Source organism: Bradyrhizobium sp. USDA 4451 (genome assembly GCF_054822585.1).
The window spans coordinates 5389105-5504447 of sequence record NZ_JBTRCH010000001.1; the positions used below are offsets into that span (position 1 = coordinate 5389105).

A 115343-nucleotide genomic window follows, 5' to 3' on the forward strand; every position below is an offset into this window, starting at 1 on the left:
GGCCGGCGTGGCGGCGGTGGATTTCTCGTCGGCTTTCTGCCGCTCGGCACTCTTTGCCAGCGCTGGCGTGGCCATGGCAGCGATGGCTGCGAGCGAGCTTGCGAAAACCAGGTTTGCGATCCGCATGTCGGGTTCTCCTTCTCGAAGCGAGATCATATCCAGAAAAGGAATCTGGCGATTTTGGGCCGTGGCGCGGCGCCTGCGACCAATTGCTTAATGGCAGGAGAACGAGCCGGAGCGGCGGTTAACGTTTGCGCGGCACGCCGCGGGACGGCTGTCGCAGTGCCGTGCTAGGATCGGCGCGTCATGACGCACCGCATTCTCGTTCTCTACGGCTCCTACCGCTCGGATCGCATGGGCATCCGGCTCGCGCATTTCGTCATCGACGGCCTGCGTGCCCGCGGCGACGATGTCGAGTTGATCGACGCCAGGGAGGTCGGCCTGCCGATGCTCGACCGTATGTACAAGGAGCATCCCAAGGGGCAGGCGCCGGCCGCGCTCGAAACGCTCGCCGGCAAGATCCGCGACGCCGACGGCTTCCTGTTCGTCACCGGCGAGTACAATTGGGGCATCCAGCCCGGGCTGAAGAACCTGACCGATCATTTCCTCGAGGAATGGTTCTGGCGTCCGGCGGCGATCGCAAGCTACTCGGCCGGGCGGTTCGCCGGTGCGCGCGCCGCGACCGCCTGGCACGGCACGCTGTCGGAGATGGGCATGGTGGTGGTGTCGAGCACGATCAGCGCGGGGCCGATCGCGCAGACCCTGTCGGCCGAAGGCAAGCCGATCGGCGAGGGCGGCAAGTCGCTCGAACGCGCCTTCCCACGCTTTGCCGACGATTTTTCCTGGTGGATCGAAGCTGCCAAGGCGCAGCGGGCGCGCAAGGCGCCGCCGTACTGAAGCAAGTCCTCGGAGGGGATCATGAGCCTGTTCACATCGCCCTTCGATCCCGCGCGCGAAACGGCCCTGGTGACCGGCGCAGGCAACGGCATCGGTCGCGCCATCGCGCAGGCGCTGGTCGGCGAGGGCGTGCGCACGGTGTTCGCCGATCTGCATGAGGACAGGGTGTCGGCCGCGATCAAGGCGGCGCCGCGTCCGGACCTCGCAGTGCCCTGGGCCGGCGATCTCGCGCAGCGCACGGCGTGCGATGCTGTGCTGAAACATGCGCAAGCTGCACTCGGGCAGGTGACGCATTTCGTTCACAGCGCCTCGCCGCCGCGCCGCGAAGCCGATCATGCGATGGCGGTCGATGACGAGACCTGGCGACAGATGCACGCGGTCAACCTCGATGCCGGCTTTCACCTGTCGCGCGAGCTCGCGCGCAATCTGATCGCGGCCAAGACGCCGGGCTCGTTCCTGCTGCTCACCTCGCTGCATGCGGGCACGCCGCGCAACCTGCCGCATTACTCGACGGCGAAGGCCGGCATGGCGATGCTGGTGAAGGAGCTTGCCAAGAGCTGGGGCCGCTATGGCATCCGCGTCAATGCGCTGGTGCCCGGCGCGATTGCGGCCGGCGGCTTCGTCGCCGATCCCGCGCTGGCAAAGCACATTCCGCTCGGCCGGCTCGGCCAGGCGGACGATCTCGCGCCGATGGCGCTCGCCGTGCTCTCGCACAAGCTCTCCGGCTACGTCACCGGCGCATCGATCGTGGTCGACGGCGGCTTGGCGCTGACCAACTGGTTCGCGCCGCCGGAGCTCGATTGAGAATTGAAGTCTGCTACTTCGTCCTGATGTAGCCCGCGAGCCGCGACTTCTGGTCCTGGCACCATGTCGTCATGCTGCCGGCGCGGCGTTGGTCGAGGTCGGTGGACTGGGTTGCGATCGCGACTTCGGTCATCAGATCGTCGGCTTGCTTCTCGCCCATCTTGCCGCCGGTGTGCATGAAGGCGATCGCCTTGCGCACCTGCTCGGTGGTGCCGTCGGGCAGGTGCATGTCCTGCGCGCGCTGCACGAGATCCTGATAGACCAGGTCGGTGCCGGGGCATTCGACCTTGGCGGCAAAAGCCTGCAGCACCATCGTGACATAGGCTGCGCGCGGATCGGCGTGGGCCGGTGTCGCCGCGACAATCAGGCCGCCGATCAGCAAAGCGTAACGCATCGAATTCCTCCCGATGTTTTAGACATTTTGTCGCAAGGCTAGCGTCGGCGGGAACCAACTGCAACCGTCAGGACACACCTGCCGAAGGAACCGATCAAACAGCCGTGTTCCAACTGGAGCTGCCACGATTTCAGCACGATTTCGGCAGCAAGTGCCACAAGTTGACGCAGGGGAGAATGATCGTGTCGAAGTTGGGGCTTGCTGCGGTGTTGGTGGGGTCACTTGCGCTTGGCGGCTGCATGCAGGCGACGCTGTCGCCGGTGACGGATGCCGCGATGACGCCGCGCGATCGGCAATTGCTGGCGCATCCGCCCTATGCGGAGGCCAAGATTCCGGATCAGTTCCAGCGCCACATTGTCGATTACACGCGGAAGGAGCAGCCAGGTTCAATCCTGGTCGATACCGACGCGCGCTACCTCTATTACGTGCTGCCGGGCGGCAAGGCGATCCGCTATGGCGTCGCCGTCGGCGAGGAGGCGATGGCCTTCTCCGGCGTCGCTACGGTCGGCCGCATGGCGGAGTGGCCCGATTGGGTTCCGACCCAGGACATCCAGGAGCGGCTCGGACCGTATCCGAAGCGGGTCGCCGGGGGACCGGCCAATCCGCTCGGAGCCCGGGGCATCTATCTCTACCAGGGCAACAAGGACACGCTGTACCGCATCCACGGCACCAACCAGCCCGAATATATCGGGCAGGCGATCTCGTCGGGCTGCATCCGCATGAACAACGCCGACGTGATCGACCTCTACCAGCACGTCAAGCCGGGCGCGACCGTGGTCGTGCTGCCGCCGGGACAGAGCGCGTAAGCCCGCCAGAACGTAGGGCGGATTAGCCGACTGCGTCCGCCGTCGCTCAACGAGCGAAGGCGGGAGGCGTACTCCGCCATCATCGCAGGCAGGGGGCGGATTACGCTTGCGCTAATCCACCCGATTTTTGTGAGTCCGTCAGCGCAGCGGCATCGGCGGGCGAACCACCGGGCCGCCGTCATCCGCGTCAACAACACTGGACTGCTGCTGCGACTGCACGGGCCGCGGTGTGACGGCCGATTGCGGGGCGACTGGAGCCGGCGCCGGCAGCGGCGCGGCTGAGGCCGGCGGTGGCGGCGGGATGTAGGCCTGGGTGGGCCGACGCACCGGCGGCGGAGCAACCGCGGTGTGGGGGACCGCCGGCGTGATCGCCGCGCGTGGGCGCGGCGGGACCGGCCGCGGTTCGACGGCCCTGGTCTCAGTGGTCCGAGCGACACGCTGGGTCAGCTGATCCTGGCCGGCCTTGAGCTGGTCGATGCTGGCCTTGAGCTGCTCGATCTGCTGCCCCATCGACGCGAGATCGTGGGCCATCGACTGCAACAATTGCGTTTGGTCAGGTGCACCTGCGGCTGGCGCCGCCGGGGTGGCGGGCGCGACCGGAGCCGCTGCGGCAGCAGGGGCTGCGGCAGGAGCGGGCGCGGCCGTCGCGACGTCCTGCGGCGCAGCGGCCGGAGCGGCTTCCGCCGGCTGATCGGCGGCGGCTTGCGCTGCGGGCGGGGTCGCCTGGTCGGAAGCAGCGGCCGTCTTGCCGGGCAGCAGCGACGTCAGGGCCTCGATCTGAGGCACGTACTCCGCCACCACCTGCTTGACGCGATGTCCGTAGTGCTGCCACGCCGCGGTGCCCATGGCGCCGGCGATCGCGAACACGAACCAGAACGCGCGGATCGCCCATTTGTTGGTGGGACGCGGCGCGCGCTCGAGCCTGATGTCGTCCAGCCTGCCATCGTGGCTGGCGCTGTATTCCGGCATCGCCGGGGGCACCGGTGCCGCTGATATCGGCGTGACCGGCGGCACCGAGGCGACCGCAGCGGCGGATGCGATCGGCGGTGCGGACGAGGGCGCAAGGCTCGACGGTGCGAGACTCGACGGTGCAAGGCTCGACGGCGCAAGGCTCGGGCCGAACCACGGTTCGCGCTGCCCGGCTACCTTGCCGGCCTGCTGTGCGGGCGCTGCGGCATTGTCCGGGCGGGTTGCGGCGAAGCTCGGTTCGATCGCGAAAATATCGTGCGGATCAGCGTCTTTAAGTGTCGATTGCATTGGCGGTCCCCGTTTCAGTCCAAGGTCAACCGCAAATGGCGGCCGGCGAATCCTCGCTCTGTTTCGACCCCTGGCCCGGGCCCCACGACTCCAGTCCGGTTTGACCAAAGCAAGGCGAGAGGGTGGAGAGGTTGGGGAGTTTCGGGAACCGAAACCGGAGGCCGACGGCGCGCGCGTCCATCTGCATGTGCGCGCGGCACCGGACCGCATTCCCAGCGCAAGCGCCTGGGTTGTGTGGCGTATCCACCACACCTGGCCGGAAATCGCGTGGCGTGCGGCACGTCCGACCGCGCTCCGCCACCGTTCCGCCCGGATTGGATTCGGCTCATTGGAGGTTGGATTTTCGGCTTGGGCTGGGGCGCGAGTTGGGGATGCAACATGGTACGCGACGATGCAGTCATGTCGTACGTCGAGGTCAAGCGCGGTGCGCATGGTGCTGCGCCCGTCATCCTGTTTGCTCAAGCGCGAAAGCCGCTCCGGCTGTTCGCCGTCGTGATCGGCGCAGCGTCGCTCGCGGCCTGCGCGCAGTCCTCAGTTGTCAGCCAGCGCTCGCAAGCGCTGGCGAGCCGGCCGCCATCGACCGAGCCGGTGCGGGCGGCGTCATCGGCCTCGCGCACCCATGTGGCAGCCGCGCGCAAGCACGCGCCCTATGCCTCGCGCAAGGGCGGCGACAGCAGGACCGCATCGCAGGGCATGGCGAGCTTCTACAGCGACGCGCAGGAGACTGCGAGCGGCGAGAAGTTCGACGGACGCGAACTGACTGCCGCGCATCCGACTTTGCCGTTCGGCACCAAGCTGCGCGTCACCGACGTCAAGACCGGCCGTTCGGTCACCGTGCGCGTCAACGACCGTGGACCATACGTTCCCGGGCGCATCGTCGACGTCTCCTATTCTGCCGCGCAATCGCTCGGCATGATCGGCAAGGGCGTCGCGAATGTCAGGCTCGACGTGGTGCAGTGAACCGGAGCGCGCACGCAAGGTTCGGGATTTTTGCCGGCCGGATCGGGAAAAAGTCCCGGCGCTGAGGACGCTTTAATCCTGTTGCCGGCGCGATGGCGGCCAATAGAATTGGTGCCGCTACTTCCCCGCGCTCGTCATTTTCTAAGGCGCGTGGATTTCTACCCAAACGAACCTTTCCCCGCCTTGGAGTGTCCCGCCAAGGCGGGATTTTTCTTTTGGAAGGCATGCGCGCCGCGTGCGTTGACACGACCGGCTGGAAATCTAACCTCCGTTCTGCTTTCGGAGGATGGCCCATGCCCAACAACAATCAAGAAACTGATGGTTTTGTATCAGGTCGGCCGTCACGGCGCAGGGCGCTGCAGCTGTTCCTGGGCGGCGCCGCCGTCATGCTGGCGCCGGAGGGACGTTTCGGCATGGTGACGACGGCGCAGGCCGAGACCGCCTTTGCCGACGGGCTGTCGCGCGGCCGGCCCGACGAGCAGGGCATCGCGCCAGCCGCGATCCTCGATTTCCTCGATGAGGTCGACCGCCAGGGCTACGAGCTGCACAGCTTCATGCTCTGGTGCAACGGCCGGGTGGTCGCGGAGGGCTGGTGGTCGCCGTATCGCGCCGACCGCAACCACATGATGCATTCGCTGACCAAGAGCGTCACCGTCAGCGCGGTCGGGCTCGCGATGGCCGACAAGCGCTTCGGTTTGCAGGACAAGGCGGTGTCGTTCTTCAAGGACAAGCTGCCGGCTGTGGTCGACGACAAGCTCGCGGCAATGACGGTCGAGGATCTCCTGACCATGCGCACCGGCCATGCCTCGATGACCTCGGGGTCGGCGTGGCGGCCGATCAAGACCAGCTGGGTCGCCGAGTTCTTTAAGATTCCGGTGGTCTACCAGCCCGGCACCAAATGGGTCTACACCTCGGCGGCGACTTATCTGTTGTCCGCGATCGTCACCAGGACGACCGGCGAGACCGTCGCCGATTATCTGAAGCCGCGCTTCTTCGACCCTCTTGGAATCTCGGGCTATGAATGGCCGGTCGGGCCGGAGGGCATTTCGCCCGGCGCCAATGGCTTGAGCTGGAAGACGGTCGATTGCCTCAAGCTCGGCATCCTGTACGCGCAGAACGGCATGTGGAACGGCAAGCAGGTGCTGCCGGCCGATTGGGTGGCGGCGGTGCAGCAGCCGCACGTCAAGGACACCTACGGCTATCAATGGTGGATCGGGCCCGAGACGTTCTACGCCGACGGCCTGTTCGACCAGCTCAGCTTCGTCTTCCCCAAGCACAATGCCGTGCTGGCGATCACGGCCGGCATTCCGCAGCGCAGCGGTTTCAACAGACTGGTGTTCCGACATTTCCCGGCGATGTTCGCAGGCACTGTCGCGAAGAACGATGCCGACGCGGAGAAGCTGAAGGCGCGCACCGCGGGCTTGCAATTGTTGCCGGCGTTGGTGCCGGCCTCGTCGCCGGTCGCCGCGCAGATATCCGGCAAGACCTGGCAGATGCCGGAGAACGCCGACGCGATCAAATCGGTCAATCTCAGCTTCGGCGACAAGACCTGCACTTTCACGCTCGAGGATGGCAGGGGCACCCACACAATCGACGTCGGTCTCGACGCGCCGCGCGAGGGCACCACGACGATGACCGGCAACAAGCTGCATCACGAGTATCAGCCCGATGTGATGCGGGTGGTCGCGAGCGGCAGCTGGCGCGACCTGCGCACCTTCGTGATGACCTGGACGTTCGTCGAGTCAGCGTTTCGCGACACCGTGACCTGCACCTTCGAGGGACCGCAGATGCGGTTCGCGCGCAGCGTCAATGTCAACTCGTCGGCGCTGGATATGCCGACCTTGATGGGCAAGCTGGCGTAGCCGCGACCGTAAATTGCGGCCTGCCGAATCTTGCGGCGGGGCTTCCACCAAATTGTCACACTCCCAGCGAATTGCGGCCCAAAGCCGCTGCCATCACACCGCCGGATGGACGACCTCGGCGAGGGACAAGCGTTGGCCTACAAGATGATCGCAGAACGCGAGAACGAAACGGTCAGGATCGAGCGGGAGAGCACCTTCATCATCATCGCCAAGGCCAGGGTCTGGGCCAGCGAGGGATGGCAGGTGGTGATCACCGACAAGAACGGCAAATCATACCCACCCGAGGAATTCGACAAGCTGCTTGCGGCGTGATCCTCTTGGTTTGCGCATGATCTCTTCGGAAAACCGCTTCGCACTTTTCCGGATCAGGCGCTAGCGCTGCGCTGATACCAGCAGCATCATCGGCCGTTCGAGTTCATCGGCGAGTTCAGGCATCGCCTTGATCTGCTCGCGGGTCGGGGAGAATTCCTCGACATGGCGCAGCGTGAAGCCGGCGCCGATCAGCCCGTTGAGCGTGGTGCCGATGGTGCGGTGATATTTCAGCACGCCCTGCACATACCAATCCGTTCTGCGCTCGCCCTCGCTGAAGTAGCGGTTGACCGGCCAAGTCTTGCGGCCGTCTGCGTCCTGCAGCCAGTCCGGACGGGTGGCCGCCATGTAGATCGGGTGCTCGATGGTGAAGACCAGATGCCCCTCAGGAACGATCGCGCGAACCAGCATGCGCGCCAGCCGGTCGAAATCCCTGATGTAGTGGAAGGTGAGGGCGCTGTAGGCGAGATCGAACGTCGCCTTCGGCAGCTCCAGCGTTTCGAGATCGGCGATCTCATAAGTGATGGCCGGATCCTGCGTCATGGCTTTGGCGTGGGCTATCATGTTCTGCGACAGATCGATGCCGAGCACGCCGGAGGCGCCTTGCTCGCGCATCCAGCGCGACACCCAGCCGAAGCCGCAGCCGAGATCGACCACGTGCTTGCCCGCGACGTCAGGCAGCATGGCGCGGATCGCAGGCCATTCCGGCGCGCCGAGCAGGCCGCGGACCTGCCGCGGCAACTGGCTGTAGCCGGCGAAGAAGCCGGGATCGTCATAGATGTTTTGCGCCATGGCCACTCGGGAAGGGACGTTGGTTGCTTCTCTGTAACCGCCGCGGCGGCGCGTGGGAACCGCTGATTGTATCGCGCGCGGGAACCAGACACGGCATTCGGCGGTTTCTGATGTCAGCGCCGCGGGATGCGCCGAACGCCTGTCCCTGCGGCGTCAGACAGCCGAGGAGAGCGTCATGATAGCCGAGATGCAGATCCACACCATCGCGCGGCAGATGTTGCTGAAGCACGGCCCCGAGGCAATCGCGCAGGCCGCACAGAATGCCGTGGCCTGCGAGCGCAAGGGCGAGACCGAAGACGCCCGCGACTGGCGCCATATCGAGGATGCCCTGAAGATGATGCGCGGACCGCATCAGAGCTGACGCGGACGATGCCTCACCAAATGGTCCGGCGCTGCGCGCCGGACCATTTGGTTTGCGCCCCCCAGTGCAGCTTGCCTTCCCCCGAATTTCCGGGAACTGTGTTCCGGCAAGCAGACAAATTCTATCTGGGGGAATTCGCCATGACCTTTTCACTCTACGACGCGACCGTTGCCAACTATCTGCAGATCCTCGGCGCCACCGCGGGCTTTCTTGAGAAGAGCCTCGCGCATTTCAAGGCGAACGGAGTCGATCCCGCGGAGATCGTCGAGACCCGGCTGTTTCCGGATATGTTGCCGCTCCGCTTCCAGGTGGTCTCGCTCGCGCATCATTCCCGCGGCGCGATGGAGGCGGCGAAGAACGGCGTGTTCGTGCCCCCGTCCGGCAAGCCCGATCTGGATTACGCCGCGCTGCAAGCGCTGGTGAAGGACGCGCAGAGCGAATTGTCGGCCCTGACGCCGGACGCGGTCAATGCGTTGCTCGGGCGCGAGGTGACGTTCAAGGTCGGCGAGCGGTCGATGCCGTTCACCGCCGAGGGCTTCCTGATGTCATTCTCGCTGCCGAACTTCTTCTTCCACGCGACCACCGCCTACGACATCCTGCGTCACAAGGGCGCGCCGCTCGGCAAGCGCGACTTCATCGGCCGGCTGAATCTGAAGAAGTGATCGAACGACGCGTCAACCGATCTTGCAGCGGCGGCAACATCGGCCGCCGTTCGCGACAAGACCTTCCGCGCGCTGACGAGCGCGATCCGCGCATGTTTCGGGCGTGGACGCTAGCCCGTCCTGCGCCAGCGCGGCACCGGATCGAGCGGCGTCCGATACAGCTCGTGCCGGTCAATGTCGGTGACGCGCACGGCGCAACCGCGAGCCTTCAGCTCCGGCTTGACCTGCGACAGCTCGTTGGCGAGCTGATCGGCGCGATCGGAGGCGAGGCTGATGTTTTCGAGGATGATCGTTCCTTGATTGCGGAACTCGTCCCCCACCACAAGATCGAAGGTGTAGTACGGCATCCCGAAGTTCTCCGTTTCGGTCTGCATCACAGGGTAACACTGAGTCGTGCGTTCCCTAAGATGCGTGGCGCACAATCAACGAGCGATTGGCGCAAAAACGATGTGCAGCGCATCGCACGATGAACGTTGGAGCACGCGGTACGCAGCACGGCGAAGGAGTCCTGTGCGGTAGCTCACCGCCATGCCGTTAAGATTTGATTAAAGCTGTCGTCGCAAGCTTAAGCCCAGTTGGAATCGCAGCGGAACCGGACTCCGGGAACCGGCAGCTGCAGGAGAAGGCCGGTGGCGTAACGCCCGCCGGCCTTTTCTCGTCCTGGACGCCGCGACCTAGAGCCCCGTTCCGATAGAATCGGAACGGGGCTCTAGACTCTTGTATTGACGCGCTTTCCTCACGCGAACCGGTATCCACTTCGCTCGAAAACGCTCTAGTCGCGCAATACGGCTTGCTGCCTGGCGCGGCACTTCGGGCCGGGCCCGCGCATGTAATACAGCTCGGGGCGATAAGGGTTGACGACGCCGTCGATCAGAAGGACGCAGCGCGCGATAAAATGGGCGAGGCGGCGGCGAAGCGGGCGCAGAGCAAGTTCCATTGCGTTCATGGTGCGCCCTCAGTGCAGCTCGCCGAGGATGGCGGTGAACGGCAGTTCAAAGATCTCGGTGCCGATGTCGTCGGTGACGTGAACCGCCCAGTTGCGCCAGTCTTCCACGCTCGGTGTCATGACAAAGCTGCGCGCCAGCTGCTCCGCATGCACCCGCGCCTCCGAAAGGTCCATGGCAGCGCCGATGCGATCCAGGATGACGTGCTTGTCGTCGGAGCAGTGAAAGAAAACTGCAGACATCTTCCGATTCCCATGCCGAAGCGATTCTCGCGCGTTGCAATAGCAGTGCGCGAAGCTTCCGAGAATCCGGGTGATCCCCCATCGGTAAACTACGGGGATTCCAGACGATTTGAATCACGCGGCCGTGATCTCTGCGGTGTCAGAAAATCGGTTCCCCGATCGCAACCTGGCTGCGCGGGCCGAGCACGATCACCCGGCCGTCGGCGTCCCTGGCGCCGAGGATCAGGAGTTCCGAGGTGAAACCCGCGATATTCTTCGGCCCGAGATTGCAGATGCACACCACCAGCGAGCCGATCAGCGCCGCCGGCTCGTAGTTCGTGATCTGCGCGCTCGACCACATGATCCGCTCGGCCCCGACATCGACGCCGACCTGGTACGAGGGATTGCGGGCACGGGGGAACGGCTGCACCTCGACGACCTTGCCGATCCGGATGTCGAGGCGGGCGAAATCGTCATAAGTGGCTTGTGGCTTGAGCGGAGACATCAGCGCTCCTGAAACGCGAGGCGGATGCCGAGCGCGATATAGATCGTGCCGACCACGCGGCCCTGCCACTGCCCGATGCGGCGATGCCGCCGGATCCACGGGCTGATCTGCCCGGCGGCCAGCGCGAGCAGCGAGGTGTAGGCCGCGCTCATCACGACGAAGATCAGGCCCAGCGTCGCGAACTGCGCGACGGCCGAGCCGTGGCCGGGATGCACGAACTGCGGCAGGAAGGCGAGGAAGAACAGCGCGGTCTTCGGATTGAGCATTTCGGCCCAGATCGCCTGCCGAAACGCGCGCCTGGGATCGACCGGCTGCGAGGTAGGCAAGTGCAAATCGTCGTTCTTCTCGAACAGCGCGCGGACACCGAGCACGATCAGGTAGATCACGCCGGCATATTTGACCATCGAGAATGCCAGCGCCGAGGTCATCAGCACGGCCGACAGGCCGAACGTCGCCATCGCCGTGTGGACGAGGTCGCCGAGCGCGATGCCGAACCCGGTCGCGATGCCGACGCGCGGCCCGCCGCTGACCGAGCGCGCCAGCACGAGCAGCACGGCCGGACCCGGGATCAGGAACAGGCCGAGCACGACGGCGGCGTAGGTGAGGAGGGTGGTGAGGTCGATCATGGAATGTGTTCCCGGATGTCAGGATGCAGGGATCGCAACGGCCGCGAAGCGCGGCTTCGGATCACGCATCACGTCGGCGCTTTCGACAATCCGCATTTCCTCGGTTCCTCGCTGCGCCGTGCGCTCCAGCACTCCGTGGATGCCTGAGGCGGCATGGCCGAGCGCCTCCGGGGTCGCAAGGCCGCGGAGGCGGGCGGCGACGAACAGCGCGGCGAACAGGTCGCCGGTCCCGGACGGGCTGATCGGCACGCGTGGGGTGCGCACGCGCCAGGCTCCCGTGCGCTCGATTGCCAGCGTCTCGATCTCGCCATGGGGCGTGCCGGCAAGCTCGGCACTGGTGACGACGATGGTCGCCGGCCCCCGCGCCATCAGCGTGCGCGCCTGTGCAACGACGTCATCGGTCGTCGCGACGCGCGCGCCGCACAGAAATTCGAACTCGAAATGATTGGGCGTGATGATGTCGGCCAGCGGACAGAGCTGGTCGCGCACCAGCGGTGGGATGTCCGGTCGCACGAACATGCCGCGGTCGCGATCGCCGAGCACGGGATCGCAGCAATAGAGCAGGGCCGGATTCTGCGCCTTGGCCCGGGCGACGAAATCGGCAACCTCCATGGCGATGTCGGCCGAGCCGAGATAGCCCGAGAGGATCATCCGCGCCGCTTCGATCGCGCCGCGCTCCTCGACGCCGCGCAGGAGGTCGGCGACCAGCTGCACGTCGAGCACCCGGCCGCGGATGGTCGGATAGCCCGGCCGATTGCTGAGCAGCGTGGTCGGCACCGCGATGACATCGATGCCGTGCAACTGGATCGGAAAGCTGGCGGCGCTGTTGCCGACATGGCCCCAGGCGACCTGGGACTGGATCGAGATGACGCTCATGTTGTCCGCATCACCCGAACAGCGCGGCGTAGATGACGTAAAGCCAGCCCAGGATACCGTGGATGATCGCCCACAGGATCGAATGGTTCTTGGTGTAGGAGATCGCAATCGCCAGCGCCGAGCCGAACCCCACACCGTATTTCGCGCCCTCGACGCGGACGCCATAATATCGATTGCCGTTCATGGTGGTCCTTCCAGCGGAGGTGCGTGATCGGCGACAGCGTAACCCGCCGGTTGCGGTCAGTTCAACGGCGGACATGCGCCGTCGTCGCGCAACGGCTGGTATTGGGGGTCATGGCTTTCGCCGGGACGACGGCAGTGGATGGCTCGTGATCCGACTGCCACACCACCGGTGTCATCACCCGCGAAAGCGGGTGATCCAGTATTCCAGAGGCAGCAGTACTTCGGCCGAGAAGCCGCGGCGTACTGGATCGCCCGGTCGAGCCGGGCGATGACAGGTGAGAGTGAGGACGCAGCTTCGAACTCCTCGCGACATGTTTCTCCAGCCGCCGGTCACGTTCCGATCAATCGAATGTGTCGAACCGTGCCGCAGAGTACGCGAATTCGCTGCGTCGAAGCGGAATAATCGGCCGCGCCATCCGTCATGGTAGCAGCGAGAATGCTTCGGCAGGCCGGCGAGATGGTCCCATCCTGTTGAATCCAACCGGAGACGTTCGATGACTGCGATGAGACATATCGCGGCTGGCCTGGTTGCGCTCGCCATGTTGACGACGTCAGCCATGGCGCGGGACATGCCGTTGGCCGGCCGTTATGGGCTCGCAAGGGCCCGCGCCGCCAGCCACTGGAGCGGCGCTCCGCCGCACATGCAGGCGCAGCGTTTCGGCGACACCGAGGCGCTGCCGCGCGACCAGCCGGGCGGCGTCTGCGACCATGGCGACAACGCCATGATCTGCTGAGCCGGACGGTGCATGGCGGTGATCTCCGGCAAAAGTTGCGCTAGCCTCGCTGGGTCGTCTCCCTCCAGCTGCGAGCGCCGCCGTCATGCACATCCTTCGTCCCCAGTTTCGCATCGAGCAAGACCGCGCGCTGGACTTTGCGGCAGCGCGCGGTTTTGGCGCCATCGTCGCCGCCGATGCGCGCGGCCCGCGGGCCTCGCATGTGCCGTTCGTGATCGCGCGGCGTGACGGTCAGGTGGTCGTGCAGGTTCATCTCACCGCGAACAATCCGCTGGTCGAGCTCGCCGACGGCGTCAGGCGCTTCCTGCTCATAGTCTCCGGCGACGACGCCTACATCTCGAATGACTGGTACGTTTCGCGTGACAATGTCTCGACCTGGCTCTACGAGGCGGTGCATCTGTCCGGCGTCGCGCATTTGCGCGATCACGGCGAGAACCGCGGCCATGGCGATGCGCTGCTTGCGGCCGCCGAGGCTCGGTTGCCGAAGCAGCCCTGGGATCTCACGCAGATGGAGCCCGGCAAGCGCGAGCAGATGCTGGCGGGGATTCGGGTGATCGACATCGTCGTCGACGAGATCGAGGGCCAATCGAAGCTCAACCAGCACAAGAGCGACGCGGACTATGTCGCGCTGGTCAACCGCCTGACGCAGGCCGGGGAAACCGCAAGCCGGAGGTTGGCGCAGAAGATGCGGGCGTTAAGACCGGAGCTTGAATATGAGCCGGGTCGCGTAACAGCGTAACCCGCCATCTTTCCTGCTCGGATGGCGGGATTACGCCTTCGACCAACGAACTTGCAAACGTGTTGTTAAGATTCGCTTTGCGCTGGTTTGCTCGACTCCGATTCGTTCTGCGCGAACAAAATGGAGTCGGATCGGGAACATAGTCAGGGGACAACCAGGAAGCTCAGGACCTCGCTGTTGAATCGATCCGCTTGTTCGACGTTGAGGATGTGAACGCCGGGTAGCAGAACGAGTTTGGCATGGGCGATTGCTGCAGCGATCGCCTCGCTGTGACTTGCCCGTGTGACGGTGTCGCTCTCGCCGCCTATGACCAGCGTCGGTGCCGCGATCAGCGGGATCACCCGGCGAAGATCGACATCGCGCAGCGCGGCAAAGCAGCCGGCGAGCCCGCGTGGCGGCGTGGTGAGCACCATGCTGCGGAATTCGTCGACCATCTCATTTGGCGCAGCCAGCATCGTGCACGGGCGCGGGCGACGTTGCGCGAATTCGACCTGCTGAAGGCCTACGCCACCAGCTTGCCTGCGGTGAAGAGGCGGTCCTGCGGGTGGTGATTGGCGATCTCTGGCCGCCATCGCCAGCATGCGCACGGACCCGTCGCGGAGGCGCTTTGGCGTCATCTCGGAGATTGGCGGCTCACTCGACGCGCAGGGCCGGACGGCAAACGGCTCCGTGCCAAGCGTGGGCGGTGAGAGGCGAGGCGGTGTGCTTGTGCCAATCCGCCCTACGAAACGTGCCAGGCGCAAATTGCGCAAACGTGTTGTTAAGAATCGCTTCGTGCCGATTTTTCGATTCCGATTCGTTCTTCGCGAACGAAATGGAGTCGAACGGAGAACGCGTCTGTGAGGGCGGCCGCGCCGTCAGAGAGGCCAGCGCTTGCAACATGTGCGACGGGCTCGATGATGCTCCGCGTCGGGCGCAATAATCCCACGATGGCACAAGATCGATTGCGCGGGCACCGTTTGCGTATGCATGTTGTTAACGCTTGAGCCGCGTCGATTTTCTCGATTCCGATTCGTTCCTCGCGAACAAATTGGAGTCAGATGCAGAACGGCGCTGTGGCGTGCAATGCGTTTCTCTGCTCCACTTGGTACGCAGAAGAAAGAGCGGGTGGATGGTCAAGAAGGCAACCAGGACAAGGAAGAAGCCGGCATCGCGCCGGATCGTGCTGGCGATCGACATCGGCGGCACGCATGTGAAGGTGATGACCGACAAGGTGCGCATCAAGCGCGAATTCGAGTCGGGTCCAACTCTGTCCGCGATCGAAATGGTGCGGCAGGTCAAGGCGCTGACCGGGGACTGGTCCTACGACGTGATCTCGATCGGCTATCCCGGACCGGTCGTTCACAACCGTCCGCTTGCGGAGCCGCACAATCTCGGCCGCGGCTGGGCCGGCTTCGATTTCCACAAGGCGTTCGGCCGGCCGGTCAAAGTCGTCAACGATGCGCTGATGCAGGCGATCGGCAGCTATCAGGGCGGGCGGATGCTGTTTCTCGGCCTCGGCACCGGGCTCGGCTCGGCGATGATCGTGGACGGCGTGTTCGAGCCGATGGAGCTCGGCCATTTGCCGTACCGCAAGGACGCAACGTTCGAGGACTATGTCGGGGCCGCGGGCCTCGAGCGGCGTGGCCGCAAGAAATGGCGCAAGAGCGTCGACGACATCATCGCGCGGCTGTCGGCCGCGCTGGAGCCGGACTACATCGTGCTCGGCGGCGGCAATGCCGACAAGGTCGACAATCCGCCGCCCAAGGTGCGGTTCGGCGACAACGCCAACGCATTCGAGGGCGGCTTCCGGTTGTGGAAGCAGTCAACGCGCAAGCCGCGCGGCGCGCCTTGATGAAACCGGAACTGCCACGAAACTGCCGCGACTGCCGAAGTTTCGTGCTGTTCCGATGTTGCGGTTCCTGGAACTGATCGGGTGCACCGCTCGTTTTATGCGGCATAACATCCCGTTCCATGAGGAGTGAACCATGCGAAGCCTGATTATTCCCGCCATCGCGGCTCTTGCGATGGGCGCTGCGACGCCGGCGATGGCCTATGATTCCGGCAGCCAGATCTCGATGGAGGCGGCACTCGACGTGGCGACCAGCATCGGCGTCGTGACGGTGTCGAACACCCAATTCCTCGGCGATGAGTGGGAGGTCGAGGGCCGCGACCGGCTCGGGCGCTGGATGCAGGTCGATGTCGACGCGCGCACCGGCGAGGTGCGCAACGTGGATCGCGGCTGGTAGCCGCGTCTTCAACCCGGCGTGAGCGATTTGAACGGCCGGCGGCGCGGGGCGCTTCGCCGGCCGTTCGTTATCCAGAACTGTTCGATGCCGCGCTTTGGCCGAACGCCATAAAGGTGCGCTATGCTGGCGGCAGATTCCGGGAATCTGCTGCGAGCCGCGGCGGTCCCGCGACAAGGAGACCGGCCATGACCAAACCGTTTCCATCCAAAACCCACATCGGCAACCACCTGCTGCATCCGGAAACCCAGATGCTCAACTACGGATACGATCCGCAATTATCGGAGGGCGCGGTCAAGCCGCCGGTATTTCTGACCTCGACCTTCGTGTTCCGCACCGCCGAGGACGGCAAGGACTTTTTCGATTTCGTCGCGGGCCGTCGCGAGCCTCCGGAAGGCATGGGCGCGGGGCTGGTCTATTCGCGGTTCAATCATCCGAACAGCGAGATCGTCGAGGATCGGCTCGCGATCTATGAGCGCACCGAGAGCTGCGCGCTGTTCTCCTCCGGCATGTCGGCGATCTCGACCACGGTGTTCGCCTTTGCGCGGCCCGGCGACGTGATCCTGCATTCGCAGCCGCTCTATGGCGGCACCGAGACGCTGTTCACCAGGACGCTGGCGGCGTTCTCGATTCAGGCCGTGGGCTTTGCCGACGGCCTCGACGAAGGCGTGGTCCGCGCCGCAGCCGAGGAGGCGATGAAGAAGGGCCGCGTCGCGATGATCTTCATCGAGACGCCGGCCAATCCGACCAACGGCCTGGTCGACATCGCGCTGACCAGACGCGTCGCCGACATGATCGGCAAGGCGCAGGGCTTGACCCCGATCATCGCCTGCGACAACACGCTGCTCGGGCCGGTGTTTCAGCGGCCGATCGAGCATGGCGCCGATCTGTCGCTGTACTCGCTGACCAAATATGTCGGCGGTCATTCCGATCTGATCGCGGGCGCGGCGCTCGGCTCGAAGAAGCTGATGAAGGACGTCAAGGCGCTGCGCGGCGCGATCGGCACCCAGCTCGATCCCCATTCCTGCTGGATGATCAGCCGTTCGCTGGAAACGCTGAGCCTGCGCATGGAAAAGGCCGACCGCAATGCGCGGATCGTTGCCGACTATCTGCGCGACCATCCCAAGGTGGCGCAGGTGCATTATCTCGGCCATCACGACCCGGCATCGCCTGCGGGGCGCGTGTTCGCGAGCCAAAGTAGCGGCGCCGGCTCGACTTTCTCGTTCGACATCACGGGCGGGCAGCAGGCCGCGGAGACCTTCCTCAACAGCTTGCAGATTTTCAAGCTCGCGGTGAGCCTCGGCGGCACCGAGTCGCTGGCGAGCCTGCCGGCCACCATGACGCATTCCGGCGTGCCGGCCGATATCCGCAAGAAGATCGGCGTGCTCGATACCACGATCCGGCTCTCGATCGGGATCGAGCATCCGTCCGATCTCGTCGCCGACATCGCGCAGGCATTGAGCAGGGTGTGAAAAGGGTCGTAGGCCGGACGGGTTCGCGATGATCTCGGGAATCGGTGGAACGGTCTGCTCCGCGCTCCGTTAGCATCGGTCGCTCGGCAGTGCGGCCCGGCGCGTGCGGGGACGGTCCGCCGACGTCGCGCCTCGCTCAGCAGCTGGCTGATCCAACCACGGATGCGAACGATGATTCACGGAACCTTGGCTTTCGCCGGCCTTCGTACGTCACTGATCGGTGCCGCCGTCTCGTCGGCATTGTTCGTGATCGCAAGTCTCGCCCACGCACAGCCTGCGAATTCGCCTGCGGATCATGGCGCTGATGCCGGTCCCGGCGGCTTCGCCGACCTCGCGGAGAAGGTCGGGCCTGCCGTGATCGGTGTCGCCGCCAAGATGGTGGCGGCAGACGATGACGACTCTGCGGGCCAGTCCGATGCGCCGGACGGATCCGATCAGGACATGCCGGGGAAGATCGTTCCAGGTCCCGGCAAGCGTGGTCCGGGCTCGATGTCGACGCCAACCGAGATGACCTCGATCGGTTCGGGCTTCTTCATTTCCGCGGACGGCTATGCGGTGACCAACAATCACCTGCTGGCGGGCAGCGACACCGCCGATGTCCGCACCAGTGACAACAAGATCTACAAGGCGAGAGTCCTGGCCAAGGATCAGGTCAGCGATCTGGCGCTGCTCAAGGTCGATGGGCGGAGCGACTTCGCCTACGTCAAAATGGCGGATCAAGCGCCGCGCGCCGGCGATTGGATCCTCGCGGTCGGCAATTCATTCGGACTCGGCAATACCGTCAATGCCGGCATCGTCTCGGCGCGTGCGCGCGATCTGGAGACGGGGCCTTCGGAAGATTTCGTGCAGATCGATGCGCGGATCAACCGCGGCGATTCCGGCGGACCGAGCTTCAACGCGCATGGCGAGGTGATCGGCGTCAACAGCATGATCGTCTCGCCCTCCGGCGGCTCGGTCGGTGTCGCCTTCGCGATCCCTGCCGACACCGTGAAGACGGTGATTCCGCAGCTGAAAGAGAAGGGCGCGGTCACGCGCGGCTGGATGGGCGCCCAGGTGCAATCGATCACCCCCGACGTTGCCGAGAGCCTGGGTGCCAACAATCTCCGCGGTGCGGTCGTGGTCGGCGTCCAGAACGGCGGCCCAGCAGCGCAGGCCGGATTGAGGCGCGGCGATGCGATCACCTCGGTCAATGACGAGCCGATCAAGAGCGCGAACGAGCTGACCAAGAAGGTCTATGCGGCGGCGCCGGGCAGTTCGGTCAAGCTGTCGATGGTGCGCGACAACGCGCAGAACTCGCTCAACGTGACCGTGGGCAAGCTCGCGCAGCCGCAGGCGCCCGGCGGCCCGCTCAAGTAATCCCGCCGGCCTTGATCCCGCCAGCCTCGGCGATCAGCTCGAACGAGCGCAGCCGCTTCTGGTGATCATAGACGTCGGAGACGATCATCAGCTCGTCGGCGCCGGTCTCCGCCACCAGCGCATCGATGCCGGCACGCACCGTCTCCACCGAACCGATGATGGAACGCTCGAGCATCCGCATCGCCTGGACCTTCTCCGACGGCGACCAGTAGGTCTCGATGTCGTCGATCGGCGGCTGGCTTAGGCCGCGCGCGCCGCGGAAGATGTTGGTGAACGACATCTGCTGCGTGGTGGCGAGCCGTCGCGCTTCCGCGTCGGTGTCGGCGGCGATGATGTTGACGCCGACCATGGTATAGGGCCGGTCGAGCTGTTCCGAGGGCTTGAAGCGGGCGCGATAGATCTGCAGCGCCTGGTTCAGGAGCTCGGGGGCGAAATGCGAGGCGAAGGCGTAGGGCAGGCCGAGCTCGCCGGCCAGCATCGCGCCGAAATTGCTCGAGCCGAGAATCCACAGCGGCACGTCGGTGCCGGCGGCCGGCACCGCCTGGATGCGCTGGTTCGGACCGGCGGCCGCGAGGAAAGCCTGCACCTCGAGCACGTCCTGCGGAAAATTCTCGGCGGATTCCGGCGTGCGGCGCAGCGCGCGCAGCGTCAGCTGATCGGTGCCCGGCGCGCGGCCGAGGCCGAGATCGATCCGGCCCGGAAACAGCCGCGCCAGCGTGCCGAACTGCTCGGCAATCACGTAAGGCGCGTGGTTCGGCAGCATGATGCCGCCGGCGCCGACCCGGATGGTGTTGGTGCCCGCCGCGATATGCCCGATCACGACCGACGTCGCGGCGCTCGCAATGCCCACCATGTTGTGGTGCTCCGCCACCCAGATCCGGCGATAGCCCAGCGCCTCGGCATGGCGAGCGACATTGCGCGCATTGTACAGCGCGCCGGTCGCGTCGGTTTCCTCGGTGACGCGGACGAGATCGAGAATGGAGAGGGCGGCCACGGGAGCTCCGGAGCGTTTGGGACGGGGAGCCGATGGTAATTGGCTGTGTCCAGGGTGGGTGCGAACCGGCGAGGCGGCCGGTTCATGCAGATGCATATGGATACGGCCGCGGTGTGGGTCAATCCGCCGGCCGCGGGAACGCGCCGAAGAGACGACGCGGGGCTGCGAGTCCAAAACAGCGAGAACAACCCCATGCAAAGGAGCAGGAGGCCGCCGGGACGTTGAAAAGCGACTTGACACGTCGGGCAATTCAGCGGTATTTTTCCATTATTCCGAAATTGTGCAGGCTGCCCGCCCCACGCGACGGTGGGCGATGGCGGTGACGGAGGTGCCTGGCGACATCCCCCGGCTTCCGCACGGCCATTGGCGGCCCGCCCGCGAAGCTGCGGCCGCGTCAGCCTTTCTCCCGGGGCAAAGCTGCGCGCGCAGGGCGTTCCAGCGATGCGCGACTTGCCGAAAATGTGTCCATGATGGCAGCTACCGTCTGCGACCGATCCGCCCTACCTTCGCGGAGCGCCGACCGCGCGGCCAACGATCCGATCCGGAGCGAACCCATTCCCCAACTCATCTTCGGCCTGACCAGTCTGTTGATCCTGGCCCGCTTCATCTGGCCGCTCGACTGGCCGCTCGCGGCCAAGATCGTCGCGGCGGTGCTGGTGCTGGTCGCCCTGCAGTTTCCGCGCTGGAGCAGGCTGTCGTCGGGATCGGTCTTCGCGCCGGAGTTTCCGCGTCCGGTGGTCGCGCTGTTCAACTGGGCGTTCGGTGGGCTCATGCTGCTGGCGCTGCTGCTGCTGGCGCTCGATGCCGGGCTGATCGTCGCTGCGGTGATCCATGGCGGTTTCGTGGGCGTGCCTGACGGCGTCCGCTACGCATTGGCTGCGCTCGTGGCCGCGGCCGCCGCGATCGGCGTCCAGCAGGCGATGCGCATTCCGCCGCTGAACGACGTCGAGGTCGCGATCCCCGGGCTGCCGCGCGAATTCGACGGCTACACCATCCTGCACCTGACCGATCTGCACATCAGCCGGCTGTTTCCTGCGTCATGGGCGCGCGAGGTCGTCGCCCGATCGAACAAGCTTCGCGCCGACCTGATCGCGATCACCGGCGACCTGATCGACGGCAGCATCGCGGCGCGGCGCAGCGACATCGCGCCGCTGGCCGACCTGATCGCCGCCGACGGCGTCTACGTGATCTCGGGCAATCACGAATATATCTTCGGCTATGACGGCTGGATGGCGCACTATGAAGCGCTCGGCCTGCGCTCGCTCGAGAACCGGCACATCGTGCTCGAACGCGGCGGCGGCCAATTGGTGATCGCGGGGATCACCGACCGCGCGTCGCGCCACCGGACGCATCCCGTCCGCGACCTCGCCGCGGTGCTCGACGGCGTCCCCAAGGGCGCGCCGGTCATCCTGCTCGACCACCAGCCGGCCGACGCGCGCAACGCGGCTCGGCTCGGCGTCGCCCTGCAACTCTCCGGACACACCCATGGCGGATTGATCTGGGGCATCGACCGCCTGGCCGCGCGCGCCAATGCCGGCTTCGTCTCGGGCCGCTACGACGTCGACGGCATGACGCTCTACGTCAACAACGGCACCGCGCTGTGGCCGGGTTTTGCCCTGCGGCTCGGGCGGCCGTCCGAATTGACGCGGATCACGTTGCGGATGGCGGATAAAGGGTCGACCTGATTCACGCGTCAAACGGCTAGATCAGTGTCATCACCCGCGAAAGCGGGTGATCCAGTATTCCAGAGACGCCGATGCTTGAATCGAGAAGCCGCGGCGTACTGGATCGCCCGGTCCATGTGCGCAATTGCGCACAGGCCGGGCGATGACGCGGGGTGAGGGCACAGCCTCGCGTTCTCGCGACATGATTTGTCCAAACTGTGCTCGTCGTTTCGTTGCGAGCGAAACGAAGCGATGCACGGTTCAAGCTATGAACACCCCGCGGCAATGCCGCATGCTTAAGACATTGGTCATCTCTTTGCTTGCATTTTCACGACCTCATTCAGCAGGAGGCACCATGTCCGACATCACCATTCCCGGCGGAAAAATCCGTTCCTTCGTCGAGCGGATCGAGAACCTCGACACCGAAATGGCGGAACTCAGCGAGCAGAAGAAAGAAGTCTTCTCGGAAGCAAAGGGCGAGGGTTTCGACGTGAAGATCCTCAAGGAGATCATCAAGCTGCGCAAGCAGGACCAGGACGAGCGCGACGAGCGTGAAAGCCTGCTCGATCTCTACATGCGCGCGATGGAGACGGCGCCGGCGGAAGGCAAGACCGCGAAGGCGGCGTGAGGTTTGCGGAGGCGGGATGCTTCCACAAGCAGACAGCGAAGTAGGGCGGGTTAGCGACTTGTCTGCCGTCGCTCATTGAGCGAAGGCGGAAGCATAACCCGCCGAAGTTCTTGCACTGTTCTCGGGACGGATTCACAAGACCGTCTGTTGGTCAACCCCAACAATGACGAAGAACGTTTTCTTATCTCCTCTCCTGTATGCCAAAGTCTGCTCCGGCCGCACAACGGGACAAGGGGAAATCCGAAAACCATGATCACGGACCTCGGAATTGCCGACGCCGGTGCAATGGGCGAGGGGACTCTGCCCGGACCTCGGTCGCACTTTCTCAACCGCCGGGCGTTTCTGGCCGGCTCTGCTGCCGGTTTCGCCGCACTGAGCCTGGCCGGTTGCGCATCCGACTACATGAGTATGGCCGAGGCGGCGAAACTCTACGGGCCCGTGCCCGACGAGAAATTCCCGATCCCCGCGGTCGACGTCAGCAAGGTCGATCCGAAATATTTTCGCAAGACGGTGAAATACGACAGCGATGAGGCGCCCGGGACGATCATCGTCGATCCCGGCAAATACTATGTCTATCGCATCGAAGGCGAGGGAAACGCGACCCGCTATGGCGCCAATGTCGGCCGCGATGGATTCCGGTGGAGCGGGGAGGCTTATGTCGGGCGCAAGGCGGAATGGCCGACCTGGACGCCGCCCAAGGAGATGATCGCGCGCCAGCCGGAGGCGGCCAAATATGCGCGCGGCATGCCGGGAGGTCTCGACAATCCACTTGGCGCGCGCGTGCTCTACCTCTACCAAAATGGCGTGTACACGCTTTACACGATCTATAGCACCAGCGCCCCCGAAACGATCGGGAACGGCATTACGAGCGGCTGTACCGGCCTCCTCAGTCAGGACATGATCGACCTCTATTCGCGAACGCCCGTCAAAACGAAGGTGATCGTGCTGCCGGCGTAGGCAATGGCGCAGGCACTGCCAGCAAGCAGCCCGCATGAGCAAAGCGATATGCTGGATTGATCTTGGGACCTGTGTGTCGGCCCCGGATGTCGCTTCGCTCATCCGGGCTACGCTTGCTCAAGAAGATCATCAAGCTGCGCAAGCAGGACCAGGACGAGCGCGACGAGCGTGAAAGCTTGCTCGATCTCTACATGCGCGCGATGGAGACGGCGCCGGCGGAAGACAATACGGCGAAGGCGGCGTGAGGTTCTGCGGAAGCGTTGTGTGCGCTTCGATAAGCAGGCAACGAGTAGGGCGGGTCAGCGACTTGTCCGCCGTAGCTCATTGAGCGAAGGCGGAAGCGTAAGCGGGGGTGGCTTTCGAAAGTCCTGAGGGTGAGTGTGGTGACAGCGGGAGTCGGTGGATACGGCTATTGGACGGGCTTCTTTGGTTGACGGCGTAAGGTAGAATGTAGGCCGGCGTTCGCCAAGGCATTTGGGCGCGGATTATGCTGGTTTGCTATCTCGACGACAGTGGGAAGGATTCCCAGAACCCTATTACGACGATTGCGGGATACCTCGCGCGCGAGGAGGCATGGGCTTGAAAAGGAAGTCGAACCATACTTTGCAGAGCGAGAGGTCAAAGTCCTCCACGCTGTAGATCTTCACAATACGCGCGGGGAATTCAAAGGTTGGTCGGTTCTTAAGAAGGAAGCGTTCGTAGCCAGAATAGCTCAGGTCGCTTCAAAGTACGTGGCTTTCGGCGTAAGCATGTCGGCTGAGAAGGGAAACTACAGGGATCATGCGATGTATCGTTTGGATACTTCGCGCCAGACCGTGGCACCCTATACGTTCTGCTTCCAAGTGATCGTTGATTGGCTGCTCCGCGACATCCGGATCGGGAAGCGGGTGCATTCGGAAGGCGTCAAATTTCTTCTTGAAGAAGGACACGATAACAATGCCCAAGCCGAAAGAGAGTTTCGCTGGGTTCGCGAGCACTACAAACTTGAAAGCGTCCTTGACTCAATCGGCTTCGTAAAAAAGGACGCCTGTCGAGCCATCCAGCTTGCCGATCTTATTGCATTCTATTCAAGGCGCGATGGGGTGGCCTTATTGAAGTCGAAAGAGCCCAGCGCTCCCGAGTACCAAATGGATCAGATGATCAAGATCCTCGGCGAGAAGGTCATGCATCGGGGTTTTGTGGCAACCGGGTTCAGCGATCGAGAGTGGTAATAATCAAGGTCTGCATCGACGACACCAAGTCGTCTCGGCTAATCCTCGTTACGCTTGGTCAGCGTGCGGATCGCAGGCGGTCATGAACTCAATCCCGAAATTGGAAATCACCGTGCCTTGCGCATGTGAGCCCAAGCAACCCAGTTTTCGGAGGTGTTCAAGGCTTACCTCTATTGCAGTCGGACGATAGTTCTCCAGTGCCTCGCAAATATGGTTGCTTCCAAAAACTCTCCGAGATGGCTCCATGTGATTTTGCTTGATGGTGTTGAGTATCATCGCATCGATTGGCTGCAATTGGCTAACAACTTGGATGAATTCTGGTCGTACGTCTCTAGCAAAGTGTTCGTCCATGGCATTCGCCAATAGGGCAGCATAAAGATCCTGAATAGTTTCGCGCGTTTCGCCTTGGGCATGTTCAAGAAGTTGGACTCCCAACTGCTCTGGGATGGGCTTGGCGTTGTCTTGAGCATTCCTCTCTTCAAGAATTTTCTGAGTCTTCCTCGTGATTGCATCGAGATTCCGTTCGCGAGCTGCTGCAATACGGTCGCCGATGAGCAATCCGTATGCATTTGCTATCGCTGGGCTCATTGCTCGAGCAAGATCAAGAGCCTTTCCTGTCGTCTTCGCCGTTTCTTCGATCGCCTTTTCGTACGGCATTTCTGAATGTTCACTCATGAATTACCTTTGCGATATCAGCCCTGTCTTATTGTGAAAGCAAAAGGCGGCCTCGCGGCCGCCTTCTGCTATGTCGTGCAGTTAGTTGTGATGCAGATCGCACCTCACGAACACCCCGTCGTGCTGCCGCAAGTATCGCACTTCATGCACGTCCCGTTCCGCACCAGCGTGAAGTTGCCGCACTCCGAGCACATCTCGCCTTCGTAGCCTTTTGCCTTGGCTTCGGCACGACGCTCCGCCTTGGACGGGGCGGCGGCTGCGGCTGAGCCGGGCTTGCTCCATTGTTGCAGGGCCTCGAGCTTCTCGGTCGGCGAGAGGTCGTGGCTGACTTCCTGCTTCAGGGCGACCGCGCCCTCGACGGTGTCGGAGGCACCGCGCGCGGTTGCGCCGTGCGAGGCCAGTGAGGTCACGCGGTTGCCGCCGGCCGGCGCGTTGTCGGCGTTCTGGCTCACCGCGGCCGAGCCGCCGCGCATGATGACGAGGTTGTCGGTGCGCGAGCGGGTGAGGCCGCGCGACAGATATTTCGTCGCCTGGTGCTGCGGCGCCTCTTCCGGCTGCTCCTTGCCTTCCTCGACGCCCTTGCCGAGCGCGTCGAAGCCGCTCTCGTTCGGATCGACATGGGCGAGATCGAAGCGCGACATGTAGCTCACCGCGAGCTCGCGGAAGACATAGTCGAGGATCGAGGTCGCGTATTTGATCGAGTCGTTGCCCTGCACGGGGCCTGCGGGCTCGAAGCGGGTGAAGGTGAAGGCGTCGACATATTCTTCCAGCGGCACGCCGTATTGCAGGCCGAGCGAGACCGCAATCGCGAAGTTGTTGATGAAGGAGCGGAGTGCAGCGCCTTCCTTGTGCATGTCGATGAAGATCTCGCCGAGCCGGCCGTCGTCATATTCGCCGGTGCGCAAGTACACCTTGTGGCCGCCGACCACAGCCTTCTGGGTGTAGCCCTTGCGGCGGTCCGGCATCTTCTCGCGCTCGCGCATCACGACGATGCGCTCGACCAGCTTCTCGACGATCTTCTCCGAGACCTGGGCGGCACGCGCGGCCATCGGCTTCTCGTAGAGCGCTTCGACCACATCGTCCTCGTCCTCATCGTCGGAGATGAGCTGCGAGTTGAGCGGCTGCGACAGTTTCGAGCCGTCGCGGTACAGCGCGTTGGCCTTCAGTGCCAGCTTCCACGACAACAGGTAGGCGGACTTGCAGTCCTCCACGGTGGCGTCGTTCGGCATGTTGATGGTCTTGGAGATCGCACCCGAGATGAACGGCTGCGAGGCCGCCATCATCCTTATGTGGCTCTCGACCGACAGATAGCGCTTGCCGATCTTGCCGCAGGGGTTGGCGCAATCGAACACCGGGTAGTGCTCGGCCTTCAGATGCGGCGCGCCTTCCACCGTCATCGCGCCGCAGATGTGGACGTTGGCGGCCTCGATCTCGCGCTTGGTGAAGCCGACAGCCTGGAGCAGGTCGAAGCCGGGGGCCGCGATGGCTTCGGCGCCGATGCCGAGCTGGTCGCGGATGAAATCCTCGCCAAACGTCCACTTGTTGAAGGCGAACTTGATGTCGAACGCGGTCGGCAGCGCCTTTTCCACCTTCGCGATGGCTTCATCGGTGAAGCCTTTTGCCTTCAGCGTCGAGGCGTTGATTCCCGGGGCATTCGACAGGGAGCCGTGGCCGACGGCGTAGGCCTCGATCTCGGCGATCTCGCTCTCGCGATAGCCGAGCGCGCGCAGCGCTGACGGCACCGCCTGGTTGATGATCTTGAAGTAGCCGCCGCCGGCGAGCTTCTTGAACTTCACCAGCGCGAAATCGGGCTCGATGCCGGTGGTGTCGCAATCCATCACCAGGCCGATGGTGCCGGTCGGCGCCACCACCGTGGTCTGGGCGTTGCGATAGCCGTTGACCTCGCCGAGCGCCAGCGCGTCGTCCCAGGCGAGCTTGGCATGGGTGACGATGTCCTGTTGCGGGCAGGAGGCGTGATCGAGCGGCACCGGGTTGACCGAGAGCGCCTCATAGCCGGTCGCGTTGCCGTGGGCGGCGCGGCGGTGGTTGCGGATCACGCGCAGCATGTGCGCGGCGTTCTTCTTGTAGCCCGGGAATGTGCCCAGTTCAGCCGCCATCTCCGCCGAGGTCTTGTAGGCGATGCCGGTCATGACGGCGGTCAGCGCGCCGCACAGCGAACGGCCTTCCTTCGAGTCATAGGGCAGGCCCATGGTCATCAAGAGACCGCCGATATTGGCAAAGCCGAGGCCGAGGGTGCGGAACTCGTAGGACAGCTCGGCGATCGCCTTCGACGGGAACTGGGCCATCATCACGGAGATTTCGAGCACGATGGTCCAGAGCCGGCAGAGATGCTCGTAGGACTCGATGTCGAACCGTTTTGTGCTGGTGCTGTAGAACGTGAGGAGATTAGCAGAAGCCAGGTTGCACGCCGTGTCGTCGAGGAACATGTATTCCGAGCACGGATTGGAGGCGCGGATGTCGCCGGACGCCTTGCAGGTGTGCCAGTCGTTCATCGTGGTGTTGAAGTGCAGGCCGGGATCGGCCGACGCCCAGGCGGCGTAACCGATCTTCTCCCAGAGGTCGCGGGCCTTCAGCGTCTTGGTGACCTTCTTGGTGGTGCGGCCGACCAGATTCCAGTCGCCGTCGGTTTCCACCGCGCGCAGGAAGTCGTCCTTCAGCGACACCGAATTGTTGGAGTTCTGGCCGGAGACGGTCAGATACGCCTCGGAATCCCAGTCGGTGTCGTAGATGTCGAACGAGATCTCCTTGTAGCCCTGTTTTGCAAATTGGATCACGCGCTTGATGTAGTTGTCAGGGACCAGCGCGCGGCGGGCGAGCTTGATCTCGCGGCGCAGCGCCGGGTTCTTCTCGGGATCGAAGCAATCGTCGCCACTGCCTTCGCAGTTGACGCAGGCCTTCATCACGGCCTTGAGGTGCTTCTGGTTGATCTTGGAGCCGGTGACGAGCGCCGCAACCTTCTGCTCCTCCTTCACCTTCCAGTCGATATAGGTCTCGATATCGGGATGGTCGGCATCGACCACCACCATCTTGGCGGCGCGGCGGGTGGTGCCGCCCGACTTGATCGCGCCGGCAGCGCGGTCGCCGATCTTGAGGAAGCTCATCAGGCCGGACGAGCGGCCGCCGCCGGACAGCTTTTCACCTTCGCCGCGCAGGCTCGAGAAGTTGGAGCCGGTGCCGGAGCCGTACTTGAACAGGCGCGCCTCGCGCACCCAGAGGTCCATGATGCCGCCCTCGTTGACGAGGTCGTCGCCGACGCCCTGGATGAAGCAGGCATGCGGCTGCGGATGCTCATAGGCCGATTTCGATTTGGTCAGCTTGCCGGTCTTCCAGTCGACATAGTAGTGGCCCTGGCCGGGACCATCGACCCCGTAGGCCCAATGGAGACCGGTGTTGAACCACTGCGGCGAGTTCGGCGCGACCATCTGCTTTGCCAGCTGGAAGCGGATCTCGTCGAAGAAGGCCAGCGCGTCGTCTTCGCTCGAGAAGTAGCCGCCCTTCCAGCCCCAATAGGTCCAGCAGCCGGCGAGGCGATCGAACACCTGCTTGGCGCTGGTCTCGCCGACGATGCGCTCGTTCTCGGGGAGGCTCGCGAGCGCCTCGGTGTCCGGCACCGAACGCCACAACCACGACGGCACGGTCTCTTCCTCGACCTTCTTCAGGCGCGCGGCGACGCCCGCTTTACGGAAATACTTCTGCGCCAGCACGTCGGAGGCGACCTGCGACCAGAACTCCGGAACCTCGACGTTCTCGGCACGGAACACGACCGAGCCGTCCGGATTGCGGATCTCTGAGGTGGTCAGGCGGAAATTGATCCCGGCATAGGGAGACTGTCCGCTGGTGGTGTTGCGTCGTTCGATTCGCATGGTCGAGCCCCGTCACTTCTTCTGCCCGGTCCCACGTTTCGCCGCAGGTTGCCGGAATGTTGTCTGTTCGCGGAGTCCGGAACACGTGTGGGCACGCCTCCCGTCATCCGCAGCTCAGCCGGTGGACCCGGCCTGTTCTCTCTTCCGCTCGGCGCCGGTTAGGCCCGGCCCTGCGGCGGCACAATCCCTAAGGGGTGCCCGACTGGTCGGGTCCTCCGGGTCATGCATTCAACGCCCCAAACGCTCACGCGACACGTCACGCGTACGCTCACTTGCGGGCCGGTTTCGGCCTCTGTTTGCGGGTCCTTCTCGGCCCGTTCGTCGTCCCCGTCGGCGTCCCAAAATCAGGGCAGACAAGCCCTTCACCCGCGGCCCGAAGGCCTGGCGGAGTGGTCATTTTGGAACCCTTGTGGGAGCGACCGGCGGGGACCCAAACACACTCGCGCCGAACAGGTTGAAAGCTAGGCCATGTCCGTCACGCCCGTCAAGGACTAGTACGAGTTTCTGAATCAAACACTAAATATGGTGGAGAGGAGGGGGGATAACAGGGCTGGTGCCGCGCCTGTGATGACGCCAACTATCGGTGAGTCCTCAGGGATTCCCAAGCCAAAAAAATTCCTCAGCCCTGTGGATTGGCGTTTCGCCCCGCTGTTCACAGGTGAAGTTTTTATTCGCCGCCCCGGATTGAATTTTGGGGACTCACGTAGGGCTACGGGCAAACTACGGATCAGGCATGTCAGCGGCGTGATGGTCCGGCGACAAAATCGCGGGCAAGCTGCGGCCGACTCACATCGTTTTCACACCCTCGCCGGGTTCCATGACAGATCCAAAGCCCACCGCGCGGCCGCGCCTTGCGCCCGCCGGCCTGATGTTCCTCGCCATCACCTCGGTGGGTTGGGGATTCAACTGGCCGTCCACCAAGTTCCTGCTCAGCGAGCTGCCGCCGCTGACCTTGCGCGGCACCACCGGCGTGATCGGCGCCGTGCTGCTGGCGGCGCTGGCGCTGATCCGCGCCCAGAGCCTGCATGTCGAGGCCAGGCTGTGGCCGCGCCTCGTGCTGTATTCGCTGCTCAACGTCACCGGCTGGATGGTGCTGATGGGGCTTGCGCTGCTCTGGCTGCCGGCGAGCGAGACCGCGCTGATCGCCTACACCATGCCGGTCTGGGCTTCGCTGCTGGCCTGGCCGGTGCTCGGCGAGCGGCCGACGCTGTTGCGCACCATCGCGCTGGTGATGGCGTTCGCGGGGCTTGCCGCGATCATGGGCGGCAACGGCATTTCCGCGAGCAAGGAGAAGCTGCCCGGAATCATCATGGCGCTCGGCGGCGCGTTCGGCTTTGCGCTCGGCACGGTGCTGGCGAAGAGATATCCCGTGCTGCTGCCGCCGATCCCGGCGGCGGCTTGGCAGATCGGCCTCGGCTGCGTGCCGATCACGATCGTCGGCCTGCTGATCGAGACCACGCATCTCGACCGTATCACCACCGTCGGCTGGTGGCTGCTGGTCTATTCGACGCTGATCCAGTTCTGCGTCGCCTATGTCGCCTGGTTTGCAGCATTGGCCCGCCTGCCGGCCTCGGTGGCGGCGATCGGTACCATGGCGGTGCCGGTGATCGGCGTGATTGCCTCAGCGGTCGCGCTGCATGAGCCGCTCGGGCCGATCCAGATCACGGCGTTGCTGTTCACGCTGGCCGGCGTCGCGCTGGCGACAAGGTAGGTGCATCTCGCTGCGCGTAGAGCGGTCGTTGGCGCTAGGATGCGTCTAGCCCCGTCATCCTGAGGAGCGCGAAGCGCGTCTCGAAGGATGCACGGCCCGGCCGGTGGCCGTCGATCCTTCGAGACGCGCGCAAGGGCGCGCTCCTCAGGATGACGGGGCTGATGGGTCATCGCGGTAAGAGTCACATCACTCGCCCAGCGCCTGCTGCAGCATGCTGGCGAGCTGCGCCTTGCGATAGGGTTTTGCCAGCAGCAGCACGCCTTCGTCGAGGCGGCCGTGATGCACGATGGCGTTCTCGGTATAGCCCGAAGTGTAGAGCACCTTGAGGCCGGGTCGCCGTTTTCTCACTTCGTCGGCGAGCTGGCGGCCGTTCATGCCGCCGGGCATGATGACGTCGGTGAACAGCAGGTCGAACTTCTCGCCCTTGTCGACCAGCGCCAGCGCGGCGCGGGCGTCCGGCACCGCGATGGTCTTGTAGCCGAGGCTGCCGAGCTGCGTGACCACGTAGTTGCGCACCAGCTGATCGTCTTCCACCACCAGGATGACTTCGCTGCCGCGCCGCACCGGCTCGGGCGCTGCGGCCTCGACCTCGACCTGGCCGCGGGCAGGGGGCAGATAGAGCTTGATCGTGGTGCCGTGGCCTTCCTCGCTGTAGATCTTGATGTGGCCGCCGGACTGCTTGACGAAGCCGTACACCATGCTCATGCCGAGGCCGGAGCCCTTGCCGACCTCCTTGGTGGTGAAGAACGGCTCGAACACCTTGTCCTGCACCGCGTGCGACATGCCGGTGCCGGTGTCGCTGACCGCGAGCAGCACGTAGCGGCCCGGCGTGATGTCCGGATTGACAGAAGCATAGGCGTCGTCGAGCACGATGTTCTTGGTCTCGAACAAGAGCTTGCCGCCGTTCGGCATCGCGTCGCGGGCGTTGATCGCCATGTTCAGCAGCGAATTGGCGAGCTGCGACGGATCGATATGGACGCTGGCGACATCGGGCGCCAGCACCGAACTGATCTCGATCTGCTCGCCGAGCGTCGGCCGCAGCAGCTTTGCGATATCGACCACGGTGCCGTTGATGTCGACGGTGCGCGGCTCCAGCGGCTGGCGGCGGGCGAAGGCGAGCAGATGCTGGATCAGCTCGCGGCAGCGTTCGGCGGCGCGGTCGATCAGCTCGGCGGTCTGCGCCAGCTTCGGCTGCGTGCGCAGGCTGTCGACCAGCGTCTCCGTCGTGCCGGTGATGACGGTCAGCATGTTGTTGAAGTCGTGCGCGACGCCGCCGGTCAGCTTGCCGATGGCGTCGAGCTTCTGCGCCTGTTGCAGCTTGTGCTCGGTTTCGCGCGAGGCGGTGATGTCGTGATAGATCAGCGCAGCGCCGGTGATGGCATTGTCGCCGTCGCGCAGCGGCCGGCCCGACACCACGAGGTGGATTTCCGGCGCGCCGCGCACCGGCTTGGCGACGAACTCCAGCCCGTCGAATTCCTCGCCGCGCAACGCCCTCGCCGAGGGCATGTCGTCGGCCCGCATCGGCGTCTCGCCGTCGGCCTGGAATACGTTGCTCATGGCGCGCAGCTGCCGCACCGTCATGCCCGGCTTGTAGCGCAGCATCTTCTCGGCCGCCGGGTTGGAGAGCAGCACCGTGCCGGTGCCGTCGAGCACCAGCACCGCCTCCGCCATGGTGCGGAAGGTGGTTTCCATCACCGAGGTGGACCGGCGGAGCTCTTCGAGGGCGGCGCCGAGATCCTTGGTGCGCTCGGCCACCTTGCCCTCGAGCGACAGATTGGTCGCCTTGGTCGCGCTGAGCGCGCCCTGCAATTCGCGGCTGGCGCGCCGAGCCGTCAGCGTCAGCGCGACCGCGAGCGCCAGGATCATCGCAACGCCGGCGAGGTCGATGGCCAGCAGCAGCCGGCCGTTGGTCTTCGACTGGTCGGTGCGAATCGCGAGCAGGCGGCGCTCCTCGGCGACCAGGCGGTCGAGCGCGGCCCCGACCTTGTCGGTCAGGGCGCGGCTCTCGCCCGCGGAGATCAGCGCCGCGGCGCCGGCGGTATCGCCCGCGGTGCGCAAGCGGATCAGTTCGGCGCCGAGCGCAATCGCGCGCTCGACCTGTCCCCTGGTGCCGGCGAGCAACTGGGCTTCCTGCGGCGCCGACTTCACGGCGGTCATCAGCTCGTCGAACGCGGCGGTGAGGGCCGTGCTCTGGTCGCGGAACTCGTCGGCGAAGGAGGCGTCGCCGGTCAGCGCGAAGCCGCGTGCCGCGCTCTCGACGCCGCGCGGCAGCGGCCGCGCGTCGGAGATGCATTTGAGGATCTTCAGCGTGTGATCGACCGAATCAATCGCGCTGCGCGACTTGACATCCAGCCCGATCGACGCCGCGCTGATGACAAGGAGGATCGCAAGGCCGCTGCCAAGAATGAGACGCTGGGAAGCCATCGACGACGAGAGTACGAGCAATTATTTCGAAAGACGAGCGGAAGGAGCGGACTTCGCCAGACATTCGTTAACGGCGGCAATCAGCGCCTGCGGGGTGAACGGCTTGCGCAGGCAGGCGGAGGCGCCAAGCTCGATCGTCATCCGCAGGAAGTCCGGCGCCCGGTCGGCATTGGCGAAGGCGTAGCCGGACATCGCGATCACGGGAATATCGGGAGCGCGCTCGTGGAAGACGCGAATCGCCTCGAAACCGCGCATATGCGGCATGAAGACGTCGACCAGCATCACGTCGAAGGTGGCTTTTTCCAGCGCGCGCATGCCGGCTTCACCGCCGTCGGCGACGGTGACGTCGAAGCCCTGGCGCTGCAAACACACCTCGATGGCAACGCACACCATCGGGTCGTCATCGACCACGAGAACGCTCGGCACGATGCATCCTCTTTTTGCGGCCCCGCGTGCCGTCGACTCGCTTGGCCCGTCTGCCGATTAAGGCGGAACCCAAGTGGAAAGTCTGTATCATAGAATGCATATGCCGTTTGCTGACAAGCGGATTTCCAGCTAGCCCTGACGCCATCACTTGTATTTGTCCGCCCACATGACGACAGGTCCATGATCGCAGTTCCCGTCGCCGGCCGCGCCCCGCTGTCACCGTTCGGCCTCGCATCTCTGGTGGTCGCCTCGACCGGCTGGGGTCTCAATTTCCCGATCATGAAATTCCTGCTGACCGAGTGGCCGCCGCTGTCGTCGCGCGGGCTGTGCGGCGTGATCGGCGCGCTCGCGCTCGGTTTGGTGGCGCTCGCGCGCGGCGAGACGTTGCGCGTGCCGGATGGCATGTGGCCGCGGCTTGCCTTGGTGTCGACGCTGTCGATCGGCGGCTGGGTCGCCTCGATGGGCCTCGCGCTGATCTGGCTGCGCGCCAGCGAAGCGGCCGTGCTCGGGATCTCGATCCCGGTATGGGTCGCGCTGGTGGCCTGGCCGGTTCTCGGCGAGCGGGTGTCGCTGCCGCGCGCGACAGCGCTTGCCGTGGCGCTGGCCGGGATTGCCGCGCTGATCGGCGGCGGCGGCATCGATGCGAGCCTTGGCAAGTTGCCGGGCATCCTGTTCGCGGTCGCCGGCGCGCTTTGCGTCGCGCTCGGCACGGTGCTGACCAAGTATTTCAAGCTCGCAATGCCGCCGCTGTCGCTCGCCGCCTGGCAGCTTGCGATCGGCTGCGTGCCGGTCGCGATCGCCGGCCTCGTGATCGAGCAGCCGCAGCTTGCCGCGCTGTCGCAGCTCGGCTGGGCGTCGATGGTCTACATGACGCTGATCCAGTTCTGCCTTTGCTATGTCTGCTGGTTTGCGGCGCTGCAGCGGCTGCCGGCGGCGACTGCATCGATCGGCACGCTGCTGGTGCCGGTCGTCGGCGTGCTGGCGGCGGCGGCGATGCTGCGCGAGCCGCTCAGCACGAGCGACATCGCGGCGCTGCTCGTGACCTTCGCAGCCGTGGCGGTCGCCCTGCGGACATGAAAAGGGCGGCGTTGCCGCCGCCCTTTTTTAACCAGCGATTCAGGCCTTCGTTACGGGCAGGGGTGCCGCAGACCGTCATAGCCGAGATAGGTGCCCGAGGCCGGGTCGTAGGACTTGTAGCGCTGCGCGCAATAGCTCGCGTCGCCGCCCGGTACGGCTTCCACGGCGACAGACGGTTCGTCGTAATAGCCGTAGCTGTCGTCATAGTAGCCGGGGCCGTAGCCATAATAGCCGGAGCCGTAATACGCGCCCGAGGCGAGGGCGCCGCCAACGACTGCACCGGCCACCGCGCCGGGCCAGAACCCGCCGCCACGGTGATAACCGCCGTGCCATCCGCCACCGCCGCCGCGCCAACCGCCGCCGCCACCACCGGCCCACTGGCCGCCACCGCCACCACCGTGCCAGCCGCCGCCAGCACCCATGGCCGCACCACGGCCGCCGCCGAAGCCACCACCGCCGCCGCCGACATGGCCACCGCCACCGCCGCCACCGCGGGCACCACCGCCACCGCCCATCGCGCCCATCTGCGCGGCGGACTGGGCGAACGAAACGGTCGGCGCCACGGCCAGCGGCAGCGCAAGCGCCAGCGCCGCAGCGGTGCTCAGAACCTTCATATTGATCATTTTGGACTCCATCAAAACGGACAATGTCTAACCGCTTCTGCGGCCGGACGTTCCAGCGCGCGACGTTGATTGTCCGTCATCTTTGCTTGCCCGCCGGCGCATGTATGGCAGGTGAACAAAACTTCCCGTGACCGCGTCATTTGGCCGCCAAACGGGCCGCATCAGCAGGGCATAGGGGAGTGCCGGGCTACCTCGGCGGCGGCTGGACATTTCGGGATTCAGGTGGCATCAGAGCCTGATAGCCTTGAACCCGTGACCGGCGACGCATGAAACAATTCCTGCTGAAATTCTTCACCTGGTGGAACGGCCAGACCTTTGGCACGCAATTGTGGACCTCGCGCTACGGCGAGCTGGTCGGCGAGGACGAGCAGGGCAATCGCTACTACCGCACCAAGGGCGGCGAGATCGACCCGACGCTGCATTTCGAGCGCCGCTGGGTGGTCTATAACGGCTATGCCGAAGCCTCCCGGATCCCGGCGGGCTGGCACGGCTGGCTGCATCACACCGTCGATGTGCCCCCGACCGAGCAGAAATATGCACCGCGGGAGTGGGAAAAGCCGCATCTGCCGAACCTGACCGGCACCGCGCAGGCCTACCGCCCATCCGGCTCGACGCTGGCGAGCGGCCGTCGCCCCAAGGCGACCGGCGACTACCACGCCTGGACCCCGGGAAGCTGAGCTTCACGCAGTATTGTCGCGAGCGTGCGCGCGTAGTAGCGCGCGTGCATTGCACGTGCGACCGGGCGCAAGTGCGTGCCTGTGGACAACGGTAACAGCGGGGACAGGTGCATCGCCGCTGCCGGCGCCCGCTTGCGCCAGGTGCGCCTTCGCGGCTCAATGAAGCTATCTTACGGAGATGGGAAACCATCGCGTCGGATCGGGCTCCAGATCGCGACTGTCCCGATGAGCAGCGGCCTCCGAGTTGGATGCGGCCGGGAGATAGGCCCCCGGTACAGACGTCCTGAAATCGCCCGCAAATGTGGGGCCACCGTGAGACAGGAAGGGCCGCTCGGGAAACCGGGCGGCCTTTTTCTGTTGCAACGCGCACGACAGGCTCGGCATCTTTCGGCGATCAATCCAGCAGGCGTCGGGAGCATCAGATGAAGCGCTTGTGGACGATCATCGGCGTCGCCGACATGCCCCGGAGCTTCAGGTGGTACCAGTCGTTGCTCGGCTTGCCGGAGTCAGCGCCTGCGCACGACCATTTCGGACAAATCGTCGATTCCGATGGCACGGTCCTGCTCTGCCTGCACGCCTGGGGTGCCCACGAACATCCTACGTTGACCAATCCCCGCGACGTGCGCCCCGGCAACGGTCTTCTGCTGTTCTTCCGGGTCGACGACCTTGACGTCGCTCTGCCAAGGGCGCGCGCGCTCGTCAGCCTTTTGGAAGAAGAGCCGCATCAAAATCCCAACACCGGGACCATGGAGTTTTCGCTCCGGGATCCTGACGGCTACTACGTCACGATCAGCGCGCTCGATCCGGCCTGACGTCCGCCTGGCGTTATGGCGACGCGCCCTGGGCGAGCCGCGCCGCCGCGCGGCCCATCAATTCGCCGCGGCGCGCATGCGCCGGCCCCATCCGCTCCTTCATGAAGGCGAGGATCTCGGCCGGCGCGGTGTCGGGCGAACCGGCATTGAACGGCGGCGCCGGGTTGTATTCGAGCCTGAGCTGAATGGCTTCCGCGGTCTTGCGGTCGACCAGCTCGGACACCAGCGTCAGCGCGAAATCGATGCCTGCGGTGACGCCGCCGCCGGTGAAGCGATTGCGGTCGACGCAGACACGGGTCCTGGTGGGGATCGCGCCAAAGCCGGCGAGGAAATCGATCGCGCTCCAATGCGTGGTGGCGCGGTAGCCTTTCAGCAGACCGGCGGCGCCGAGCACCAGCGATCCCGTGCATACCGACGTGACGTATTTGGCTCCCTCGGCCTGCTTGCGCAGGAAGGCCAGCATCTCCTCGTCGCCGACCATGTCGTCGGTGCCGAACCCGCCGGGCACGCAGATCACGTCGAGCTGCGGCGAGTCGGCGAAGCTGGTGGTCGGCGTCAGGACCATCACGGAATCAGTCTGCACGGGTTCGATCCGCTTCCAGATCAGATGCACCTTGGCGCCGGGCACCGAGGAGAACACCTGAAGCGGGCCGGTCAGGTCGAGCTGAGTCACCTTCGGGAAGACGAGCAATCCAATCTGCAGGGGTTCGGACATCGGAAGTCTCCAAATAGCGCTTGACGGAACCACGATGCCATGATGGCCTCTTGTCCAAAATGGCGTAATTCCCTCATTTTAGGACGTGTCGCCATTTGCCAGGATTTGGCGTAGCGAGGATTTGGCACATGATCGGCATCCTGATCTTTCCCGACTTCCAGCTGCTCGACGCGGCCGGCCCGATCGCGGCGTTCGAGATCGCTGCGCGATTCGCCGACAGCCCGCCTGCTATCAAGACGATCGCGGTGAAGGCGGGGCCGGTGCGCTCGTCGTCCGGCGTCGAGATGCTTGCGCGCGGCTTCAAGCCGTCGGCGGCGATCACGACGCTGATCATTGCGGGCGGCAACGGTGTGCGCGCGCCGGCGACCTGTCCGATCACGCTGTCCTTCGTGCGACGGATGGCGGAGCGCGGCGTCCGCGTCGCCAGCGTCTGCTCGGGCGCCTATGTGCTGGCCGAAGCTGGCCTACTCGACGGCCGCCGCGCCACCACGCATTGGCAGCGCACACCGCATTTCGTGAAGGCCTATCCGAAGATCAAGCTCGAGCCGGACCAGATCTTCGTGCGCGACGGCAATATCTGGAGCTCGGCCGGCATCACCGCCGGCATCGACCTCGCGCTCGCCATGATCACCGAGGATTACGGCGACGAGATCGCGCAGAAAACCGCGCGCCAGCTCGTGCTGTACCACCGCCGCAGCGGCGGGCAGTCGCAGTTCTCCTCGCTGCTGGAATTGAAGACGCCGAACGGACGGTTCGGGCCGCTGCTGGCCTGGGCGCGCGAGCATCTCGACGCGCCGCTGACGGTCGAGGATCTCGCCGACAAGGCCGGGATGAGCTCGCGGCATTTCACCCGCGCCTTCATCGCCGAGACCGGCACCACGCCGTCGAAAGCGGTGGAGCGGCTGCGCATCGAGGTGGCGCGGCAGCGCGTGCAGTCGTCGGGCGAGGCGATCGAGCGTGTCGCCGAGATCACCGGCTTCCGCGATCCCGAGCGGATGCGCCGCGCCTTCATCCGGGCCTTCGGCCAGCCGCCGCAATCGCTGCGCCGGGCGGCGCGCGCCGGGTAGGTGATTTGGGACAAGTTCGTTGTCCGATCTCACACGATCCGTTTTGTCTTTGCATTGATGAACCAGTGCGACGGTTCCTGTGACCCACGTCAAGTGGGCGTGGGACCGGAGGAGGTTCTAATGACAAAGCATCGAACGATTACCGGGTTCGTGGCCGTCGCCGTGCTGGCTGTCACGGCAACTGCCGCGACGGTGAGGTCGCACTTGCCCCGGACCGCGGGCGTTGTGGTCGCCGACACGGACGCGCTCCCGGCCAGGGATTTCAGCGACCGCTGGTCCGCGATATCCGCCTTGGCTCCCGCAACGGACATGGCTGAGCGCGCACCTGACGCGCGTTAAATCGGTCAGGTCCGGCGGTTCGAGGCGCGTCGCGTTTGCTGCAGCACAAAAGCCCCCGCCAAGGCGGGGCAGCATGTCGAACGACTTGGTCTCAAATAGAACTAACGGTTCAACCGCGCCGGGATTGCGCGGCCATTCACCAATACACGCTTAATAATCCACGGACGTGCTGCGCACGAAACGAGCCCAGATCTCACCGGGTCAATGTGTCGGTCGCGATCTTCTTCTTGAGTGCTTCGCAGGTGTCCCTGACCTCCGTGGTCATCAACGAGACGGCTTCGATCTGCAGGAAGAAGCGCTTGCCCTGATCACGATAGCCCGCAGCGAACTCCTTGATTTCCGCGATCATGTCATGGACCCCGGCCACCATGACCTCGCAATTCTTGGCGGCCAATTGCAGTTCGGATCCGAGGGCCTCGATCTCTTTCACCGCCGCTTCATATTCGCGCACGACGGCCTCAGCCGAGAGCATGCCCACCTCGTTGACGCCGTTGCGGTGCTCGACGTAGTCCGGCATCGGCGAGAGCGGCCGAATGTTGCTGCGTGGTCGATGCGGACTGGCAGCGCTGACGTCGCCGTCGATCTGTTCCGACGGGGCACGGGCGAGAACTTCTGCACTAACACTCATGCGAACGCTCCATAAGTTGTTACGGCAAATGGAGTTTACCAATGTCAACGGATTTGTCTCGCTTTTCCACAAGTTTGAGACAGGTCCGATTGTGCATCGCAGCACGGCAAATTCCGCATTGGTATCAATGCGGCGCGTCGGGGTGCCAGCCGAGCAACGCCAGCATCACGAAGAAGCCGACAACATAAGCCACCATGATCGGCCAGCCCTGGGTGATCCAGCGGACCACCGATTTGGCTTCCGGATACATGTTGGACACCGCAACACCGGCGGACGAACCGAACCAGACCATCGATCCGCCAAATCCAACCGCATAGGCGAGCAAACCCCAATCGTAGCCGCCTTGCCTCAGCGCCAGCGCGGTCAGCGGGATGTTGTCGAACACCGCGGAGACGAAGCCGAGCCCGAGTGCGGTCTGCCATGACGCGGTCGGCAGCTTCTCGACCGGCATCAGCGAGGCCGCAGTCACCAGCGCGAGCAGGAACACGGTGCCCTTCAGCGTCTCCGGCATGACCGACCAATCGGGCCGCCGCAGCAGCGAGGTGACGAGGATCGCGGCCCAGACCGCGAGCCCGAGCACCGGCAGGGCATCGAGCAGCGCAGGGAATTTCAGGTTCGCCGTCACGTTGGCGGTCAGGGCAGCGAGCAGGATCACGGCGACGATGGCAACCCGCGTCCAGTGGATCTTGAGGCCGGACGGTGCCTTTTTCACAATAGGCGAGAAGCGGTGCTGCTGCAGCGAGGCCGGCACCGCGAACACCAGCATTGCCGCGATGGCAGCGACATAGGCATCAATGACGGTGAGCGGGCTGATGCCGTCGATCCACATCATCGTCGTCGTGGTGTCGCCGACGACGCTGCCGGCGCCGCCGGCATTGGAGGCTGCGACAAGGGCCGCGAGATAGCCGATATGGACACGGCCGCGGAACACATGACGCGCAACGGTGCCGCCGATCAGCGCGGCTGCGATATTGTCGAGAAATGCGGACAGCACGAATACGAGCACCAGCAGGATCAGTCCGCCCTTCCAGTCATCGGGCAGCAGCGCCGGCATCTCGTCGGGGATGCGGCTCTCCTCGAAATGCCGCGACAGCAGCGCAAATCCCATCAACAGCAGGAACAGGTTCGCGAGCGTGACCCACTCATGCTCCATGTGGTGCACGAGGCCGGGCAGGCCCGCGCCGAATTTCGCAAAGCCGGCGAAGATCAGCTTGTAGGCGACGATCGCGGCAAGGCCCGTCAACGCCACCGCGAGCGTGTGGTGATGGAAGATCGCGACGCCGAGCAGGGTCAGCGCGAACAGGATGAAATCGAGCGGGATACCGTAGACGAGGATGGGCGTGAGCAAGAGGGTCTCGCGGGCTGGAGTGCTCGGCGGCGAAGCGCGCCCGGCCGCACTATCGCGCGAGGCGGGGAACTGCAAGACGCGCTAACGCCGCAAGGTGCGCCTGCCATGCGCTCCCGAGCCTCGATCAGGAGGCGACGCGACCAGCGTCGCCCGATCCGATCGGTCAGCCCAGCGTCTTCAGCCAGGCGCTGATCTCGGTCACCGCGACGTTGGCCTGATTGAGCAGCTTGCCCATCGTGAAGAAGCCGTGGAACTGGCCGGGGAAATGCCGGTAGGTCACGGGCACGCCGGCCTCCTTCAGGAATTTCGCGTACTCGTCGCCTTCGTCGCGCAAGGGATCGGCGCCGGCGGTCAGCACATAGGCCGGCGGCAATCCGGCGAAGTTTTTCGCGCGCGCTGGCGAGGCGCGCCAATCACCGTTGTCGGCGTCGCCGAGATAATGGTTGGCGAACCAGCCGATCACCGAATGCGTCAACAGGATGCTGGTCTCGGGCTCGCGGTGCGAGGGATGCTTCCGCGAAAACTCCGTCGCGGGATAGACCAGGAGCTGGGCCGCGAGCTTCGGCCCATTGTCGCGGGCGGTGAGGGCCACCACGGCCGCAAGGTTGCCGCCGGCGCTGTCGCCGCCGACGATCAGGCGCGCGGCATCGATGCCGAGGTCTTTCGCGTTGGCGGCGACCCATCTGGTCGCGGTGACGGCGTCGTCGACCGCGGCGGGAAAGCGGTGCTCCGGTGCCAGCCGATAATCGACCGAGATCACGATCAGCTCGCCCTCATGGGCAAGCTTCTGGCAAACGACTTCGTGGGTATCGAGATCGCCGATCACCCAGCCGCCGCCATGGAAGAACACCAGGCATGGCGCGAGCCCGTTGGTCGTGCGCAGTGTCTTCGGCGTGTAGATGCGGGCCGGGATCGTGCCGTGCGGCGCCGGGATCGCGAGCTCCTTGCTCGATTCAAGCGCGGGCGGCTCGGGATTGGAGACGATGCGGGCGGCCCGATAATATTCGCGCGCTTCCGGCGCGGTCAGCGATTCATAGGCGGGACGGCCGGCCTCCTGGAAGGCCTTGTAGACGGCGGCGGCATCGGGATCGAGAACGACGGGCATTCGTGGACCTTCTTTCTGTTACGTCATTCCGGGGCGATGCGGAGCATCGAACCCGGAATCTCGAGATTCCGGGTTCGGTCCTGCGGACCGCCCCGGAATGACAGTTGTATCAGGCGGCGGTGCGGCCGCCGTCGACGGTGTAGGCGGAGCCTGAAACGTAGCTCGCCTCGTCGGAGGCCAGGAAAGCGACGATCGAGGCGACTTCGCTGGCGAGCCCGAGCCGGCGCGCCGGGATGCGATCGACGATCTTCTCGACCGGCGGCGGGGCGTTGCCGCCGGAGCGGCCCTGCAGGATCGTGCTCAGCATCCGGCTCTCGATCATGCCGGGGCAGACGCAATTGACCCGCACGCCGGTGCCGCTGCACTCCCAGGCCGCACTCTTGGTCAGTCCGATGACCGCGTGCTTGCTGGCGCTGTAGACCGCGATCATCGGCGATCCCACCAAGCCCGCGATCGAGGCGGTGTTGATGATGCTGCCCTTGTTCTGCTTCAGCATGACGGGCAGCACGTGCTTCATGCCGAGAAAGACGCCGACCACGTTGACGTCGAGCACCCGGCGAAAACTCTCCAGCGAATATTCGGGGATCGGCTTGATGTCGCCCTCGATGCCGGCATTGTTGTAGAAGGCGTCGATGGTGCCGAAGCGGTCGACGGCGGCGCGGACATAGTCCTTCACCTCGTCCTCATCGGTGACGTCGGCGGTGATCGCAAGCGGCTCGGCCGAGGCGGGGAGGTCCTTGATGGCGGCGGCAAGATCGGCGCCCTTGCGGTCGACTGCGACAATCCGCGCGCCCCGTTCGGCGAGCAGGTGCAGGGTCGCGGTTCCGATGACGCCGGCAGCCCCGGTGACGACGGCGACCCGGCCATCGAGCCTGATGCGATCTGGCATGTTGGGTTTCCTCTGGCTGGTCCGGTTCAATCCGGATTTTCTCAGGTTTTCACGCGCTGCCGCGTGCCTTCAGCGTGAGCACTATCACACGTGCTCCCAACGGTGACCAGAGGCTGACGATGGCCCCGGGGAGAGGTGGCCGGGTGCCCTTTCCCCGCCGTATTCGGCGTGTTAACCGGTGGCCTGCGAGCGGCCGATATCAAGGTAGACTGTCGCGAGCCCGATTCGCCCTTTAAAGCCGCGCGAGATGCTTCGAACCGTTGCCCTGACTGGCTTTGCGGCCTTGATTGCCGCCTCAACTATCTCGCTTGCGCCGCCCGCGCGCGCGCAGATCGGAACGATTTTCTCCGATCCCGCGCCGCGTCCGCCCGGCGCGATCCCGCGCGGCCAGGTGGCGCCGCCCAGCGACGACGACGAGGAAGTGCCGGAATTGCCGCGCGGCCGCCTGCTGCCGACGCAGCCACGCGCGTTGCCGCCAGGGCAGGCGGTGCCGCCGCCCGGCAGCGTGCAGTCGCAGCCCTTGGCGCCGCCGCCCGGTTCAACGGTCGCTCCGCCCGGGGTGGCCGTGCAGCCGCCGCAGCCCAATGGGCCCGCCGTTGCCAACACGCCGCCCGGCGCCAATCCGCTGCCGCCCGGGCAGCGTCCCAAGGCGGCGCCGCAAGCTGCGCCTCAGGGCGCGCCGGGCACCGCACCGCAGACGCCGGCCGCGTTGCAGCCCGGCGACGAGGTGGTGCAGGAACCGCCGTCGACCAAGATCACCAACAAGAAGGCGAGCTTCTCCGGCCTCGACAAGATCACCGGACGCATCATCAATTTCGACGAGGATATCGGCGAGACCGTGCAGTTCGGCGCGCTGCGGGTGAAGACCGATGCCTGCTACACGCGGCCGTCGACCGAAGCCGCCAACACCGATGCCTTCGTCGAGGTCGACGAGATCACGTTGCAGGGCGAGGTGAAGCGGATATTTTCCGGCTGGATGTTCGCGGCGAGCCCCGGCCTGCATGGCGTCGAGCATCCAATCTACGACATCTGGCTGACCGACTGCAAAGGGCCGGACCAGACCATCGTGACCGCCGCGCCCGATCCGCCCAAGGCGCCGACGCCGCCTCCGCAGCCGGCCCAGAAGCGCGCGCCGCCGAAGCAGGCCGCGCCGCGTCCGCCGCCGCAGCCGCTGCCGCAATACCAGCAGCAGCCGCCGCCTCCGCCGCCCCAGCAGCAGCGGCCGGGCGGGCTGTTCGGCGGATTGTTCGGGAACTAGTCGACACTGCGTAGTCCGGATGGAGCGAAGCGAAATCCGGGTTTCTCTCCGCGGAGAGACTTTCCCGGATTGCGCTTCCCCGGATTGCGCTCCGCTGCATCCGGGCTACGGCATCTGCTTAATTCAATTGCGCTCGGCGACGATCGCCAGCGCGTCGACGCCCTTGACCGGCTGCGTCGTGTCGAGCCTGCGGAAATCCGCCGGCGCGCCCGTGATCGCCTTGTCGAGCAGCGCGCGATAGCGGCGGCGGGAGATTTCGACCGCACCGAACGTCTTCAGGTGCTCGGTCACATATTGCGTGTCGAGCAGCTCGAACCCGCCGGCGATCAGCCGCGCCACCAGATGCACCAGCGCGACCTTCGACGCGTCGCGTTCGGTGTGGAACATGCTCTCGCCGAAGAAGGCGCGGCCGAGGCTGACGCCGTAGAGCCCGCCGACCAGATTGTCGTCCTGCCAGACCTCGACGCTGTGGCAATGGCCCGAGGCGTGCAGCCCGACATAGAGATCGCGGATGCGCTTGTTGATCCAGGTGTCGTCGCGGCCGGGCTGCGGCGCCGCGCAGCCGGCGATCACGGCCTTGAAGGCGGTATCGACGGTGACGGTGAAGGCATCCGAGCGCACGGTGCGCGCCAGGCGCGAGGCGACACGGAAGCCGTCAAACGGGATCACGCCGCGCAATTCCGGCTCGACCCAGAACAGGGTCGGATCGTCGGCGCTCTCCGCCATCGGGAAGATGCCGCAGGCATAGGCGCGCAGCAGCACCTCGGGCGTGATCTCGGAGGAGGCGGAGTCGCGTGACGTCATCGCCTGTCAAGATAGCAAAACGCGGGCGGTCTTGCGATGGGCCCGCCGCCATGGTCGCGACGTGTTGACGAAACGCGCCGGTTCCTCCACAAGCCGCGCCATTCGGCCGCAGTCACCCGAACGGACTGCGCGGCCGTGCTACATTGCAACAAAAGGATGGCGCCGCCGCCCGGGACTTGATGGGGACTTGGCGGCTTGCACGCCCGACAATCAAAACACGTTGAGGGGGACGCTGCATGAAGTGGTCATGGCGGACATTTGCGCCGCTGCTGGTCTGGCTGGTGATCTATCTGGTTCCGGTGCCATCAGGGCTGAACGCCAATCAGTGGCACTATTTTGCGGTGTTCGCCGCGGTCATCACCGGACTGATCCTCGAATCGATGCCGGTCGGCGCGGTGGGCCTGATCGGCCTGACGGTCGCGGGCGTCGGCGGCTATGTCGAGCCCGATCCGAACAAGTCGCTGCGCTGGATGCTCGGCGGCTTTTCCGAGAGCACGGTGTGGCTGATCGTCGGCGCCTTCGTGTTCTCGATCGGCTATCGCAAGAGCGGGCTCGGCCGCAGGTTGGCGCTGCTGCTGGTGCGCGGGCTCGGCCGCCGCACCATCGGGCTCGGCTATGCGGTGGCGTTCTCCGATCTGGTGCTGGCGCCGGCGACGCCGTCGAACACCGCGCGCTCGGGCGGCACCATCTATCCAATCGTCAGCAACATCCCGCGCATCTATGGCTCGGAACCGGGACCGACCGCGGGCAAGATCGGCACCTTCGTGATGTGGACGGCGTTCGCGACCACCGCCGTCACCAGCTCTTTGTTCCTGACCGCGCTGGCGCCGAATGCTGCTGCGCTGTCGATCGCCAAGAAGCTCGTCAATATCGAAATCGGCTGGTCGCAATGGTTCATCGGCTTCGCGCCGCTCGGAATCCTGTTGCTGCTCGTGGTGCCGCTGCTGAGCTACGTCGTGTGCCGGCCGGAGATCAAGGCGAGCCCGGAGATCGTGACCTGGAGCGAGGGCGAACTCGCCAAGATGGGGCCGCCGTCGCGGCACGAATGGATCATGGCGGTGCTGGTCCTGCTCGCGATGTTCCTGTGGATCTGCGGCTCCAATCCCAATATCAGCGTGCCGCTGCTCGGCGCGAACTTCATCAACGCGACCACGGTGGTGTTCGTCGTGATCTCACTGATGCTGCTGACCGGCGTAATCGGCTTCGAGGACATCGTCGCCGAGAAGAGCGCGTGGGAGGTGTTCTTCTATTTCACCTCGTTGCTCACGCTGTCGTCGGGCCTCAACGAGATCGGCTTCATCAAATGGGTGGCCGATGGCTACGCGAAGCCGCTCGCCGGCACGTCGCCGCTGGTCGGGATGATCCTGCTCGTCACCTTCTTTTTCTGGATCCACTATTTCTTCTCGAGCATCACTTCGCATACCGCAGCCGTGCTGCCCGTGGTGCTCGCCGTCGGCTCCAGCATTCCCGGCCTGTCGGTGCAGACCCTGATGCTGCTCTGCGTCTATTCGCTCGGGCTGATGGGCGTGATCTCGCCCTACGCCACGGGACCGGCGCCGATGTATTACGGCAGCGGCTATATCGGCAAAGGCGACTTCTGGAAGTTCGGGTTGATCTTCGGCCTGATCTACTTTGCCGGATTGTTGCTGATCGTGTTGCCCTGGCTACAGACGATCGGGTAAAATAGCCACAATCCAGCGAGAAATAGCGGCCGACGGGGAGGGAGGGCTATCCTTTCCGATTCTTAACGCGCTTTGTCGGACGGAAGCGTTCAAAATGCTTTCTCGGATGTGGCGCGCGCGGATTTCAGGGGACACATAGAGCCGCGCGAGCTCATTCGTGTTTCTTCGTGGGCAGGTTATGGACCAGCAGATCAAAGACCCGTCGATCATCGCACCTGGACCAGTCAGGCGAGCGTCGCGTTGGCCGGGGATTCTGACAGGATGTCTCGTGCTGGCGGTGCTTGCCGGCATCGTCTGGTGGACGCGGCAGCAGGCCGCGCCACAGCAGGCCGGAGGCGGGCGCAACGCCGGTCCGATGTCGATCGTGCCGGAGACCGTCGGCAAGGGCGATATCGGCGTCAGCCTGAATGCGCTCGGCACCGTGACGTCGCTCGCGACCGTGACGATCAGGAGCCAGATCAGCGGCTACCTGATGAAGATCGATTTCAAGGAGGGCGATGAGGTCAAGAAGGGTGACCTGATCGCCGAGATCGACTCGCGGCCCTATGAGGCGACGCTGGCGCAGGCCAAGGGCACGCTGGCGCGCGACGAGGCGCAGCTCAAGGGCGCGCAGGTCGACCTCACGCGCTACCAGGGCCTCGCCACCCAGAACGCCGTGCCGCACCAGACGCTGGACACCCAGGTCGCGCTGGTCGCGCAGTATCAGGGCACGGTGGAAGCCGACCGCGCCGCAGTGAAGTCGGCCGAATTGAATCTGCAATATTGCCACATCGTGTCGCCGATCAACGGCCGCGTCGGGCTGCGCCAGGTCGACCTCGGCAACTACGTGACGCCGGGCGATACCAATGGCCTTGTCGTGATCACGCAGCTCGAGCCGATCAGCGTGCTGTTCACGCTGCCCGAGGACAATCTGCAGGCGGTGAAGAAGCGACTGAAGGAGGGCGCCGTGATGCCGACGGCGGCCTATGACCGCAGCGGCGCCAACAAGCTCGCTGACGGATCGCTGCAGACCTTCGACAGCCAGATCGATGCGACCACCGGCACGATCAAGCTGCGCGCGCAGTTCGAGAACGGCGATCGCACGCTGTATCCGAACCAGTTCGTCAATGTCCGCCTGCTGCTCGACACCCACAAGGACGCCACCACGATGTCGACTGCCGGCATCCAGCGCGGCGTCCCCGGCACCTTCGTCTATCTCGTCAACGCCGACAGCACCGTGTCGGTGCGGCCGGTGAAGATCGGCGTCACCGACGGCGACCGCGTCGAGGTGCTGTCGGGCCTCGTGCCCGGCGATCGCGTCGTGATCGACGGCGCCGACAAGCTGCGCGAGGGCGCCAAGATCGTGGTGCGCTCCGCCGCCGACGCCGCGAACCCGGCCGCTGCGGCCAAGGGGAATGCCAAGGGTGCGGCGAACGGGACTGCGAAGGGTGACGGCAAGGACGGCACCGATCCCGGCGGCGGCCACCACAAGCGGTCCGAGGACGGGCAGAAGAAATGAACCCGTCGCGGCCATTCATCCTGCGGCCGGTGGCGACGACCCTGATGATGATCGCCATCATGCTGTCGGGCATGCTGGCGTTCCGCTTCCTGCCCGTCGCGGCGCTGCCCGAGGTCGACTATCCGACCATCCAGGTGCAGACGTTCTATCCGGGCGCCAGCCCCGACGTGATGACCTCGTCGGTGACCGCGCCGCTCGAGGTGCAGTTCGGCCAGATGCCGAATTTGAACCAGATGAGCTCGGTGAGCTCGGCCGGTTCCTCCGTCATCACGCTGCAATTCGGCCTGTCGATCTCGCTCGACGTCGCCGAGCAGGAGGTGCAGGCCGCGATCAACGCCGCCGGCAATCTGCTGCCGACGGACCTGCCGGCGCCGCCGATCTACGCCAAGGTCAATCCAGCTGACGCGCCGATCCTGACGCTTGGCCTGACCTCGAAGACCATGCCGCTGACCCAGGTGCAGGACTTCGTCGACACAAGGCTGGCGCAGAAGATCTCGCAGCTGCCCGGCGTCGGCCTCGTCAGCATCAGCGGCGGCCAGCGCCCCGCGGTGCGGATCCAGGCCGACATCCGCAAGCTTGCGGCCTACGGGCTGAACATCGACGATCTCCGCACCACGCTCGGCAACGCCAACGTCAACACGCCGAAGGGCAATTTCGACGGCGCGATGCGCGCCTACACCATCAATGCCAACGACCAGATCCGCAATGCCAGCGACTACCGCTCGCTGATCATCGCCTACAAGAACGGCTCGCCGGTCCGCCTCAGCGACGTCGGCAACGTCGTCGACGGCGCGCAGAACGACAAGCTCGGCGCCTGGATGAACGAGACGCCGGCGATCATCCTCAACATCCAGCGCCAGCCCGGCGCCAACGTGATCTCGGTGGTGCAGGGCATCAAGGATCTGCTGCCGCAGCTGCAAGCCACGCTGCCGGCCGCGATCGACCTCAACATCCTGACCGACCGCACCGTCACGATCCGCGCCTCGGTGCGCGACGTCGAATACGAGCTGTCGCTCGCGGTGATCCTGGTCGTGCTGGTCATCTTCGTGTTCCTGCGCTCGACCCGCGCCACGCTGATCCCGAGCCTGTCGGTGCCGCTGTCGCTGGTCGGCACGCTGGGGGCGATGTATTTGTTCGGCTTCAGCCTGAACAACCTGTCGCTGATGGCGCTGACGATCGCGACCGGCTTCGTGGTCGACGACGCCATCGTCGTGATCGAGAATATCTCGCGCTACATCGAGGAGGGCGAATCTCCGCTCGAGGCGGCGCTGCGCGGCTCCGAGCAGATCGGCTTCACCATCATCTCGCTGACGGTATCGCTGATCGCGGTGCTGATTCCGCTGCTGTTCATGGGCGACGTGGTCGGCCGCCTGTTCCGCGAGTTCGCCATCACGCTGTCGGTCACGATCCTGATCTCCGCCGTGGTGTCGCTGACGCTGGTGCCGATGGCCTGCGCCAAAATGCTCAAGCCGGAGAGCATGGCGCGCGAGAACACCTTCCAGCGGCTCAGCCGGGAAGGCTTCGATCATGTCATCGCGATCTACGGCCGGATGCTGAACTGGGTGCTCGATCGCCAGACCTTCGTGCTGCTGATTGCGCTCGCCACCTTTGGCCTGACCGCGCTGCTTTACGTCGTGATCCCCAAGGGCTTCTTCCCGGTGCAGGACACCGGCGTGATCCAGGCGATCTCCGAGGCGCCGCAATCGGTGTCCTATGCGGCGATGGCCGAGCGGCAGCAGCGGCTCGCCAGCGCGATCCTCAGAGATCCCGACGTCGAGAGCCTATCGTCGTTCATCGGCGTCGACGGCACCAACACCACGCTCAACAGCGGCCGCATCCTGATCAACCTGAAGCCGCACGAGCAGCGCAAGGCCAATGTGTCGACGGTGATGGACCGGATCAAGGCGAGCACCGCGGAACTGACCGGCATCGCGCTCTACATGCAGCCGGTGCAGGACCTCACCATCGAGGGCACGGTGAGCCGCACGCAGTATCAATTCATCCTGCAGGACGCCGATCCGAACGAGCTCGCGGAATGGACGCCGAAGCTGGTCGACAAGCTCCGCGAATTGCCCGAGCTCAGCGACGTCACCAGCGATATCTCGGCGCAGGGGCTGTCGGTGTTCGTCGACATCGACCGCGACCAGGCGGCGCGGTTCGGCATCACGCCGGCGACGATCGACAACGCGCTGTACGATTCCTACGGCCAGCGCATCGTCTCGACCGTCTTCACCAACTCGAACCAGTATCGCGTCATCCTCGAGGCCGATCCGTCGCTGCAGAATTCGCTGGATTCGCTGTCGTCGATCTACCTGCCGTCATCGGTGGGCACGACGCCGGTGCCGGTGTCTGTCATGGCCAAGATGCGGGTGGAGACCGCGCCGCTGCAGGTCTCGCATCTCGGCCAGTTCCCGTCGGCAACCGTCTCGTTCAACCTCGCGCCGGGCGCCTCGCTCGGCGGCGCGGTGGCCGCGATCAAGCAGGCGCAGGCCGACATCAACCAGCCGCTCGGAATGATCACGAGCTTCCAGGGCGCGGCGCTGGCGTTCCAGTCCTCGCTGTCCAATCAGTTGTTCCTGATCCTGGCCGCGATCATCACGGTCTATATCGTGCTCGGCGTGCTCTATGAGAGCTTCATCCATCCGCTGACCATCCTTTCGACGCTGCCGTCGGCCGGCATCGGCGCGTTGCTGGCGCTGATGATGGCGGGGCAGGATCTGACGATCATCGCGATCATCGGCATCATCCTGCTGATCGGCATCGTGAAGAAGAACGCGATCATGATGATCGACTTCGCGCTCGATGCCGAGCGCAACGAGGGCAAGCCGCCGCGGGAGGCGATCTACCAGGCCTGCCTGCTCCGGTTCCGGCCGATCATTATGACGACGATGGCAGCCGTGCTCGGCGCGCTGCCGCTGATGATCGGCAGCGGCGCCGGCTCCGAACTCAGGCATCCGCTCGGCATCTCGATCGTCGGCGGCCTCCTGGTGAGCCAGCTGCTGACCCTGTTCACGACGCCGGTGATCTATCTCTGGTTCGATCGACTGGCGCTGCGGTTCGCCGGGCGGGCGGACGCGGTCGGCGAGGCGAGCGGGTCGCGTTGAGCCATGGGTCCGTCAACGCCATTCATCCGTCGGCCGGTCGCCACCACGCTGTTGACCTTCGGGCTTGCGGCGGCCGGCATCGTGGCGTTCTTCAAGCTGCCGGTGTCGCCGCTGCCGGCAGTGGATTTTCCGACCATCTCGGTGCAGGCGACGCTGCCCGGCGCCAGCCCCGAGGACGTCGCGACCACGGTGGCAAGCCCGCTGGAGCGGCATCTCGGCCAGATTGCCGACGTCAGCGAGATGACGTCGTCGAGTTCGGTCGGGCAGACCCGGATCACGCTGCAGTTCAACCTCAACCGTGACATCGACGGCGCGGCGCGCGACGTGCAGGCCGCGATCAATGCGGCGCGGGCCGATCTGCCGACCAGCCTGCGCAGCAATCCGACCTACCGCAAGGTCAATCCGGCCGACGCGCCGATCCTGATCCTGACCTTGACGTCCGACACGCTGACGCGCGGCGATCTCTATGATGCGGCCTCCACGGTGCTGGCGCAGAAGCTGTCGCAGGTCGAGGGCATCGGCCAGGTCGTGGTGGGCGGCAGCTCGCTCCCTGCCGTCCGCGTCGATCTGATCCCGCAGGCGCTCTACAAATACGGCATCGGCCTGGAAGACGTGCGCGCGGCGCTGTCGAACGCCAACGCCCACAGCCCCAAGGGCGGCATCGATGTCGGCGAGCAGCGCTACCAGGTCTACGCCAACGACCAGGCCAACAAGGCCGACGATTACCGGTCGCTGATCGTGGCCTACCGCAACGGTGCACCGGTCCATCTCTCCGACGTCGGCGAGGTGGCCGACGGCGTGGAAAATCTGCGCAATGCCGGGTTGGCCGACGGCAAGCCGGCCGTGCTGGTCATCCTCTACCGCCAGCCCAACGCCAACATCATCTCGACCGTCGACCTGGTGAAGGCGCTGATGCCGCAGCTGCAGGCGTCGGTGTCGCCGGCGATCGACATCGGCCTTGCGGTGGACCGCTCGACCACCATCCGTACCTCGCTCCGGGATGTCGAGCGAACGCTGATCCTCGCGGTGCTGCTGGTGGTCATCGTGGTGTTCGCGTTCCTGCGCAGCGCACGCGCCACCTTCATCCCGGTGGTCGCGGTCTCGGTGTCGCTGGTCGCGACCTTCGGGGCGATGTACCTGTTCGGTTACAGCCTCGACAATCTGTCATTGATGGCGCTGACCGTGGCGACCGGCTTCGTGGTCGACGACGCCATCGTGGTGCTGGAGAACGTCACCCGATACATCGAGCAGGGCCTGAGCCCGCTCGAGGCGGCGCTGAAGGGCGCCAACGAGGTCGGCTTCACCGTGCTGTCGATGAGCATCTCGCTGATCGCGGTGTTCATCCCGATCCTGATGATGTCGGGCATCATCGGCCGCCTGTTCCGCGAATTCGCCGTGACGATCTCGATTTCGATCCTGATCTCGCTGGCGGTCTCGCTGGCGACGACGCCGATGATGTGCGCGGTGCTGCTGCGGCCGCACAGCGGTGGTCACGGCAAGCTCTATCAGCTCAGCGAACGCTTCTTCGATGCGATGCTGGGCTTCTATCGAAGGACGCTGACCGGCGCGCTCGAACATCCGCTGAGCGTCGTGCTGATCTTCTTCGTCACGATCGCCCTGACCGGCTATCTCTACGTCGTGATCCCGAAGGGCTTCTTTCCGCAGCAGGACACCGGCCGGCTGGTCGGCTCGATCCAGGCCGACCAGAGCGTGTCGTTCCAGCTGATGCAGCAGAAGCTCGCGCAGTTCGTCGGCATCATCAAGCGCGATCCGGCTGTTGAGACCGTGGTCGGCTTCACCGGCGGCGGGCAGACCAATTCCGGCTTCGTGTTCGTGTCGCTGCGGCCGCTCGATCAGCGCAAGCTCGGCGCCGACGGCGTGATCGCGCGGCTGCGCCGCCAGATGTCGGTGGTGCCCGGCGCGACCCTGTTCCTGCAAGCGGTGCAGGACATCAGGGTCGGGGGCAGGGCGTCGAACGCGCAGTATCAGTATACGCTCCAGGGCTCGACGCTGGAGGAGCTCAACGATTGGACGCCGAAGATCGCGGCAGCCTTGCAGCGCGATCCGAACCTCGCCGACGTCAACAGCGACCAGCAGAACAAGGGCCTGGAGTCCGACCTCGTGATCGACCGCGACGCCGCAGCGCGGCTCGGCATCACGGTCAGCCAGATCGACAACACCCTCTACGACGCCTTCGGCCAGCGCCAGGTGTCGACGATCTATGTCGCGCGCAACCAGTACCACGTCATCATGGAGGTGGCGCCACGCTACTGGCAGAACCCGGAGACGCTGAAGGACGTCTATATCAGCACCTCGGGCGCATCGGTCGGCGGGTCGCAATCGACCAACGCGGTGGCGGGCACCGTGGTGGCGCCGGGAACCTCGAGCGCAACCAGTTCGGCCAACGCCCAGGCCGCGCGTAACCAGGCCACCAATTCGATCGGCTCGACCGGTAAGGGCGCGGCCTCGACCGGGTCGGCGGTCTCGACCAGCAGCGAGACCATGATCCCGCTCTCGGCGGTCGCGGCCTTCAGGCAGGGCGCCACGCCGCTGGCGGTCAATCACCAGGGCCTGCTGGTCGCCAACACCATCTCGTTCAACCTGCCGCCGAACGTGTCGCTGAGCACCGCGGTCACCAGCATCGAGGCGACCATGAACCGGATCGGCGTCCCGGCGACGATCCGGGGCACCTTCCAGGGCTCCGCCAAGGCCTTCCAGGACTCGCTCAACAACCAGCCGTTCCTGATCCTGGCCGCGATCATCACGATCTACATCGTGCTCGGCGTGCTCTATGAGAGCTACGTCCATCCGCTGACCATCTTGTCCACACTGCCTTCGGCAGGTGTGGGCGCCTTGCTGGCGCTAATGGCATTCAAGACCGAGTTCAGTATCATGGCGCTGATCGGCGTCATCCTGCTGATCGGCATTGTGAAGAAGAACGCCATCATGATGATCGACTTTGCACTCGAGGCGGAACGCGGGCGCGGGCTCGAGCCGCTCGAGGCGATCAGGGAGGCCAGCCTGTTGCGCTTCCGTCCGATCATGATGACGACGATGGCCGCGCTGCTCGGCGCCGTGCCGCTGGCGATCGGCATGGGCGACGGCGGCGAGCTGCGGCAGCCGCTCGGCATCGCCATCGTCGGCGGCCTGATCCTGAGCCAGGTCCTGACGCTCTACACGACGCCCGTGATCTATCTCTATCTCGACCGGTTTCGCCTTTGGGCCCTGCGCGTTCGCCGCGGCGGCGCCATGCGGATGCCGGGCTCCTCACTTCAACCGGGCGCGTAAATGCCGACAGGTGCAGCGTTGCGAAGTCTTGAAATATTGCGAAAGCCGGTCCGGTTCCTGCGCGGGGCGGCGCTCGGCGGCCTCGGCCTCGGGCTGGGCGTCGGCCTGTCCGGCTGCATCCCCGGGGTGGAGAAACCCGAGCTCAGTCTCGAAGTGCCGGCGAGCTACAAGGCCGCGGCCAAGGGCGATGCGGACGCGGCCGTTCCGGCGCTGGCTTGGTGGCGCGGCTTCCGCTCGACCGAGCTGACCGGGCTGATGGAATCCGCGCAGCTCTACAATCTCGATATCGCGGTGGCGATCGCCCAGATCGTGCAGGCCGACGCCCAGGTCGGGGTGTCAGGCGCCGCGCTGCTGCCGTCGATCTCCGGATCGGCGAATGCCGAGAGCCAGCGGGTGGCGGCGGGATCGAGTTCGTCGCTCGCCGCGGGCAGCACGTTCTCGCAGTACAGCCTCGGACTGAGCGCGAGCTACATCGTCGATTTCTGGGGCAAGAACCGCGCGACGCTGTCGGCGTCGGAAGAGAGCGCCACCAGCGCCCGCTACAATCGCGAGGTGGTCGCGCTCACCACCATGGCGACGGTGGCCAATACCTATTTCCAGGTGCTGGCCGCAGAGGATCAGATCAAGGTCACCCGCCGCAACCTGACGGCGGCCGAGCGCATCCTGGCTTTGATCAAGTCGCAATTCGCCGGCGGCACCGCCTCGCAGCTCGACCTGTCGCAGCAGGAGGCGCTGGTCGCCACGCAGCGTGCCGCGATCCCGCCGCTCGAGGTGACGGTCGGGCAGAACACCGCGGCGCTCGCGGTGCTGGTGGCGCGCGCGCCGGCCGATTTCAAGGTCCGCGGCGGCAGTACCACGCAGATCGCCGTACCGCGGGTCACGCCCGGGCTGCCGTCGGAACTGCTCTACCAGCGGCCTGACGTCCGTCAGGGCCGAGGCGCAGCTCGCGTCCTCCAATTTCAGCGTCGATGCGGCGCGCGCGGCGTTCTTCCCGCAGATCCAGCTGACCGGCACCACCGGCTTCCAGAGCGCGGCGCTGGCCTCGCTGTTCGCGCCGGGCGCCTGGTACTACACGCTGGCCGCCGGCCTGACCCAGCCGCTGTTCGACGGCTTCCTGCTGGAGAGCCAGCTCAAGCTCGCCAAGGGCCAGCAACTGCAATACCTGCAGACCTATCGCAAGGCCGTGTTGTCGGCCTTCGCCGATGTCGAGAAGGCGCTGATCGCGTTGCAGAAGTACACATTGCAGGAGCGCCTGCAATCCGACGTCGTCGCCGCCTCGCGCAAGGCATTCGAGGTCGCCGAGACGCAATTGCGCGGCGGCACGGTCAATCTGATCACGGTGCTGCAGGCGCAGCAGACGCTGTTCACCGCCGAAAACAATCTGGTCACGGTCAGGCTCAACAAGCTGCTGGCGGCGAGCAGCCTGTTCCAGGCGCTCGGCGGCGGCTGGACGCCCGCCGGCACGCTCGCGGCGGCAGTGCAATGAGGTCGGTCATGCAGCGGTTCGTCACAGCTTCCGTCATGACCCTCATCGTCGCGCTGGGCGCGCCCGCCGGCGCGGTCCGCGCGCAGCAGCGGCCACCCAACAGCGTGCCGCTGGCCTTCGGCATGAGTGCCGACCAGGCCAGCCAGTCGCTCGGTGTTCCCTTGAATTACGTTCGCGGCACGCGGGGCAACGAGCTGTTCGTGGCGCTGCCCAATGTCAGGGGCAGCGTGCTGTCGCGGCGGAGCGACGGGCTCTATCTGCAATTCGGCAAGGGGCGTCTGATCGCCTGGAAAGGCGACTGGGGGACCAATCCGCAATGAGGACCTGGACGATGACCGCCACCAGAGCACTGATCGCCTGCGCCGCCATCGCGCTTGGCACGGCTGCTGCCTTTGCCCAGGACCTGGCGCCGCAACGGCCGCTGCGCTACGGCAGCACCGGGGGAGCGTATTTCGACGGCAGGAATGACGATCGCGATTTCCGCAGCAACGGCTCGTTTCCGGGCAGCTTTGCCGCCGATCCCTTCAGCGCGGGCTTCGGCGCGGCCGGCCTGTTCGGCTCGACGCCCTATCACTCGGCGCGGCCGTATCCCTCGCAGGTGATCTTCGGCGCGCCCTGTCAGGATTGCCGGCCGTATCGCACGCGGCGGCACCGCGACCGGCACGATTGAGGTGTTCGGGAAGGCGCGTGACGCTAGCCCCTGAGCAGCAGGTCGTCGATGATGCGCCGCTTCATCCAGCCGACCTTGTCGATGATCTCCCGGCGCAGCGTGTCTTTTTCCATCTCATATTCATCGTGTGGGATGTCGCGATCACCGGAGGCGACGATTCCGAACGTCTCGAGCAGGGCATTGTGCCGCGCCTTCCATTCGATCACATGCTCGATCATGGTCTGCGTCAGGGCCGGGAGGAAGCCGGGATGTCCGGCCAGGCCGCATGACGCTGTGGTCTGCGGATCTGACGCCAGCATGATCACGTTCCACTCGTCGTAGCCGATCAGATCCATCTGCGCGTAGAGAAACGCGCCATGCGGCCCGTCCCAGATCTTCTGGTCGATGACCAGGAACGGCACCGCGTTGCAGTGGCCGTGGCGCGCCGTCATGTCGCGGTTGAAGGCCTCGGTGCGCTCCTGTAGCCGCTTGTTGGCCGCGGCGAACACGGCGAGCCGATTGTCCGCCGTCGGCGCGATGCTGCCGGCGTCGTCAGGCGCGAAACCGGCATCACGCAGCATCGGCCCGATCCGCGGATCGTCCCATTGCTTCTTGTGAAATGCAGGCGCCGCGACGTCGCGGTTCGGTGCCGGACGCTCGGGCTCCTTGAGCGCGCCCAAGGTCTCCTGCTTCTTTCCGAAAACCACCCTGCGCCCGAACATGTCTGCCGTTCCTGCCAAGTTGGGGGAAAAGCCTGGCGAACAATGCCGAGATTTCCCTTAATGGGTCAGGGCCGGCGGCCGCGATCGAGCAACAGGGTGACGCAGCCGTTAAGGGCAACGCGACAAATCGATCAATCCGGCTAGCTCGCGGCGGCGCTTGTCGATTTTGCCAGGGCCGGACTGACGCGGGCGAACCGCACCACGAAGCGGGTGCCGTTGTGGGCCGGGTCGCGCTCGACGCTGGCGTCGAGCTTGGCGGCCATCGCCGCGACGATGCGCTGGCCCATGCCGGTGCCGCGCGGGTCGGCCTTGTCGGAATAGCCCACGCCTTCATCGCTGATCGCGAGCTGCACGTCGTCGCCCTGCGGCTTCAGCTCGACATGGATTGGGCCGGCGCCGTCCGGATAGGCGTATTTCACGGCGTTCATCACCAGCTCGTTGACGATGATGCCGATCGCGACGGCGCGGTCGGGATCGATCTCGACCGGGGCGGCGTTGAGCGTCAGCCGCGACATCTTGTTGCCCTCGGCCGATCGCCTGAGATCCTCGAGCAGCGCTTCGAGATACTGGTTGAGCATCACCGTCTTGAAATCGTGCGAGGTGTAGAGGCGGCGGTGCACCTGCGCGACGGCGGCGACCCGACCCATCGCATTGGTCAGCGCTGCCTTGACGTCCTGCTGGCTCGCGGAGTTGGCCTGCAGATGCAGCAGCGAGGCGATGATCTGCAACGAATTGCCGACGCGATGGTTGACCTCGCGGAGCAGGACCTCGCGCTCCGCGGCCAGCGCGGCGTAGCGGTCGCGCGAGGCATGCACCTCGGCCTCGGCTTCGTCGCGTGCCCTCTGGATCTCGGCCTGACGGATCGCGCCGTTCACCGCGACCTGGAGCAGGGGGATGAAGTCGCCCCTGACGTCCTTGACCAGATAGTCCGCCGCACCGGCCTTCAGCGCGGTGACGGCGATCGCCGAATCCTGCGAGGCGGTGACGAACACCACCGGCGGGGCGTCGGCAATCTTGAGGATCTGCTCCAGCGTCTCCAGCCCGTCGAGGCCCGGCATGACCTGATCGAGCGCGATGACGTCGATGCCGCCCTGGGCAAGCCGGTCGAGACCCTCCTGACCGCTTGCGGCGTGCACGACCTTGTAGCCCGCGCGCGTGAGGCCGCGTTCGACCAGGCGCGCCAGCGCCGCGTCGTCGTCGATATAGAGCAGTGTCGGCGTTGCGCTGGTCATAGCGAAGCTGGCGGCACCTGAATCACGGAAAAGAACAGGCCAAGCTGGCGAATGGCGTTGGCAAAGCTTTCGTAGTTCACCGGCTTGGTGATGTAGACGTTGCACCCGAGTTCGTAGCAACGCTTGATCTCCTGGCTGTCGTCGGTCGTGGTCAGCACGACCACCGGCGTCGACTTGAGATGCTTGTTCTCCTTGACCCGCTTCAGAATATCGATGCCGGTCATGTCAGGCAGATTGAGATCAAGCAGGATGAGCAGGGCCTGGCCCTTGCGCTCGACCGCGCTGCCATCCTTGCCGAACAGGTAGTTCACCGCCTCTGTACCGTTGCTGAACGGGACGATCTCATTGTTGACACCTGAGCGCCGGATATTCCGCTCAATCAGGCGGGCATGGCCCTCGTCGTCCTCTATCATGATGATGGTGACTGGATCGCTCATGATGCCTTATCCCGGTTCTTGCTTAAGTTCTTGTCTGACCATTTGATAGGCAGCGTGATCGTGAACGTGCTGCCGTTGTGAAGTTCCGATGCTACCGACATGGTGCCGCCCAGTCTGCGCACAAGTGCGCGGACATGGGCAAGTCCGATGCCCTGGCCGGGCTTGTCCTGTGTTCCGGCGCGGCGGAACAGATCGAAGATGCGCTGATGGTCCTTCGGATCGATGCCGCGGCCGTTGTCGGCGACCTCGAAGATCGCAAAGCCCAGCTTGGTGCGGCCCTCGATCGATATCTCGCCGGGAACGCCGTCCCTGAGGTACTTCAGCGCATTGTCGATCAGGTTGGAGAAGATCTGCTCCAGCGCGAGGCGATCGCTGACGATATTCGGCAGCGTGCCGACCTCGACGGTCGCATTGGCCTCGACCGCCTGATGGGCGACCGTCTTGACGATGCCGTCGATCAGCTCGCGCAGATCGATCCGCTCCGGCTTGAACTCACGGCGGCCCTCGCGGGTCAGATTGAGGATCGCGCTGATCAGGCGGTCCATCTTGGCGATCGACGATTTGATGAAGCCGATCGATTCGTTGAAGTCGTCGGACAGCTGCTTGTCGGAGCCTTCGAGCTCGGGCTCGGCCACGTCGGTGGCGTCTTCCGGCATCGCCGGTGCCAGCGACGCGGTGCGATTGAGCGTGGCGATGCGCTTGAAGATGTCGCCGCGCAGCTCCTCAAGCTCGCTGGTGAAGCCCATGATGTTGACCAGCGGCGAGCGCAGATCGTGGCTGACGATATAGGCGAAGCGCTGGATCTCCTCGTTGGCCTCGCGCAGGTCCGCGGTGCGCTCGTCGACGATGGTTTCGAGGTTGACGTTGCTGTCGCGCAGCTTGGCCTCGGCCTCGTCGCGCGCCCGCGAGGAGTGCCGCAGCAGCACGACCGAGAGGGCGGCGAGCGCCAGCACCATGCAGGAACCGGCGATGGTGACGGAGGACGCCAGCACCTGGGTCCTGTCAGCGGTTGCGGTGCGCATCGCCAGCAGGCGATCCTCCTCGGCGCGCATGTCGCGGCCGATCCGCGTGATCGCCTCCGTCGCATCGCCCGACGTACCTTTGCGCAGGACGTCGATGCTGGTCGCCGCGTCGTTGTTCTGGACCCGCTCGATGCTGAGGGTGAAGTCGGCCAGCCGCTGTTCGACGGCGGCCTTCAGCCTCGCGGCGTTGGCGACCTGCACCGGATTATCGACGGTCATCATCTGCAGATGACCGAGCGTGGCCGGGAGGCCCGCGGCGGCAGACTGGTATTCTGACAGGTATTGCGGTGCCGACGTCAGCAGATACGCCCGGGTCGCGCTTTCGGCGCGCCTGACGTCAAACAGCAGATTGGCAACCGCGTTCTCGACCTCGACCGTGTGGACGACCAGGGCGTTGTCCTCGCGCGCCTTGTTGACCAGCAGGACCGAGGCCACGCTGATCGCGACCAGCACGAAAAATCCCGCCGAGAGCAGCAGGACCTGTAGGGTAGAGCGGCGTCGTGAAACTGCTGTCACGACGGTCTCTTTACCGGAGTGGGATTCAATGCGTCCCCGTGGAAAGCCAATACCCCTATAGTACGTTTGGAGCCGCGGCTGGGTTCCACAGGTTCCGAACTATTTAGGGGCGTCGGCGGGCTGGCCGGCGAGATACTGCTCCAGCCAGTGGATATGATAGTCGCCTTCGATGATGTCGGGCTCGCGCACCAATGCGCGAAACAGCGGCAGCGTCGTCTCGATCCCGTCGACCACCATCTCGTCCAGCGCCCGGCGCAGCCGCATCAGGCATTCGCCGCGGGTCTTCCCGTGCACGATCAGCTTGCCGACCAGCGAGTCGTAGTAGGGCGGAATCACGTAGCCCTGATAGACGGCGGAATCGATCCGCACCCCGAGGCCGCCGGGCGGATGGAATTGCGTGATCCGTCCGGGCGAGGGACGGAAGGTCTGCGGGTTCTCCGCGTTGATGCGGCATTCGATGGCGTGGCCGATGATCGCGATGTCGCTCTGCCTGGCCGGCAGATCGCCGCCGGCGGCAATCCGGATCTGCTCCAGCACCAGATCGATATCGGTGATGCTTTCGGTGACGGGATGCTCGACCTGGATACGGGTGTTCATTTCGATGAAATAGAACTCGCCGTCCTCGTAGAGGAATTCGATGGTGCCCACGCCGAGATACTTCATGTCCCGCATCGCCTTGGCGCAGGTCTCGCCGATCCTGGCGCGCGCGGCCGCCGCGAGCACGGGCGAGGGACCTTCCTCCCAGACCTTCTGGTGGCGGCGCTGCAGCGAGCAATCGCGCTCGCCGAGATGGATGGCGCCGCCGCGGCCGTCGCCGAGAACCTGGATCTCGATGTGGCGCGGCTTCTGCAGGTACTTCTCCAGATAGACCGAGGCGTCGCCGAACGCCGACTTGGCCTCGTTGGCCGCGGTCGAGAGCGCCAGCGCAAGATCGGCCTCGGTGTGCGCGACTTTCATGCCGCGGCCGCCACCGCCGGCCGCCGCCTTCACCAGCACCGGGAAGCCGATCTCCTTGCCGATCGCGAGCGCATCGGCCCTCCGAGGTCACTGCGCCGTCCGAGCCTGGCACCACGGGGATGCCGAGCCGCTTGGCGGTCTTCTTGGCTTCGATCTTGTCGCCCATCAGGCGGATGTGCTCGGCCTTCGGTCCGATGAAGCCCAGATTATGGTCGGCGAGGATCTCGGCGAAGCGCGCATTCTCGGACAGGAAGCCGTAGCCGGGATGCACGGCGTCGGCGCCGGTGATCTCGCAGGCGGCGAGCAGCGCCGGTATGTTGAGATAGGAGTCCTTCGACGGCGGCGGGCCGATGCACACGCTCTCGTCGGCGAGCCGTACATGCATGGCATCGGCATCGGCGGTGGAATGCACCGCGACGGTTGCGATGCCGAGTTCCTTGCAGGCGCGCAGCACGCGAAGCGCGATCTCGCCGCGATTGGCTATGAGGATCTTGTCGAACATGGCGCCTCAGGGGAGCGAGTAGCGAATGGCGGGTGGCGAATGGTGACGCGGCATTCTATTCGCCATTGGCCATTCGCCATTGGCGTCTACTCTATGATTACGAGCGGCTCGCCGAATTCGACGGGCTGGCCGTCCTCGACGAGGATCTGCGTCACGGTGCCGGCGCGCGGCGACGGGATCTGGTTCATCGTCTTCATCGCCTCGATGATCAGAAGCGTCTGGCCGGCCGAGACCTTGGTGCCGACTTCAATGAACGGCTTGGCGCCAGGCTCGGGCGACCAATAGGCGGTGCCGACCATCGGCGAGGGCACGGCGCCCGGATGCTTGGCAAGGTCGGTCGCAGCGGCGACGGCGGCAGCCGGCACCGCGACCGGCGCGGCAACCGCGTGCACGGCCGACGGAACGGAGGCCGCGATGCTGACGTTGCGGGCGACCCGGACGCGCAGGCCGGCGCGCTCGATCTCGATCTCGGTCAGATTGGTCTCGGCAAGCAGAAGCGCAAGCTCGCGAATGAGCACGCTGTCGTCGCTCTTGGAGTCGCTTTTGGACTTTGCGGCTGATTTGTCGTCTGGCTGGCGCGCCATGTTGTTTGATCCGAAATCTCTGTCTGGTGACGGGGAACGTCAGGATTGACGATTAACTCTTTGCCTTGGCATCGGTCCTGGCATCGCTCTTGGCACCGATCTTGGTGGCAAGGCCGATGATCGCGAGCCGGTAACCGTCGATGCCGAAGCCGCAAAGCGACGCGAAGGCGGCTTTAGCAGTGAACGAGTGGTGCCGGAAGCTCTCGCGGGCGTGGATGTTGCTGACATGGACCTCGACGGCGGGAATCTTGACCGCGACCAGCGCGTCATGCAGCGCGATCGAGGTATGGGAGTAGCCACCGGCGTTGATGATGATGCCGACGGCCTTCTTGGCGTGGGCCTCATGGACGAAGTCGATCAGCTCGCCCTCGCGGTTGGACTGGCGGCAATCGGCGGTCAGTCCGAACGAGCGCGCGGTGTCCGCGCACAGCTTCTCGACGTCGGCGAGGGTGGCGTGGCCATACGTCTCCGGCTCGCGCGTCCCCAAGAGGTTGAGGTTCGGGCCGTTCAGCACATAGATCGTTCCGGCAGCAGCCATTCCAGGGGGTTCCGGGCGAGGGGTGGAGTGGGCGGGGTTATAGGTAACAACCGGCCGCAGGGGAAGTCTTTAGGTGAAATCGGAACGTCTTCAACAGCTTCTCGCGGGCTGTTAGGTAGTTGCCCTAACCTACGGAAATTGCTGATTAACCAAACTTCACGGAAGACGCGGTGGCGCAATGCCTGAGCCCGCCATCCACCGGGGACTGCGGGGCAGGGGCGAATGCAAAACCCCGCCCCCTGGAGGGGCGGGGTTGGGATTGCGGCGAGGGCGCGCATGGCGTCCTCGGGCCGAGGCCGGTTAGCCCTCGATGATGTAGACGATCTCGTGGGTCTCCGGCTGCACGATGATGTAGCGGCCCTTGACCAGGATGAAGTCATAACCGCGCCACTGCGGGTAGATCGACACGACCCGCTCCGGCAGCGGATAGAAGTGCACGCCAGCCGGGACGCGGGTGCCGACCGCCACGTTGAAGTTCGCATTCGTGACTTCGGTGACGTGCTCCGACTTGATCGCGGTCGAGATCTCGGTGCGCTTCTCGGCCGGCGGAGCCGCGGTGGCCGACGTCGCCGCGTTGCCCGTCGTGGTCTGGGTGCGGCTGGAGTCGTTGGTCTGCGCGCGGTTGGTGTTGTCGGCCGGGTTCTTGGTCTGAGCGTTCTGGTTGGTGGTGGCGCCGCTCTTGTCGCGGCTCTCGGCGGCGTTGTTGCGATCGCGGCCCTCACGGGTTTCCGCGTTCATCTTGCCGCTCTTGTCACGCTCCTCGGCCTTCATGTTCCCGCTCTTGTCGCGGCCCTCGGCCTTCATGTCCTTCGAGCTCTCCCGGGAGCCCTTGGTGGCCTCGTTCTCCGAGCTCATGCCCTTCGACCTTTGGGTGCTGTCCTCCGCACCCTTGGTGGCCGTGCCCGACTTCTCGGACTCAGCGCCCTTCGTGCTCGGGGACTGACCTGTCGTCGAATGCTCGGAACCCTTCATGCCACCCGAATCGTGCTGCATCGCGCCGGACGACGCGCCACCGGACGGGGCGCTGTGCTGCATGCTCGCGCCGCCGCCAGCCCCGGACTCCTTGTTGGCGCCGCCGGCGCCCTGTGCATTCGCGAAACCAGTGCCGGCGATCAGCGCCGCCGCAGCAACAGAAATCAGAAAGCGGTTTGTCATCATAGTCCTCCTCGTTATTCAGCATTGCCCGCGCCGACAACGAGAGAGGATGTGCGATGTTCCTGTTGATTTACGGTTCCCTGCAGTTGGTATCCTATGTGAACGCGCGATGAACGCGCGCGCTTGTCAACCGCAGGCCCAGTCGAACTCCATGCTCGCAAGATCGAGCTGGCCGTTGCCGCCGCCGAAATTGAAGCCGCCGAAATGCTCTTCGATCTCGAGATAGGTCGCGCTGAATTTCGGCGTCCATTGGTTCGGAAACATCGTGCCGCCGAGATGGTTGCGGCCGTGCAACCGTTCGAGACCGTGTGCGCTGCCGTGCTCGCCGTAAGGTGCGATGTAGTCGCCGAGCTCACCCTTGTGCAGCAGATGATCGCGCGGCGGCTTGCCGATGTTGGGGTCGCCGTTGCGCGCCGTCAGCGCGATTCCGTAAGCATGGTGTCCGCTCTCGGGGATCTGGCCGAACAGGCGATACCAGTACGTCTTCTCCAGCTCCTCGATCCGCGTGGTGCGGCCGACATGGACGTCGAACGCCGTGCGCGCCGCGCCCTTCACCAGCCAGCGCGGCGGCGGATTGGCGTCCAGCAATGGATTGCCGGCAAGCTCCGGCGGCTGGCACAGCGGTGCTGCGAACTCGCTCTCGGTGAGCCAGATCGCCGCGAAATTGTGGTCGATGATGTCCTGCATCCGAAACTCCATCGGATGGCGGTTCTGCCGATAGACGAAGTAGGGCAGCAGATTGCGATCTGCCGGACGCTCTGTCGTCTCGGCAGTGAGATATTGGGCGACCGCGTCGATCGCGACGGGTTCGTCATATTGCTGGTCGGCGAACATCGCGAGCGCGACGTAGGCGTCGCCCGCGGCGCGATATTGCGCGGGAATCCGCAGTGTGAAGCAGTGCTGCATCGGAAAGCCGTCATGCGGGCTGAGCGGCCATTGCTCGCTGCGAATGCCTGCCGGCAGGCCGTAGCACCAGCCGTGATCGTGCTCGGTGCCGCGCTGTGGCGCCGTCTTCAGCAGTGTGAGGTCGTAGGCAAGATTTGGCGGGGCCAGGGGCATGGCGCGCGGGGTCCGTTTGTTGGTGACGGCCCTTGGTTGCGGCCCGCGCCGCACCGGTTCGATGCGCGAAATAAAAAATCCGGCCGCCTGGCAGCCGGATTTTGTTGAATGAACGCGGCTGGAGCGGCGATCAGCAGGTTGCCTTGCCGCAGCGGGCGATGCCGATCTTCTCCTTGAGATTGTCGACGCCGACCGCGCCGACCACGACCTGCTTGCCGATCACGTAGCTCGGCGTGCCGTTCATGCCCATGGATTCGGCGAGGCGGAAATTCTCCTCGATGGTCGCCTTGACCTCGGGGCTCGCCATGTCCTTCTCGATCTTCGCCATGTCGAGACCGACCTCCTTGGCGACCGCCAGCGCCCGCGCCTTGTCGGCGGCACCGCGGCCGCCCAGCAGCTTCTGGTGAAACTCGAGATACTTCTTGCCGGTCGGATCCTGCATCCGCACGGCGACCGCGACCTGCGCGGCCTCGACCGAGCCCTGGCTCAGCACCGGGAATTCCTTCAGCACCACCTTCAGCTTCGGATCCGATTTCATCAGGTCCATCATGTCGGCCATCGCGCGCTTGCAGTAGCCGCAATTGTAATCGAAGAACTCGACGAAGGTGACGTCGCCGTCCTTGTTGCCGAGCATGACGCCGCGCGGCGAATTGAAGATGGTGTCGGCGTTCTTGGCGACGCTCTGCTCGTGCTTCTCGGCTTCGGCGGCGGCCTGCCGCTTGCTGAGCTCGTTCATCGCCTCTTCGAGCACCTCGGGATGCGCGATCAGATAGTTGCGCACGATGGTCTCGATGTCGCCGCGCTGGGTGTCGTTGAAGCTCTGCGCGGACGCCGACAGCGGTGCGGCGCAGATGCCGAGCGCGAGCAGGGCAGGGGCAAGAAAACGAAGCGCTGGCATGGCGAAATCCTTGTTCGAGATGGCCCGAAATGCGGCTGAGCCGTTGGGCCGGTTGCAGTGATCGTTGTATGGAACTACGGTTTATTTCTAGTTGTTTTTCTGGCCCGGCATCGGCTTGGCGCTCACAATGTCGTCAGCTTTGACCCAGCCGGGCGTGCCGATCGCGAACCGCGTCTTGGCGCGCGATGCCAGCTCGCGGGCGGTCTTGGCGTCGCCACGCAGATAGGCCGCCTGCGCCGAGGCGAGGTCGGCCTGGGCGTAGTCGCCCTTGCGGCCATAGGCCATCGCGAGCTGGGTATAGCCGAGCGGCGCCTCGGGCTCGCGCGCCACGGCGGCCCGCAGCATGTTGATCGCCTCGTCGGTCAGGGCCTTGTTGTCGGAGGCAACCAGCGCCTGGCCGAGCAGCATCTCGATCAAGGGCGCGCTGCCGGACAGTTGCACCGCGCGGCGCAGCGGTGCGATCGCCTCGGCCGGCCGGCCGCCTTCGAGCAGCGCCTGGCCGCGCAATTCGTAGAAATAGGGATTGTTGGGCTGCACCTGGATCAGGCCGTCGATCTGCGCGATCGCCGAACGCAGATCGCCGTGCAAGTAGGTGGTGATCGCGCGCGCATAACGCGCCGGCAGGCTGGTGTTGGTCAGCGGATAGCGGCGATACACCGTGTCCTGCCGCTCCATGAAGCCGGAGATCTTGGCGCGCATCATGTCGTGACGCAGTTGCAGCGCCGGATCGTCCTTCTTGTCCCAATAGGGGCTGGAGCGCGCCAGCTCCTCCAGCGCGGAGACGCGGTCGACCGGCATCGGGTGCGATTGCAGATAGGGGTCAGCACCGCGCGCCGCGAACAGGCTCTCGTCGGTGAAGCGCTTGAAGGTCTCGTACATGCCGCGGGCAGACTGGCCGGTCGCGGTCAAGAACCTGACGCCGGCACGGTCCGCATTCTCTTCCTGTTGGCGCTGGTAGGACAGCAGCGTGCGCTGAATCACCGATTGCGGCGCCGAGATCGCGGCGGCGCCTGCGCTGGAGAGGCCGTTGCCACCGCCGCCACCCGCAGCACCCGCGGCCAGCGCGCCGACGCCGAGCAGCATCGCGATGATCATCTGGGTCTGCGCCTGCGCCAGCTGCTCGCGCATCTTGGCAAGATGACCACCGGCCAGATGGCCAGTCTCATGCGCCAGCACGCCGATGATCTGGTTCGGCGTCTCCGATTGCAGCAGTGCGCCGTAATTGACGAAGATGCGGCGGCCATCGGCGACGAAAGCGTTGAACGAACTCTCGTTGATGATGACGATCTGGATGTTCTGCTTCTCGAGACCCGCGGCGCGCAGGATCGGCCTTGTGTATTCGCGCAGCAGCTGCTCGGATTCGGTGTCGCGTAGCACCGGCGGCCCCTTCTGCTGCTGCGCGTGCACGGGGACGACAGGTCCCATTGCGAGCGCGACCGCGGTCAACAAGGCGGTCAGCTTGAAGGTCCCGGTGTGGCGCGTGAGGCGGAACAGCATGGGCGATCTATCGGCAATCACCGGCCGCGCCGGCGTGAAGCCGGGTTCCGGGTCCGACCGGATCAGGCGCGTGGCGCAGTCTGTTGTTTTTGCACTTCTTCTTCACGCGAACCGGGTATGCACTTGAGCTGAAAACGCTATAAGGAGCCACCGAATGCGGCCAGTCTGGGGCGGCCGCATGTAACGGGAACCCAAATCCGGCAGCGGCCGTGCAATAGCAGAAATCCATGCGTGAAGCGACAGCGAGAGACCGTGTGAGCAGCCTTTTGACAGCGTCCGGACGGAGCGATGTTCCGCCGTTCATGGTGATGGACGTGATGGCCGCCGCGGCGCGAATCGAGGCAGCCGGCGGCCACGTCATCCACATGGAGGTGGGGCAGCCCGCCGCATCCGCGCCGAAGCCGGCGATCGCGGCGGCGCAGGCCGCGCTTGTGGACGGGCGGATCGATTACACCTCGGCGCTCGGCATCCCCAGCCTGCGGGCGCGCATCGCCCGGCATTACCGCGACACGTATGGCTGCGCGGTCGATCCCGAGCGCATCATCGTCACGACGGGCTCGTCGGGCGGGTTCATCCTGGCGTTCCTTGCGATGTTCGAGCCGGGCGACCGGGTCGCAGTCACCGTGCCCGGCTATCCGCCGTACCGGCATATCCTGACTGCCCTCGGCTGCGAGCCGGTGCTGATCGAGACCTCCAATGACACCCGGCATGCGTTGACCGGCGAGGCGCTGCTCGCGGCCCATCGCAAGGCGCCGCTGAAGGGCGTGCTGGTCGGCAGTCCCGCCAACCCGACCGGCACCATGATGTCGCGCGAGGCGCTGTCGAGCCTGATGGCGGCCGCCGACAGCGCCGGCATCCGCTTCATCTCCGATGAGATCTATCACGGGCTCGACTACGCATTCCCCGCGGTGACGGCGGCCGAGCTGTCGCCGAACGCGCTCGTGATCAACTCGTTCTCGAAATACTTCTGCATGACCGGCTGGCGGGTCGGCTGGATGGTGGTGCCCGATGTGCTGGTGCGGCCGATCGAGCGGCTGCAGCAGAATTTGTCGATCTCGGTGCCGACCCTGTCGCAGATCGCGGCCGAAGCGGCGTTCGAGGGCCGCGAGGAGATGGAGGCGATCAAGCGCGGCTATCAGGAGAACCGCCGCATTCTGATCGAGGGGCTGCCGAAGGCAGGGCTGACCAAATTCCTGCCCGCCGACGGCGCGTTCTATCTCTATACCGACGTCTCCGACTTCACCTCCGACAGCTTCGCCTTCGCCAGCGAGATGCTCGAGAAGGCGCATGTCGCAGCGACCCCGGGCGTCGATTTCGATCCGATCCACGGCCGCGCCTTTATCCGTTTTTCCTATGCCCGTTCGGCCGCGGACATGCAGGAAGCAGTTGCGCGGATCGCGCATTGGCTTAAATAGCCCGCAATCTCTGAGAGCCTTCCACCTTGTCGGTTCGATCGGTTTCGCGCGCCTGGCCCTCGTTTCGGCGGGAGCTACGCGCGACAGATCGCCGCGGATAAACGGCAGGCCCCACACAGTTCCATTTGACTTGAACGGCCAAGTTGATCTTGGCTGTTTCCGCCATTTCTGAGGGGGAGTGACACATGGCAACGGCAACCGTTGCCACGGCTTCACCGGCCAGCGCCGGTCGCAAGCCGTGGTACAAGATTCTCTACGTGCAGGTTCTGATCGCGATCGTGCTCGGCGCCCTGGTTGGCGCGTTCTGGCCACAGCTTGCCACCAATGAGTGGATCAAGGCGCTCGGCGACGGCTTCATCAAGCTGATCAAGATGGTGATCGCGCCGATCATCTTCTGCACGGTGGTCTCGGGCATCGCCCATATACAGGATGCCAAGAAGGTCGGCCGCATCGGCGTCAAGGCGCTGGTCTATTTCGAGGTGGTCTCGACCTTCGCGCTGGTGATCGGACTGCTGGTCGGCAATATCGTGAAGCCGGGCGCGGGCTTCGGCAACGCGGCGGCCAACGCGCAGGCGGTTGCCGGCTATGCCAAGCAGGCGGAGGCGCAGAAGAGCGTCGACTTCGTGCTGCACATCATCCCGGACACCGTCGTCGGCGCCTTCGCGCAGGGCGAGATCCTGCAAGTGCTGCTGTTCTCGGTGCTGTTCGGCTTTGCGATCATGGGCCTCGGCGAGCGCGGCCACACCATCCGCTCGTTCATCGACGACGCCGCGCATGCGGTGTTCGGCGTGATCTCGATCGTGATGCGGGCGGCGCCGCTCGGTGCGTTCGGCGCGATGGCCTTCACCATCGGCAAGTTCGGCACCGGCGCGATCCTCAATCTGATGGGGCTGATCGCGACGTTCTATCTGACCGCCGCGCTGTTCGTTCTCGTGGTGCTCGGCGTCATCGCGCGGATCGCGGGGTTCTCGATCTTCAGGTTCCTGGCTTACATCAAGGACGAGCTCCTGATCGTGCTCGGCACCTCGTCCTCGGAGAGCGCGCTGCCGTCATTGATGGAGAAGCTCGAACGGCTCGGCTGCTCGAAATCCGTGGTCGGCCTCGTGGTGCCCACGGGCTATTCGTTCAACCTCGACGGCACCAACATCTACATGACGCTGGCGACGTTGTTCATCGCGCAGGCGCTCGGCTACGATCTCACCTTCAGCCAGCAGCTCACCATCCTGATCGTGGCGATGCTGACCTCGAAGGGCGCCTCCGGCATCACCGGCGCGGGCTTCATCACGCTGGCGGCGACGCTTGCGGTGGTCGATCCGCGCCTGGTGCCGGGCATGGCGATCGTGCTCGGCATCGACAAGTTCATGAGCGAGTGCCGCGCGCTGACCAATCTCTGCGGCAACGGCGTCGCCTGCGTGATCGTAGCCTGGTGGGAGGGCGAGCTCGACCGCGACAAGCTCAACGCCAATCTGGCCCGGCAGATCGATCCGACCGACATGGAGACCGCGCTGACGACGGACTGATTTTCCTTCGACGTCAGAACCGGTCCAGCCGATACGGCGAGGTGTCCACGGCGGATGCCTCGCCATTCATCGTTTCGGCCAGCACGCGTGCCGTCGCCGGGCCGAGCGTGAAGCCCTGGTGGCCGTGACCGAAATTGACCCACAGCCCGCGATGCCGCGGCGCGGGTCCCAGCACCGGCAGCATGTCGGTGGTGCAGGGGCGGGTGCCGAACCACGGCTCGGGCTCGACGCGGCTGCCGATCTCGAGCAGCTCGCGCGCGGCGGCTTCGGCGTAGCCGAGCTGGATCGGCGTCGCCGGCGCGTCGGGACTCGTCAGCTCCGCGCCGGTCGTGATGCGGATGCCCTTGGCCATCGGCGCCATCGCATAGCCGTTCGCGGTGTCGACCAGCGGCAGGTCGAGCGAGCGGCCGCCCTGATAGTGCATGTGGTAGCCGCGCTTGCGCACCAAGGGGATGCGGTAGCCGAATTTGCGCAGCAATTGCGGTGACCACGGCCCGAGCGTGACGACGACATGGGCGGCATCGATCCGGCCGCCTGTCGTGTCGACCGACCAGCCCGATGGCGTCTGCGCCAGCGTCTGCGCGTCGCCGGTCAGCAGCGTCCCGCCGAGGCGCTCGAACAATCCGGCATAGGCCGAGACCAGACCGCCGGGGTCCGACACGGTCCACGGCCCGAGCCAGTGAATGGCGCCGGGCAGGTCGTCGCGCAGCAACGGCTCGGCCTCGGCGAGCGCCTTGCCGTCCAGCACGCGGAAGGTCACGCCGAAGTCGCGCCGGTTCTCCTCGGCGACGGCGATCGCCTGCTCCAGCGCCGCCGGGTCACGATGCAGCAAGCGATAGCCGGCGCGGCGGATCAGGTTGTCGGCATGGGCGTCGCGGATCAGCGTGTCGTGCTCGGCGGTGGCATGGGCAATCAGGCGCGCCCAGGCGAAGGTGGCTTCGCGGTGCCGCTCGGGCGTCGAGTTCCACCAATAGCGCAGCAGCGGACCGGCGTGCCGCGGCAGCGAGGCGAGGCGATAGCGCACGTCGTTGGTCCGTCCCATCGCGATCCTGGCGAGGATCGCGGGATCGCGCGGCATCGGATAGGGCCGCACCGCCTCGCTCTGGATGATGCCGGCATTGCCGTAGCTGGTCTCGCGGCCGGGCTCCCTGCGGTCGACGAGCGTCACCGCCCAGCCGCGGCGCTGCAAATGCAACGCCGTGCTGACGCCCACCATGCCGCCGCCAAGAACGATCGCGCTTTGCATGAGATCCGTCTCCGTCAGGCTCCGTTACGCCGGGCTCTGACGAACGGAATGCCTGTCCAACAAAAACGCCCGGCGCGAGCCGGGCGTTTTGATTTGCAGGGAGCCTTAGTTGCCGCCGCCGAAGCGGCGCGACCACCAGCCCTTGCGGGCCGGGGCCTCGGCCGCTGCGGCCGGCGCGGGCTCCGGTGTTGCTGCGGGTTCATGAGCAGGGGCAGCGTCCTCCGCCGTGCTCTGAACCAAGGCGGGGGCTGCGGCCTCGGGCTGCGGGCTCGACGCGAAGCTGACCTTTTCGCGGACCGTGGAACGGCGGCGCTGCGCACGATCGCCTTCGGCGGCGGTGTCCTCTGCGGCTGCGGCCGGAGCCTCCGGCGCAGGCGCCGCAACGGCCTCGACAACAGCGGTCTCGACCGGCTGCCATTCCGGCGGAGCGGCAACCGGCTCGGGCTGCACGAGCGAGGGAGCCTGTTCCCCGTCACGGCTATCGAAATCGGCGACCGCGTCGCTGGCTTCGGGCGCCGGCGGCGGGCTCAACTCATCGGAAATCGATCCGGCGAGACCGTCATCCGGTCCGCCGCTGCCGCGCCGGCGGCGGCCGCCACGACGTCCGCGGCGGCGCGGGCGGCGATCGCCACTGCCGGCCTGGTCGTCGCGCGCTGCGCCCTGCTGCTCGTCGCCTTCCTCCTCATCGCCTTCGGCATCGCCGGCGGCAACCGCCTCGCTGCCTTCGGGCAGGACATGCATGAGGTCGCCGTCGTCGCGCGGCTGCTGGGCGCCGTCGCGCGCTTCGCTGCCACCCCCGCGGCCACGGCGGCGGCGGCGGCGCTTGCGGCGCTGACCATCGCCTTCGCCCTCGGCCGCACCTGGTTCTTCGCCGGCTGCCCGGTCGTCGGCGAGGCCTTCGGTCTCGTCGGTCTCGATCTCGGCCTCGTATTCGAACAGCTCTTCCTCGTCGTCGGCTTCGTCGACCTGCGCCGGTGCGGCAGCGGCCTGCGCGGCAAGCAGCGCCTTGGCGGCTTCGAGCGTATGCACCTGCTCGCCGCGATCGATGATGTAGGATTGCTGGCCGTGCACCGTGGCATCCGCAACGATCGACAGCGAGACGCGGAAGGCGTCCTCGAGGTCGCGCAGATGGCCGCGCTTGTGATTGAGCACATAGAGCGCGACGTCGGTGCGGGTACGGACCACCAGATTGTGGGTCGCCCCCTTCATCAGGATTTCCTCGATGCCGCGCAAGAGCTGCAGCGCTACCGACGAAACCGAGCGGACGTGACCGGAACCGCCGCATTGCGGGCAGGGCTCCGTCGAGCTTTCGAGCACGCTGGCGCGGATGCGCTGGCGCGACATCTCCAGCAGGCCGAAATGCGAGATGCGCCCGACCTGGATCCGCGCGCGATCCTGGCGCAGGCAGTCGGACAGCTTGCGTTCGACCGCGCGGTTGTTGCGCTTCTCGTCCATGTCGATGAAGTCGATGACGATCAGGCCGGCGAGATCACGCAGGCGCAACTGCCGGGCGACTTCTTCGGCGGCTTCCAGATTGGTCTTGAGCGCGGTGTCCTCGATGTGGTGCTCGCGCGTCGCCCGTCCCGAGTTGACGTCGATCGAGACCAGCGCCTCGGTCTGGTTGATCACGATATAGCCGCCGGAGCGCAGCTGCACGGTCGGCGAGAACATCGCGTCGAGCTGGCTTTCAACGCCCATCCGCGAGAACAGCGGCTGGCCGTCGCGATATTGCTTCACCGCGCGCACATTGGCCGGCATCAGCATCTTCATGAAGTCGCGCGCTTCGCGGTAGCCGGCTTCGCCCGCTACCTGAATCTCGTCGATCTCCTTGTTGTAGAGGTCGCGCAGCGAGCGCTTGATCAGCGAGCCTTCCTCGTAGACCAGGGTCGGCGCCTGCGACTTCAGCGTCAGGTCGCGTACCGTCTCCCACATCCGGATCAGGTATTCGAAATCGCGCTTGATCTCCGGCTTGCTGCGGGAGGCGCCGGCGGTGCGCAGGATGATCCCCATGCCCTCGGGCACGTCGAGGTCCTGCACCACTTCCTTGAGCCGCGAGCGGTCCTGGGCCGAGGTGATCTTGCGGCTGATGCCGCCGCCGCGCGCGGTGTTGGGCATCAGCACGGCGTAGCGGCCGGCGAGCGACAGATAAGTGGTCAGCGCGGCGCCCTTGTTGCCGCGCTCTTCCTTCACGACCTGCACCAGCATCACCTGCCGGCGCTTGATCACTTCCTGGATCTTGTACTGGCGGCGCGGGCGGAACGCGCGCTCCGGAACTTCCTCGAGCACATCGTCGCCGCCGACGGACTCGACGACGTCCTCTTCCTCGCCTTCTTCGCCGTCGTCCTCTTCGTCATCCTCGCCGGCCTCGTCGCCATGCCCGGCTTCCGGCGCGGCGACCTCCGCCAACCCGGCGTATTCGGCGACCACATGCTCGTCGGCCGCGGCGTGGACGTCATCGGCGGCCGCAAGCGGCGCGTCGTCGGCATGCGCGGCGTTTTCCTCGACCTGCTCCTCGTGGGCCCTCTCGGGCTCATGGTTGGCCTCGGCGGGCTCGACGGATTCGGGCGCAGCCGACGCAACGGAGGCTTCGACCACCGCAACGACGGGGTCGGACAGGGGCCCGGCGGCCGCCTCGCTCACCGCGGGGGCGTGATCGTGATCATGGTCGTCGTGATCATGGGCATGATCGTGGTCATCATGGCCGTGATCGTCGTGACCATGGTCATGATGCGCGTGATCGTGGTCCTCGTGATGGGCGCGATCATGCGCCTCATGCTCGTGACCCTCATGGGCGACCACGCCATGATCGTGATGCCCGGCCTCATGGTCATGATGTTCAGCATCGACCGGCTGTTCGTGCGCCTCGATCGCGGGCTGCGGCTGTGCCTCGGCGGCCCCCCTCGATCACCTCGCTCTGGACGCGGTCGCCGTGGCCGCGGCGGCGGGCATTGCGGTGACGCGACCGGCGGCGATGGCCGCGGTTCTCGTGCTCTTCCTCGGCCTCGCGATGGGCGCGCTCGTCGGCTTCGATCAGCGCCTGACGGTCGGCGACCGGGATCTGGTAGTAATCGGGGTGGATCTCGCTGAAGGCCAGGAAGCCGTGGCGGTTGCCACCATACTCGATGAAGGCGGCCTGCAGCGATGGCTCGACGCGCGTGACCTTGGCAAGGTAAATGTTGCCGCGCAGCTGTTTGCGCTGGGCGGTCTCGAAATCAAACTCTTCGACGCGATTGCCGCGGACCACGACGACCCGGGTCTCTTCCGGGTGGGTGGCATCGATCAACATCTTGTTGGGCATTTTGGAGCTCTTGACGGCGGCGGGCGCGGATCATGGCGCGCGCAAACTGCGCCGCCCGGTGACGCGACGGTCCACCTGATTCGGGGGTGAGGGGAAGGCCAAAACGCATCTCGCGGCACAGCGCCGGACGGGAACCCACCGGGATGATGCGACGGGCGAGGCTTTCACCTCGCGTCAGCGCGATCATTCGGGAGATCCTGGTCGGCAATGCAGTCTGGCGCATTAAGCGTCGGCCCGTCTAAACATGTTGGCGGCGAGAAATACCGCCGTATCTTTTGCTGAAAGCCCAGCCCGGCGCCGAAGCCCCTGCTGGCCATCGCATATCGAGGCCCCAAGGGACCGGATAATCGGTTATGCCGTGTCTCAAACCGTCCCTCTGGCGAGGGAGTGTGTCTGGGACCGGACGCCGCTCGGGCTTGAATCCGCCACTCCGTGTCAGCCGCGCGCGGCGCTGGCTGGGGAGGGACCGGAAAAACACGGCGGGATCTTCGACTTGGAAGGTTCCACCGCTGCACCGGGAGGCTGAACGCGACACAACCGGGAGTACTAGCCGTCAGCATCCCGTACATACGTGGATTGACCGCCGCGTGCAAGGGAAGCGTCACGCCGCCGCAACACTCGGTTCTTTTCATTGGAGCGTCATTAGGGTGCGATTAACCGTGCGGTTCTAATGCGGTAAGAAGCAGCTGGGAGGCTCCGAATCGGGTGGAGAACCGCGCAAAACACCTTGTTTTTCTGGGCGGCGGGCTGTTGTGCGCTGCAGCATTGGTGTTTGCCCTGGCCAGTGCCCCCAGCGCGGCCGAGGGTCCGCAGAATGGACAGGCAGCACCGGCCGCCGGTGCCACGGCCGCCGGCACGTCGGATTTCCCGGTCGCATCCGGCGCCAGGATCGCCGGCGATGACAAGCAGACCCGATTCATCCTCGATTTGGATCGCAAGATCGAATTTCGCGCCTTCCCGTTGGCCGATCCCTATCGCGTCGTGGTCGATATCCCGCAGGTCAATTTCCAGCTCCCCGCCGGCACCGGTGCGACGGGGCGGGGGCTGGTGAAGGCGTTTCGCTACGGGCTCGTGATGCCCGGCGGCTCCAGAATCGTGTTCGACCTGAACGGGCCGGTGAAGATCGCCAACTCCTACGTGCTCGACGCCGCCAACGGCCAGCCGCCGCGGCTGGTGCTGGACTTCGAGGAGGTCGATCGCACCAGCTTCGTGCAGTCGCTCGCACCGGAGAGCCGGCCCGACCTGAAGCCGGCGATCTCCGAATCCACCACCGCGACCGTTCCGGCAGTCACGACCGCGGCGCTGCCGCCGGTGACGACCACCGACCCGCGTCCGCTGATCGTGATCGATCCCGGTCACGGCGGCATCGACAATGGCACCCAATCCGGTGACCAGACCGAGAAGAACCTGGTGCTGGGCTTCGGCCTTGCCCTGCGCGACCGGATCGAGAAATCGGGCAAATATCGCGTGGTCATGACCCGGTCCGACGACACCTTCATCCCGCTCAACGACCGGGTGAAGATCGCCCGCTCGCAGTCCGCGGCGCTGTTCGTCTCGATCCATGCCGATGCGCTGCCGCGCCGTGAGGGCGACGCCCAGGGCGCCACGATCTACACGGTGTCGGACAAGGCCTCTGACGCCGAGGCCGAGCGGCTGGCGGAAGCGGAAAACAAGGCCGACGCCATCGCCGGCGTGAACCTGACCGACGAGCCGACCGAGGTTGCCGACATCCTGATCGACCTCGCGCAGCGCGAAACCAAGACCTTCTCCAACCGCTTCGCGCGTCTCTTGATGGACGAGATGAAGACCACGGTGCGGATGCACAAGAATCCGCTCAAATCGGCCGGCTTCCGGGTGCTGAAGGCGCCCGACGTGCCGTCGGTGCTGGTCGAGATCGGCTACGTCTCCAACAAGGGCGACCTCGAACATCTGGTCTCCGAGAACTGGCGCAACAAGGCGGTCGGCTCGATGGTCCAGGCGATCGATACGTTCTTTGCCAAACGGCTGGCAACTGCCGGACCGGCAAAGTGAAATCGGCCGACTGAAAAGCTGGCGCCGTGGCCCGGAAGCCCTAGTTTGGCCACAGCGGCGACGGTATAGACAGGGGACCGTAGGTCCGCAGAATCGACCATATTGTCCGGCGGCTCTTGTATATTCGCGTGCGCAAGGCGGCTCGCTGGGCCAAGCTTCGTTGTTGGAAGCCTCACTGTGGGGAGGCATCGTTGTGTGAGGCTTCGCACTTTTGGACAGGCGCTTCGAACCATTAGGCGCCCGAGGGTAGGAACGGAACGTCGATAATGCGCCTGCTCGTGCGGTTTCTGGGTTTCTTGTTCGCCGCCGGAACGGTCGTGTTCCTGGTCGGGGTCGCGGCCGTCGCCGGCGCGATCTGGCATTTCTCCAAGGACCTGCCGGACTACTCGCAGCTTCAGGACTACGAGCCGCCGGTGATGACCCGCGTGCATGCCGCCGACGGCGCGCTGCTCGGCGAATACTCCAAGGAACGCCGGCTCTATCTGCCGATCCAGGCGGTGCCGAAGCTCGTGATCAACGCGTTCCTCGCCGCCGAAGACAAGAACTTCTACGAGCATGGCGGCATCGACTATTCGGGCATGGCGCGCGCCGCGATCCTCTACGCGCAGAACTACGGCTCCAATCGCCGCCCGCAGGGCGCCTCGACCATCACCCAGCAGGTCGCCAAGAACTTCCTGCTCACCAACGAAGTCTCGTTCAGCCGCAAGATCAAGGAAGCCTTGCTGGCGATGCGTATCGAGCGTGCCTATTCCAAGGACCGCATCCTCGAGCTCTATCTGAACGAGATCTATCTCGGGCTCGGCGCCTATGGCATCGCGGCCGCGTCGCTGGTCTATTTCGACAAATCGGTCAACGAGCTGACGATCGCGGAAGCGTCCTATCTGGCCTCGCTGCCGAAGGCGCCCGCCGCGCTGCATCCGGTGCGCAACCGCGACCGCGCCATCGAGCGCCGCAACTACGTGATCGACCGCCTGCTGGAGAACGGCTGGATCAAGCAGGCCGACGCCGACAAGGCGCGCAAGGATCCGCTCAACGTCACCAACCGCTCCAACGGCGCGCATATCTTCGCCGGCGAATATTTCGCCGAGGAAGTCCGCCGCGACATCTTCGAGCGCTATGGCGAGAAGAAGCTCTATGAGGGCGGCCTGTCGGTCCGCACCACGCTGGATCCCAAGATCCAGGTAATGGCGCGCAAGACCATGGTCGCCGGCCTCGTCAACTACGACGAGGCGCAGGGCTGGCGCGGGCCGGTTCACAAGCTGGACGTGTCAGGCGATTGGGGCGTCAAGCTTGCCGACGTCAAATCGCTCTCCGACATCTCGCCCTGGCGGATGGCGGTGGTGCTGGAGAGCAACGACCAGTCGGCGCGGATCGGCTTCCAGCCGGGCCGCGAACTCGGCGGCGCCGTCAGCAAGGAGCGGCAGACCGGCATCATCACGATGGACGGTGTGCGCTGGGCCAAGTCCAAGGGCAAGGCGCCGACGGCGGTCTCGCAGGTGTTGCAGCCTGGCGACGTGATCTACGCCGATCCGCTGGTGACCAAGGACGGCAATCCGGTCGAAGGCCAGTATCGGCTGCGGCAATTGCCTGAAGTCTCCGGCGCCATGGTGGCGATGGATCCGTGGACCGGCCGTGTGCTCGCGATGGTCGGCGGCTTCTCGTTCGACCAGAGCCAGTTCAACCGCGCGACGCAGGCCTACCGGCAGCCCGGCTCGTCGTTCAAGCCGATCGTGTACTCGTCGGCGCTGGACAACGGCTATACGCCGTCGACCACCGTGATCGACGCGCCGATCGAGATCGATCAGGGGCAGGGCGCCGGCGTGTGGCGTCCGGAGAACTATTCGACCGGCAAGTATTACGGCCCGACCACGCTGCGCAACGCGTTGCAGCGCTCGCTCAACACGGTAACGGTGCGCCTCGCCCAGGACATCGGCATGCCCCTGGTCGGCGAGTATGCAAAGCGCTTCGGCGTCTATGACGAGTTGCCGAACTATCTGTCCTACGCGCTCGGTGCCGGCGAGACCACCGTGATGCGCATGGTCACCGCCTATTCGATGTTCGCCAATGGCGGCCGTCGCGTGAAGCCGACCTTGATCGATCGCATCCAGGACCGCTACGGCCACACCATCTTCAAGCACGACACCCGCGAATGCCGCGGCTGCGACGCGCCCGGCGGCTGGAAGAGCCAGCCGGAGCCGCAGCTGGTCGACCGCCGCGAGCAGGTGCTCGACCCGATGACGGCTTACCAGATCACCGAGATGATGGAAGGCGTGGTCCAGCGCGGCACCGCGACCGTCGTCAAGGAGGTCGGCAAGCCGATCGCCGGCAAGACCGGCACCACCAACGACGAGAAGGACGTCTGGTTCGTCGGCTTCTCACCGGATCTCGCTGTTGGCGTCTACATGGGCTACGACAAGCCGCGCAATCTCGGCCGTGCCGCGACAGGCGGCCATGTTGCCGCGCCAATCGCCCGCGATTTCCTCAAGCTTGCACTCGCCGACAAGCCGCCGACGCCGTTCAAGGTGCCGGCCGGCATCAAGCTGATCCGCGTCGATGCCAAGACCGGCATGCGCGCCGGCCCCGGGCGATGGCGGCAACACCATCCTCGAAGCCTTCAAGCCGGGCACCGCGCCGCCGGAGAACTATTCGGTGATCGGTGTCGCCGATGCCGACGGCCGCGGCCCCGCGCCCGGCCCGCAGCCGTCGCAGAGTGGCGGGCAGCCCGACGGCGGCTTCTTCATGCGCCCGGGAACCGGGGGGCTGTACTAACGGCCGACAGGTCCAAATCGCCGGGATAGGGCCGCCAAGCCGATTGCGCTTTGCTGCGCCGGTCGCTACATCCCCCGGAACCGTTTTAGCCAACACCTGAAAGACCATGCGCGCGGAAATCGAACGCCTTGTTGAAGAGATCAAGCAGTCAGTCGGGCTGCTGAGGAGGCATCTTTGACGTCGAACAATCGACGGCACGCCTCGCTGAGCTGAACAAGCTCGCTGAAGATCCCAATCTCTGGAACGATCCCCAGAAGGCTCAGCGGCTGATGCAGGAGCGCACCTCATTGGAGGATGCGCTTTCGGGCATCGGCAAGGTCGAGCGCGAGCTCGAGGACCAGGTCGGCATGATCGAACTCGGCGAAGCCGAGAACGATGCCGCCGTGGTCGCCGAGGCCGAGAGGGCGCTCAAGGACCTCAAGAAGGAGGTCGCCCGGCGTGAGCTCGAGGCGCTGCTGTCGGGCGAAGCCGACAAATTCGATTCCTATCTCGAAGTCCATGCCGGCGCCGGCGGCACCGAGAGCCAGGATTGGGCGCAGATGCTGCTGCGCATGTACACGCGCTGGGCCGAGAAGCACGGCTTCAAGATCGAGTTCCTCGAGGAGTCGCAGGGCGAAGAGGCCGGCATCAAGTCCGCCACCATCCAGATCTCCGGCCACAACGCCTATGGCTGGCTGAAGACCGAGGCCGGCGTGCATCGGCTGGTGCGCATCTCGCCGTTCGATTCCAACGCGCGACGCCACACGTCGTTTTCGTCGGTGCAGATTTTCCCCGTGATCGATGACTCCATCAAGATCGAGATCAAGGAGTCCGATGTCCGTACCGACACCATGCGGTCGGGCGGCGCCGGCGGTCAGCACGTCAACAAGACCGAATCGGCGGTGCGCCTGACGCACATTCCGACCGGCATCGCGGTGGTCTGCCAGGCCGGCCGCTCCCAGCACAAGAACCGGGCGCAGGCGTGGGACATGCTGCGCGCGCGGCTCTATGAGATCGAGCTGAAGAAGCGCGAGGAGCAGGCGGCCGCCGATCAGGCCGCCAAGACCGATATCGGCTGGGGACACCAGATCCGCTCCTACGTCTTGCAGCCGTACCAGATGGTGAAGGACCTGCGCACCGGCGTGCAGACCTCCGACACGTCCGGCGTGCTGGATGGCGACCTCGATGAATTCATGGCGGCAACGCTGGCGCAACGTGCATTCGGCACCGGGCCCGGCTCCGTCGAGGATGTGGATTAGGGATTAGGCCATGCCGCGCGTCGCCTTCATCGGATTGGGACGCATGGGGCACGGCATGGCCGGCCGTTATCTCGACGCCGGCTTCACCGTGGCGGTGTGGAACCGGAGCAAGGCCAAGGCCGAGGACCTGATCGCGCGCGGCGCGATCTGGGCGACCTCGCCGGAGGATGCCGCGATCGATGCCGATGCCGTCGTGACCATGGTCGCCGACGACGAGGCCTCGCGCGCGGTCTGGCTGAGCAAGGACGGCGCCGCCGCCACCATGAAGGCCGGCACGCTCGCGATCGAATGCTCGACGGTCTCCTACCAGCACACGCTCGAGATGGCGCGCGAGCTCAATAGCCGCGGCCTGATCTACATTGATTGTCCCGTCACCGGCCTGCCGGAGGCGGCCGCTGCCGGCAAGCTGACGCTGCTGGTCGGCGCCGATCCGGCCGATCTCGAACGCGCGCAGCCGTTCCTCGCGCCGATCGGCAGCACGATCCGTCATTTCGGGGCGGTCGGCACCGGTACCGTGTTCAAGCTGATCAACAACCTGATCGGCGCGGTGCAGATCGCAAGCCTTGCCGAAGGCGTCGCGATCGCCGAGCAGGCCGGTCTCGACATGCAGCTGGTCGCCGAAGCCCTGGCCTCCGGCGCAATCGCGAGCCCGCAGGTGATCCGCCACAGCAAGCGGATGATCGACCGCAATTTCTCCGGCGCGTCGTTTACCGCAGCGCTGCGCCACAAGGATGCCGACTACGCCGTGCGTCTGGCCGAGACGCTGCTGCCCGGCGTGCCCGTGAGCCGCGCCGCGCTCGTGGCCTACGACAAGGCCAAGGCTCATGCGCCCGATGGCGACGAAGGCCAGATGATCGAGATCGTGTCGCGGCCGAAATAGGCAGGGCGGCCATTCACGGAAATCGGGTGGGAATATCCGCGCGCCTGCGTTAGTCACCTGTGCGATTGCAGGTGAGTGCTCGACATGCCTTCCGCCGACAACCGCATTGATAGCCGCGACTGGGCGCTGCTCGGCCTGCTGTCGGTGCTATGGGGCGGCTCGTTCTTCTTCAACGGCGTGATCCTGCGCGAATTGCCGCCGCTGACGCTGGTGCTGCTGCGCGTGGTGCTGGGCACGATCATCCTGCTGCCGCTGCTGCGATCCCGGAACATCGAACGCCCGCGCGGCCTGTCCGGCTGGGCGCCGTTTGCCGCGATGGGGCTGTTCAACAACGTGCTGCCGTTCTCGCTGATCGTGTTCGGACAGACCTATGTTCCGAGCGGGCTGGCCTCGATCCTCAATGCGACGACGCCGCTGTTCGCTGTGGTCGTCATGGCGGCGGCCGGCGAGGAGCGTGTGCAGGCGCAGCGCGTGGCGGGCGTGGTGGTCGGGCTGCTCGGCGTTGCGATCCTGCATGGCGATGCGCTCGGCTTCGAGAGCAAGCAGGGTATCGGCATCCTGCTGTGCCTCGCCGGTGCCTTCAGCTACGGCATCGCGGCGCTGGTCGGGCGACGGCTGCCGCAGCGCGTGCCGCCGCTCGGGACGGCGACATTCCAGATGATGGCGTCCGGCGTGATGATGGCGCCCATCGCCGCCGTGGCGGACCGTCCGTGGCTATTGCCGATGCCGCACGCGACGACATGGCTCGCCGTGCTCGGGCTCGCGGCGTTGTCGACGGCACTGGCCTACATCGTGTTCTTTCAGATCCTGCAGCGCTCCGGGCCGACCAATGTGATGCTGGTGACGCTGCTCATTCCCGTCACCGCGATGCTGCTCGGCTATCTCGTGCTCGGCGAGCCGATTGCGCTGCGCGAGGTGATCGGCGCGCTGGTCATCGCAAGCGCATTGCTGCTGATCGACGGCCGCGTGCTGGGCTGGTTCAGCCGCGCGCCTGCTTCCACGCCGCATACCATCCGGTAAAGCGTCCGCTGTCGCGCTCGCCGCCGTGCCAGGCGGCGTAGGCGCTGCCGTCATCGGCGACCAGCACCACGGCATCGAGCCCCTTGGAGCGGCGCAGCGTGTCCATCGCCTGCGCCGGCGTCTGTGCGATCGGACCTGCGACGTTGAACGAGGTGTTGACCGACATCTCGACGCCGATGTAGCGGCCGAGCGCCTTGAGATAGGCGTAGGTGAGGGGATCGTCCGCCTCGCGCACGATCTGGATGCGGCCGGTGCCGTCGGCATGCACCACGGCCGGAATCTTCGCGCGTGCCTCCGGCTTCGAATGCGCCGTGAGCACCATGTAATTGTAGGCGTTGTAGTCACCGTCGGAGGCGCCGTCTTCCAGCTGGAAGTAATCGCGCGCCGCCTCAAGCGTCGCCATCGGTGCCAGCGGCCGGATCGCCTCGCGATACTTGACGCGCTCGTTGAGGCGCTCGCGCACCTGGGGATCGCAGGGATTGGCCAGGATCGAGCGATGGCCGAGCGCGCGCGGGCCGGTTTCGGCCGCGCCCTGATAGATCGCGATCACGCCGCCTTGTGCCACCATGCTGGCCATCAGGTCCGCGATCGCATCGCGGCCTTCCGAGGTCGCCGCATTGCCGATTACAATCGAGGCGACGTCGTCGGCTTGCAGTGCCGCCGTGATCTCGGCATTCGACGGCGCCAGGCCGCAATAGAACGCGTGCGACAGCGGCGCACCGCGCGGTGCGCCCGCCATGTGCGCGAACAGCCAGGCGGCGCCGATCGGCACGCCGGGATCGCCGGGGACCGGCGGGATCCACATATGCAGCCGCGTCTTGCGCTGCTGCGCGCGTTCGAACCACGCCTCGTCGAAATGCTCGAGCAGCCGCATGTTGCCGAGCGCGTTCAGCGCCACGCCGCCGGTCAGCACCAGGCGGTCGGTGCCGGTGATGCGCAGGAGATGATCGATGACATGGATCATCGCGTCCTCGAACACCAATTGCGTCGCGGCCGCCTTGTCGACGCGGTCCTTGGTGTCGGGGCGGTGATTGATGTCCTCGACGCGCAGCACGGCGTCGGGATTCCAGAGTTGGTCGGGCCGCAGCGGGGGGCCGAGAATATCGATCAGCGGCTGATGATAGGGATTGTCTGCCGGATCGGCGTACCAATTGGCCATCGCGCGATTGAGCTGCACGCTGCCATTGGGCCCGAGCTGCAGCACGTCCTTCAGGCGCGAATAATACGGATTGGTCGCACGGTTCATGTCGCCCCAGGCGGCGGCGCCCATGTAGCGGCCCTCGCTGGAGAGCCAGGTCCAGCCGCCCTGGCTCGACGAGACCACGGTGTAGAAGGCGCCGAGCGAATCGAACAGGCTCTCATTGCAATAGAGCTGCTTCATCTCGCCGTTCTCGGCGACATAGAGCGAGATCGAGCCGACATCGCCGGTGCCGTCCAGCACCGCGATCGCGACGCGCTCGCGCAGCTCGGCGAACGGTGATGCGGTGAACGAATACCACGCATGATTGTCGTGATGCGGCATGCAGATCAACGGCAGCTGCTCGCCGAGCCCGTACATCTTCGCAAGCTTGCGCGAGATGCGCCGCACCTGGTCCATCTGCCGCAGGTTGATCGCGGGCGCGATCGGCGCGCGCAGCAATTTGAGGCTGGCCGGCGCCTCCTCGAACGAGGTGCGGATCAGCATCGCCATCAGCGCCGGATAATCCCACGTCGTGACGAAGGCCGCGATGTCGCCGATGTCGCGGCCTATCCGCTGCAACACCTTGCGCATGTCGTCGAGCGCGTGTCGCGGGAACTCGTTGGTGTGCTTGTTGCCGGAGAAGCGCTCTTCCTCGTTGTTGACGATCAGGCGCGGGCCGTCCTTCTGGGTGACCTCGACCAGCGCGACGCCGGTGTTGTGGGTGCCGGGGCAGGCGAGGCCCGCTATGTAGACGGTCTCGCCGCGCTGCAGCCTCTCGCGGATCGACGCGATCGTGCGCTGCGCGAACTCGCCATTGGCCTTGTGCAGGCCAAGCTTAGCCATCGCACGTTCGCTGAGGCGGCGCGTGATTTCATAGCCCGCGGCCGCAAAACGCGGATGCCGCGGACCGGTACGAATGTCCGGTTTACGCAATCAGAACGCCTCGACTCGTGATCCCCAGATCGATCTTCAATCATAAATAGCGCCAGGCAACAATGCCGTTTCGCCCAACGGAAAAACCCGGCGCTTGCCAGCCTATGCGTCTCTTGCGAGACTTGCCGTCAAAACCAACGACAAAAATCGGGAGGAAACGATGCCGGCTCGTTCTGGATATATTGGCGCGATCGTGGCGTTCGCAAGTGCGGCACTGATCGCTAGCCCGGCCGCCGCGCAGAAGAGATACGATCCCGGCGCGACCGATACCGAAATCAAGATCGGCAACATCATGCCGTACAGCGGTCCGGCGTCGTCCTATGGCGTGATCGGCAAGACCGAGGCCGCGTTCTTCAGGATGATCAACGAGCAGGGCGGCATCAATGGCCGCAAGATCAACTTCATCAGCTACGACGATGCCTATTCGCCGCCGAAGGCGATCGAGCAAGCGCGCAAGCTGGTCGAGAGCGACGAGGTGCTGTTGATCTTCCAGCCGCTCGGCACGCCGTCCAATTCAGCAATCATGAAATACATGAATGCCAAGAAGGTGCCGCAATTGTTCGTGGCCTCCGGCGGCACCAAATTCGGCGATCCCAAGAACTTTCCCTGGACGATGGGCTTCCAGCCCAATTACCAGAGCGAGGGACGCATCTATGCGAAGTACATTCGCGACAATTTTCCCGACAGCAAGATCGCGGTGTTCTGGCAGAACGATGACGCCGGCAAGGATCAATTCAAGGGCCTGAAGGATGGGCTCGGCGACAAGGCGGGCATGATCATCGCCGACAAGTCCTACGAGGTGTCCGATCCTTCGATCGATTCGCAGATCGTCGCGCTGCACGATTCCGGCGCCGACATCTTCTTCTCCTGGGCGGCGCCAAAGGGCTCGGCGCAGGCGATCCGCAAGGTCGGCGAGCTCGGCTGGAAGCCGAAATTCTTTCTCGCCAACACCGCGACCTCGGTCGCCTCGGTCTTGAAGCCGGCAGGGCTCGAATATTCCAAGGGCATCATCTCGACAGCCTATCTAAAGGATCCGACCGACCCGACCTGGGACAAGGATCCGGCAGTCATGAGCTGGCGTGCCTTCATGGACAAGTATTATCCCGACGGCGACAAGGGCAACGCCAACAACCTCTATGGCTATGTGCAGTCCGAGGCCATGGTGCAGGTCTTGAAGCAGTGCGGCGACAATCTCACCCGTGAGAACGTGATGAAACAGGCCGCCAATCTAAAGAACTTCCATTCCGACCTGATGCTGCCGGGCATCATGGTCAACACCTCGCCGGACGACTACTTCCCGATCGAGCAGATGCAGCTGATGCGGTTCAACGGCGCGGCATGGGAGCTGTTCGGCGACGTGATCACGGGCGAAGTCGGGCACGAGGCGACGCGGTAGGCGGTCGGTATGAAGAGATAGTGCCGCAACATCAGTGTCGCGCCGCTCGCGGGTCATCCCCGACGTGCCGCGGCACCGTCCGCCAAAATCTTCTCCGGCCGGCGGGCGCGCAGCGCCATGCCGCCGGCGACGCCGACGCCGATCACATACATCCAGCCCTCGTGGAAATCGGCGAGATGCGAGTTGAGCAGCGAGCTCGTGACGTTCTGCACGACGGTTGCAAGCCCGATCCAGCTCACGAGATCGCGGCCGGCGAACAGCGTGGCGTGGCTGATCCACATCGCGTAAAGCAACAAGATGCCGGCGAGCCCCCACTGGATCGCGACATTGAGGGTCTGGTTGTGCGGGTTGTTGATCACCTCGGCGTCCAGGCCGGTCTGTCCGGCGGCATCCTGCGTGAACATCTGCTTGATCGAGCCGGTGCCATGGCCGAGCCATGGCGCCGCGACGATGAATTTCACCGACTTTCGCCAATAGGTCAGGCGCTGTGCCGTCGAAGCGATCCCGGACGTATCGTGCGCGCGATATTCGATCCCGACGTCGGCGATGCGCTGGCGCAGATAGGGCGAGGTGGTCCAGACCACCAGGCTGGTGAGGGCGACGCCGGCAAACAGCAGGCGCGTGGCACGCCGGGACAGATGCAGCGAGGCGAACAGGACGAGCAGCACCGGCATGTAGATCAGCGCGGTCCGTGCCGAGACGACGTAGAGCATGTTGACGATGAACAGCAGGATGAGCGCGCCTGCACCGGCTGCGATGCGCCATTGCCGGGCGCGCAGCGCCGTCAACGCCGGCAGTGCCAGCGCGAAGGCGCACAGCGCGAATTCCTGGCTCTGGTCGAGGTAGTTCTTGACCGGCACGCCGTCGGACACCGTGTGCGCGAACCTCAGCTGCGGCAATGCCAGCACGATCCATGACAGGATCATCACCAGCGTGCATGACGCCAGGAAGGCGGCGAACGCCCAGAGCCCGCGCTGCGAGCGCTGAAAATAGCCGAGCAGGAACGGCAGCAGCAGCAGCTTGCTGAGCGGTTTGACGCCTTGCAGCCGTTCGGCCCAACCGGCCTCCGACCACGCCAGACCGATCGCCGCGAGCGCGACCAGCGCGACCGGCAATGCATAGGCTGGCTGCGCGAGGTCGAACACGAACCGCTCCCAGTCGATCGTCGGGATCACGGCGACCAGCCACAGCAGCATGAAAACGGCGAGCGCCGTCGTCGACCAGGGCAGCGAAGCCGCCGCCAGCGCCATCAGGATGTCGGTGGCGCGGACATAGGCGGCCGTACCGGACCAGGCGCGGACGCGGTCGCGCCATCGCAGTGCAGGTTCGGTGGCGACGTCGATCGCGTGGGACTCGGTGGTCATGATCGGATTACGCGGTCGCGCCGTTGAAGGTCGCCATCGCCGCGGTGAGCGCCGCGGCGGCGGTCGTGACATCGGCGGCAGCCCGATGCGACAGCAGGTCGCGCGCCTGGGTGTGGTGGCCGAAGCGGTCCGCGAGCTCGACCCGCCGCTCGCGGATCCGGTCGCGCCAGTGCTCCTGCTGCGCCAGCACGCGCCGCACCGAGGCGCAGATCGATTCGGTCGAGAACGGATCGAAATAATCCGCAAGCTCGCCCGCGACCTCGCGAAACACGGCAATATCGGAGCACAGCACCGGGGTATTGGCCGCGAATGCCTCGATGATCGGGACGCCGAAACCTTCGGCGAGGCTCGGCATGATCAGGCCGTGCGCATCGGCGATCAACGCCGCCTTCTCGTGCTCGTCGACATAGCCGGAGAAGCGGACGTTCTTCGGCAGGTTGCGCGCCTGGTTGACGCCGCCGGCATAGCCGATCACGACAAGATCGGCCTCCGGCAGCTTGCGGAAGGCGCGCACGACGGCCGCGAGGTTCTTGCGCGGCTCGTTCGAGACGATGACGACGAAGCTCGGCCGTGCCGGGACGGCGGCCGGCGCCGGCGCAAGCGGCACTTCCGCCGCGTCGAAACGGGTCCGCGGATAGACCACCCGCGCCGGGATATGCGCATATTGTGGCAGCAGGGCGCGGAAGCGGTTCATGCTGTAGTTGGAGACGAAGGCGAGCTCGTCGGCCTGCTGCACGCTCGTGAACAGGCGCGACAGGAACAGGCGGGTCGCGATATCGTCCAGCTTGAGATCGGTGATCGGCAACAGGTCGTGCACGACGCAGATCACCTTGGCGTTCCGGCGGCGCTTGATCGCAACCCGGGTCGGGGTGTCGATCAGGATGACGTCGTAGTCGCGCGCATCGACCCGGGGCGGCGGCAAGCGGGTCAGGGCCGAGGTGTCCTGATAGCTGTAGAAGCCGGGCTCGAGCAGAAAATCGCCGAACAGCTCGAGATGGCGCAAATCGGTCGGAATGTATTCGAGGCCCTCGGTTCGGTTCTCGATCCGCTTGACGCTGGTCGGCAGCACGTGAATCGAACGCAGGAAGGCGATGATGAACTCGAGCGAAGTCGCCGCCTTGAGCTTGTGCTTGAACCAGTCGACGGTGCGGCGCAGGCCGCCGCGCATGATCGGCGAGTTCATGTCGGTCTCGTCGAGGAAACGATAGAGCGCGAGCAGCTCGATCAGCCGAGAGTCCTCGGGCAGCAGGCGCGTCCGCTGCTGCCTGCGGCGCAGCTTGCGGTAGCGGCGCGTCGTCTCGACGACGAGCGTCAATTCATGACCGGCGCCGGCCAGCGAGCGGATCAGCTCGCGCGTGAAGTGAAAGATGCCGCGCTTGTGGTTGGGCTCGCCAAGCGCCTCGCTGACGACCAGGATCTTTGTCATGCGCTGATTTCTCTGAGCTCGAGGTGATGCGGGACGGGCGGATCCAGCGCGACGGTGCTGGCAATGCGGCCGTGGTCGAGATTGATGATGCTGGTGCAGGTCCGGCGCAGCAGCGCGTGGTCGTGCGAGGCGATGATCACGATCGCCGCGGTCTCGACCATCTTGCGCAGCCGCTGCTCGGCCTTGGCCGAGAATTTCTCGTCGACCACGCTGAGCCATTCGTCGAGCAGCAGGATGTCGGCGGGAAAGGCGGTCGCGGTCGCGAACAGCACCCGCATCAGCATGCCCGAGGAGAACATCCGCAGCGGCAGCCGTTGCATGCGCTCCTCGAGCTCGGTGAACGCCCAGATCTCGTCCAGGATCGCTTGCGTCGGCTTGCGGCCGGAGATCCGCAGCAGCAGGTTGATGTTGTCGGCGGCGACGAAATCGAGATTGACGCCGGCGCCCAGGCCGAGCAAGGGCACGATGTTGCCTGTCGTCTCGACCCGGCCGCTGGTGGCCGGGAACACGCCGGCGATCAGCCGCAGCAAAGTGGACTTGCCGGAACCGTTCGGGCCGGCGAGCCCGATGCGCGCGCCGGCCTTCGCCTCGATCGAGAAGTTGTCGATCGCGCGGATGGTGCGCATCTCGCTGCTTTGCCGGAACAGGCGCCCAAGCAGGCGGCGCTTCAGCGAGAAGTCGTAGGCGCCGTACAGCGGATAATCGAGGCAGGCGTCTTGGAGGTGAATGCTTGCCATGGCTAGATCCAGAACGCCGCTTTGCGCAGATGGGCGATGGTGACGGTCGCGGCGACCGCGAGCACGGCGAGGCAGGTCAGCACGTAGATCAGGCTGGTCATTGCGACGTGGCCCGTCGCCAGCGGCTCGCGCCAGATCGCGAACAGATGGGTCAGCGGGTTGAGCCGCATCACGGTCGAGCCGCGATCGATCATCTCCGATGTCCAGATGATCGGCGAGGCCAGGAAGGCCAGCGTCAGCGAGGACTCGATGATCGGCTTGATGTCGCGGTAGCGCGTCGCCAGCGCACCGAGCACGAGGCTCAGCGCCATCGTGCAGACGACGAACAGCGCGAGGCCGGGCAGGGCGATGACGGCGCCGCCGAAATCCCGCGGCGTCAGCACAAGCCACAGGATCATCGGCACCACTGCGTTGTGCGCCGCGAACAGTGCCTGGCGGAAGGTACATTGCAGCAGGAAGATCACCGGCGGCAGTGCGCGATCCTTGATCAGGCTGGCCGAGTTCTGCAACGCGGTGGTGGCATCGAGCACGACGCTGTTGAGGAAGGTCCAGGCGGTGAGGCTTGCCGCCAGCATCGGCAGCCGCGCCAGCGCGCCGGCGTTCGAGAAATGGCCGATGACCGAGCCGAGCACGGCCACCATGATCGCCATCTGGATCGACATCCAGAAGGGTCCAAGGAGGGAGCGGACGTAACGATGCCGCATGTCGGACCATGCCAGCGCGGCGGCGATCCGGATCGCACCGACGGGGCCGGCCGTTTGGCGATGCAAGCCTGGGGCTGACGAGCTTGCATCCTTTGCGGCGGCCTCTTCGGCGACGACTTTGCGGTACACCGTCTCCACTCCCTCCTTGAAGGCTGTTGTCGAGTATTTCGTGATCGCGCGGTGCCGCGCGGCCTGACCCATGCGGCGGCGCCGCTCCGGATCGTTGATCAGGCTTTCGATGGCGTCGGCGAGTGCCGCGGGATCGCCAGGCGGCACCGTGATCGCCTCGAGCCCGTGGCGGGCGACATGGGGAACGCCGGTGTCGAGCGCGGTGTTGACGACGGGACGGCTTGCGGCCATCGCCTCGAGCTGAACCAGCCCGAAGGTCTCCGCATTGGTCACCGACGGCATCACGAAGACGTCGGCGATGCGCATCAGCTTGACGCGCTCGCTCTCGGATACCGAGCCGAGCAGGCGGACCCGGTCCTGCAGGCCGTAGTCGCGGATCAGCTGTTCGAGATTGGCGCGCTCGCGGCCCTCGCCGACGATCCAGACCTCGAAATTGCGGGCGTGGGCCGATCGCACCAGCACGTCAAAACCCTTGTAGGGCACCAGCCGCCCGCAGGCGAGGACGAGGCGGCCGCGGGCGTTGACATCGTCAGCCTGTGCGGCCGGCCGGTCATATTTCTCCACATCGACGCCGAACGGGACGGCGTGGCACTTGTCGGAAAACTCCTGCAGCAACGGCGTGGTTTCGACCAGCACCGGATCGGAAACGATGATCGCGGCGGCGCGGTGCAGGGTTCGCCGCATCAACGGCTCGACCAGGAAGCGCAGTGCCGCGTGCGAGACGATATCGGCGTGCCAGTGCACCACCAGCGGCCGCGAGCGTCCGAGGCCGAACGCGAACACGAGGTCGGCGAGCGGGAAGGGGGCGTGCAGCGCCAGCAGATCGTGATTGGCGATGCGGCGCCACAGCCGCCACGGATAGGTCGGCGCCGCCGGCAGCGACAGCACGTCACCGAACGAATGCACGCGCTCGACGGCAACCTCGTTGACCACGATCTGCCGCTCGCCGCCGGAGCGCGAGCAGACCAGCACGGCGGCGTTGAACGTGCCCTTCAATCCGGCGCAGATGTCGCGGATGACGGTCAGCGTACCGCCGAACAGGTCGGGGTAGTAGACCTTGAAGATGTGCAGCACCGACGGACGTCGGGCCGGCTCGTTGACGACGATCATGGGCGGCTCGATCCGGATCATGCTGCGTACAGGGCGACGACGAACGGCAGCGCCAGCGCGGCGAAGAACACCAGCGAGCGCAGCAATGCCGGAAACACCGGCTCGATCGGGCCGCAAGGCGCCTGCGGCGTGAAGCAAGACGGCGCCTGCGGCGTGAAGAGTGTGGCGGCGGCGAACCGAGCGGATTGGCGCGGCGAATCGGATTCGCGAAGCGAATAGAGGCCGCGGGCCGAACGAAGAGACATTGCGTCGGATTCCCTGCTGAATGGATTTCGAATACGTGGGAAAATTTCACACGTCAATGGCTGCGAACTAAAATGTGGGATTATGTCCCACGTAAGGCGGTGGAAAACTTTTTGAGGGATGGAATGGCGCCCATGCGGGCGCGATCGCGCCGCGACCGCGCGGGGCGGGCGAATACGGGAGGTATCTAACTGGGCGTCAGGCCGGCTCGGCTGGGTGCGTCGTTGATGTCAGCAACTGGCGCCGGATGGTGGCGATGTCGAAATGGATCCGCTCCGGCAGCATCGCGGCTGCGGGCCGGTGCAGATCCTGCTCGATCACGACACGCTTGCCGCCGTCCGATGTCAGCGCGATCGAGATCGATTGCGCGCGCGGCTCGGCGCAGAGGCCGGCATGCGCGCGGCTGGCATATTCGCCGGCGCGCAAGCCGCCGAAGCCGAAGGCGAGCAGCCGGCCGTAGATGTACAGCGCCAGCAGGTCGGTTTCGCCGAAGCGGCGCGGCGAGCCGGGCACGACGCCCGGCAGGCAGGGATAGCCGCCCGCCATCACCGTCGACACGAACTCCTCGTAGGGAACCTGGGCGATCCGGCAGGCTTCCGCGATGGCAAGATCGAATCGGGCAGGCGTCATGGAAGGGATCCGTATCGATGCCAGGCACCGTGACAGCCGCGCCGGCATGCGCGCGGTGTCCGGAGGTAACTTTGTTTCCAATAAGTGGGAAAATATCACACGTCAAGTGACGCGAGTTGAGCAGTGGGATTGTATCCCACGCAATCGACGGCTAAAAGTTAGGCATGAATGCCAAGGCCCCGAAGTCGAAGGCGGGATCGTCCGCGCCGATCGCCGCAGCGAAGCTGCACGCGCCGCTGGCGCGGATGCTGCGTCCGCTGGTGCGGCTTTGCATTCGCGGCGGCATGACATTTCCGGCGCTGACACAGCTGCTGCGCGAGCTCTATGTCAATGTCGCCGAGCACGACTTCGCGCTCGAGGGCAAGGAGCAGACCGACAGCCGCGTCAGCCTGTTGACCGGGATCCACCGCAAGGAGGTGGCGCGGTTGCGCGGCGCCGGCGCGCCGGTCAATGCGGTGCCGGCGACGTTGTCGCGCACCAGCGCGATCATCGCGCGCTGGCTGGCCGCACCCGAATTCACCGACGCCAAGGGCGATCCGCTGCCGCTGCCGCGCACCGCCGACGGCGGCGCGCCGTCGTTCGAGACGCTGGTCGAATCGATCACCAAGGACGTGCGGCCGCGCGCTGTGCTCGACGAATGGCTCGACCGCAAGCTCGTCACCATCAATGATGACGACGAGATCATGCTGGTCGAGGAGGCGTTCGTGCCGCACGGCGACGACGACCGCAAATGGCACTATCTCGGGCGCAATCTGCACGACCATGTCGCGGCCGCCGAGCTCAACGTGTCCTCGGCGACGCCGCGTTTCCTTGAACGCGCGGTGCATTACGACGGGCTGTCGGCGAAGTTGGCAAAACGGCTCGAGGGGCGCTCGCGCGAGCTGGCGATGGAGGCATTGAAAGTCGCCAACCGCGAGGCCAACCGCGCGCTCGCAAAAGACAAGGGTGGCGACTATCGCTGGAATTTCGGCATCTACATCTATCGCGAGGGCCCGGACGGGCCGGTCGATGACGATGCGGACGAAGGCGGTGCGTCATGACGCGCCCGCCAGGTATCTCGCGCCGCGCGCTGCTGATCGGCTTCTGGCTTGGGGGAACCTCGCTCGCCGACGCGCAGGTCAAGAAACGCGGCAACGACCACGGCATCGGCGGCACCGGCATCACCGGCTCCGACCAAGGCATCGGTGGCACCGGCATCGTCGGCGTGATCCAGCGGTTCGGCTCGATCTACGTCAATGGCGAGCGCGTCGCCTATGCGGCCGACGTGCCGGTCAGGATCGACGGTGAGGCGGCGAATGCGAAGGCGCTGCGGATCGGACAACTCGCGCGCGTCGTGGCGCAGCGCGACGCCGGGGGCACGCTGTCGACCAGGCGCATCGATGTCACGAGCGAAGTGACCGGGCCGGTCGAGCATCTGAAGTCGGGCGAGCTGACTGTGCTCGGCCAGAAGGTCGCCTGGAGCGGCCGCGAGAGCTGGCTGAAGCCGGGCGCGCAGGTCGCCGTGTTCGGGCTGCGTCGCACGGATGGCGTCGTCGTCGCCAGCCTTGTGCAGGAGCGTCACGATGCGGCGATGCGCGTCGCCGGACCGCTCGAGCGCGATCGCGCCGGCAGCTTGCGGATCGGCGAACTCAAGCTCGCCGGTGTCGATGCGGCGCTGGTCGGGCAGCGCGTGCAGGCCGAGGGCCATGTCGCGCAGGGCGTGATGCAGGTGTCGCGCAGCCGCGCCGACGACTTCTCCGATCTCACCGGCGCCAAGCGGGTCCTGATCGAGGCCTATGTGCGGCGGGTTGGCAATGACCTGCAGCTCGGCTCCGGCTTTGTTGCGCGTGACCACTCGCGCTTCTCGCCGGCGGCGGATACGCGTGTCGTCGTCAATGCGCAGCTGTCGGGCCCGCGCGAGCTGCGGGTCGAATCGGTGCAGTCGGTCGGCCAATTCCCGGGTTCGTCGGTGCGCAATCCCGGCACGCCGGGACGCGGCTCCGGTGGTGGCGGACCTGGCGGCGGAGCAGGGCCGGGCGGGCGCGGCAGGCCCGGTGGCGGACCGGGCGGAGCTGGTCCCGGCGGCGGGCCGTCCGGTGCACCGGGAGGCGGTCCACCGCCTGGCGGTGGTCCTGCGCCCGATCCCTTGAGCGGCGGAACGACCGGCCCAGGTCCGGGCGGCTTCGGCCCGCCTGGCGGACCGTTCGGCCCAGGCGGCGGCGGTGGTCCGTTCGGGCCCGGCGGTGGATTCGGTGGCGGCGGGCCGCCCGGCGGCATGGGCGGCGGCCGCCGCTGAGCAAACAACGAAACGGCGCAAGCGAGCCGCTTGCGCCGTTATTCAGGTCGATCGTTGAGGGCTTGAATTAGCCCGCGCTGAGCCGGACGCCGGCGCGGAGGAATTTCTGCGGGTCGACCGCTTCGCCGTCGATGCGGGTTTCGTAATGCAGATGCGGACCGGTGGAGCGGCCGGTCGAACCGACGGCGCCGATCACCTGACCGATCTTGACGTATTCGCCGACCTTGACGCCGATCTCGGAGAGATGGCCGTAGCGGGTCGACAGCCCGTTGCCGTGATCGACCTCGACCATGCGGCCATAGCCGCCGGCCCAGCCCGCCGACACCACCTTGCCGTTGGCGGTGACCCGCACCGGATCGCCCTGCGCGGCGCGGAAGTCGAGGCCTGTGTGCATCGCCGGCCGGCCGAGGAAGGGATCGGAGCGAACGCCGAAGCCGCTGGTGAACTCGACTTCGCCGACGACGGGCTTGCGATAGGGCACCAGGGCCAGCGTCTGGTTCAGCCGCTGCATCTGGGCGCGGTTGATGTTGATGCGGTAGAGCTGGCGCTCGAACGCGCCGGCGTCGGGGGAAAGTTTCACGGGAACAAAAGGTCCGCCCATGCCCGAGCGCGGCACGGCTGCTTCGAGTTGCGCCATGTTGAGGCCGAGATCGCTGATCACGCCGCGCATCCGGCGCACTTTGGAATCGATGCTGTCCTCGACCGACGAGAGGGCCGCGACCTGGCGACGCTCGACCTGGTCAAGCGAGGTCTGCAGCCGGACCAGCACGTTGTCGACGCCCTGCGCCTTGGCGAACTGGTTCGGCTGCGCCTTGGCGATCAATGGCGCGCGCGATTCCAGCCGCGCCTCGCGATCCGGCGGCGCCACGAAGATCACGGTGTCGCTGATCGGAGATGGTTTCAACGGACCGGAGGAGGGCGCCGCCTCGGCGCGGCCCTGCGGCTTGATCGAGCCGGTCACGGTGGCATCGGGCATCGCGCCGAGCGCGGTGGCGCGCTGCTCCAGCGTCGACTGCCGCTTCATGATCTGGTCGAGCTTCTGGTCGAACTGCTCCTGGTCGAGCAGCTGACGGCTGGTGGTGCGGTCGACCTTGGCGCGCAGTTCCGAGATGCGGTCCTCATAGGCGTATTGCATCTCGGCCTGGCGCGCGATCAGCCGGGTCAGGACGTCGTCGCGGAAAGCGAAATAGGTGGCGGTTGCCGCCGACCACATGCCGAGCAGCACGACGGTGCCGACCGCGATCCAGAACACGACCGGTCCGAACCGGACCTGCTTGCCGGCATGGACCAGCGTATAGCCCTCGCCGGAGGCGGCCACCGCAGCGGCATGCTGGGCTGCCGGACGGCGCATCGGCGTCCGGCCATGGTCCTGCGGATGATGGTGTTTCTGGTATTCCTGGTGATGACCGGACCGGCTCGACATCGGTACTCCCGCGGCCGGTCGGACCAAGCTCCGTACGGCTAATTTGCGGGGCGATTTGAGCCTGGCATGGTTAATTTTCAGGAAACGGAGCCGCCCCGGTCAGAGCGAACGGGCGGCCTGCAATACCGCTTCAGCATGGCCGTCGACCTTCACGTGGCGCCAGACGCGGGCGACTTTTCCACTGGAATCGACCAGAACCGTGGTGCGAATAATTCCCATGAAGGTCCTGCCATACATGGATTTTTCGCCCCAGGCGCCATACGCCTCGAGCATCTCATGGGCCGGGTCGGAGGCCAGCGGCACCGACAACTGGTGTTTGTTTCGAAATGACTCCTGCGTCTTAACCGTATCGGCGGATACGCCGACCACTTCGGTTCCCGCGGCTGCGAACTCGTTTTTGAGCCGGGTGAAATCGATCGCTTCCCGGGTACAGCCGGGCGTGTCGGCCCGGGGATAGAAGAACAGCACCAGCTTCTTGCCGGCGAAATCCTTCAGGGAGATGCTGCTGCCGCCGTCGCGCGGCAGGTTAAAGGCAGGCGCCGCGGCACCTTCGACAAGCGCCGCAGCGCCTTCGGCAAGTGTGACGGCTGACGATTTGGTCACGGTCGCGGCCGGCTCTCGCTTTAACGGTTTCGATGCGGCCTTGTGCGAGGCTTTGCCTTGAACACCCGCTGCGGTCTTTGGCTTCGTCGCTTTCTTGGCCGTTTTCTTGGCCGCTGCCGTCTTCGCAACCGCTGTGCGGGTTTTCGTCGCGGACTTCCCAGTGCTTGCGCTTGCGGCGCGCGCAACTTTCGTTGCGACCCGCTTTCCGGTTGTCTTGGAGGATTTCTTGCGCGTTTTCTTGGACATACGCCTTCCTTTCGTCGCTTTCCGAAGCTCAACCATTGGGGTATTGCGGGGCTCACTCGCGGCGGCCGGATTCGCAACCGGCCGCTGGGCAAGTTTGATGGCCACGGAGTATGGTGACAAGGAATTCGACGCGTCACCCCGTCTGTTTGCTGAATTGGCGTTTGATTGGTTGGTCTGGTCCATTTTGGGGGCCATCGGCGAGTAACATGATGAGGCGAGGATAGGCGGCGATGCCGGCAGGGGAGCGCTCGATACGAATCGACGGGCGCCCCGATGGCGGCGATCAGCGTCGCCGTCAGCACCGAGAGGCAATGGCAAGGAACACGTCGCCGCAGGATCCAAATCCGCGCGCCGGGGCTGACTTCTCGCAATGGGAAGACGACGCCGCGTGGGACGAGCAGGATGAGGCGGCGGGCAACCGTGCGCGGCAATTGCTGTCGCGTTCCAACACCAATTTGCATCGCTTCACCGATTTCTGTTCCGGCATGCAGCGCTGGTTGAACGGCGAACGCTGGATCCGCCGCGTCGGATTGGTCCTCGTGGTGCTGGTCGTGATGTTCGCGACCTGCTTCGGCGCGCTGTGGTGGCGGCTCGGCGCGGGTCCGATCAATCTCGATCTGGCGACGCCCTGGCTTGCCGCGGCGATCGAGGAGAATATCGGCCACGGCAATACGGTCGAGGTCGGCGGAACCCAGATCGAGCGCGCCGGCCGGATCCGGATCGCGGTGCGCATCCGCGACATCATCGTCCGCGACCGCGACCATGCCGTCGTTGCCAGTGCGCCGAAGGCGGAAGTGCGCCTGTCCGGGACGGCGCTGCTGATGGGGCAGTTGCGGGCGGAGAGCCTCAACCTGGTCGATGCCGAACTGTCGGTGCGGATCACGCCGGACGGCAATGTGACGGTATCCGCCGGCGACACCGCAAAACCGCTCGCCACCGGCGTCGCCTCCAAGCGCGACGCGGGGATGCCGCCGACCTTCCCGCGACCCGCACCCGCGGCGTCGCCGCCGGTTGCTTCGCCGCCTGCTGCCTCCGAGCCCGCGGCGGCCTCGTCCGATTCGGCGCAGAGCGGACTGCTCGCCGGTCTCGACTGGCTCGATAGCCTCAGCATGACCGGCCTCGATGGGCAGAACCTCAACGAGATCGGCCTGAAGAACGGCAATCTCGTCGTCGACGACCAGCAGCGCGGCAACAAATGGAGCTTTGAGAATATCAGCCTCAGCCTGCGGCGCCCGAGCGGCGGCGGCGTCGCGCTCAGCTTCGGCGAGGAGGGCACAAAGCCCTGGTCGGTCCGCGTCCTGGTCGGACCGCAGCAGAACGGCGTGCGCTCGGTCGATATCAAGGCCGACAAGGTGTCCACCCGGAACATCCTGCTCGCGATGCGGAGCAAGGATCTGACCTACACCGCCGACCTGCCGTTATCGGGCGAGATGAAGGGCGAGCTCGGCCGCGATGGCCTGCCGACCTATTTCCGCGGCAAGATCAATGTCGGCGCCGGCAACATCATCGACACCGATACGCCGGACTACCCGATGCCGGTCGATTCGGCCGAGATGAGCGTCGAATGGGATTCCGGACGGCGCGTGCTGCTGGCGCCGATCAAGATCGTCTCGGGTGCCAACCGCATCACGCTGCTCGGTCATCTTGAACCGCCGAACGACAACGTCACCGACTGGCAGGCGGGCCTGTCCGGCGGCACCATCGTGTTGGCCGGCGCCGACAAGAACGAGCCGCCGCTGATCTTCAACCGCATCAACATCGGCTTCCGCTTCGACACCGAGAAGAAGCGCGTGCTGCTGACCCAGGCCGACATCTCGAACGGCGAGATCGGCGTCGCCGGCACCGGCAGCATCGACTATTCCGGCGAGCCGCGACTGCAACTCGGATTCGCCGGCACGCCGATGTCGGCCTCCGCCTTGAAGCGGATGTGGCCTGTCATCATCGTGCCCGAGGTGCGCGAATGGGTGCTGGAACGGATCGACCGCGGCACGCTCCAGCGCATCGATGTCGGCGTCAATTCGCCGGTGCATAACCTGTCGCGCAAGGGGCCGCCGATCCCGGATGACGGTCTCTCGGTCAACATCGTCGCCTCCGGCGTCACGGTGCGCCCGGTGGACCAGATGCCCGCGGTGCATGATGCCGATCTGAAGGCCAGGGTGACCGGCCGCACTGCGACCGTGACCATCAACCAGGGCATCGCCGACACGCCGGCGGGCCGCAAGATCACGATCTCGGATTTCACCTTCGAGGTGCCGGACATGGCGCCGAAGCCGTCGCCGTCCAAGGTCAAGTTCAGGGTCGACTGTCCGGTGCCGGCCGCGGCCGAGATCCTCGCATCCGACCGGCTCAGCGATCTGTCCGGTCCGCCGATCGATCCCAACGCCAGCAAGGGCAACGTCACCGCGACGATCAATCTCGGCATGCCGGTGAAGGGCGAGCTGACCAAGGCCGATACGATGTACTCGGTCGCCGCCGACATTTCCGGCGTCGCCGTCGATAAGCTGGTGATGAACCAGAAGCTCGAGGCTAATGCGCTGAAGCTGGTTGCCAGCAATGCCGGCTTCCAGGTCAAGGGCGACGTCAAGATCAACGGGCAGGCTGCCTCGCTCGACTATCGCAAGCCGGCCGATGGCGACGCCGACGTCAAGCTGCAGGCGACGCTGGACGATGCGAGCCGCGCGCGGCTCGGGCTCGATCTCGGTCCCGCGGTGTCGGGGGCTATCCCGATCAAGCTGAACGGCAAGATCGGCAGCGGCGACAACCCCACCACCAAGATGGGCGTCGAGGCCGACCTGACCCAGCTCAAGCTCGACAACATCCTGCCGGGCTGGGTCAAGGCGCAGGGCAGGGCCGGCAAGGCGACGTTCAACGTGGTGCCGAAGGGACAATCGACGCGGTTCGAGGATATCTCGATCGACGGCGTCGGCGTGTCGATCAAGGGGGCGCTCGAGGTCGATCAGAACGGCGACCTGATGAATGCGAACTTCCCGACCTATGCGCCGTCGGAAGGCGACAAGACATCGCTGCGGGCCGACCGCGGTCCCGACGGGGTGATCAAGGTGACGATGCGCGGCGACGTGTTCGACGGCCGCGGCTTCCTGAAGTCGGCGATCTCGGGCCGCGACAGCGATCCGAAGAGCAAGACCAAGACCACCGATTTCGACGTCGATCTGAAACTCGGCGCGGTGGCGGGCTTCAACGGCGAGGCGCTGCGCAGCGTCGATGCCAAGATCTCGCGCCGCAACGGGTTCTTCAAGGGCTTCACGCTGAGCGGCAAGGTCGGCCGCGATACGCCGGTGACGGTCGACATGCGCGGCCGCCAGCAGGGCCGCGAGGTGATCTACCTCCAGACCGGCGACGCCGGCGCATTCCTGCGCTTCATCGATACCTATTCGAAGGTGATCGGTGGTCAGCTCACGCTGGCGATGGAGCCGCCGATCCCCGAACCGAGCCCCAGGGAAGGCCTGATCAACATCACCGGCTTCTCGGTGAAGGGTGAAACCCAGCTCGACCGCGCCGTCGCCGGCGGGCCGGTCAGCACCCAGAACGGCATCGGCTTCGACGCACTGCGCGCCGAGTTCACCCGCCAGAGCGGCCAGCTCTCGATCCGCAACGGCGTGGTCAAGGGACCGAGCATCGGCGCGACCATCGAAGGCAGCATCGATTACATCGGCAACCAGGTGCGGATGAACGGCACCTTCATTCCGATGTACGGCCTGAACAACATGTTCGGCCAGATCCCGTTCTTCGGGATATTCCTCGGCGCCGGCAGCAATGAAGGCCTGATCGGCGTGACCTATGAAGTGGTGGGAACGCCGAGCCAGCCGGTGCTGCGCGTGAATCCGATCTCGGCGCTCGCGCCCGGCCTGACCCGCAAGATCTTCGAGTTCAAGCAATACGGCCCGAACGATCTGCCGACGACGAATAACAACTAGGGCAGGCGGTTAAGCGCGATTTCCATGCGTGCGGGGCTCGCATATAACCTGCCTCCGCGGGACGCACTGCCAAAACATCGAAAACAACCCCATGCAAAGGAGCCGGCGCCGTGCCGGACATGGCAAACCTGACATGTCAGGCAGGCGTGCCTCACCGCGCGTTATGGGACTGGAGCGGGCTGGGATCATGACGGCGCCTGCACGTCAGCCCTACCGCCGCAGCGCCGGCACCACCAGGAACGGGATCAATCCCAGCACCACGTTGACCAGCGCAAACGCGATCAGCGGATTGTAGCTGTGGGTCCAGTCGTGGATCAGGCCGCCGCCCCATGAGCCGAGGCCGGAGCCGAGGCCGCTGCCGATCATGATGGTGCCGTAGATCGTGCCGACGCGCTCGCCGCGGAAGATCTTCAGCGCGGTTGCGGTGATCAGCGGTCCGCGCGAGCCGATCATGCTGCCGAAGCAGATGATGAAGCCGGTCAAGAGCCAGTAGTTCGGATACCACTGCAGCAGCCAGAGCAGGATGATGCCTGCTATCGAGACGCCGTAGCTGAACAGCACTGAGGGCCGGCGGCCGATGATGCCGTCGAGGGTCGACACGCCGAGCATGCCGACGAACAGCGCGACGCCGGAGAAGCCCCAGGCGGTGGCCGCCTGCAGCGGCGGGAAGCCGACGTCGATCAGATAGGCGACGATCTGCGCGGTCAGCGCATACATCGCGATCGCGGTGAAGAAGAAGGTCGAGAACAGCGCCCAGAAGGCGTGGTGGCGCATCGCGCTCAGCAAGGTCCAGCCCTCGTCAGCCAGACTGGCCTCCGCCTTCTTCACGATATGAGGCGATCCGCCGGCGAGCAGCCGCCACGGCAGGAAGACGAGCGGTACGAGGAGGCACAGCGCGCCGACGCCGAACACCTGATAGGCTTCGCGCCAGCCGATCCGGTCGATCAGAACCTGCGACAGCGGCAGCAGCAGCAACAGACCGGCGCCGGTTGCCGAATACATCACGGCCATCGCGGTCGGCAGCCGCGGCCCGAACCAGCGGCCGAGCAGGATCGAGTTCGAGACGTTGCCGATCAGCGCGGTGCCGAAGCCGACGCAGAGCCCGACGCTGAGCTGGAATTGCCACAGCTGCTGCGCGCGCGAGGCGATCAGGAACGCGCAGCCGAGCAGCGACAGGCCCAGCGCATAGACCACGCGCGGCCCGGAGCGATCGAACAGGCGCCCGACCAGCGGCGCGGTGAGGCCGCTGGCGAGCCAGGTCAGCGAATAGACCGACACCACCGAGGCGCGGTCCCAGCCGAAATTTTCCGAGATCGGTTTCAGGAACACCGTGAAGCTGTCGCTGAGCCCGCGCCCGAGCACAGACAGCACGAAGCAGAGCGCGAGCACGTTCAACGCGACGCGCGACTGTTTCGCAGGTGCGGAAAGCGTGTCGTTTGGAGGCGTGGTCTGCTGGTCCATCGCATTCTTTTCGAGCGCGATCGGACGCAAAACCGGAAGTCCACTTTTGCTGATCGCGCTCCTAGATGGGAGCGCGCTTTCCGCACTCCCGACAACCGACAAAAGCGAATGCGCCTATGCAGGCTTCAGCAGGACGTGGCGCTTCTTGCCGAGCGACAGCTTGACCACGCCCTCCGGCGTGAGGTTGGCCGATGTCAGCAGCATCTTCTCGTCGGTCACGGCAGCATCGTTGACGCGCAGGCCGCCGCCCTTGATCTGCCGCCGCGCTTCGCCGTTCGAAGCGACGAGCTCGGCCTTGACGAAAGCGGCGAGCACGCCGACGCCGGCTTCAAATTCGCCGCGCGGAATTTCAACCGTCGGAAGCGTCTCGGCCAGCGCGCCTTCCTCGAAGGTGCGGCGCGCGGTCTCGGCGGCTTCATTGGCGGCATCGCGACCATGGAGCAGGGCGGTCGCTTCGGTCGCCAGCACCTTCTTGGCCTCGTTGATCTCGCCGCCCGCCAACGCCGCGAGCTTGTTGATCTCGCTCATAGGAAGGATGGTGAACAGCTTGAGGAACTTGACAACGTCGGCGTCCTCGACATTGCGCCAGTACTGCCAGAAGTCGTAGGGCGAGAACTGGTCGGCGTTGAGCCACACCGCGCCCTTGGCGGTCTTGCCCATCTTGTCGCCGGAGGCGGTGGTGAGCAGCGGCGTGGTCAGCGCGAACAGCTGCGGCGAGCCCATGCGGCGGCCGAGATCGACGCCGTTGACGATGTTGCCCCACTGGTCGGAGCCGCCCATCTGCAGCCGGCAGCCGGCACGGCGCGACAGCTCGACAAAGTCGTAGGCCTGGCAGACCATGTAGTTGAACTCGATGAAGCTCATCTCCTGCTCGCGCTCGAGCCGGAGCCGCACCGAATCCATCGTCAGCATGCGGTTGACCGAGAAGTGCCGGCCGATGTCGCGCAGCATCTCGATCCAGTTCAATTTCGTCAGCCACTCGGCGTTGTCGAGCATGATGGCGTCGGAGTGGCCGTCGCCATAGCGCAGCACCTTGGCGAACACGCCGCGGATCGAGGCCTTGTTGGCTTCGATCTCGGCGACCGTGCGCATCGCGCGCGTCTCGTCCTTGCCGGAGGGGTCGCCGACCATCGTGGTGCCGCCGCCCATCAGCGTGATCGGCTTGTTGCCGCTCTGCTGCAGCCAGTACAGCATCATCATGGTGAGGAAGTTGCCGATGTGCAGCGACGGCGCCGTGCAGTCATAGCCGACATAGGCGGTAGCCTCGCCCTTCGCGGCGAGCGCGTCGAGGCCCTCGAAATCGGAGCACTGGTGGACGAAGCCGCGTTCCTGTAGAGTGTTCAGGAAATCCGATTTAAATGCAGTCATTTGTCGGCGAGCCGGATCATTCTTGTTTTACGGTTTTTGCATCTATTTGCGGAACCTTGATGCTCAGGGCTGCCGCGGCGGACGCGCAGTGGCATTATAGGATGTACTTGTTTGAGACAAGCCGGGGGTTCCCGGCTGGGGCGCTTCCAGCATGATGTTAACGGCACTCGGTCTGATGAGCGGGACCTCGCTCGACGGGGTCGACGTGGCATTGATCGAGACCGACGGCCGCCAGATCAAGGCCTTCGGGCCCACCGGCTATCGCCCCTACACCGATGGTGAGCGCGGTCTGCTGCGCCAGGCGCTGACGGAGGCCGTTCACCTGTCGCAGCGCGACGCCCGACCGGGGATCCTGCGGCAGGCCGAACAGGCCGTCACCACAGCCCATGCCGAGGCGGTCGCCAGCTTCTCGGCGCAGCACCGGATCTCCGCCCAGGAGATCGACATCGTCGGGTTCCATGGCCAGACCGTGCTGCATCGCCCCGAGCGCAAGCTCACGGTGCAGATCGGCGATGCGCCGGCGCTCGCCAAGGCGATCCACATCCCGGTGATGCATGATTTCCGTGCCGCCGACGTCGACGCCGGCGGGCAGGGCGCGCCGTTCGTGCCGGTGTACCACCGCGCGCTGGCGCAATCGCTGCACCGCGAAGGGCCGATCGTCGTGGTCAATATCGGCGGCGTCTCCAACATCACCTATATCGACGGCGCCGACGCGCTGATCGCCTGCGACACCGGGCCGGGCAACGCGCTGCTCGACGACTTCATGTTCCGCCAGATGCACCAGCCGTTCGACACCGCCGGCAAGTTCGCAGCACTCGGCAAGCCTGACGAGGCCTGGATCGCGCAGGCGCTGACGCTGCCGTTCTTCTCGGCTCCACCGCCGAAATCGCTCGACCGCAACGATTTCGCGAGCCTCAAGCTCGGCGCCGTGGCGCCGGCCGACGGCGCGGCGACGCTGACCGCGTTCACGGCGGCCGCGATCGGGAGGATCGTGCCGCTGCTGCCCAAGGTGCCGAAGAGCTGGATCGTCTGCGGCGGCGGCGCCGCCAACCTGACGATGCTGCGGATGCTGCGCGACCGCCTGGCGCCGGCAACCGTCGAGCCGGCCGAAGCGCTCGGCTGGTCCGCCGACGCGATCGAGGCCCAGGCGTTCGGCTTCCTCGCCGCGCGCGGCATGAAGGGACTGCCGCTGAGCTACCCCACCACCACGGGGGTGCCGATCCCGATGACCGGGGGCATCATCGCGCGACCGTGATTTAGATGCAAATGCATCTACCTTGACAGTTCCATGCCGCTGCATTTAATTCGATGCAGTTGCATTGAACGCGAGGTTCGTCATGGCCGCCCTGAAGCTGATCAGCCACAAGCTCTGTCCCTATGTGCAACGCGCTGTCATCGCGCTGCATGAGAAGGGCGTGCCGTTCGAGCGGATCGATATCGATCTCGCCAACAAGCCGGATTGGTTCCTGAAGATCTCGCCGCTCGGCAAGGTGCCGGTGCTGGTGGTGACCGGCGACGACGGCAAGGAAGTCGCACTATTCGAAAGCAACGTGATCTGCGAGTACATCGAGGAGACGCAAGCCGGCGCCAAGCTGCATCCGCAGGACGCGCTCACGCGCGCCGAGCATCGCGCCTGGATGGAGTTCGGCTCGGCCGTTCTCGGCGATCTCTGGGGGCTCGAGACCGCAACGGATGCCGCGACCCATGAGAGCAAGCGGCAGGCGGTCGCGGCGAAATTCGCGCGCGTCGAGGCGGCGCTCGGCGCCGGTCCGTTCTTCGCGGGCGACAAGTTCAGCCTGGTCGATGCGGTGTTCGCGCCGGTCTTCCGCTACTTCGACCTGTTCGACCAACTGACCGATCTCGCAGTCTTCACGCATACGCCGAAGCTGCGCGCCTGGCGCAGCGCGCTGGCGCAACGGCCGAGCGTGCGCAGCGCGGTGTCGCCGGAGTATCCGGCGCTGCTGCACGCGTTCCTGGTCGGCCACCGCGCGCACATGCTGAAGCTTGCCGCCTAAGCCATGTCGCACTCGCTTGCCTGGATCGCGCTCGTCGTCGCCGGTCTTCTCGACGTCGGCTGGGCGATCTCGATGAAATATGCCGAGGGCTACACGCGACTTGGCTGGACGCTGGTCTCGCTGCTGCTGCTCGCCGCGTTCGTGTTCCTGCTCGGGCGCGCGCTGCAGGTACTCGGCGTCGGCGTCGCCTACACGGTGTGGACCGGCATCGGCGCGGCCGGCACGCTCGCGATGGGCGTGCTGTTGTTCAACGAAGCGCTGAACCCGATGAAGGTCGCGGGGATTGCGCTGGTGCTGGTCGGGATCGCGGCGCTGAAATTCGCGCCGGAGTAAAGCCGTAGCCGGATGAAGCCAACGGGTCGCGCGAACGCGGGCCCGATGACAGGCTCCGCGCAATCCGGGGGTCTATCCGCAGTGAGAGTGGTCCCGGATTTCGCTGCGCTCCATCCGGGCTACAAGATCCGCGTCCTCAGCGCACGTTGGCGAGACGCATGTCGAGATAGCCGGTCACCGTCTCCATCAGCGGCTCGAGCTTGCCATCGAAGAAATGGTTGGCGCCCGGGATCACCTGCTGGTCGATCACGATGCCCTTCTGCGTCTTCAGCTTCTCGACCAGTGTGTTGACGTCCTTGGGCGGCACCACGGCATCCTTGTCGCCATGCACGATCAGGCCCGACGACGGGCAGGGCGCGAGGAACGAGAAGTCGTAGAGATTGGCGGGCGGCGCGATCGAGATGAAGCCCTCGACCTCCGGCCGGCGCATCAGAAGCTGCATGCCGATCCATGCGCCGAACGAGAAGCCGGCGACCCAGCAGGCGCGCGCCTCGGGATTGATCGCCTGCGCCCAGTCGAGCGCGCTCGCCGCGTCGGACAGTTCGCCGGTGCCGTGATCGAACGAGCCCTGGCTGCGGCCGACGCCACGGAAATTGAAGCGCAGCACCGAGAAGCCGCGATGCGCGAACGCGTAGTAGCACTGATAGACGATCTGGTGGTTCATCGTGCCGTGGAACTGCGGATGCGGATGCAGGATCATCGCAATCGGCGCGTTCTTCTGCTTGGCCGGGTGATAGCGGCCTTCGAGACGGCCAGCGGGGCCGGTGAAAATCACTTCAGGCATTGTGTTCCCTTGATTGACGCGTTCCCTTGATTGACGTCGATCAATCAACCGGTTGGAGCCATCTTCAGCGACGGGCGCGAACAGGGCGGCTCATGATGAAATCGGGCGCAGGCACCGCCGGGCGGCACGCTGGAGGGCCTTCTAGCATGACGCAAGGGGCAAAAATCAAGGAAATTGTGCCGCTTGGCGGCGGCGAATCCATATCGTGAGGCGCGTGCAGCCGACACATCCGCGACGATCAAGATCGGCACGCCGGATTTTGCCATCGGCTACCTGAAGCTTTGGTTTGTCACGTTGCTATCGCGCGCACGGGTGCTTGCGAATGTCTTGCCTGGCAACACCATGAGACGTCCTGCGAGATACGAAAAATCCTTCGCACCGGGGACTCTGATCTGGTCTCGGTGCCGGACTACGGTTATGTCGCAGTGGGAGGGCCGCAACCACGGTGATGCGGCAGACAAGCTCGATGGCCGATCGCGTCTATCTCGACTGGAACGCCACCACGCCGCTTCGCCAGGAAGCGAAGGCGGCGATGGCTGCGGCGTGGGAGTTGAGCGGCAACCCGTCCTCGGTGCACAGCGAGGGACGGCGCGCGCGGCGGCTGGTCGAGGATGCCCGCAACGCGGTGGCCAAGGCAGTCGGCGGCCGGCCGCAGGACGTCGTGTTCCTCTCCGGCGGCACCGAGGCCAATGCGCTCGCTTTGACGCCGGGATTGCACCGCGGGGCGGGCGCGCCGGTGCGGCGGCTGCTGGTGTCGGCGATCGAGCATGCCTCCGTGCTCGCGGGCGGGCGGTTTGCCGCGGACGCAATCGGCGCCATCAAGGTCACACGCGCCGGTGTGATCGATCTCGAACACCTGCGCGCACTGCTGGCGGATGGTGCGCCAGCTTTGGTCTCCGTGATGCTGGCGAACAACGAGACCGGCGCGATACAGCCGGTGGCCGGCGTCGCCGAGATCGTCCATGCGGGCGGCGGGCTGCTGCACGTCGATGCGATCCAGGCGTTCGGCAAGATCCCGTTCGATCTGGCCTCGATCCAGGCCGACCTCGTGACGCTGTCGGCGCACAAGATCGGCGGGCCGAAGGGTACGGGCGCGCTGGTGCTTGCCGAGGGCGTCGAGGGGCTCGAGGCGGCTCTGCGCGGCGGCGGGCAGGAGCTCGGGCGGCGGGCGGGGACCGAGAACGTCGCCGGGATTGCCGGCTTTGGTGCGGCCACCAAGGCCGCGATGGCGGCGCTGAAGGCGGACGCCGCGCGCGTGCGTGGACTGCGTGAGCGGCTCGAGCACGGGCTGCGGCAGACGCCGGATGTGCTGGTGTTCTCCGACGACGTCAAGAGGTTGCCGAATACCGTTTTGTTCACTGCGCCAGGGATGAAGGCCGAAACGGCGGTCATCGGCTTCGACCTCGGCGGAGTCGCAGTGTCTTCCGGTTCCGCCTGTTCGTCGGGCAAGGTCCAGCTCTCGCACGTACTGGAGGCAATGGGATACCGCTCAGAGGTGTCCCAGGGAGCGGTGCGGCTCAGTCTTGGCTGGTCTACCACGGAGACAGACGTGGATTTGGCCCTCAAGACTTGGCGAAAGCTCGCCGATACCTTAGTTAAGGGGGAACGACGAAACACAGCTTGAACTGTTCTAAGCGGATTTCGTCGTCAAAGCATCGTAAGAGATTTTCGGAACTTGAGATCCACCGCGGTCCTTGAAACCGCGAGCGGAGGATTGAATGCCTGCTGTACAAGAGACGGTCGAGCGCGTCCGGCGCATCGACGTCGACCAGTATCGATATGGGTTTGAGACGCTGATCGAGTCCGACAAGGCCCCGAAGGGGCTGTCGGAAGACACCGTCCGCTTCATCTCCGCAAAGAAGAATGAGCCGGCCTGGATGCTGGAATGGCGCCTGGAGGCGTATCGCCGCTGGCTGACCATGACCGAGCCGACCTGGGCGCGCGTCGACTATCCGAAGATCGACTACCAGGACATCTATTACTACGCGGCGCCGAAGCCGAAGAAGACGCTGTCCTCGATCGACGAGATCGATCCGGAAATCCTCAAGACCTACGAGAAACTCGGCATTCCGCTCCGCGAGGTCGCGATCCTCGAGGGCGTCGAGCCGCCGCCCGGCGGCGAGCAGACGCCGAACCGCAAGATCGCGGTCGATGCCGTGTTCGATTCGGTGTCGGTCGCGACCACCTTCCAGAAGGAGCTGAAGGCCGCCGGCGTGATCTTCATGCCGATCTCCGAGGCGATCCGCGAGCATCCCGATCTGGTGCAGAAATATCTCGGCACCGTGGTGCCGACCTCGGACAATTACTTCGCGACGCTGAACTCGGCCGTGTTCTCCGACGGCTCGTTCGTCTACGTGCCGCCGGGCGTGCGCTGCCCGATGGAGCTGTCGACCTATTTCCGCATCAACGAGCGCAACACCGGCCAGTTCGAGCGCACGCTGATCATCGCCGACAAGGGCTCCTACGTCTCCTATCTCGAAGGCTGCACCGCGCCGCAGCGCGACGAAAACCAGCTGCACGCCGCCGTGGTCGAGCTCGTCACGCTCGATGACGCCGAGATCAAGTATTCGACGGTGCAGAACTGGTACCCCGGCAATTCCGAGGGCAAGGGTGGCATCTACAATTTCGTCACCAAGCGCGGCGACTGCCGCGGCAAGAATTCCAAGATCTCCTGGACCCAGGTCGAGACCGGTTCGGCGATCACCTGGAAATATCCGAGCTGCATCCTGCGCGGCGACAATTCGAGCGGCGAGTTCTACTCGATCGCGATCTCGAACGGCTTCCAGCAGGTCGATAGCGGCACCAAAATGATCCACCTCGGCAAGAACACGTCGAGCCGGATCATCTCCAAGGGCATCGCCGCCGGCAAGTCGCAGAACACCTATCGCGGCCTCGTCAGCGCCCATCGCAAGGCGACCGGCGCGCGCAACTACACCGCCTGCGACTCGCTCCTGATCGGCGACAAATGCGGCGCGCACACCGTGCCCTATGTCGAGGCCAAGAATTCCTCGGCGACGTTCGAGCATGAAGCGACGACGTCGAAGATTTCCGAGGACGTGCTGTTCTACTGCATCCAGCGCGGGCTTTCGCAGGAAGAAGCCGTCGGCCTCGTCGTCAACGGCTTCGTGAAGGACGTGCTGCAGCAACTGCCGATGGAGTTCGCGGTGGAAGCGCAGAAGCTGATCTCGATCAGCCTTGAAGGTTCGGTTGGTTAATCCATCCGCTGAAGGCGCGGCCGATGCGCGCCTTGCGGGTGATGCTCAGGAAAAATCAGATGTCTCTGCTTGAAGTGAAAGATCTCAAGGTTCGTGTCGAGGAGCGCGAGATCCTCCACGGGCTGTCGCTCACGGTGAACCCGGGCGAGGTGCATGCGATCATGGGCCCGAACGGCTCCGGCAAATCGACGCTGTCGCACGTCATCGCCGGCAAGCCGGGCTATGAAGTCACCGGCGGCCAGATCCTGTTCAAGGGCGAAGACCTCCTGGAGATGGAGCCCAATGAGCGCGCCGCCAAGGGCGTGTTCCTGGCGTTCCAGTATCCGGTCGAGATCCCCGGCGTCACCACCTGGAATTTTCTGCATGCGGCGCTCAACGCGCAGCGCAAGGCGCGCGGCGAGGACGAGATGTCGTCGCCGGCCTTCCTCAAGAAGGTGCGCGAGGTCGCCAAGTCGCTCAACATTCCGCAGGACATGCTGAAGCGCGGCGTCAATGTCGGCTTCTCCGGCGGTGAGAAGAAGCGCAACGAGATCTTGCAGATGGCGCTGTTCGAGCCGGCCGTCTGCATCCTCGACGAAATGGACTCTGGTTTGGACATCGACGCGCTGCGGATCGCCGCCGACGGCGTCAACGCGCTGCGCTCGCCGGAGCGCGCGATGGTCGTGATCACCCACTACCAGCGGCTGCTCAACTACATCGTGCCTGATGTCGTGCACGTGATGTCGAAGGGCCGGGTGGTGAAGAGCGGCGGCAAGGAACTGGCGCTGGAGCTGGAAGAGTCCGGCTACGCGCAGTTCGAAGACGCTGCCTGACAAATACGGGTTTTGAGATGAACGTTGTCGCAAAGACCGAGACCGGGCGCGCGCTGGGCGATGCATTCGCCGTCGTGCGCGACCGTCTGCCGGGCAAGGGCAAGATCGCCGATCAACGCCGGCAGGCGTTCGAGGCCTACGAGCGCCTTGGACTGCCGCATCGCCGGATCGAGGATTGGAAATACACCGACCTGCGCGCGCTGATGCGCGGGGTGCTGCCGCTGGCCCCCGCGCCGGATGCCGCCGCGCTTGATCGCGCCGCAGCCGCGATCAAGCTGCGCGCGATCGACGGCGTGCGCCGCCTGGTGCTGGTCGACGGTGCGTTCGTGCCTGATCTCTCGGATCTCGGTGGCTTGGAAAAAGGCCTCAGCATCCGCCCGCTGCGCGACGTACTCGACGCGGGCGACGACGCGCTCTCGGCGCAGGCCATCGCGACCGACGTCTCCAACCCGATGGTCGCGCTGAACGGCGCGATGGCGACCGACGGCGTCGTCATCGAGGTTGCCGACGGCACGGTGCTGACCCAGCCGCTGCACATCGTTCACGTCGCGGCAGGCACGGCGCCGGCCTCGATGTTCACCCGTTCGCTGCTGCGGCTCGGCCGCGATGCCGGCGTCACGCTGGTCGAGAGCTATCTCGCCGGCGTGGGCGCCAAGGCCTACCAGACCCATGACGGGCTGATTGTCGCGATCGGCGACAATGCGCGGCTCGATCACGTCAGGTTGGTCGAAGACAGCATCGATGCCTTCAACATTTCCTCGGCGACGGTGTCGCTCGGCGCACACGCCCATTTCAACACCTTCGGCCTGACCTCGGGCGGTCACGTCAGCCGCTACCAGCTGACGGTGACCTGCGCCGGCGAGGGCTCGAAGGTCGAGACCAATGGCGTCAACCTGATCAACGGCAAGCAGCACGCCGACACCACGCTGTTCATGGATCACGCGGTGCCGCATTGCGCGAGCCGTGAGATATTCCGTGCCGTCGTCGACGACCGCGCCCACAGCGTATTCCAGGGCCGCATCATCGTTCGTCCGGACGCGCAGAAGACCGACGCCAAGATGATGACCCGCGCGCTCTTGCTGTCCGACGAGGCGGAAGCCGACAACAAGCCCGAGCTCGAGATTTTCGCCGACGACGTCACCTGTGGTCACGGTGCGACCACCGGTGCGCTCGACGAAAGCCTGCTGTTCTACATGCGCGCCCGCGGACTGCCCGAGAAGGAAGCGCAGGCGCTTCTGATCCAGGCCTTTGTCGGCGAGGCGATCGAGACCATTGCCAGCGACGCGTTGCGCGAGGTCGCAATTGCGACCGCGCAGCGCTGGCTGGAAGCGAGGGCGTGAGCATGCACAAGGCGGTCGCCAACGGTTCTTACGATGTCGCACTGGTGCGGCAGGATTTCCCGGCGCTCGCCATGCAGATCTACGGCAAGCCGCTGGTCTATCTCGACAACGCGGCCTCGGCGCAGAAGCCGAGTGCGGTGCTCGACCGCATGACCGACGCCTACAAAAGCGAATACGCCAACGTGCATCGCGGCCTGCATTACCTCGCCAACGCGGCGACGGAGGCCTATGAGGGCGCGCGCGGCAAGGTCGCGCAGTTCATCAACGCCCGCCGCAATGAAGAGATCGTCTTCACCCGCAATGTCACCGAGGCGATCAACCTCGTGGCATCGTCCTGGGGCGGCGTGAACATCAAGGAGGGCGACGAGATCGTCCTCTCGATCATGGAGCACCACTCCAACATCGTGCCGTGGCATTTCCTCAGGGAGCGTCAGGGTGCGGTGATCAAGTGGGCGCCGGTCGATGACGAAGGCAACTTCCTGATCGAGGAGTTCGAGAAGCTCCTGACCCCGCGCACCAAGATCGTCGCGATCACCCAGATGTCGAACGCGCTCGGCACGCTGGTTCCGGTCAAGGAGGTGATCCGGCTGGCGCATGCCCGCGGCATTCCGGTGCTGGTCGATGGCGCGCAGGGTGCGGTGCATCTGCCGATCGACGTCCAGGACCTCGATTGCGATTTCTACGCCTTCACCGGCCACAAGGTGTATGGCCCGACCGGCATCGGCGCGCTCTATGCCAAGCACGACCTCCTGGTGGCGATGCGGCCGTTCAACGGCGGCGGCGAGATGATCCGTGAGGTGGCCAAGGACTGGGTCACCTATGGCGACCCGCCGCACAAGTTCGAGGCCGGCACGCCGCCGATCGTCGAAGCGATCGGGCTTGGAGCCGCGATCGACTACGTCAACTCGATCGGCAAGGAGCGCATCGCCGCGCATGAGCATGACCTGCTCACCTATGCGCAGGACCGCCTGCGCGAGATCAATTCGCTGCGCGTGATCGGAACCGCCCGCAACAAGGGCCCGGTGATCTCCTTCGAGATGAAGGGCGCGCATCCTCATGACGTCGCGACCGTGATCGACCGTCAGGGCATCGCGGTGCGTGCCGGGACCCATTGCGTGATGCCGCTTTTAGAGCGGTTCAACGTGACGGCCACCTGCCGTGCATCCTTCGGGATGTATAATACCAGGGAAGAAGTCGACCATCTGGCGCAGGCGCTGATCAAGGCGCGGGAATTGTTCGCATGACCGATACAGCCGAAGTCAAGACGGCCTCCATGGAAACCACCTCGGCACTGCCGGCGGAGGAGACCGAGCGCATGAGCGGCGAAATCGTCGCGGCGCTGAAGACGGTGTTCGATCCGGAAATCCCGGCTGACATCTACGAGCTCGGCCTGATCTACAAGGTCGACCTCAAGGACGATCGGTCGGTCGACATCCTGATGACGCTGACCACGCCGAACTGCCCGGCCGCGGGTGAACTGCCGACCATGGTCGAGAACGCGGTTGCCAGCGTTCCCGGCGTCGGCGTGGTGAACGTCAATCTGGTCTGGGATCCGGCCTGGACGCCGGACCGGATGTCGGACGAGGCGCGCCTCGTCCTCAATATGTGGTGATGCGTTAGGGGATTGAACTTAACATCGGAATATCCGGCAATTGATTTGCCGCTGGGACTGACCACATGAGTGACATGACGCAAGCTTCACCAACCCCAGCCAAGCCGAAGCGGCCGCGCCCGCAGGTCATGAGGCTGACCGATGCCGCGGCGGAGCGGATCAGCGAGCTGACCAAGCGCGCCGACTCGGAGATTATCGGGCTGCGCGTCGGCATCAAGAACGGCGGTTGCGCCGGACAATCCTACACCGTCGAATACGCCCACGAGATCCGCCCGAGCGACGAAGTGGTCGAGGACAAGGGCGTCAAGATCCTGGTCGATCCGAAGGCCGTGCTGTTCCTGCTCGGCACCGAGATGGATTACGTGGCCGACAAGATGCAGGCCCAGTTCGTGTTCAACAATCCGAACCAGGTCTCCGCCTGCGGCTGCGGCGAATCGGTGCAGCTCAAGCCGGCCACGGTCTAGAAAGATCGGGCGAACGCCGGTCTGTGCGTGCGACCACCAATTCCATCCGGGGTCATTGCGAGGAGCAAAAGCGACGAAGCAATCCATGGGTCCGCATACGCGGTTGAATGGATTGCTTCGCTTCGCTCGCAATGACGTGGATGGCGCTGCGCTATTCACTTGAGCGCGCAAAGCGAGGCGATGGGCCCATGGACCGTGAGTTTCTCACCGATCTGTTCGTCGATTTCGGCCCGGTCACGCTGCGCCGGATGTTCTCCGGCTACGGCATCTCCGCCGACGGCACCAATTTCGCGCTTGCCTTGCGGGCCGGGCTCTACTTCCGCGCCGACGAGGCGACCATCCCGCAATTCGAGGCGGAAGGCTCCAAGCCGTTCCAGTACACGACGCGGAGCAAGGCCGTCACGGTGAACTCCTACTGGCAGCTGCCGGCGCGGCTGTTCGACGATACCGAGGAGCTCGCA

General features: G+C 65.4%; 98 protein-coding genes and 5 pseudogenes (2 of these 103 only partly in view). 54 read left to right on the forward strand and 49 right to left on the reverse strand.

What is annotated here, in order from left to right; all coding sequences use genetic code 11:
- Positions 1-126, reverse strand: the start of a protein-coding gene (locus tag ACVMB0_RS24780; RefSeq protein ID WP_456755102.1) for a hypothetical protein. The gene continues 126 nt to the left of window position 1, outside the view; 126 of the gene's 252 nt are visible here — the first part of the coding sequence; its start codon is at positions 124-126; its stop codon lies off the left edge, out of view.
- Between the two features lie 180 nt (positions 127-306).
- On the opposite strand from ACVMB0_RS24780, the gene ACVMB0_RS24785 reads away from it, so the two are divergent.
- Both ACVMB0_RS24785 and ACVMB0_RS24790 read left to right on the forward strand, forming a co-directional pair.
- Positions 307-897: an NADPH-dependent FMN reductase gene (locus ACVMB0_RS24785; RefSeq protein ID WP_456755101.1), complete on the forward strand. Its 591-nt coding sequence runs from the start codon at positions 307-309 to the stop codon at positions 895-897.
- Positions 898-918: 21 nt separating this feature from the next.
- Positions 919-1701, forward strand: a complete 783-nt coding sequence (locus ACVMB0_RS24790; RefSeq protein ID WP_461347981.1) for an SDR family NAD(P)-dependent oxidoreductase — start codon at positions 919-921, stop codon at positions 1699-1701.
- Between the two features lie 13 nt (positions 1702-1714).
- Here ACVMB0_RS24790 and ACVMB0_RS24795 read toward each other — a convergent pair whose 3' ends face one another.
- A complete protein-coding gene (locus tag ACVMB0_RS24795; RefSeq protein WP_097675394.1) occupies positions 1715-2095 on the reverse strand; it encodes a hypothetical protein in 381 nt (126 codons plus the stop codon).
- Positions 2096-2271: 176 nt separating this feature from the next.
- On the opposite strand from ACVMB0_RS24795, the gene ACVMB0_RS24800 reads away from it, so the two are divergent.
- Positions 2272-2901 (forward strand): L,D-transpeptidase, encoded by a 630-nt coding sequence (locus tag ACVMB0_RS24800; protein WP_456755099.1) that lies wholly within the window; start codon positions 2272-2274, stop codon positions 2899-2901.
- Positions 2902-3039: 138 nt separating this feature from the next.
- Here ACVMB0_RS24800 and ACVMB0_RS24805 read toward each other — a convergent pair whose 3' ends face one another.
- Positions 3040-4158: a hypothetical protein gene (locus tag ACVMB0_RS24805; protein ID WP_461347982.1), complete on the reverse strand. Its 1119-nt coding sequence runs from the start codon at positions 4156-4158 to the stop codon at positions 3040-3042.
- Positions 4159-4557: 399 nt separating this feature from the next.
- Here ACVMB0_RS24805 and ACVMB0_RS24810 point away from each other — a divergent pair, with 399 nt between their 5' ends.
- From ACVMB0_RS24810 to ACVMB0_RS24820, 3 genes are all read left to right on the forward strand, one after another.
- Complete coding sequence (locus ACVMB0_RS24810) at positions 4558-5118, forward strand: septal ring lytic transglycosylase RlpA family protein (RefSeq protein ID WP_461347983.1); 561 nt, start codon at positions 4558-4560, stop codon at positions 5116-5118.
- A gap of 293 nt (positions 5119-5411) precedes the next feature.
- The gene (locus tag ACVMB0_RS24815; protein ID WP_461347984.1) at positions 5412-6980 is read left to right on the forward strand and encodes a serine hydrolase domain-containing protein; all 1569 of its coding nucleotides are present in this window, start codon (positions 5412-5414) and stop codon (positions 6978-6980) included.
- Positions 6981-7085: 105 nt separating this feature from the next.
- Entirely contained in the window at positions 7086-7292 is a 207-nt protein-coding gene (locus tag ACVMB0_RS24820) for a hypothetical protein (protein ID WP_461347985.1), read from the forward strand.
- Positions 7293-7352: 60 nt separating this feature from the next.
- Here the strand turns inward: ACVMB0_RS24820 and ACVMB0_RS24825 are convergent, their stop codons facing one another.
- Positions 7353-8081 (reverse strand): class I SAM-dependent methyltransferase, encoded by a 729-nt coding sequence (locus ACVMB0_RS24825; protein ID WP_461347986.1) that lies wholly within the window; start codon positions 8079-8081, stop codon positions 7353-7355.
- 175 nt (positions 8082-8256) lie between these two features.
- On the opposite strand from ACVMB0_RS24825, the gene ACVMB0_RS24830 reads away from it, so the two are divergent.
- Both ACVMB0_RS24830 and ACVMB0_RS24835 read left to right on the forward strand, forming a co-directional pair.
- Complete coding sequence (locus ACVMB0_RS24830; RefSeq protein WP_128970955.1) at positions 8257-8442, forward strand: hypothetical protein; 186 nt, start codon at positions 8257-8259, stop codon at positions 8440-8442.
- 140 nt (positions 8443-8582) lie between these two features.
- On the forward strand, positions 8583-9104 hold the full coding sequence (locus ACVMB0_RS24835) for a DUF1993 domain-containing protein (RefSeq protein WP_456755095.1): 522 nt from the start codon (positions 8583-8585) through the stop codon (positions 9102-9104).
- A gap of 110 nt (positions 9105-9214) precedes the next feature.
- Here ACVMB0_RS24835 and ACVMB0_RS24840 read toward each other — a convergent pair whose 3' ends face one another.
- From ACVMB0_RS24840 to ACVMB0_RS24870, 7 genes are all read right to left on the reverse strand, one after another.
- Positions 9215-9451 carry a hypothetical protein gene (locus ACVMB0_RS24840; protein ID WP_461349705.1) on the reverse strand — a complete coding sequence of 79 codons (237 nt, stop codon included), beginning with the start codon at positions 9449-9451 and terminating at the stop codon, positions 9215-9217.
- Between the two features lie 425 nt (positions 9452-9876).
- Positions 9877-10050 (reverse strand): hypothetical protein, encoded by a 174-nt coding sequence (locus tag ACVMB0_RS24845; protein WP_461347987.1) that lies wholly within the window; start codon positions 10048-10050, stop codon positions 9877-9879.
- A gap of 9 nt (positions 10051-10059) precedes the next feature.
- A complete protein-coding gene (locus ACVMB0_RS24850; RefSeq protein WP_244063322.1) occupies positions 10060-10290 on the reverse strand; it encodes a DUF6894 family protein in 231 nt (76 codons plus the stop codon).
- A gap of 139 nt (positions 10291-10429) precedes the next feature.
- On the reverse strand, positions 10430-10774 hold the full coding sequence (locus ACVMB0_RS24855) for a tRNA-binding protein (RefSeq protein ID WP_461347988.1): 345 nt from the start codon (positions 10772-10774) through the stop codon (positions 10430-10432).
- Complete coding sequence (locus ACVMB0_RS24860) at positions 10774-11400, reverse strand: LysE family translocator (protein WP_456755092.1); 627 nt, start codon at positions 11398-11400, stop codon at positions 10774-10776. Before ACVMB0_RS24860 ends, ACVMB0_RS24855 begins: the two co-directional genes overlap by 1 nt.
- Before the next feature lie 18 nt (positions 11401-11418).
- Positions 11419-12276: a pyridoxal kinase PdxY gene (gene pdxY, locus ACVMB0_RS24865; protein ID WP_456755091.1), complete on the reverse strand. Its 858-nt coding sequence runs from the start codon at positions 12274-12276 to the stop codon at positions 11419-11421.
- Between the two features lie 10 nt (positions 12277-12286).
- Complete coding sequence (locus tag ACVMB0_RS24870) at positions 12287-12460, reverse strand: hypothetical protein (RefSeq protein WP_016840760.1); 174 nt, start codon at positions 12458-12460, stop codon at positions 12287-12289.
- Between the two features lie 493 nt (positions 12461-12953).
- Between ACVMB0_RS24870 and ACVMB0_RS24875 the strand changes: the two genes are divergently transcribed.
- Together ACVMB0_RS24875 and ACVMB0_RS24880 are read left to right on the forward strand one after the other, a co-directional pair.
- Complete coding sequence (locus ACVMB0_RS24875) at positions 12954-13193, forward strand: hypothetical protein (RefSeq protein WP_461347989.1); 240 nt, start codon at positions 12954-12956, stop codon at positions 13191-13193.
- Between the two features lie 85 nt (positions 13194-13278).
- A complete protein-coding gene (locus tag ACVMB0_RS24880; protein ID WP_461347990.1) occupies positions 13279-13932 on the forward strand; it encodes an FMN-binding negative transcriptional regulator in 654 nt (217 codons plus the stop codon).
- Between the two features lie 143 nt (positions 13933-14075).
- Here the strand turns inward: ACVMB0_RS24880 and ACVMB0_RS24885 are convergent, their stop codons facing one another.
- Complete coding sequence (locus tag ACVMB0_RS24885; RefSeq protein ID WP_461347991.1) at positions 14076-14366, reverse strand: alpha/beta fold hydrolase; 291 nt, start codon at positions 14364-14366, stop codon at positions 14076-14078.
- Between the two features lie 677 nt (positions 14367-15043).
- Here ACVMB0_RS24885 and ACVMB0_RS24890 point away from each other — a divergent pair.
- From ACVMB0_RS24890 to ACVMB0_RS24905, 4 genes are all read left to right on the forward strand, one after another.
- Complete coding sequence (locus tag ACVMB0_RS24890) at positions 15044-15766, forward strand: ROK family protein (RefSeq protein WP_461347992.1); 723 nt, start codon at positions 15044-15046, stop codon at positions 15764-15766.
- Between the two features lie 133 nt (positions 15767-15899).
- The gene (locus ACVMB0_RS24895) at positions 15900-16160 is read left to right on the forward strand and encodes a PepSY domain-containing protein (RefSeq protein WP_461347993.1); all 261 of its coding nucleotides are present in this window, start codon (positions 15900-15902) and stop codon (positions 16158-16160) included.
- 185 nt (positions 16161-16345) lie between these two features.
- On the forward strand, positions 16346-17629 hold the full coding sequence (locus ACVMB0_RS24900) for a cystathionine gamma-synthase family protein (RefSeq protein WP_461347994.1): 1284 nt from the start codon (positions 16346-16348) through the stop codon (positions 17627-17629).
- 171 nt (positions 17630-17800) lie between these two features.
- A complete protein-coding gene (locus tag ACVMB0_RS24905) occupies positions 17801-18985 on the forward strand; it encodes a S1C family serine protease (protein WP_461347995.1) in 1185 nt (394 codons plus the stop codon).
- Here the strand turns inward: ACVMB0_RS24905 and ACVMB0_RS24910 are convergent.
- A complete protein-coding gene (locus ACVMB0_RS24910) occupies positions 18978-19979 on the reverse strand; it encodes an LLM class flavin-dependent oxidoreductase (protein WP_461347996.1) in 1002 nt (333 codons plus the stop codon). The genes ACVMB0_RS24905 and ACVMB0_RS24910 overlap by 8 nt on opposite strands.
- Before the next feature lie 554 nt (positions 19980-20533).
- Between ACVMB0_RS24910 and ACVMB0_RS24915 the strand changes: the two genes are divergently transcribed.
- From ACVMB0_RS24915 to ACVMB0_RS24935, 5 genes and pseudogenes are all read left to right on the forward strand, one after another.
- The gene (locus ACVMB0_RS24915) at positions 20534-21664 is read left to right on the forward strand and encodes a metallophosphoesterase (RefSeq protein ID WP_461349706.1); all 1131 of its coding nucleotides are present in this window, start codon (positions 20534-20536) and stop codon (positions 21662-21664) included.
- Between the two features lie 334 nt (positions 21665-21998).
- Positions 21999-22271 (forward strand): DUF2312 domain-containing protein, encoded by a 273-nt coding sequence (locus ACVMB0_RS24920; RefSeq protein ID WP_461347997.1) that lies wholly within the window; start codon positions 21999-22001, stop codon positions 22269-22271.
- Between the two features lie 249 nt (positions 22272-22520).
- Positions 22521-23228 (forward strand): L,D-transpeptidase family protein, encoded by a 708-nt coding sequence (locus tag ACVMB0_RS24925; RefSeq protein WP_461349707.1) that lies wholly within the window; start codon positions 22521-22523, stop codon positions 23226-23228.
- A gap of 107 nt (positions 23229-23335) precedes the next feature.
- Positions 23336-23473: pseudogene (locus ACVMB0_RS24930) on the forward strand (GapR family DNA-binding domain-containing protein); the annotation flags it as partial.
- A 267-nt stretch (positions 23474-23740) separates the two neighbouring features.
- Positions 23741-24439, forward strand: coding sequence for a DUF3800 domain-containing protein (locus ACVMB0_RS24935; RefSeq protein WP_461347998.1), 699 nt, complete (start codon positions 23741-23743; stop codon positions 24437-24439).
- 48 nt (positions 24440-24487) lie between these two features.
- Here ACVMB0_RS24935 and ACVMB0_RS24940 read toward each other — a convergent pair whose 3' ends face one another.
- Positions 24488-25114: an Abi-alpha family protein gene (locus tag ACVMB0_RS24940; RefSeq protein WP_461347999.1), complete on the reverse strand. Its 627-nt coding sequence runs from the start codon at positions 25112-25114 to the stop codon at positions 24488-24490.
- A gap of 104 nt (positions 25115-25218) precedes the next feature.
- A complete protein-coding gene (locus ACVMB0_RS24945; RefSeq protein WP_461348000.1) occupies positions 25219-28998 on the reverse strand; it encodes a vitamin B12-dependent ribonucleotide reductase in 3780 nt (1259 codons plus the stop codon).
- An 817-nt stretch (positions 28999-29815) separates the two neighbouring features.
- On the opposite strand from ACVMB0_RS24945, the gene ACVMB0_RS24950 reads away from it, so the two are divergent.
- Positions 29816-30709, forward strand: a complete 894-nt coding sequence (locus ACVMB0_RS24950) for a DMT family transporter (protein WP_461348001.1) — start codon at positions 29816-29818, stop codon at positions 30707-30709.
- A gap of 186 nt (positions 30710-30895) precedes the next feature.
- Here ACVMB0_RS24950 and ACVMB0_RS24955 read toward each other — a convergent pair whose 3' ends face one another.
- Both ACVMB0_RS24955 and ACVMB0_RS24960 read right to left on the reverse strand, forming a co-directional pair.
- On the reverse strand, positions 30896-33133 hold the full coding sequence (locus ACVMB0_RS24955; protein WP_456755080.1) for a CHASE3 domain-containing protein: 2238 nt from the start codon (positions 33131-33133) through the stop codon (positions 30896-30898).
- Between the two features lie 21 nt (positions 33134-33154).
- The gene (locus ACVMB0_RS24960) at positions 33155-33559 is read right to left on the reverse strand and encodes a response regulator (RefSeq protein WP_076860141.1); all 405 of its coding nucleotides are present in this window, start codon (positions 33557-33559) and stop codon (positions 33155-33157) included.
- Positions 33560-33739: 180 nt separating this feature from the next.
- On the opposite strand from ACVMB0_RS24960, the gene ACVMB0_RS24965 reads away from it, so the two are divergent.
- On the forward strand, positions 33740-34636 hold the full coding sequence (locus tag ACVMB0_RS24965) for a DMT family transporter (RefSeq protein WP_461348002.1): 897 nt from the start codon (positions 33740-33742) through the stop codon (positions 34634-34636).
- A gap of 50 nt (positions 34637-34686) precedes the next feature.
- On the opposite strand, the gene ACVMB0_RS24970 is transcribed toward ACVMB0_RS24965, so the two are convergent.
- Positions 34687-35259 (reverse strand): BA14K family protein, encoded by a 573-nt coding sequence (locus tag ACVMB0_RS24970; protein WP_461348003.1) that lies wholly within the window; start codon positions 35257-35259, stop codon positions 34687-34689.
- Positions 35260-35525: 266 nt separating this feature from the next.
- Here ACVMB0_RS24970 and ACVMB0_RS24975 point away from each other — a divergent pair, with 266 nt between their 5' ends.
- Complete coding sequence (locus ACVMB0_RS24975) at positions 35526-35936, forward strand: NADH:ubiquinone oxidoreductase subunit NDUFA12 (protein ID WP_456755077.1); 411 nt, start codon at positions 35526-35528, stop codon at positions 35934-35936.
- 422 nt (positions 35937-36358) lie between these two features.
- A complete protein-coding gene (locus ACVMB0_RS24980; protein ID WP_461348004.1) occupies positions 36359-36748 on the forward strand; it encodes a VOC family protein in 390 nt (129 codons plus the stop codon).
- 13 nt (positions 36749-36761) lie between these two features.
- Here the strand turns inward: ACVMB0_RS24980 and ACVMB0_RS24985 are convergent, their stop codons facing one another.
- On the reverse strand, positions 36762-37463 hold the full coding sequence (locus ACVMB0_RS24985) for a DJ-1/PfpI family protein (protein ID WP_461348005.1): 702 nt from the start codon (positions 37461-37463) through the stop codon (positions 36762-36764).
- A 128-nt stretch (positions 37464-37591) separates the two neighbouring features.
- On the opposite strand from ACVMB0_RS24985, the gene ACVMB0_RS24990 reads away from it, so the two are divergent.
- Positions 37592-38530, forward strand: a complete 939-nt coding sequence (locus ACVMB0_RS24990) for a GlxA family transcriptional regulator (protein ID WP_461348006.1) — start codon at positions 37592-37594, stop codon at positions 38528-38530.
- Positions 38531-39062: 532 nt separating this feature from the next.
- On the opposite strand, the gene ACVMB0_RS24995 is transcribed toward ACVMB0_RS24990, so the two are convergent.
- From ACVMB0_RS24995 to ACVMB0_RS25010, 4 genes are all read right to left on the reverse strand, one after another.
- Positions 39063-39386: a hypothetical protein gene (locus ACVMB0_RS24995; protein ID WP_456755073.1), complete on the reverse strand. Its 324-nt coding sequence runs from the start codon at positions 39384-39386 to the stop codon at positions 39063-39065.
- A gap of 235 nt (positions 39387-39621) precedes the next feature.
- Positions 39622-40845 (reverse strand): SLC13 family permease, encoded by a 1224-nt coding sequence (locus tag ACVMB0_RS25000; protein ID WP_461348007.1) that lies wholly within the window; start codon positions 40843-40845, stop codon positions 39622-39624.
- Positions 40846-41008: 163 nt separating this feature from the next.
- On the reverse strand, positions 41009-41950 hold the full coding sequence (locus ACVMB0_RS25005; RefSeq protein WP_461348008.1) for an alpha/beta hydrolase: 942 nt from the start codon (positions 41948-41950) through the stop codon (positions 41009-41011).
- A 109-nt stretch (positions 41951-42059) separates the two neighbouring features.
- Positions 42060-42839, reverse strand: coding sequence for an SDR family NAD(P)-dependent oxidoreductase (locus ACVMB0_RS25010; protein WP_461348009.1), 780 nt, complete (start codon positions 42837-42839; stop codon positions 42060-42062).
- Between the two features lie 247 nt (positions 42840-43086).
- Between ACVMB0_RS25010 and ACVMB0_RS25015 the strand changes: the two genes are divergently transcribed.
- Complete coding sequence (locus ACVMB0_RS25015) at positions 43087-44097, forward strand: DUF2155 domain-containing protein (protein ID WP_461348010.1); 1011 nt, start codon at positions 43087-43089, stop codon at positions 44095-44097.
- A 123-nt stretch (positions 44098-44220) separates the two neighbouring features.
- Here the strand turns inward: ACVMB0_RS25015 and aat are convergent, their stop codons facing one another.
- Positions 44221-44901: a leucyl/phenylalanyl-tRNA--protein transferase gene (gene aat / locus ACVMB0_RS25020; protein ID WP_456755068.1), complete on the reverse strand. Its 681-nt coding sequence runs from the start codon at positions 44899-44901 to the stop codon at positions 44221-44223.
- Positions 44902-45137: 236 nt separating this feature from the next.
- On the opposite strand from aat, the gene ACVMB0_RS25025 reads away from it, so the two are divergent.
- The 7 genes and pseudogenes from ACVMB0_RS25025 (at position 45138) to ACVMB0_RS25055 (ending at position 56629) form a co-directional block, all read left to right on the forward strand.
- On the forward strand, positions 45138-46583 hold the full coding sequence (locus ACVMB0_RS25025; protein ID WP_461348011.1) for a DASS family sodium-coupled anion symporter: 1446 nt from the start codon (positions 45138-45140) through the stop codon (positions 46581-46583).
- Positions 46584-46851: 268 nt separating this feature from the next.
- Positions 46852-48081, forward strand: a complete 1230-nt coding sequence (locus ACVMB0_RS25030; protein ID WP_461348012.1) for an MdtA/MuxA family multidrug efflux RND transporter periplasmic adaptor subunit — start codon at positions 46852-46854, stop codon at positions 48079-48081.
- A complete protein-coding gene (locus tag ACVMB0_RS25035) occupies positions 48078-51185 on the forward strand; it encodes an MdtB/MuxB family multidrug efflux RND transporter permease subunit (protein ID WP_461348013.1) in 3108 nt (1035 codons plus the stop codon). The genes ACVMB0_RS25030 and ACVMB0_RS25035 overlap by 4 nt, the downstream gene beginning before the upstream one ends.
- A gap of 3 nt (positions 51186-51188) precedes the next feature.
- Positions 51189-54473, forward strand: coding sequence for an efflux RND transporter permease subunit (locus ACVMB0_RS25040; protein WP_461348014.1), 3285 nt, complete (start codon positions 51189-51191; stop codon positions 54471-54473).
- Positions 54474-55959 (forward strand): annotated as a pseudogene (locus tag ACVMB0_RS25045) (efflux transporter outer membrane subunit). It begins immediately after the preceding gene.
- An 8-nt stretch (positions 55960-55967) separates the two neighbouring features.
- A complete protein-coding gene (locus tag ACVMB0_RS25050) occupies positions 55968-56279 on the forward strand; it encodes a hypothetical protein (protein WP_461348015.1) in 312 nt (103 codons plus the stop codon).
- An 11-nt stretch (positions 56280-56290) separates the two neighbouring features.
- Positions 56291-56629: a BA14K family protein gene (locus ACVMB0_RS25055; protein WP_461348016.1), complete on the forward strand. Its 339-nt coding sequence runs from the start codon at positions 56291-56293 to the stop codon at positions 56627-56629.
- A gap of 23 nt (positions 56630-56652) precedes the next feature.
- Here the strand turns inward: ACVMB0_RS25055 and ACVMB0_RS25060 are convergent, their stop codons facing one another.
- From ACVMB0_RS25060 to ACVMB0_RS25110, 11 genes and pseudogenes are all read right to left on the reverse strand, one after another.
- Positions 56653-57330, reverse strand: coding sequence for a hypothetical protein (locus ACVMB0_RS25060; protein WP_461348017.1), 678 nt, complete (start codon positions 57328-57330; stop codon positions 56653-56655).
- Between the two features lie 140 nt (positions 57331-57470).
- A complete protein-coding gene (locus ACVMB0_RS25065) occupies positions 57471-58562 on the reverse strand; it encodes a sensor histidine kinase (RefSeq protein ID WP_456755059.1) in 1092 nt (363 codons plus the stop codon).
- On the reverse strand, positions 58559-58999 hold the full coding sequence (locus tag ACVMB0_RS25070; protein ID WP_456755058.1) for a response regulator: 441 nt from the start codon (positions 58997-58999) through the stop codon (positions 58559-58561). Before ACVMB0_RS25070 ends, ACVMB0_RS25065 begins: the two co-directional genes overlap by 4 nt.
- Positions 58996-60537, reverse strand: coding sequence for a sensor histidine kinase (locus tag ACVMB0_RS25075; protein WP_456798163.1), 1542 nt, complete (start codon positions 60535-60537; stop codon positions 58996-58998). The genes ACVMB0_RS25070 and ACVMB0_RS25075 overlap by 4 nt, the downstream gene beginning before the upstream one ends.
- 99 nt (positions 60538-60636) lie before the next feature.
- A pseudogene (gene accC, locus ACVMB0_RS25080) lies at positions 60637-61996 on the reverse strand (acetyl-CoA carboxylase biotin carboxylase subunit).
- Between the two features lie 86 nt (positions 61997-62082).
- Entirely contained in the window at positions 62083-62580 is a 498-nt protein-coding gene (gene accB, locus ACVMB0_RS25085; protein WP_456798161.1) for an acetyl-CoA carboxylase biotin carboxyl carrier protein, read from the reverse strand.
- A 52-nt stretch (positions 62581-62632) separates the two neighbouring features.
- Entirely contained in the window at positions 62633-63118 is a 486-nt protein-coding gene (gene aroQ, locus ACVMB0_RS25090) for a type II 3-dehydroquinate dehydratase (RefSeq protein WP_456755054.1), read from the reverse strand.
- Positions 63119-63418: 300 nt separating this feature from the next.
- On the reverse strand, positions 63419-64273 hold the full coding sequence (locus ACVMB0_RS25095; RefSeq protein ID WP_461348018.1) for a DUF1236 domain-containing protein: 855 nt from the start codon (positions 64271-64273) through the stop codon (positions 63419-63421).
- Between the two features lie 126 nt (positions 64274-64399).
- Complete coding sequence (locus tag ACVMB0_RS25100; protein ID WP_461348019.1) at positions 64400-65332, reverse strand: hypothetical protein; 933 nt, start codon at positions 65330-65332, stop codon at positions 64400-64402.
- Positions 65333-65462: 130 nt separating this feature from the next.
- Entirely contained in the window at positions 65463-66230 is a 768-nt protein-coding gene (locus tag ACVMB0_RS25105) for a DsbA family protein (protein ID WP_456755051.1), read from the reverse strand.
- A gap of 87 nt (positions 66231-66317) precedes the next feature.
- On the reverse strand, positions 66318-67727 hold the full coding sequence (locus ACVMB0_RS25110; protein ID WP_461348020.1) for a M48 family metalloprotease: 1410 nt from the start codon (positions 67725-67727) through the stop codon (positions 66318-66320).
- 227 nt (positions 67728-67954) lie between these two features.
- Between ACVMB0_RS25110 and ACVMB0_RS25115 the strand changes: the two genes are divergently transcribed.
- Both ACVMB0_RS25115 and ACVMB0_RS25120 read left to right on the forward strand, forming a co-directional pair.
- Positions 67955-69142 (forward strand): pyridoxal phosphate-dependent aminotransferase, encoded by a 1188-nt coding sequence (locus ACVMB0_RS25115; RefSeq protein ID WP_461348021.1) that lies wholly within the window; start codon positions 67955-67957, stop codon positions 69140-69142.
- Positions 69143-69327: 185 nt separating this feature from the next.
- Positions 69328-70662, forward strand: coding sequence for a dicarboxylate/amino acid:cation symporter (locus ACVMB0_RS25120; RefSeq protein ID WP_456755048.1), 1335 nt, complete (start codon positions 69328-69330; stop codon positions 70660-70662).
- A gap of 13 nt (positions 70663-70675) precedes the next feature.
- Here ACVMB0_RS25120 and ACVMB0_RS25125 read toward each other — a convergent pair whose 3' ends face one another.
- Both ACVMB0_RS25125 and ACVMB0_RS25130 read right to left on the reverse strand, forming a co-directional pair.
- Entirely contained in the window at positions 70676-71908 is a 1233-nt protein-coding gene (locus ACVMB0_RS25125) for an NAD(P)/FAD-dependent oxidoreductase (protein ID WP_461348022.1), read from the reverse strand.
- 105 nt (positions 71909-72013) lie between these two features.
- Positions 72014-75206 (reverse strand): annotated as a pseudogene (locus tag ACVMB0_RS25130) (Rne/Rng family ribonuclease).
- A 705-nt stretch (positions 75207-75911) separates the two neighbouring features.
- On the opposite strand from ACVMB0_RS25130, the gene ACVMB0_RS25135 reads away from it, so the two are divergent.
- The 5 genes and pseudogenes from ACVMB0_RS25135 to ACVMB0_RS25155 all read left to right on the forward strand — a co-directional run bounded on the left by ACVMB0_RS25135 (position 75912) and on the right by ACVMB0_RS25155 (position 83144).
- Positions 75912-77237 carry an N-acetylmuramoyl-L-alanine amidase gene (locus ACVMB0_RS25135; RefSeq protein WP_461348023.1) on the forward strand — a complete coding sequence of 442 codons (1326 nt, stop codon included), beginning with the start codon at positions 75912-75914 and terminating at the stop codon, positions 77235-77237.
- Between the two features lie 266 nt (positions 77238-77503).
- Positions 77504-80006, forward strand: a pseudogene (locus ACVMB0_RS25140) (penicillin-binding protein 1A).
- A gap of 106 nt (positions 80007-80112) precedes the next feature.
- A protein-coding gene (prfB, locus tag ACVMB0_RS25145; protein ID WP_461348024.1) for a peptide chain release factor 2 occupies positions 80113-81244 on the forward strand; the annotation gives its coding sequence in 2 pieces (ribosomal slippage) (positions 80113-80181 and positions 80183-81244; 1131 coding nt in all).
- A 10-nt stretch (positions 81245-81254) separates the two neighbouring features.
- Positions 81255-82124, forward strand: coding sequence for an NAD(P)-dependent oxidoreductase (locus tag ACVMB0_RS25150; RefSeq protein ID WP_461348025.1), 870 nt, complete (start codon positions 81255-81257; stop codon positions 82122-82124).
- An 84-nt stretch (positions 82125-82208) separates the two neighbouring features.
- Positions 82209-83144 carry a DMT family transporter gene (locus tag ACVMB0_RS25155; RefSeq protein WP_461348026.1) on the forward strand — a complete coding sequence of 312 codons (936 nt, stop codon included), beginning with the start codon at positions 82209-82211 and terminating at the stop codon, positions 83142-83144.
- On the opposite strand, the gene ACVMB0_RS25160 is transcribed toward ACVMB0_RS25155, so the two are convergent.
- Positions 83104-85167, reverse strand: coding sequence for a carbamoyltransferase C-terminal domain-containing protein (locus tag ACVMB0_RS25160; protein WP_461348027.1), 2064 nt, complete (start codon positions 85165-85167; stop codon positions 83104-83106). The genes ACVMB0_RS25155 and ACVMB0_RS25160 overlap by 41 nt on opposite strands.
- A 250-nt stretch (positions 85168-85417) precedes the next feature.
- Here ACVMB0_RS25160 and ACVMB0_RS25165 point away from each other — a divergent pair, with 250 nt between their 5' ends.
- Positions 85418-86653, forward strand: coding sequence for an ABC transporter substrate-binding protein (locus tag ACVMB0_RS25165; protein ID WP_456755038.1), 1236 nt, complete (start codon positions 85418-85420; stop codon positions 86651-86653).
- A gap of 53 nt (positions 86654-86706) precedes the next feature.
- Here ACVMB0_RS25165 and ACVMB0_RS25170 read toward each other — a convergent pair whose 3' ends face one another.
- The 6 genes from ACVMB0_RS25170 to ACVMB0_RS25195 form a co-directional block, all read right to left on the reverse strand.
- Positions 86707-88017: an O-antigen ligase family protein gene (locus ACVMB0_RS25170; protein WP_461348028.1), complete on the reverse strand. Its 1311-nt coding sequence runs from the start codon at positions 88015-88017 to the stop codon at positions 86707-86709.
- A gap of 7 nt (positions 88018-88024) precedes the next feature.
- Positions 88025-89443: a glycosyltransferase family 4 protein gene (locus tag ACVMB0_RS25175; RefSeq protein ID WP_461348029.1), complete on the reverse strand. Its 1419-nt coding sequence runs from the start codon at positions 89441-89443 to the stop codon at positions 88025-88027.
- Positions 89440-90180 (reverse strand): ABC transporter ATP-binding protein, encoded by a 741-nt coding sequence (locus ACVMB0_RS25180; RefSeq protein WP_461348030.1) that lies wholly within the window; start codon positions 90178-90180, stop codon positions 89440-89442. Before ACVMB0_RS25180 ends, ACVMB0_RS25175 begins: the two co-directional genes overlap by 4 nt.
- A 2-nt stretch (positions 90181-90182) precedes the next feature.
- Positions 90183-92123: a glycosyltransferase gene (locus ACVMB0_RS25185; RefSeq protein ID WP_461348031.1), complete on the reverse strand. Its 1941-nt coding sequence runs from the start codon at positions 92121-92123 to the stop codon at positions 90183-90185.
- A 17-nt stretch (positions 92124-92140) separates the two neighbouring features.
- Positions 92141-92368 (reverse strand): hypothetical protein, encoded by a 228-nt coding sequence (locus ACVMB0_RS25190; protein ID WP_461348032.1) that lies wholly within the window; start codon positions 92366-92368, stop codon positions 92141-92143.
- 196 nt (positions 92369-92564) lie between these two features.
- Complete coding sequence (locus tag ACVMB0_RS25195; RefSeq protein WP_461348033.1) at positions 92565-92996, reverse strand: hypothetical protein; 432 nt, start codon at positions 92994-92996, stop codon at positions 92565-92567.
- 164 nt (positions 92997-93160) lie between these two features.
- Between ACVMB0_RS25195 and ACVMB0_RS25200 the strand changes: the two genes are divergently transcribed.
- Positions 93161-94036, forward strand: coding sequence for a DUF6502 family protein (locus ACVMB0_RS25200; RefSeq protein ID WP_461348034.1), 876 nt, complete (start codon positions 93161-93163; stop codon positions 94034-94036).
- Entirely contained in the window at positions 94033-95271 is a 1239-nt protein-coding gene (locus ACVMB0_RS25205) for a DUF5666 domain-containing protein (RefSeq protein WP_461348035.1), read from the forward strand. The genes ACVMB0_RS25200 and ACVMB0_RS25205 overlap by 4 nt, the downstream gene beginning before the upstream one ends.
- Before the next feature lie 67 nt (positions 95272-95338).
- Here ACVMB0_RS25205 and ACVMB0_RS25210 read toward each other — a convergent pair whose 3' ends face one another.
- Positions 95339-96694: a M23 family metallopeptidase gene (locus ACVMB0_RS25210; RefSeq protein WP_461348036.1), complete on the reverse strand. Its 1356-nt coding sequence runs from the start codon at positions 96692-96694 to the stop codon at positions 95339-95341.
- Positions 96695-96793: 99 nt separating this feature from the next.
- Positions 96794-97543 (reverse strand): peroxiredoxin, encoded by a 750-nt coding sequence (locus ACVMB0_RS25215; RefSeq protein WP_461348037.1) that lies wholly within the window; start codon positions 97541-97543, stop codon positions 96794-96796.
- 230 nt (positions 97544-97773) lie between these two features.
- On the opposite strand from ACVMB0_RS25215, the gene ACVMB0_RS25220 reads away from it, so the two are divergent.
- On the forward strand, positions 97774-101478 hold the full coding sequence (locus ACVMB0_RS25220) for a YhdP family protein (protein WP_461348038.1): 3705 nt from the start codon (positions 97774-97776) through the stop codon (positions 101476-101478).
- A gap of 210 nt (positions 101479-101688) precedes the next feature.
- Here ACVMB0_RS25220 and ACVMB0_RS25225 read toward each other — a convergent pair whose 3' ends face one another.
- Both ACVMB0_RS25225 and tyrS read right to left on the reverse strand, forming a co-directional pair.
- Positions 101689-102939 (reverse strand): MFS transporter, encoded by a 1251-nt coding sequence (locus ACVMB0_RS25225; protein ID WP_456755024.1) that lies wholly within the window; start codon positions 102937-102939, stop codon positions 101689-101691.
- 114 nt (positions 102940-103053) lie between these two features.
- Complete coding sequence (gene tyrS, locus ACVMB0_RS25230; protein ID WP_456755023.1) at positions 103054-104307, reverse strand: tyrosine--tRNA ligase; 1254 nt, start codon at positions 104305-104307, stop codon at positions 103054-103056.
- Positions 104308-104458: 151 nt separating this feature from the next.
- Here tyrS and ACVMB0_RS25235 point away from each other — a divergent pair, with 151 nt between their 5' ends.
- The 3 genes from ACVMB0_RS25235 (at position 104459) to ACVMB0_RS25245 (ending at position 106655) form a co-directional block, all read left to right on the forward strand.
- Positions 104459-105562, forward strand: a complete 1104-nt coding sequence (locus ACVMB0_RS25235) for an anhydro-N-acetylmuramic acid kinase (RefSeq protein ID WP_461348039.1) — start codon at positions 104459-104461, stop codon at positions 105560-105562.
- 82 nt (positions 105563-105644) lie between these two features.
- Positions 105645-106322 carry a glutathione S-transferase family protein gene (locus ACVMB0_RS25240; protein WP_461348040.1) on the forward strand — a complete coding sequence of 226 codons (678 nt, stop codon included), beginning with the start codon at positions 105645-105647 and terminating at the stop codon, positions 106320-106322.
- Between the two features lie 3 nt (positions 106323-106325).
- Positions 106326-106655 (forward strand): DMT family transporter, encoded by a 330-nt coding sequence (locus ACVMB0_RS25245; RefSeq protein WP_456755021.1) that lies wholly within the window; start codon positions 106326-106328, stop codon positions 106653-106655.
- 136 nt (positions 106656-106791) lie between these two features.
- Here the strand turns inward: ACVMB0_RS25245 and ACVMB0_RS25250 are convergent, their stop codons facing one another.
- Entirely contained in the window at positions 106792-107439 is a 648-nt protein-coding gene (locus ACVMB0_RS25250; protein WP_016843213.1) for an alpha/beta hydrolase, read from the reverse strand.
- Between the two features lie 466 nt (positions 107440-107905).
- On the opposite strand from ACVMB0_RS25250, the gene ACVMB0_RS25255 reads away from it, so the two are divergent.
- The 8 genes from ACVMB0_RS25255 to ACVMB0_RS25290 form a co-directional block, all read left to right on the forward strand.
- A complete protein-coding gene (locus ACVMB0_RS25255) occupies positions 107906-109063 on the forward strand; it encodes a cysteine desulfurase family protein (RefSeq protein WP_461348041.1) in 1158 nt (385 codons plus the stop codon).
- 94 nt (positions 109064-109157) lie between these two features.
- A complete protein-coding gene (sufB, locus tag ACVMB0_RS25260) occupies positions 109158-110654 on the forward strand; it encodes a Fe-S cluster assembly protein SufB (protein WP_074132272.1) in 1497 nt (498 codons plus the stop codon).
- Positions 110655-110713: 59 nt separating this feature from the next.
- On the forward strand, positions 110714-111466 hold the full coding sequence (gene sufC / locus ACVMB0_RS25265) for a Fe-S cluster assembly ATPase SufC (RefSeq protein ID WP_461348042.1): 753 nt from the start codon (positions 110714-110716) through the stop codon (positions 111464-111466).
- Between the two features lie 17 nt (positions 111467-111483).
- On the forward strand, positions 111484-112806 hold the full coding sequence (gene sufD, locus ACVMB0_RS25270; RefSeq protein ID WP_461348043.1) for a Fe-S cluster assembly protein SufD: 1323 nt from the start codon (positions 111484-111486) through the stop codon (positions 112804-112806).
- Positions 112803-114050: a cysteine desulfurase gene (locus tag ACVMB0_RS25275; protein WP_461348044.1), complete on the forward strand. Its 1248-nt coding sequence runs from the start codon at positions 112803-112805 to the stop codon at positions 114048-114050. Before sufD ends, ACVMB0_RS25275 begins: the two co-directional genes overlap by 4 nt.
- On the forward strand, positions 114047-114418 hold the full coding sequence (locus ACVMB0_RS25280; RefSeq protein ID WP_024578412.1) for an SUF system Fe-S cluster assembly protein: 372 nt from the start codon (positions 114047-114049) through the stop codon (positions 114416-114418). The genes ACVMB0_RS25275 and ACVMB0_RS25280 overlap by 4 nt, the downstream gene beginning before the upstream one ends.
- A 74-nt stretch (positions 114419-114492) precedes the next feature.
- Positions 114493-114882: a HesB/IscA family protein gene (locus tag ACVMB0_RS25285; protein ID WP_456756552.1), complete on the forward strand. Its 390-nt coding sequence runs from the start codon at positions 114493-114495 to the stop codon at positions 114880-114882.
- 188 nt (positions 114883-115070) lie between these two features.
- On the forward strand, positions 115071-115343 hold the 5' portion of the coding sequence (locus ACVMB0_RS25290) for a TfoX/Sxy family protein (RefSeq protein ID WP_461348045.1). 204 nt of this gene lie beyond the right edge of the window; 273 of the gene's 477 nt are visible here — the first part of the coding sequence; the start codon lies at positions 115071-115073; its stop codon lies beyond the right edge, outside the window.

Excerpts from the sequence above, each read along its gene's own strand:
- ACVMB0_RS25235 (WP_461348039.1), top strand. The coding sequence starts at position 104,459 with ATGATGTTAACGGCACTCGGTCTGATGAGCGGGACCTCGCTCGACGGG.
- ACVMB0_RS25190 (WP_461348032.1), bottom strand. The coding sequence starts at position 92,368 with ATGTCTCTTCGTTCGGCCCGCGGCCTCTATTCGCTTCGCGAATCCGAT.
- aat (WP_456755068.1), bottom strand. The coding sequence starts at position 44,901 with ATGACGTCACGCGACTCCGCCTCCTCCGAGATCACGCCCGAGGTGCTG.
- ACVMB0_RS24785 (WP_456755101.1), top strand. The coding sequence starts at position 307 with ATGACGCACCGCATTCTCGTTCTCTACGGCTCCTACCGCTCGGATCGC.
- ACVMB0_RS25005 (WP_461348008.1), bottom strand. The coding sequence starts at position 41,950 with ATGCCCGTCGTTCTCGATCCCGATGCCGCCGCCGTCTACAAGGCCTTC.
- ACVMB0_RS25215 (WP_461348037.1), bottom strand. The coding sequence starts at position 97,543 with ATGTCCAAGAAAACGCGCAAGAAATCCTCCAAGACAACCGGAAAGCGG.
- ACVMB0_RS25210 (WP_461348036.1), bottom strand. The coding sequence starts at position 96,694 with ATGTCGAGCCGGTCCGGTCATCACCAGGAATACCAGAAACACCATCAT.
- ACVMB0_RS24800 (WP_456755099.1), top strand. The coding sequence starts at position 2,272 with ATGATCGTGTCGAAGTTGGGGCTTGCTGCGGTGTTGGTGGGGTCACTT.
- ACVMB0_RS24885 (WP_461347991.1), bottom strand. The coding sequence starts at position 14,366 with ATGGTCGACGAATTCCGCAGCATGGTGCTCACCACGCCGCCACGCGGG.
- aroQ (WP_456755054.1), bottom strand. The coding sequence starts at position 63,118 with ATGGCTGCTGCCGGAACGATCTATGTGCTGAACGGCCCGAACCTCAAC.
- ACVMB0_RS25095 (WP_461348018.1), bottom strand. The coding sequence starts at position 64,273 with ATGACAAACCGCTTTCTGATTTCTGTTGCTGCGGCGGCGCTGATCGCC.
- ACVMB0_RS25010 (WP_461348009.1), bottom strand. The coding sequence starts at position 42,839 with ATGCCAGATCGCATCAGGCTCGATGGCCGGGTCGCCGTCGTCACCGGG.
- ACVMB0_RS25245 (WP_456755021.1), top strand. The coding sequence starts at position 106,326 with ATGTCGCACTCGCTTGCCTGGATCGCGCTCGTCGTCGCCGGTCTTCTC.
- ACVMB0_RS24795 (WP_097675394.1), bottom strand. The coding sequence starts at position 2,095 with ATGCGTTACGCTTTGCTGATCGGCGGCCTGATTGTCGCGGCGACACCG.
- ACVMB0_RS24810 (WP_461347983.1), top strand. The coding sequence starts at position 4,558 with ATGTCGTACGTCGAGGTCAAGCGCGGTGCGCATGGTGCTGCGCCCGTC.
- ACVMB0_RS25255 (WP_461348041.1), top strand. The coding sequence starts at position 107,906 with ATGGCCGATCGCGTCTATCTCGACTGGAACGCCACCACGCCGCTTCGC.
- ACVMB0_RS24890 (WP_461347992.1), top strand. The coding sequence starts at position 15,044 with ATGGTCAAGAAGGCAACCAGGACAAGGAAGAAGCCGGCATCGCGCCGG.
- ACVMB0_RS25105 (WP_456755051.1), bottom strand. The coding sequence starts at position 66,230 with ATGCCAGCGCTTCGTTTTCTTGCCCCTGCCCTGCTCGCGCTCGGCATC.
- ACVMB0_RS25180 (WP_461348030.1), bottom strand. The coding sequence starts at position 90,180 with ATGGCAAGCATTCACCTCCAAGACGCCTGCCTCGATTATCCGCTGTAC.
- ACVMB0_RS25175 (WP_461348029.1), bottom strand. The coding sequence starts at position 89,443 with ATGACAAAGATCCTGGTCGTCAGCGAGGCGCTTGGCGAGCCCAACCAC.
- ACVMB0_RS25110 (WP_461348020.1), bottom strand. The coding sequence starts at position 67,727 with ATGCTGTTCCGCCTCACGCGCCACACCGGGACCTTCAAGCTGACCGCC.
- ACVMB0_RS25065 (WP_456755059.1), bottom strand. The coding sequence starts at position 58,562 with ATGACCAGCGCAACGCCGACACTGCTCTATATCGACGACGACGCGGCG.
- ACVMB0_RS24975 (WP_456755077.1), top strand. The coding sequence starts at position 35,526 with ATGAAACAATTCCTGCTGAAATTCTTCACCTGGTGGAACGGCCAGACC.
- ACVMB0_RS25155 (WP_461348026.1), top strand. The coding sequence starts at position 82,209 with ATGCCTTCCGCCGACAACCGCATTGATAGCCGCGACTGGGCGCTGCTC.
- ACVMB0_RS24985 (WP_461348005.1), bottom strand. The coding sequence starts at position 37,463 with ATGTCCGAACCCCTGCAGATTGGATTGCTCGTCTTCCCGAAGGTGACT.
- ACVMB0_RS25250 (WP_016843213.1), bottom strand. The coding sequence starts at position 107,439 with ATGCCTGAAGTGATTTTCACCGGCCCCGCTGGCCGTCTCGAAGGCCGC.
- ACVMB0_RS25050 (WP_461348015.1), top strand. The coding sequence starts at position 55,968 with ATGCAGCGGTTCGTCACAGCTTCCGTCATGACCCTCATCGTCGCGCTG.
- ACVMB0_RS24995 (WP_456755073.1), bottom strand. The coding sequence starts at position 39,386 with ATGCCGGACTACGTCGAGCACCGCAACGGCGTCAACGAGGTGGGCATG.
- ACVMB0_RS24955 (WP_456755080.1), bottom strand. The coding sequence starts at position 33,133 with ATGGCTTCCCAGCGTCTCATTCTTGGCAGCGGCCTTGCGATCCTCCTT.
- ACVMB0_RS25120 (WP_456755048.1), top strand. The coding sequence starts at position 69,328 with ATGGCAACGGCAACCGTTGCCACGGCTTCACCGGCCAGCGCCGGTCGC.
- ACVMB0_RS25185 (WP_461348031.1), bottom strand. The coding sequence starts at position 92,123 with ATGATCGTCGTCAACGAGCCGGCCCGACGTCCGTCGGTGCTGCACATC.
- ACVMB0_RS24940 (WP_461347999.1), bottom strand. The coding sequence starts at position 25,114 with ATGAGTGAACATTCAGAAATGCCGTACGAAAAGGCGATCGAAGAAACG.
- accB (WP_456798161.1), bottom strand. The coding sequence starts at position 62,580 with ATGGCGCGCCAGCCAGACGACAAATCAGCCGCAAAGTCCAAAAGCGAC.
- ACVMB0_RS25195 (WP_461348033.1), bottom strand. The coding sequence starts at position 92,996 with ATGACGCCTGCCCGATTCGATCTTGCCATCGCGGAAGCCTGCCGGATC.
- ACVMB0_RS25285 (WP_456756552.1), top strand. The coding sequence starts at position 114,493 with ATGACGCAAGCTTCACCAACCCCAGCCAAGCCGAAGCGGCCGCGCCCG.
- ACVMB0_RS24815 (WP_461347984.1), top strand. The coding sequence starts at position 5,412 with ATGCCCAACAACAATCAAGAAACTGATGGTTTTGTATCAGGTCGGCCG.
- ACVMB0_RS25220 (WP_461348038.1), top strand. The coding sequence starts at position 97,774 with ATGCCGGCAGGGGAGCGCTCGATACGAATCGACGGGCGCCCCGATGGC.
- tyrS (WP_456755023.1), bottom strand. The coding sequence starts at position 104,307 with ATGACTGCATTTAAATCGGATTTCCTGAACACTCTACAGGAACGCGGC.
- ACVMB0_RS25240 (WP_461348040.1), top strand. The coding sequence starts at position 105,645 with ATGGCCGCCCTGAAGCTGATCAGCCACAAGCTCTGTCCCTATGTGCAA.
- sufB (WP_074132272.1), top strand. The coding sequence starts at position 109,158 with ATGCCTGCTGTACAAGAGACGGTCGAGCGCGTCCGGCGCATCGACGTC.
- ACVMB0_RS25160 (WP_461348027.1), bottom strand. The coding sequence starts at position 85,167 with ATGGCTAAGCTTGGCCTGCACAAGGCCAATGGCGAGTTCGCGCAGCGC.
- ACVMB0_RS24840 (WP_461349705.1), bottom strand. The coding sequence starts at position 9,451 with ATGCCGTACTACACCTTCGATCTTGTGGTGGGGGACGAGTTCCGCAAT.
- ACVMB0_RS25040 (WP_461348014.1), top strand. The coding sequence starts at position 51,189 with ATGGGTCCGTCAACGCCATTCATCCGTCGGCCGGTCGCCACCACGCTG.
- pdxY (WP_456755091.1), bottom strand. The coding sequence starts at position 12,276 with ATGAGCGTCATCTCGATCCAGTCCCAGGTCGCCTGGGGCCATGTCGGC.
- ACVMB0_RS25055 (WP_461348016.1), top strand. The coding sequence starts at position 56,291 with ATGACCGCCACCAGAGCACTGATCGCCTGCGCCGCCATCGCGCTTGGC.
- ACVMB0_RS24825 (WP_461347986.1), bottom strand. The coding sequence starts at position 8,081 with ATGGCGCAAAACATCTATGACGATCCCGGCTTCTTCGCCGGCTACAGC.
- ACVMB0_RS24980 (WP_461348004.1), top strand. The coding sequence starts at position 36,359 with ATGAAGCGCTTGTGGACGATCATCGGCGTCGCCGACATGCCCCGGAGC.
- ACVMB0_RS24905 (WP_461347995.1), top strand. The coding sequence starts at position 17,801 with ATGATTCACGGAACCTTGGCTTTCGCCGGCCTTCGTACGTCACTGATC.
- ACVMB0_RS25115 (WP_461348021.1), top strand. The coding sequence starts at position 67,955 with ATGCGTGAAGCGACAGCGAGAGACCGTGTGAGCAGCCTTTTGACAGCG.
- ACVMB0_RS25125 (WP_461348022.1), bottom strand. The coding sequence starts at position 71,908 with ATGCAAAGCGCGATCGTTCTTGGCGGCGGCATGGTGGGCGTCAGCACG.
- ACVMB0_RS24860 (WP_456755092.1), bottom strand. The coding sequence starts at position 11,400 with ATGATCGACCTCACCACCCTCCTCACCTACGCCGCCGTCGTGCTCGGC.
- ACVMB0_RS24805 (WP_461347982.1), bottom strand. The coding sequence starts at position 4,158 with ATGCAATCGACACTTAAAGACGCTGATCCGCACGATATTTTCGCGATC.
- ACVMB0_RS24835 (WP_456755095.1), top strand. The coding sequence starts at position 8,583 with ATGACCTTTTCACTCTACGACGCGACCGTTGCCAACTATCTGCAGATC.
- ACVMB0_RS25205 (WP_461348035.1), top strand. The coding sequence starts at position 94,033 with ATGACGCGCCCGCCAGGTATCTCGCGCCGCGCGCTGCTGATCGGCTTC.
- ACVMB0_RS24970 (WP_461348003.1), bottom strand. The coding sequence starts at position 35,259 with ATGATCAATATGAAGGTTCTGAGCACCGCTGCGGCGCTGGCGCTTGCG.
- ACVMB0_RS25150 (WP_461348025.1), top strand. The coding sequence starts at position 81,255 with ATGCCGCGCGTCGCCTTCATCGGATTGGGACGCATGGGGCACGGCATG.
- ACVMB0_RS25060 (WP_461348017.1), bottom strand. The coding sequence starts at position 57,330 with ATGTTCGGGCGCAGGGTGGTTTTCGGAAAGAAGCAGGAGACCTTGGGC.
- ACVMB0_RS24790 (WP_461347981.1), top strand. The coding sequence starts at position 919 with ATGAGCCTGTTCACATCGCCCTTCGATCCCGCGCGCGAAACGGCCCTG.
- ACVMB0_RS24950 (WP_461348001.1), top strand. The coding sequence starts at position 29,816 with ATGACAGATCCAAAGCCCACCGCGCGGCCGCGCCTTGCGCCCGCCGGC.
- ACVMB0_RS25225 (WP_456755024.1), bottom strand. The coding sequence starts at position 102,939 with ATGGACCAGCAGACCACGCCTCCAAACGACACGCTTTCCGCACCTGCG.
- ACVMB0_RS25025 (WP_461348011.1), top strand. The coding sequence starts at position 45,138 with ATGAAGTGGTCATGGCGGACATTTGCGCCGCTGCTGGTCTGGCTGGTG.
- ACVMB0_RS24965 (WP_461348002.1), top strand. The coding sequence starts at position 33,740 with ATGATCGCAGTTCCCGTCGCCGGCCGCGCCCCGCTGTCACCGTTCGGC.
- ACVMB0_RS24920 (WP_461347997.1), top strand. The coding sequence starts at position 21,999 with ATGTCCGACATCACCATTCCCGGCGGAAAAATCCGTTCCTTCGTCGAG.
- ACVMB0_RS24925 (WP_461349707.1), top strand. The coding sequence starts at position 22,521 with ATGATCACGGACCTCGGAATTGCCGACGCCGGTGCAATGGGCGAGGGG.
- ACVMB0_RS25035 (WP_461348013.1), top strand. The coding sequence starts at position 48,078 with ATGAACCCGTCGCGGCCATTCATCCTGCGGCCGGTGGCGACGACCCTG.
- ACVMB0_RS24895 (WP_461347993.1), top strand. The coding sequence starts at position 15,900 with ATGCGAAGCCTGATTATTCCCGCCATCGCGGCTCTTGCGATGGGCGCT.
- ACVMB0_RS25165 (WP_456755038.1), top strand. The coding sequence starts at position 85,418 with ATGCCGGCTCGTTCTGGATATATTGGCGCGATCGTGGCGTTCGCAAGT.
- ACVMB0_RS24900 (WP_461347994.1), top strand. The coding sequence starts at position 16,346 with ATGACCAAACCGTTTCCATCCAAAACCCACATCGGCAACCACCTGCTG.
- sufD (WP_461348043.1), top strand. The coding sequence starts at position 111,484 with ATGAACGTTGTCGCAAAGACCGAGACCGGGCGCGCGCTGGGCGATGCA.
- ACVMB0_RS24880 (WP_461347990.1), top strand. The coding sequence starts at position 13,279 with ATGCACATCCTTCGTCCCCAGTTTCGCATCGAGCAAGACCGCGCGCTG.
- ACVMB0_RS24875 (WP_461347989.1), top strand. The coding sequence starts at position 12,954 with ATGACTGCGATGAGACATATCGCGGCTGGCCTGGTTGCGCTCGCCATG.
- ACVMB0_RS24870 (WP_016840760.1), bottom strand. The coding sequence starts at position 12,460 with ATGAACGGCAATCGATATTATGGCGTCCGCGTCGAGGGCGCGAAATAC.
- ACVMB0_RS25280 (WP_024578412.1), top strand. The coding sequence starts at position 114,047 with ATGACCGATACAGCCGAAGTCAAGACGGCCTCCATGGAAACCACCTCG.
- ACVMB0_RS24850 (WP_244063322.1), bottom strand. The coding sequence starts at position 10,290 with ATGTCTGCAGTTTTCTTTCACTGCTCCGACGACAAGCACGTCATCCTG.
- ACVMB0_RS24845 (WP_461347987.1), bottom strand. The coding sequence starts at position 10,050 with ATGAACGCAATGGAACTTGCTCTGCGCCCGCTTCGCCGCCGCCTCGCC.
- sufC (WP_461348042.1), top strand. The coding sequence starts at position 110,714 with ATGTCTCTGCTTGAAGTGAAAGATCTCAAGGTTCGTGTCGAGGAGCGC.
- ACVMB0_RS25200 (WP_461348034.1), top strand. The coding sequence starts at position 93,161 with ATGAATGCCAAGGCCCCGAAGTCGAAGGCGGGATCGTCCGCGCCGATC.
- ACVMB0_RS25170 (WP_461348028.1), bottom strand. The coding sequence starts at position 88,017 with ATGACCACCGAGTCCCACGCGATCGACGTCGCCACCGAACCTGCACTG.
- ACVMB0_RS24990 (WP_461348006.1), top strand. The coding sequence starts at position 37,592 with ATGATCGGCATCCTGATCTTTCCCGACTTCCAGCTGCTCGACGCGGCC.
- ACVMB0_RS24855 (WP_461347988.1), bottom strand. The coding sequence starts at position 10,774 with ATGTCTCCGCTCAAGCCACAAGCCACTTATGACGATTTCGCCCGCCTC.
- ACVMB0_RS25015 (WP_461348010.1), top strand. The coding sequence starts at position 43,087 with ATGCTTCGAACCGTTGCCCTGACTGGCTTTGCGGCCTTGATTGCCGCC.
- ACVMB0_RS25100 (WP_461348019.1), bottom strand. The coding sequence starts at position 65,332 with ATGCCCCTGGCCCCGCCAAATCTTGCCTACGACCTCACACTGCTGAAG.
- ACVMB0_RS24820 (WP_461347985.1), top strand. The coding sequence starts at position 7,086 with ATGGACGACCTCGGCGAGGGACAAGCGTTGGCCTACAAGATGATCGCA.
- ACVMB0_RS25070 (WP_456755058.1), bottom strand. The coding sequence starts at position 58,999 with ATGAGCGATCCAGTCACCATCATCATGATAGAGGACGACGAGGGCCAT.
- ACVMB0_RS24830 (WP_128970955.1), top strand. The coding sequence starts at position 8,257 with ATGATAGCCGAGATGCAGATCCACACCATCGCGCGGCAGATGTTGCTG.
- ACVMB0_RS24945 (WP_461348000.1), bottom strand. The coding sequence starts at position 28,998 with ATGCGAATCGAACGACGCAACACCACCAGCGGACAGTCTCCCTATGCC.